The 113,024-nt window shown below is 72.9% G+C and carries 100 protein-coding genes and 1 pseudogene (1 of these 101 running past the window's edge); 55 read left to right on the forward strand and 46 right to left on the reverse strand.

The window, feature by feature from the left end:
- Positions 1 to 175: 175 nt before the first annotated feature.
- From ACYVO2_RS11620 to ACYVO2_RS11635, 4 genes are all read right to left on the reverse strand, one after another.
- Positions 176 to 2,152, reverse strand: coding sequence for a SpoIIE family protein phosphatase (locus tag ACYVO2_RS11620; protein ID WP_461007616.1), 1,977 nt, complete (start codon positions 2,150 to 2,152; stop codon positions 176 to 178).
- A 42-nt stretch (positions 2,153 to 2,194) separates the two neighbouring features.
- A complete protein-coding gene (locus tag ACYVO2_RS11625) occupies positions 2,195 to 2,851 on the reverse strand; it encodes a class I SAM-dependent DNA methyltransferase (protein WP_461007617.1) in 657 nt (218 codons plus the stop codon).
- Between the two features lie 349 nt (positions 2,852 to 3,200).
- Positions 3,201 to 3,899, reverse strand: a complete 699-nt coding sequence (gene fomD, locus ACYVO2_RS11630; RefSeq protein ID WP_461007618.1) for a cytidylyl-2-hydroxypropylphosphonate hydrolase — start codon at positions 3,897 to 3,899, stop codon at positions 3,201 to 3,203.
- A gap of 113 nt (positions 3,900 to 4,012) precedes the next feature.
- On the reverse strand, positions 4,013 to 5,443 hold the full coding sequence (locus ACYVO2_RS11635; RefSeq protein WP_461007619.1) for a class II fumarate hydratase: 1,431 nt from the start codon (positions 5,441 to 5,443) through the stop codon (positions 4,013 to 4,015).
- Positions 5,444 to 5,556: 113 nt separating this feature from the next.
- Between ACYVO2_RS11635 and ACYVO2_RS11640 the strand changes: the two genes are divergently transcribed.
- Positions 5,557 to 6,111 (forward strand): DinB family protein, encoded by a 555-nt coding sequence (locus tag ACYVO2_RS11640; protein WP_461007620.1) that lies wholly within the window; start codon positions 5,557 to 5,559, stop codon positions 6,109 to 6,111.
- A 25-nt stretch (positions 6,112 to 6,136) separates the two neighbouring features.
- Here ACYVO2_RS11640 and ACYVO2_RS11645 read toward each other — a convergent pair whose 3' ends face one another.
- The gene (locus ACYVO2_RS11645) at positions 6,137 to 7,795 is read right to left on the reverse strand and encodes a fumarate hydratase (protein ID WP_461007621.1); all 1,659 of its coding nucleotides are present in this window, start codon (positions 7,793 to 7,795) and stop codon (positions 6,137 to 6,139) included.
- A 140-nt stretch (positions 7,796 to 7,935) separates the two neighbouring features.
- On the opposite strand from ACYVO2_RS11645, the gene ACYVO2_RS11650 reads away from it, so the two are divergent.
- A complete protein-coding gene (locus ACYVO2_RS11650; RefSeq protein WP_461007622.1) occupies positions 7,936 to 8,598 on the forward strand; it encodes a DUF1707 SHOCT-like domain-containing protein in 663 nt (220 codons plus the stop codon).
- Positions 8,599 to 8,834: 236 nt separating this feature from the next.
- Positions 8,835 to 9,227 carry a WhiB family transcriptional regulator gene (locus ACYVO2_RS11655; protein WP_461007623.1) on the forward strand — a complete coding sequence of 131 codons (393 nt, stop codon included), beginning with the start codon at positions 8,835 to 8,837 and terminating at the stop codon, positions 9,225 to 9,227.
- A gap of 209 nt (positions 9,228 to 9,436) precedes the next feature.
- On the opposite strand, the gene glpX is transcribed toward ACYVO2_RS11655, so the two are convergent.
- The gene (glpX, locus tag ACYVO2_RS11660; protein ID WP_461007624.1) at positions 9,437 to 10,471 is read right to left on the reverse strand and encodes a class II fructose-bisphosphatase; all 1,035 of its coding nucleotides are present in this window, start codon (positions 10,469 to 10,471) and stop codon (positions 9,437 to 9,439) included.
- Between the two features lie 114 nt (positions 10,472 to 10,585).
- Between glpX and ACYVO2_RS11665 the strand changes: the two genes are divergently transcribed.
- Positions 10,586 to 11,119: a DUF4245 domain-containing protein gene (locus ACYVO2_RS11665; RefSeq protein ID WP_461007625.1), complete on the forward strand. Its 534-nt coding sequence runs from the start codon at positions 10,586 to 10,588 to the stop codon at positions 11,117 to 11,119.
- Between the two features lie 4 nt (positions 11,120 to 11,123).
- Here the strand turns inward: ACYVO2_RS11665 and ACYVO2_RS11670 are convergent, their stop codons facing one another.
- The 4 genes from ACYVO2_RS11670 to xseA all read right to left on the reverse strand — a co-directional run bounded on the left by ACYVO2_RS11670 (position 11,124) and on the right by xseA (position 13,905).
- A complete protein-coding gene (locus tag ACYVO2_RS11670; protein WP_461007626.1) occupies positions 11,124 to 11,549 on the reverse strand; it encodes a hypothetical protein in 426 nt (141 codons plus the stop codon).
- Positions 11,550 to 11,670: 121 nt separating this feature from the next.
- On the reverse strand, positions 11,671 to 12,276 hold the full coding sequence (locus ACYVO2_RS11675; protein ID WP_461007627.1) for a malonic semialdehyde reductase: 606 nt from the start codon (positions 12,274 to 12,276) through the stop codon (positions 11,671 to 11,673).
- 68 nt (positions 12,277 to 12,344) lie between these two features.
- Positions 12,345 to 12,641, reverse strand: coding sequence for an exodeoxyribonuclease VII small subunit (locus ACYVO2_RS11680; protein ID WP_461007628.1), 297 nt, complete (start codon positions 12,639 to 12,641; stop codon positions 12,345 to 12,347).
- A gap of 40 nt (positions 12,642 to 12,681) precedes the next feature.
- Positions 12,682 to 13,905 (reverse strand): exodeoxyribonuclease VII large subunit, encoded by a 1,224-nt coding sequence (gene xseA / locus ACYVO2_RS11685; RefSeq protein WP_461007629.1) that lies wholly within the window; start codon positions 13,903 to 13,905, stop codon positions 12,682 to 12,684.
- 80 nt (positions 13,906 to 13,985) lie between these two features.
- Here xseA and ACYVO2_RS11690 point away from each other — a divergent pair, with 80 nt between their 5' ends.
- The 3 genes from ACYVO2_RS11690 to ACYVO2_RS11700 are packed head-to-tail and all read left to right on the forward strand — an operon-like array spanning position 13,986 to position 16,367.
- Positions 13,986 to 14,984 (forward strand): 4-hydroxy-3-methylbut-2-enyl diphosphate reductase, encoded by a 999-nt coding sequence (locus ACYVO2_RS11690; protein WP_461007630.1) that lies wholly within the window; start codon positions 13,986 to 13,988, stop codon positions 14,982 to 14,984.
- 8 nt (positions 14,985 to 14,992) lie between these two features.
- Positions 14,993 to 15,736 (forward strand): polyphosphate--glucose phosphotransferase, encoded by a 744-nt coding sequence (gene ppgK / locus ACYVO2_RS11695; RefSeq protein ID WP_461007631.1) that lies wholly within the window; start codon positions 14,993 to 14,995, stop codon positions 15,734 to 15,736.
- Positions 15,737 to 15,788: 52 nt separating this feature from the next.
- Complete coding sequence (locus ACYVO2_RS11700) at positions 15,789 to 16,367, forward strand: Uma2 family endonuclease (protein WP_461007632.1); 579 nt, start codon at positions 15,789 to 15,791, stop codon at positions 16,365 to 16,367.
- A gap of 68 nt (positions 16,368 to 16,435) precedes the next feature.
- Here ACYVO2_RS11700 and ACYVO2_RS11705 read toward each other — a convergent pair whose 3' ends face one another.
- Complete coding sequence (locus ACYVO2_RS11705; RefSeq protein WP_461007633.1) at positions 16,436 to 17,716, reverse strand: RNA polymerase sigma factor; 1,281 nt, start codon at positions 17,714 to 17,716, stop codon at positions 16,436 to 16,438.
- Between the two features lie 5 nt (positions 17,717 to 17,721).
- Entirely contained in the window at positions 17,722 to 18,072 is a 351-nt protein-coding gene (locus ACYVO2_RS11710; protein WP_461007634.1) for a YciI family protein, read from the reverse strand.
- A 141-nt stretch (positions 18,073 to 18,213) separates the two neighbouring features.
- Between ACYVO2_RS11710 and ACYVO2_RS11715 the strand changes: the two genes are divergently transcribed.
- Both ACYVO2_RS11715 and ACYVO2_RS11720 read left to right on the forward strand, forming a co-directional pair.
- The gene (locus ACYVO2_RS11715) at positions 18,214 to 18,606 is read left to right on the forward strand and encodes a helix-turn-helix domain-containing protein (RefSeq protein WP_461007635.1); all 393 of its coding nucleotides are present in this window, start codon (positions 18,214 to 18,216) and stop codon (positions 18,604 to 18,606) included.
- A 48-nt stretch (positions 18,607 to 18,654) separates the two neighbouring features.
- Complete coding sequence (locus ACYVO2_RS11720) at positions 18,655 to 19,065, forward strand: VOC family protein (protein WP_461007636.1); 411 nt, start codon at positions 18,655 to 18,657, stop codon at positions 19,063 to 19,065.
- Between the two features lie 119 nt (positions 19,066 to 19,184).
- On the opposite strand, the gene ACYVO2_RS11725 is transcribed toward ACYVO2_RS11720, so the two are convergent.
- Positions 19,185 to 19,385 (reverse strand): DUF397 domain-containing protein, encoded by a 201-nt coding sequence (locus ACYVO2_RS11725; protein WP_461007637.1) that lies wholly within the window; start codon positions 19,383 to 19,385, stop codon positions 19,185 to 19,187.
- An 8-nt stretch (positions 19,386 to 19,393) separates the two neighbouring features.
- Complete coding sequence (locus ACYVO2_RS11730; protein ID WP_461007638.1) at positions 19,394 to 20,224, reverse strand: helix-turn-helix domain-containing protein; 831 nt, start codon at positions 20,222 to 20,224, stop codon at positions 19,394 to 19,396.
- 310 nt (positions 20,225 to 20,534) lie between these two features.
- Between ACYVO2_RS11730 and ACYVO2_RS11735 the strand changes: the two genes are divergently transcribed.
- Both ACYVO2_RS11735 and ACYVO2_RS11740 read left to right on the forward strand, forming a co-directional pair.
- Entirely contained in the window at positions 20,535 to 20,945 is a 411-nt protein-coding gene (locus ACYVO2_RS11735) for an ATP-binding protein (protein WP_461007731.1), read from the forward strand.
- A complete protein-coding gene (locus ACYVO2_RS11740; protein ID WP_461007639.1) occupies positions 20,938 to 21,567 on the forward strand; it encodes a hypothetical protein in 630 nt (209 codons plus the stop codon). The genes ACYVO2_RS11735 and ACYVO2_RS11740 overlap by 8 nt, the downstream gene beginning before the upstream one ends.
- Positions 21,568 to 21,600: 33 nt before the next feature.
- Here ACYVO2_RS11740 and ACYVO2_RS11745 read toward each other — a convergent pair whose 3' ends face one another.
- From ACYVO2_RS11745 to ACYVO2_RS11790, 10 genes are all read right to left on the reverse strand, one after another.
- A complete protein-coding gene (locus tag ACYVO2_RS11745) occupies positions 21,601 to 23,019 on the reverse strand; it encodes an ATP-binding protein (protein ID WP_461007640.1) in 1,419 nt (472 codons plus the stop codon).
- 840 nt (positions 23,020 to 23,859) lie between these two features.
- A complete protein-coding gene (locus ACYVO2_RS11750; protein ID WP_461007732.1) occupies positions 23,860 to 24,141 on the reverse strand; it encodes a site-specific integrase in 282 nt (93 codons plus the stop codon).
- A gap of 42 nt (positions 24,142 to 24,183) precedes the next feature.
- Complete coding sequence (locus tag ACYVO2_RS11755) at positions 24,184 to 24,936, reverse strand: hypothetical protein (RefSeq protein ID WP_461007641.1); 753 nt, start codon at positions 24,934 to 24,936, stop codon at positions 24,184 to 24,186.
- Between the two features lie 345 nt (positions 24,937 to 25,281).
- Positions 25,282 to 26,904, reverse strand: a complete 1,623-nt coding sequence (locus tag ACYVO2_RS11760) for an endonuclease NucS domain-containing protein (RefSeq protein WP_461007642.1) — start codon at positions 26,902 to 26,904, stop codon at positions 25,282 to 25,284.
- Positions 26,905 to 26,968: 64 nt separating this feature from the next.
- Positions 26,969 to 27,715 (reverse strand): hypothetical protein, encoded by a 747-nt coding sequence (locus ACYVO2_RS11765; RefSeq protein ID WP_461007643.1) that lies wholly within the window; start codon positions 27,713 to 27,715, stop codon positions 26,969 to 26,971.
- A gap of 548 nt (positions 27,716 to 28,263) precedes the next feature.
- Positions 28,264 to 29,913, reverse strand: a complete 1,650-nt coding sequence (locus tag ACYVO2_RS11770) for a type I restriction-modification system subunit M (protein WP_461007644.1) — start codon at positions 29,911 to 29,913, stop codon at positions 28,264 to 28,266.
- Positions 29,910 to 31,418: a restriction endonuclease subunit S gene (locus tag ACYVO2_RS11775; protein ID WP_461007645.1), complete on the reverse strand. Its 1,509-nt coding sequence runs from the start codon at positions 31,416 to 31,418 to the stop codon at positions 29,910 to 29,912. The genes ACYVO2_RS11770 and ACYVO2_RS11775 overlap by 4 nt, the downstream gene beginning before the upstream one ends.
- Positions 31,415 to 35,017 (reverse strand): type I restriction endonuclease subunit R, encoded by a 3,603-nt coding sequence (locus ACYVO2_RS11780; RefSeq protein ID WP_461007646.1) that lies wholly within the window; start codon positions 35,015 to 35,017, stop codon positions 31,415 to 31,417. The genes ACYVO2_RS11775 and ACYVO2_RS11780 overlap by 4 nt, the downstream gene beginning before the upstream one ends.
- Before the next feature lie 412 nt (positions 35,018 to 35,429).
- The gene (gene ychF, locus ACYVO2_RS11785; protein ID WP_461007647.1) at positions 35,430 to 36,518 is read right to left on the reverse strand and encodes a redox-regulated ATPase YchF; all 1,089 of its coding nucleotides are present in this window, start codon (positions 36,516 to 36,518) and stop codon (positions 35,430 to 35,432) included.
- 60 nt (positions 36,519 to 36,578) lie between these two features.
- Positions 36,579 to 39,383 carry a polysaccharide lyase 8 family protein gene (locus tag ACYVO2_RS11790; RefSeq protein WP_461007648.1) on the reverse strand — a complete coding sequence of 935 codons (2,805 nt, stop codon included), beginning with the start codon at positions 39,381 to 39,383 and terminating at the stop codon, positions 36,579 to 36,581.
- 140 nt (positions 39,384 to 39,523) lie between these two features.
- Between ACYVO2_RS11790 and ACYVO2_RS11795 the strand changes: the two genes are divergently transcribed.
- The 5 genes from ACYVO2_RS11795 to ACYVO2_RS11815 all read left to right on the forward strand — a co-directional run bounded on the left by ACYVO2_RS11795 (position 39,524) and on the right by ACYVO2_RS11815 (position 48,418).
- Positions 39,524 to 40,120, forward strand: coding sequence for a DUF6542 domain-containing protein (locus ACYVO2_RS11795; RefSeq protein WP_461007649.1), 597 nt, complete (start codon positions 39,524 to 39,526; stop codon positions 40,118 to 40,120).
- A 404-nt stretch (positions 40,121 to 40,524) separates the two neighbouring features.
- A complete protein-coding gene (locus tag ACYVO2_RS11800) occupies positions 40,525 to 41,277 on the forward strand; it encodes a GntR family transcriptional regulator (RefSeq protein ID WP_461007650.1) in 753 nt (250 codons plus the stop codon).
- A 424-nt stretch (positions 41,278 to 41,701) separates the two neighbouring features.
- On the forward strand, positions 41,702 to 44,287 hold the full coding sequence (locus tag ACYVO2_RS11805) for a SpoIIE family protein phosphatase (protein WP_461007651.1): 2,586 nt from the start codon (positions 41,702 to 41,704) through the stop codon (positions 44,285 to 44,287).
- A 201-nt stretch (positions 44,288 to 44,488) separates the two neighbouring features.
- A complete protein-coding gene (locus ACYVO2_RS11810) occupies positions 44,489 to 47,101 on the forward strand; it encodes a SpoIIE family protein phosphatase (RefSeq protein WP_461007733.1) in 2,613 nt (870 codons plus the stop codon).
- A gap of 153 nt (positions 47,102 to 47,254) precedes the next feature.
- Entirely contained in the window at positions 47,255 to 48,418 is a 1,164-nt protein-coding gene (locus ACYVO2_RS11815; RefSeq protein WP_461007652.1) for a beta propeller repeat protein, read from the forward strand.
- A 67-nt stretch (positions 48,419 to 48,485) separates the two neighbouring features.
- On the opposite strand, the gene ACYVO2_RS11820 is transcribed toward ACYVO2_RS11815, so the two are convergent.
- The 4 genes from ACYVO2_RS11820 to ACYVO2_RS11835 form a co-directional block, all read right to left on the reverse strand.
- A complete protein-coding gene (locus ACYVO2_RS11820) occupies positions 48,486 to 49,256 on the reverse strand; it encodes a succinate dehydrogenase/fumarate reductase iron-sulfur subunit (RefSeq protein ID WP_461007653.1) in 771 nt (256 codons plus the stop codon).
- Positions 49,253 to 51,196, reverse strand: a complete 1,944-nt coding sequence (locus tag ACYVO2_RS11825) for a fumarate reductase/succinate dehydrogenase flavoprotein subunit (protein WP_461007654.1) — start codon at positions 51,194 to 51,196, stop codon at positions 49,253 to 49,255. Before ACYVO2_RS11825 ends, ACYVO2_RS11820 begins: the two co-directional genes overlap by 4 nt.
- 116 nt (positions 51,197 to 51,312) lie before the next feature.
- A complete protein-coding gene (locus ACYVO2_RS11830; RefSeq protein WP_461007655.1) occupies positions 51,313 to 52,203 on the reverse strand; it encodes a hypothetical protein in 891 nt (296 codons plus the stop codon).
- Positions 52,204 to 52,338: 135 nt separating this feature from the next.
- Entirely contained in the window at positions 52,339 to 52,638 is a 300-nt protein-coding gene (locus tag ACYVO2_RS11835) for a hypothetical protein (protein ID WP_461007656.1), read from the reverse strand.
- Between the two features lie 266 nt (positions 52,639 to 52,904).
- Here ACYVO2_RS11835 and ACYVO2_RS11840 point away from each other — a divergent pair, with 266 nt between their 5' ends.
- The 9 genes from ACYVO2_RS11840 to ACYVO2_RS11880 all read left to right on the forward strand — a co-directional run bounded on the left by ACYVO2_RS11840 (position 52,905) and on the right by ACYVO2_RS11880 (position 64,901).
- Positions 52,905 to 54,959 carry an ABC transporter family substrate-binding protein gene (locus ACYVO2_RS11840; protein WP_461007657.1) on the forward strand — a complete coding sequence of 685 codons (2,055 nt, stop codon included), beginning with the start codon at positions 52,905 to 52,907 and terminating at the stop codon, positions 54,957 to 54,959.
- Between the two features lie 148 nt (positions 54,960 to 55,107).
- Positions 55,108 to 56,970 carry a translational GTPase TypA gene (gene typA / locus ACYVO2_RS11845; RefSeq protein ID WP_461007658.1) on the forward strand — a complete coding sequence of 621 codons (1,863 nt, stop codon included), beginning with the start codon at positions 55,108 to 55,110 and terminating at the stop codon, positions 56,968 to 56,970.
- Positions 56,971 to 57,523: 553 nt separating this feature from the next.
- Complete coding sequence (locus tag ACYVO2_RS11850) at positions 57,524 to 59,182, forward strand: peptide ABC transporter substrate-binding protein (protein ID WP_461007659.1); 1,659 nt, start codon at positions 57,524 to 57,526, stop codon at positions 59,180 to 59,182.
- A gap of 162 nt (positions 59,183 to 59,344) precedes the next feature.
- Complete coding sequence (locus ACYVO2_RS11855; protein ID WP_461007660.1) at positions 59,345 to 60,268, forward strand: ABC transporter permease; 924 nt, start codon at positions 59,345 to 59,347, stop codon at positions 60,266 to 60,268.
- Positions 60,261 to 61,208, forward strand: a complete 948-nt coding sequence (locus ACYVO2_RS11860) for an ABC transporter permease (RefSeq protein ID WP_461007661.1) — start codon at positions 60,261 to 60,263, stop codon at positions 61,206 to 61,208. The genes ACYVO2_RS11855 and ACYVO2_RS11860 overlap by 8 nt, the downstream gene beginning before the upstream one ends.
- A gap of 17 nt (positions 61,209 to 61,225) precedes the next feature.
- On the forward strand, positions 61,226 to 62,281 hold the full coding sequence (locus ACYVO2_RS11865; protein ID WP_461007662.1) for an ABC transporter ATP-binding protein: 1,056 nt from the start codon (positions 61,226 to 61,228) through the stop codon (positions 62,279 to 62,281).
- Positions 62,274 to 63,389 (forward strand): ABC transporter ATP-binding protein, encoded by a 1,116-nt coding sequence (locus ACYVO2_RS11870; RefSeq protein WP_461007663.1) that lies wholly within the window; start codon positions 62,274 to 62,276, stop codon positions 63,387 to 63,389. The genes ACYVO2_RS11865 and ACYVO2_RS11870 overlap by 8 nt, the downstream gene beginning before the upstream one ends.
- A 348-nt stretch (positions 63,390 to 63,737) precedes the next feature.
- Positions 63,738 to 64,631, forward strand: coding sequence for a helix-turn-helix domain-containing protein (locus tag ACYVO2_RS11875; protein WP_461007664.1), 894 nt, complete (start codon positions 63,738 to 63,740; stop codon positions 64,629 to 64,631).
- A 12-nt stretch (positions 64,632 to 64,643) separates the two neighbouring features.
- A complete protein-coding gene (locus tag ACYVO2_RS11880) occupies positions 64,644 to 64,901 on the forward strand; it encodes a DUF397 domain-containing protein (RefSeq protein WP_461007665.1) in 258 nt (85 codons plus the stop codon).
- Here ACYVO2_RS11880 and ACYVO2_RS11885 read toward each other — a convergent pair.
- On the reverse strand, positions 64,841 to 65,359 hold the full coding sequence (locus tag ACYVO2_RS11885; protein ID WP_461007666.1) for a hypothetical protein: 519 nt from the start codon (positions 65,357 to 65,359) through the stop codon (positions 64,841 to 64,843). The genes ACYVO2_RS11880 and ACYVO2_RS11885 overlap by 61 nt on opposite strands.
- A gap of 90 nt (positions 65,360 to 65,449) precedes the next feature.
- Positions 65,450 to 65,812: a MerR family transcriptional regulator gene (locus ACYVO2_RS11890; RefSeq protein WP_461007667.1), complete on the reverse strand. Its 363-nt coding sequence runs from the start codon at positions 65,810 to 65,812 to the stop codon at positions 65,450 to 65,452.
- Between the two features lie 118 nt (positions 65,813 to 65,930).
- On the opposite strand from ACYVO2_RS11890, the gene ACYVO2_RS11895 reads away from it, so the two are divergent.
- Positions 65,931 to 66,299: a putative quinol monooxygenase gene (locus ACYVO2_RS11895; protein WP_461007668.1), complete on the forward strand. Its 369-nt coding sequence runs from the start codon at positions 65,931 to 65,933 to the stop codon at positions 66,297 to 66,299.
- On the opposite strand, the gene ACYVO2_RS11900 is transcribed toward ACYVO2_RS11895, so the two are convergent.
- Positions 66,230 to 67,405, reverse strand: a complete 1,176-nt coding sequence (locus ACYVO2_RS11900; protein WP_461007669.1) for an FUSC family protein — start codon at positions 67,403 to 67,405, stop codon at positions 66,230 to 66,232. The two genes, ACYVO2_RS11895 and ACYVO2_RS11900, sit on opposite strands and share 70 nt — an antisense overlap.
- Positions 67,406 to 67,493: 88 nt before the next feature.
- Positions 67,494 to 68,054 carry a CGNR zinc finger domain-containing protein gene (locus ACYVO2_RS11905; protein WP_461007670.1) on the reverse strand — a complete coding sequence of 187 codons (561 nt, stop codon included), beginning with the start codon at positions 68,052 to 68,054 and terminating at the stop codon, positions 67,494 to 67,496.
- 99 nt (positions 68,055 to 68,153) lie between these two features.
- On the opposite strand from ACYVO2_RS11905, the gene ACYVO2_RS11910 reads away from it, so the two are divergent.
- From ACYVO2_RS11910 to ACYVO2_RS11930, 5 genes are all read left to right on the forward strand, one after another.
- Complete coding sequence (locus ACYVO2_RS11910; RefSeq protein WP_461007671.1) at positions 68,154 to 69,032, forward strand: alpha/beta fold hydrolase; 879 nt, start codon at positions 68,154 to 68,156, stop codon at positions 69,030 to 69,032.
- Between the two features lie 189 nt (positions 69,033 to 69,221).
- Complete coding sequence (locus tag ACYVO2_RS11915; protein WP_461007672.1) at positions 69,222 to 70,859, forward strand: peptide ABC transporter substrate-binding protein; 1,638 nt, start codon at positions 69,222 to 69,224, stop codon at positions 70,857 to 70,859.
- A gap of 5 nt (positions 70,860 to 70,864) precedes the next feature.
- The gene (locus ACYVO2_RS11920; protein WP_461007734.1) at positions 70,865 to 71,788 is read left to right on the forward strand and encodes an ABC transporter permease; all 924 of its coding nucleotides are present in this window, start codon (positions 70,865 to 70,867) and stop codon (positions 71,786 to 71,788) included.
- Positions 71,789 to 71,799: 11 nt separating this feature from the next.
- On the forward strand, positions 71,800 to 72,765 hold the full coding sequence (locus ACYVO2_RS11925; protein WP_461007673.1) for an ABC transporter permease: 966 nt from the start codon (positions 71,800 to 71,802) through the stop codon (positions 72,763 to 72,765).
- 381 nt (positions 72,766 to 73,146) lie between these two features.
- A complete protein-coding gene (locus ACYVO2_RS11930) occupies positions 73,147 to 74,349 on the forward strand; it encodes a hypothetical protein (RefSeq protein WP_461007674.1) in 1,203 nt (400 codons plus the stop codon).
- 54 nt (positions 74,350 to 74,403) lie between these two features.
- Here ACYVO2_RS11930 and ACYVO2_RS11935 read toward each other — a convergent pair whose 3' ends face one another.
- On the reverse strand, positions 74,404 to 76,635 hold the full coding sequence (locus tag ACYVO2_RS11935; RefSeq protein ID WP_461007675.1) for a S9 family peptidase: 2,232 nt from the start codon (positions 76,633 to 76,635) through the stop codon (positions 74,404 to 74,406).
- Positions 76,636 to 76,791: 156 nt separating this feature from the next.
- On the opposite strand from ACYVO2_RS11935, the gene ACYVO2_RS11940 reads away from it, so the two are divergent.
- The 5 genes from ACYVO2_RS11940 to ACYVO2_RS11960 all read left to right on the forward strand — a co-directional run bounded on the left by ACYVO2_RS11940 (position 76,792) and on the right by ACYVO2_RS11960 (position 82,720).
- Positions 76,792 to 76,986: a hypothetical protein gene (locus tag ACYVO2_RS11940; protein ID WP_461007676.1), complete on the forward strand. Its 195-nt coding sequence runs from the start codon at positions 76,792 to 76,794 to the stop codon at positions 76,984 to 76,986.
- A gap of 235 nt (positions 76,987 to 77,221) precedes the next feature.
- Positions 77,222 to 78,115, forward strand: coding sequence for an N-acetyl-1-D-myo-inositol-2-amino-2-deoxy-alpha-D-glucopyranoside deacetylase (gene mshB / locus ACYVO2_RS11945; protein ID WP_461007677.1), 894 nt, complete (start codon positions 77,222 to 77,224; stop codon positions 78,113 to 78,115).
- A 5-nt stretch (positions 78,116 to 78,120) separates the two neighbouring features.
- The gene (locus ACYVO2_RS11950) at positions 78,121 to 78,555 is read left to right on the forward strand and encodes a DUF6113 family protein (RefSeq protein ID WP_461007678.1); all 435 of its coding nucleotides are present in this window, start codon (positions 78,121 to 78,123) and stop codon (positions 78,553 to 78,555) included.
- Positions 78,556 to 79,027: 472 nt separating this feature from the next.
- Positions 79,028 to 81,007, forward strand: a complete 1,980-nt coding sequence (locus ACYVO2_RS11955; RefSeq protein ID WP_461007679.1) for a peptidoglycan binding domain-containing protein — start codon at positions 79,028 to 79,030, stop codon at positions 81,005 to 81,007.
- Positions 81,008 to 81,574: 567 nt separating this feature from the next.
- Positions 81,575 to 82,720, forward strand: a complete 1,146-nt coding sequence (locus ACYVO2_RS11960; RefSeq protein WP_461007680.1) for a sensor histidine kinase — start codon at positions 81,575 to 81,577, stop codon at positions 82,718 to 82,720.
- A 193-nt stretch (positions 82,721 to 82,913) separates the two neighbouring features.
- On the opposite strand, the gene ACYVO2_RS11965 is transcribed toward ACYVO2_RS11960, so the two are convergent.
- Positions 82,914 to 83,903 (reverse strand): GNAT family N-acetyltransferase, encoded by a 990-nt coding sequence (locus ACYVO2_RS11965; RefSeq protein WP_461007681.1) that lies wholly within the window; start codon positions 83,901 to 83,903, stop codon positions 82,914 to 82,916.
- A 107-nt stretch (positions 83,904 to 84,010) separates the two neighbouring features.
- Here ACYVO2_RS11965 and fdxA point away from each other — a divergent pair, with 107 nt between their 5' ends.
- Both fdxA and dapC read left to right on the forward strand, forming a co-directional pair.
- On the forward strand, positions 84,011 to 84,334 hold the full coding sequence (fdxA, locus tag ACYVO2_RS11970) for a ferredoxin (protein WP_461007682.1): 324 nt from the start codon (positions 84,011 to 84,013) through the stop codon (positions 84,332 to 84,334).
- Between the two features lie 221 nt (positions 84,335 to 84,555).
- Entirely contained in the window at positions 84,556 to 85,674 is a 1,119-nt protein-coding gene (dapC, locus tag ACYVO2_RS11975) for a succinyldiaminopimelate transaminase (protein WP_461007683.1), read from the forward strand.
- A 352-nt stretch (positions 85,675 to 86,026) separates the two neighbouring features.
- Here dapC and ACYVO2_RS11980 read toward each other — a convergent pair.
- Both ACYVO2_RS11980 and ACYVO2_RS11985 read right to left on the reverse strand, forming a co-directional pair.
- A pseudogene (locus ACYVO2_RS11980) lies at positions 86,027 to 86,419 on the reverse strand (ATP-binding protein); the annotation flags it as partial.
- Between the two features lie 294 nt (positions 86,420 to 86,713).
- Complete coding sequence (locus ACYVO2_RS11985) at positions 86,714 to 87,637, reverse strand: hypothetical protein (protein WP_461007684.1); 924 nt, start codon at positions 87,635 to 87,637, stop codon at positions 86,714 to 86,716.
- Positions 87,638 to 87,727: 90 nt separating this feature from the next.
- Between ACYVO2_RS11985 and dapE the strand changes: the two genes are divergently transcribed.
- Together dapE and ACYVO2_RS11995 are read left to right on the forward strand one after the other, a co-directional pair.
- Positions 87,728 to 88,795: a succinyl-diaminopimelate desuccinylase gene (gene dapE / locus ACYVO2_RS11990; protein WP_461007685.1), complete on the forward strand. Its 1,068-nt coding sequence runs from the start codon at positions 87,728 to 87,730 to the stop codon at positions 88,793 to 88,795.
- Positions 88,796 to 88,824: 29 nt separating this feature from the next.
- The gene (locus ACYVO2_RS11995; protein WP_461007686.1) at positions 88,825 to 89,661 is read left to right on the forward strand and encodes an LOG family protein; all 837 of its coding nucleotides are present in this window, start codon (positions 88,825 to 88,827) and stop codon (positions 89,659 to 89,661) included.
- 31 nt (positions 89,662 to 89,692) lie between these two features.
- On the opposite strand, the gene folP is transcribed toward ACYVO2_RS11995, so the two are convergent.
- Positions 89,693 to 90,505: a dihydropteroate synthase gene (folP, locus tag ACYVO2_RS12000; protein ID WP_461007735.1), complete on the reverse strand. Its 813-nt coding sequence runs from the start codon at positions 90,503 to 90,505 to the stop codon at positions 89,693 to 89,695.
- 201 nt (positions 90,506 to 90,706) lie between these two features.
- On the opposite strand from folP, the gene ACYVO2_RS12005 reads away from it, so the two are divergent.
- Both ACYVO2_RS12005 and ACYVO2_RS12010 read left to right on the forward strand, forming a co-directional pair.
- Positions 90,707 to 91,111, forward strand: a complete 405-nt coding sequence (locus ACYVO2_RS12005; protein WP_461007687.1) for a DivIVA domain-containing protein — start codon at positions 90,707 to 90,709, stop codon at positions 91,109 to 91,111.
- The gene (locus tag ACYVO2_RS12010; protein ID WP_461007688.1) at positions 91,108 to 91,710 is read left to right on the forward strand and encodes a DNA-3-methyladenine glycosylase I; all 603 of its coding nucleotides are present in this window, start codon (positions 91,108 to 91,110) and stop codon (positions 91,708 to 91,710) included. The genes ACYVO2_RS12005 and ACYVO2_RS12010 overlap by 4 nt, the downstream gene beginning before the upstream one ends.
- Here the strand turns inward: ACYVO2_RS12010 and ACYVO2_RS12015 are convergent.
- The gene (locus ACYVO2_RS12015; protein ID WP_461007689.1) at positions 91,695 to 92,501 is read right to left on the reverse strand and encodes an enoyl-CoA hydratase-related protein; all 807 of its coding nucleotides are present in this window, start codon (positions 92,499 to 92,501) and stop codon (positions 91,695 to 91,697) included. The genes ACYVO2_RS12010 and ACYVO2_RS12015 overlap by 16 nt on opposite strands.
- A gap of 252 nt (positions 92,502 to 92,753) precedes the next feature.
- Here ACYVO2_RS12015 and ACYVO2_RS12020 point away from each other — a divergent pair, with 252 nt between their 5' ends.
- Positions 92,754 to 92,921, forward strand: coding sequence for a DUF3117 domain-containing protein (locus tag ACYVO2_RS12020; protein ID WP_018381788.1), 168 nt, complete (start codon positions 92,754 to 92,756; stop codon positions 92,919 to 92,921).
- 179 nt (positions 92,922 to 93,100) lie between these two features.
- Here ACYVO2_RS12020 and ACYVO2_RS12025 read toward each other — a convergent pair whose 3' ends face one another.
- Positions 93,101 to 93,805: an O-methyltransferase gene (locus tag ACYVO2_RS12025; RefSeq protein WP_461007736.1), complete on the reverse strand. Its 705-nt coding sequence runs from the start codon at positions 93,803 to 93,805 to the stop codon at positions 93,101 to 93,103.
- Positions 93,806 to 93,941: 136 nt separating this feature from the next.
- Between ACYVO2_RS12025 and sigE the strand changes: the two genes are divergently transcribed.
- From sigE to ACYVO2_RS12050, 5 genes are all read left to right on the forward strand, one after another.
- Positions 93,942 to 94,748, forward strand: a complete 807-nt coding sequence (gene sigE, locus ACYVO2_RS12030; RefSeq protein ID WP_461007690.1) for an RNA polymerase sigma factor SigE — start codon at positions 93,942 to 93,944, stop codon at positions 94,746 to 94,748.
- A complete protein-coding gene (locus ACYVO2_RS12035; RefSeq protein ID WP_461007691.1) occupies positions 94,745 to 95,722 on the forward strand; it encodes an anti-sigma factor family protein in 978 nt (325 codons plus the stop codon). Before sigE ends, ACYVO2_RS12035 begins: the two co-directional genes overlap by 4 nt.
- Before the next feature lie 129 nt (positions 95,723 to 95,851).
- Positions 95,852 to 97,732, forward strand: coding sequence for a S1C family serine protease (locus ACYVO2_RS12040; RefSeq protein WP_461007692.1), 1,881 nt, complete (start codon positions 95,852 to 95,854; stop codon positions 97,730 to 97,732).
- 104 nt (positions 97,733 to 97,836) lie between these two features.
- Complete coding sequence (locus ACYVO2_RS12045) at positions 97,837 to 98,310, forward strand: sec-independent translocase (RefSeq protein WP_461007693.1); 474 nt, start codon at positions 97,837 to 97,839, stop codon at positions 98,308 to 98,310.
- Between the two features lie 271 nt (positions 98,311 to 98,581).
- Entirely contained in the window at positions 98,582 to 99,229 is a 648-nt protein-coding gene (locus tag ACYVO2_RS12050) for a hypothetical protein (RefSeq protein ID WP_461007694.1), read from the forward strand.
- Positions 99,230 to 99,687: 458 nt separating this feature from the next.
- On the opposite strand, the gene ACYVO2_RS12055 is transcribed toward ACYVO2_RS12050, so the two are convergent.
- The 3 genes from ACYVO2_RS12055 to ACYVO2_RS12065 all read right to left on the reverse strand — a co-directional run bounded on the left by ACYVO2_RS12055 (position 99,688) and on the right by ACYVO2_RS12065 (position 103,046).
- Entirely contained in the window at positions 99,688 to 100,848 is a 1,161-nt protein-coding gene (locus tag ACYVO2_RS12055; RefSeq protein WP_461007695.1) for an Mrp/NBP35 family ATP-binding protein, read from the reverse strand.
- Positions 100,849 to 101,107: 259 nt separating this feature from the next.
- A complete protein-coding gene (locus tag ACYVO2_RS12060; protein WP_461007696.1) occupies positions 101,108 to 101,725 on the reverse strand; it encodes a DUF1003 domain-containing protein in 618 nt (205 codons plus the stop codon).
- On the reverse strand, positions 101,715 to 103,046 hold the full coding sequence (locus ACYVO2_RS12065) for a magnesium transporter MgtE N-terminal domain-containing protein (RefSeq protein WP_461007697.1): 1,332 nt from the start codon (positions 103,044 to 103,046) through the stop codon (positions 101,715 to 101,717). The genes ACYVO2_RS12060 and ACYVO2_RS12065 overlap by 11 nt, the downstream gene beginning before the upstream one ends.
- Positions 103,047 to 103,378: 332 nt before the next feature.
- Between ACYVO2_RS12065 and ACYVO2_RS12070 the strand changes: the two genes are divergently transcribed.
- Positions 103,379 to 104,155, forward strand: a complete 777-nt coding sequence (locus ACYVO2_RS12070; RefSeq protein ID WP_461007737.1) for a hypothetical protein — start codon at positions 103,379 to 103,381, stop codon at positions 104,153 to 104,155.
- 37 nt (positions 104,156 to 104,192) lie between these two features.
- Here ACYVO2_RS12070 and ACYVO2_RS12075 read toward each other — a convergent pair whose 3' ends face one another.
- Entirely contained in the window at positions 104,193 to 104,708 is a 516-nt protein-coding gene (locus tag ACYVO2_RS12075; RefSeq protein WP_461007698.1) for a hypothetical protein, read from the reverse strand.
- A 246-nt stretch (positions 104,709 to 104,954) separates the two neighbouring features.
- Here ACYVO2_RS12075 and ACYVO2_RS12080 point away from each other — a divergent pair, with 246 nt between their 5' ends.
- The gene (locus ACYVO2_RS12080) at positions 104,955 to 105,920 is read left to right on the forward strand and encodes a DMT family transporter (protein WP_461007699.1); all 966 of its coding nucleotides are present in this window, start codon (positions 104,955 to 104,957) and stop codon (positions 105,918 to 105,920) included.
- 31 nt (positions 105,921 to 105,951) lie between these two features.
- Here ACYVO2_RS12080 and ACYVO2_RS12085 read toward each other — a convergent pair whose 3' ends face one another.
- Positions 105,952 to 107,046: a magnesium and cobalt transport protein CorA gene (locus tag ACYVO2_RS12085; RefSeq protein WP_461007700.1), complete on the reverse strand. Its 1,095-nt coding sequence runs from the start codon at positions 107,044 to 107,046 to the stop codon at positions 105,952 to 105,954.
- A gap of 565 nt (positions 107,047 to 107,611) precedes the next feature.
- Here ACYVO2_RS12085 and ACYVO2_RS12090 point away from each other — a divergent pair.
- The 4 genes from ACYVO2_RS12090 to ACYVO2_RS12105 all read left to right on the forward strand — a co-directional run bounded on the left by ACYVO2_RS12090 (position 107,612) and on the right by ACYVO2_RS12105 (position 110,799).
- Entirely contained in the window at positions 107,612 to 108,226 is a 615-nt protein-coding gene (locus ACYVO2_RS12090) for a suppressor of fused domain protein (RefSeq protein ID WP_461007701.1), read from the forward strand.
- A 131-nt stretch (positions 108,227 to 108,357) separates the two neighbouring features.
- Positions 108,358 to 108,996 (forward strand): DUF6758 family protein, encoded by a 639-nt coding sequence (locus ACYVO2_RS12095; RefSeq protein WP_461007702.1) that lies wholly within the window; start codon positions 108,358 to 108,360, stop codon positions 108,994 to 108,996.
- Between the two features lie 195 nt (positions 108,997 to 109,191).
- Entirely contained in the window at positions 109,192 to 110,049 is an 858-nt protein-coding gene (locus ACYVO2_RS12100) for a PHP domain-containing protein (protein WP_461007703.1), read from the forward strand.
- 126 nt (positions 110,050 to 110,175) lie between these two features.
- Positions 110,176 to 110,799 carry a MarC family protein gene (locus ACYVO2_RS12105; RefSeq protein ID WP_461007704.1) on the forward strand — a complete coding sequence of 208 codons (624 nt, stop codon included), beginning with the start codon at positions 110,176 to 110,178 and terminating at the stop codon, positions 110,797 to 110,799.
- A gap of 67 nt (positions 110,800 to 110,866) precedes the next feature.
- Here ACYVO2_RS12105 and ACYVO2_RS12110 read toward each other — a convergent pair whose 3' ends face one another.
- Positions 110,867 to 111,019: a hypothetical protein gene (locus tag ACYVO2_RS12110; RefSeq protein ID WP_461007705.1), complete on the reverse strand. Its 153-nt coding sequence runs from the start codon at positions 111,017 to 111,019 to the stop codon at positions 110,867 to 110,869.
- 276 nt (positions 111,020 to 111,295) lie between these two features.
- Between ACYVO2_RS12110 and ACYVO2_RS12115 the strand changes: the two genes are divergently transcribed.
- Positions 111,296 to 112,264, forward strand: coding sequence for an NYN domain-containing protein (locus tag ACYVO2_RS12115; RefSeq protein ID WP_461007706.1), 969 nt, complete (start codon positions 111,296 to 111,298; stop codon positions 112,262 to 112,264).
- A gap of 28 nt (positions 112,265 to 112,292) precedes the next feature.
- On the opposite strand, the gene ACYVO2_RS12120 is transcribed toward ACYVO2_RS12115, so the two are convergent.
- Positions 112,293 to 113,024 carry the 3' portion of an alpha/beta fold hydrolase gene (locus ACYVO2_RS12120; protein ID WP_461007707.1) on the reverse strand. It continues 153 nt past the right edge of the window, so the window shows 732 of its 885 coding nt (coding positions 154–885); the start codon falls outside the window, past its right edge; the stop codon is at positions 112,293 to 112,295.

The raw sequence follows: 113,024 nt of genomic DNA on the forward strand, positions 1-113,024 counted from the left end.
CACGGCCTCACGGCCTCACGGCCTCACGGCCTCACGGCCTCACGGCCTCACGGCCTCACGGCCTCACGGCCTCACGGCCTCACGGCCCGGCGCCCCTTCCCGGCCCCGGGCCGTGCGAAACCGGTCGTCCGCCCCGTGCGGGGTGGACGACCGGGGTGGGCGTAGTCCGAGGTGTTCAGCGGCCGGGGGGCAGGGGCTGTTCGAACCACACGACCTTGCCCGCGCTCAAGCGGGTGGCGCCCCAGCGCTTGGCGAGGCGGGCGACGACCATCAGGCCGCGGCCCTCCTCGTCGTTGGGGCGCGCCCGGCGTCTGCGGGGGAGTTGGGGGTTGTCGTCGCCGACCTCGCAGCGCAGCGTGTCGGTGCACATCAGGCGCAGCGTCACCGGCCGCTCCGCGTACCGCACCGCGTTGGTGACCACCTCGCTGACCAGCAGTTCGGTGGGCTCCACCAGCTCCGGCAGGTTCCAGCGCAGCAGCGCCCTGCGCACCAGGCGCCGCGCCCGGCTCGCCGTCTGCGGGTGCGGCTCGAGGAACCAGTACGCCACGTCCTGCGGCGGTATCCCGTCGAACCGGGCGGCGAGCAGCGCCACGTCGTCCTCCCGGTCGCCGGGCCCGAGCACGTCCAGCGCCTCGTCGCACAGCGGCTCCAGCGGCGGGGAGCTGATGGCCTGTCCGGCGGCGGCCAGCCGGTCGCGCAACTGCTCCACCCCGGTCCACACGTCGCGGCCGCGCGACTCCACCAGCCCGTCGGTGTACAGCAGCAGCGTGGCCCCGGCGGGCGCGGGCAGCTCCACCGACTCGAACGCGATCCCGCCGACCCCGATCGGCGCCCCGGTGGGCAGCCGCAGCACCTCGGCCCGCCCGTCGCGGTGCAGCAGCACCGGCGGGACATGCCCGGCGTTGGCCAGCACCAGGCGGTGCGCTATTGGGTCGTACACCGCGTACAGGCAGGTGGCCATGCGGTCGTCGCCGAGCCGCTGCGCCTGCTCGTCCAGGTGGTACAGCACCTCCTCGGGCGGCAGGTCGAGCATGGCCAGGGTCTGCACGGTGGTGCGGAGCTGGCCCATGATCGCGGCGGAGGTCATGGAGTGGCCCATGACGTCGCCGACGACCAGCGCGACCCGGTTGCCGGGCAGCGGTATCGAGTCGTACCAGTCGCCGCCGACGCGGGCGGTCTCGGCGGCCGGCAGGTAGCGGTGCGCCAGGCGCACGCCGGTCGGCTGGGACAGCCGCGTGGGCAGCATCGCGCGCTGGAGCGCGTCGGCGATCTCCGCCTCGCGGCCGTACAGCAGCGCCTTGTCCACCCCGAGCGCGGTGTGGGTGGCGAGCTGCGCGGCCACCAGCAGGTCGTCGGGCTCGAACGCGGGCCTGGCGGGGCCGCGCAGCAGGACGACGGTGCCGAGCACGCTCGTGCGCCCGCGCAGCGGGGCAAGCACCACCCGGGCGCCGGGCGGCAGCACGGTGGTGGGACCGGGGCCGAGCAGCTCGGTGAGGGCGGCCGTGGTCCGCGGGTCGCCGCCGAACACCGGGCGGCCCTCCTTGAGGACCTCGGTGAGCGGGGAGGACGGGCCGAGCCGCACCGGCCGCGCCTCCTCGGGCGGGGGCAGCAGGTCGGTGGGCAGCGGTGTCCTGCGGGCCGCCTCGTGCTCGTGCGGGATGCGGTCGGTGCGGCGCAGGCGCAGCACGACGGGCCCGGTGACCTTGCGCTCGCCGACCGGCAGGGGCTTGCGCAGGTGGATGGCGACGGCGTCGGCGAAGACGGGCACGCAGGCGCGGGCGAGCCCCTCGAGGATCTCGTCGAGCTCCAGGCCGCGTCCGATGCGGCGCGCGGCGGCGTCGAGGTAGCGCAGCCGGTCGCGCTCGCGGGTGTGCGACGGGTGCTCGGCGGGACCTTCGTCGGGGTGGTCCGCGTGTCGGTTCACCGTGCGGTCCTCAGCGGGGGGACGCGGGGGTGCCACCGCGCCGGGGCGGTCGTCCGGAGGGGGCCGGTCGGCGGGGCGGCCGGCCCCCTCCGGACCCGCCAACGGGGCGGGGATCTCTCCGCGGGCGCGGGGCGCCGGCACCTCGGCGTCGTTCCTGCCGCCGTGCGCCAGGGCGCGCAGGGGGAACCTGCCGGGGTGCTCCTCGGGGATGTCGTGCTGCTCGGTCACGGCCTCGTCGATCCATCCGGTGGTGCGCTGCCCGTCGCCGCGCTACTTCTTGGCGCAGTGGAGGAAGAGCTGTTCTTCCGGGGGTACGTCCGTGCTCTTGGGCGCGTACGCGTAGGCGGTCTCCGCGGTGACGGCGAATCCGGCGCGCTCGACGAGCGCGCGCAGATCCTCGCGGAGATAGCCGCTGACCCGGATCTCGTTGCCGAGAAAGGGCAGCGGGAAGGCGTCCAGGTCGGCTTCGACCATCGCCAGCGCGAACAGGCCCGAGGGTCTGAGCAGGGCGTGGCACAGGCGCAGTGCGTGCGGGAACTCCGCCTGGGGAAGCATCAGCAGGGAGAAGAACGCGACCACGGCGTCGAACCGGCCGAGGTCGAGGTCCCCCGCGGGGTGCAGGTCCGCGATGTCGGCCCGGTGGAAGCGGGCCCGCGGCACGTTCTCCCGGGCGCGGGCCAGCATGCCCGCGGACAGGTCCACGCCGACCACCTCGAGACCGCCGTCGGACAACTGGCGGGCCGTGGGCAGCCCGGTGCCGCACCCGACGTCGAGGACGCGCGCCCCCGGCGGCAGGGACTTCAGCAGCCACTCGCCCGCGGCGAGCTGGCCCTCCTTGTGCGGGAACGCCTCGTCGTACCGGTCGCCGATGGCGTCGAACGCCTCGGCCTGGCCGGTGCGGTCGCCCTTGACCCGGTCGTAGTCCACCCGGCCCGCCGTCCTTTCGCCCGGCCCGCCCCCGTGCGGTGGCGCCGCGCCCCGCCCTTGTGGGGGAGGACCGTTGCGCACGGTAATGGCGGACGATGGTCCGTCTCCTATGCACATACCCACCGTGACCCTACTGGTGCACCTGGGTAGCCGAGGTTACGGATGAGTCAAGAAAGACCAAGGGGTGCTCCTTCCGGTGAACGCTTGGCCAAACATCCACGGTAACGGAAGAAGTGACGCTGTGTAACCCATTAGTTCCGGACGGAGGCGCGCCCGAACGGACGTCCGGCGGGCCGGGGAAGGGGCCGGGCGCCGGCCCGTGCGCGGACCGGGCGCGGCCGGTGCGGCGCTACGCCCCGGGCAGGCCGCCGGACGGGGCCCGGTCCCAGTCCGTGGGCAGCGCGGGGGCGGACCAGGACGGGTCGGGGCGCCAGTCCTCCCAGCCGTCGCGGAACGGCCAGCCCCAGCGCTCGACCTCGCGCAGCGCCGCCTGCCCCGCGGCCCGGATCCGCGCCGCCTTCGCCGCGTCGATCAGCCCGGCCTCGCGCGCCGCGGCGAACTCGTCCTCGTCCTTCCACTCCCAGGTCCGGTCCGGGTAGACCGCGATGTCCAGCACGTGGTCCTCCGAGTCCACCCCGCCCGACCAGCGCAGCCTGGGCTCCTCGAGGTTGACGTACCAGTTGCGCAGCCGCCAGCCGTGGTCCCAGAACAGCCACACCGACCACGGGTCGCGGGCCCTGGCCAGTTTCAGCACCCCGGTGCCGAACCACGTCGAACGGTGCGCCGTGCGGGGCTTGCGGAACCGGGTGGACAGCGGCTCCTCGGCGATCTCCGAGCCGTCGGTGAGCACCGGGCGCACGCACTCGGTGCCGGGCGCCAGCCACACCGCGAGCACCTCCGGGTCGTCGCGGACCACCGTCACGGGGCGGCAGATCAGCAGCCGCCGGGTGGCGTTGCCCCGGTACCGCCACAGCACCGTCTCGCCCGGCGCCCAGCGCCCCGGGGCGGCAGCCTGTCCTTCCGCGGTGCGCACCGTCTCGGCCGTCATGACCCTCCCTCACGCCGTCACCCCCCTGGAGAGCCCGAGGGCGGGCCGGATCAGGGTGGACCGTCAAAGGTAACCCACGGCACCGGGTGGGCGACCCCCGTGCGACCGAACGCTTACGGGCGCGTCATCCGCAGGACGTCCAGCGCCTCGTCGAGCTGCTCCTCCGTCAGCTTCCCCTGCTCTACATACCCCCGTTCGACCACCACCTGACGGATGGTCTTGCGCTCCGCGAGGGACTGCTTGGCGACCTTCGCCGCCTCCTCGTAGCCGAGGTACTTGTTGAGCGGGGTGACCACCGAGGGCGAGGACTCGGCGTACTCGCGGGCACGCTCGGCGTCGGCGGTGACGCCGTCCACGGCGCGGTCGGCCAGCAGCCGGGAGACGTTGGCGAGCAGCCGCACCGACTCCAGCACGTTGCGGGCGAGCATCGGCAGCATGACGTTCAGCTCGAAGTTGCCGGACGCGCCGCCGAACGCGATCGCCGCGTCGTTGCCGATCACCTGCGCCGCCGCCATCAGCGCCGCCTCCGGCACCACCGGGTTGACCTTGCCCGGCATGATCGACGAGCCGGGCTGGAGGTCGGGCAGGGCGATCTCGGCGAGCCCGGTGCGCGGGCCGGAGCCCATCCAGCGCAGGTCGTTGCAGATCTTCACCAGGCCCACCGCGATGGTGCGCAGTTGCCCGGACAGCTCCACCAGCCCGTCGCGGGCGCCCTGCGCCTCGAAGTGGTTCCTGGCCTCGGTCAGCGGCAGCCCGGTGGCGCGGGCGACCTCGGCGATGACCGCGGCCGAGAAGCCGCGCGGGGTGTTGATGCCGGTGCCGACCGCGGTGCCGCCAAGCGGCAGCTCGGCCAGCCGGGGCAGCGACGCCTGGAGGCGCTCGACCCCGTACCGCACCTGGGCCGCGTAGCCGCCGAACTCCTGGCCGAGCGTGACGGGCGTGGCGTCCATCAGATGGGTGCGGCCCGCCTTGACCACCTCGGCGAACTCCTCCGCCTTGCGCTCCAGCGACCCCGCCAGGTGCTCCAGGGCGGGGACCAGGTCGCGCAGGACGGCCGAGGTCGCCGCGATGTGGATGGAGGACGGGAAGACGTCGTTGGACGACTGGCTGGCGTTGACGTGGTCGTTCGGGTGCACCGGGCGGCCGAGCCGCTCGCCGGCCAGGGTCGCGATGACCTCGTTGGCGTTCATGTTGGACGAGGTGCCCGAGCCGGTCTGGAAGACGTCCACCGGGAAGTGGTCGTCCCAGCGGCCCTCGGCGACCTCCCCGGCCGCCTCGGCGATCGCCTCCGCGATGTCCTCGTCGAGCACGCCGAGCCCGGCGTTCACCTTCGCGGCCGCCGCCTTGATCCTGGCCAGCGCCTCGATGTGGGCGCGCTCCAGGCGCTGGCCCGAGACGGGGAAGTTCTCCACGGCGCGCTGGGTCTGGGCGCGCCACTTCGCGTGCGCGGGGACGCGGACCTCGCCCATGGAGTCGTGCTCGACGCGGTACTCGGCCCCGCCCGGGGTGCCGCTTCCGCCGGGTGCGCCAGTGCGATCAGTCATGTCCTCTTCCAACGTCGGGCCGGGCCGGGGGACTTCCCTCGTAGGGTTCCTAAGACGACGGATGAAGAAACATTCACTGGTGCTGAACGGTGGCGCTCCTCCATGCTCGCCGCATGATCGCTCCCGACCACGGCAACGACGAGATCGTCCCCGACGACAAGGACTGGACCTGGGTCCTCACCCGCGTCTGCCCCGAGTGCGGCTTCGACGCGCGCTCCTTCCCCCTGGAGCAACTGCCCGCCCTGCTGCGGGAGGGCGCCGCCGCCTGGCGCGAGGTGCTGCGGCGCCCGGGGGTGCGGGCGCGCCCCCGCCCCGGCACCTGGTCGCCCCTGGAGTACGCCTGCCACGTCCGCGACACCTGCCGCGTCTACGACGAGCGGCTGGGCCTGATGCTGACCGAGCACGACCCGCTGTACCCCAACTGGGACCAGGACGCCACCGCCGTCGCCGAGCGCTACGGAGAGCAGGACCCGGCGGTGGTGGCCGAGGAGCTGGCCGCAGCGGCGGAGCGGCTGGCCGCGCACTTCGCCACGGTGCGCGGCGACGCCTGGCGGCGGCCGGGGCGGCGCAGCGACGGCGCGGCGTTCACCGTCGAGACCTTCGCCCGGTACTTCCTGCACGACCCGGTGCACCACCTGTGGGACGTGACGGGGGAGCGGGCCGGGTGACCGGCGGGGGCCCGGCCCGCGCGGGTCAGGCCCCCCGCACCGGGATGCCGGTGAACAGCGGCTGCGGGGGCTCCAGCGAGGAGAAGAAGTCGTTCCCCTTGTCGTCCACCACGATGAACGCCGGGAAGTCCGCCACCTCGATCTTCCACACCGCCTCCATGCCCAGCTCCGGGTACTCCAGCACCTCCACCGAGCGGATGCAGTCCTGGGCCAGCCGCGCCGCGGGCCCGCCGATCGAGCCGAGGTAGAAGCCGCCGTGCTTGGCGCACGCGTCGGTGACCTGCTTGGACCGGTTGCCCTTGGCCAGCATCACCAGCGAGCCGCCCGCCGCCTGGAACTGGTCCACGTAGGCGTCCATCCGCCCCGCCGTGGTCGGACCGAACGAGCCGGACGCGTAGCCCTCCGGGGTCTTGGCCGGGCCCGCGTAGTACACGGCGTGGTCGCGCAGGTAGGCGGGCATCGGCTCGCCCGCGTCCAGCCGCTCCTTGATCTTGGCGTGGGCGATGTCGCGGGCCACCACCAGCGGGCCGGTCAGCGACAGGCGGGTGCGCACCGGGTAGCGGCTCAGCTCGGCCCGGATCTCCGCCATCGGCCGGTTGAGGTCGATCCGCACCACGTCGTCGGCGCCGAGCTCCTCGTCGGTGGTGTCCGGCAGGAACCGGGCCGGGTCGCGCTCCAACTGCTCGAGGAACACGCCCTCCGCGGTGATCTTCGCGACCGCCTGGCGGTCGGCCGAGCAGGACACCGCGATCGCGACCGGGCAGGACGCGCCGTGCCGGGGCAGCCGCACCACCCGCACGTCGTGGCAGAAGTACTTGCCGCCGAACTGCGCGCCGATCCCGATCCGCTGCGTCAGCTCGAACACCTTCCGCTCCAGCTCCGGGTCGCGGAAGCCGTGGCCGGTGGGGGAGCCGGAGGTGGGCAGGGTGTCCAGGTAGTGCGCCGAGGCGTACTTGGCGGTCTTCAGCGCGTACTCGGCGGAGGTGCCGCCCACCACCACGGCCAGGTGGTAGGGCGGGCAGGCCGCCGTGCCCAGCGAGCGGATCTTCTCCTCCAGGAAGCGCATCATCGACGCCTCGTTGAGGACCGCCTTGGTCTCCTGGTACAGGAACGACTTGTTGGCCGAGCCGCCGCCCTTGGCCATGAACAGGAACTTGTACGCGTCCCCGTCCGCCGCGTACAGCTCGATCTGCGCCGGCAGGTTGCTGCCGGTGTTGCGCTCCTCCCACATGGTCAGCGGCGCCATCTGCGAGTACCGCAGGTTCAGCTTGGTGTAGGCGTCGTACACGCCGCGGGAGAGCGCCTCCTCGTCCCGCCCGGAGGTCAGCACCTGCTGGCCGCGCTTGCCCATCACGATCGCGGTGCCCGTGTCCTGGCACATCGGGAGCACGCCCGCCGCGGCGATGTTCGCGTTCTTCAGCAGGTCCAGGGCGACGAAGCGGTCGTTGGGGCTGGCCTCCGGGTCGTCCAGGATGCGGCGGAGCTGGGCGAGGTGCGCGGGGCGCAGGTAGTGCGAGATGTCGTGCATCGCCTCGGCGGCCAGCAGCCGCAACGCCTCCGGCTCCACGGTGAGGAAGCGGCGGCCCCCCGCCTCGAAGGTGCCCACGCCCTCGCCGGTCAGCAGCCGGTACGGCGTGTCGTCGGCACCGAGGGGCAGCAGGTCCGTGTAGGCGAAGTCGGGCATCGGGTCCTCACTCGGCGGCGTGGTAGGGACGGGGCGGGGACAAGCGTAAGTCCCGCGCTCGGGCCGCCCCCACCCCCACCCCCGCCTCGCGCACCCGGCCCTCTGGTCACGATCTATCGCGTTTGGATATCGTGTCGCGCGTGGACGAGTCGGAGCTCCAGAAGAAGCCGCAGCCGGCCGCACCGGCCCGGCGCCCCGTCGCCTACGCCGAGATCCGGGCGTCCGACGCCGACCGCGACCGGGTCGCCGAGATCCTCGCCCAGGCCCTGGCCGAGGGCAGGCTGACCACGGACGAACACGCCGAGCGCCTCGACGCCGCCTACCGCTCCAAGACCGTGGGCGAGCTCGAACCCCTCACCCGCGACCTCCCGGACGCCGCGCGGGCCACGGCGCCCGCGCCCGCCGCGCCGCCCCCGGCCGCCGAGGAGGCCCCGGCCGCGGTGGCGGTCTTCGGCGGGGCGTCCCGCAGGGGCAGGTGGCGGGTCGGCCGCGAGGTGAACGCGCTCGCGGTGTTCGGCGGGGTGGAGATCGACCTCACCGAGGCGGTGTTCTCCTCGCCCGAGGTGGTGGTCAAGGCCAACGCGGTCTTCGGCGGCGTGGAGATCCTGGTGCCGGAGAACGTCTCGGTGCGCGGCGGCGGTGGCATGGGCCTGTTCGGCGGCTTCGACGTCAAGGGGCACGACTCGGCGGACCCCGGCGCGCCGGTGGTGCGGGTGCGCGGTCTCGCGCTGTTCGGCGGGGTGAGTGTGCGGCGCGGGAAGGGTAAGCGTCTGAAGGACTGGGGCCGCTCGGCCGGGGGCTGACACCTCGCCCGGCGGCCCGCCCGACAGGCCCTGGCGGCGGGGCGCGCGGCGCCGCGCGCGAGGCGTACTTGACCTGCGGCCGGACACGGTGTGCATGAAGCCCGCCACAGCGGGTAGGGCTGCTTCATCGTCTCTCGTACGGCTGCGCCTGTGTGGACAGTGGGTGGGGACAGCCGTGCGCAGCGGACGGACAAGCTCGAAATCGCCGCCGAGCCGTCGTCGTCAGGAGATAAGCCGTGCTGCAATCGACCGAGTCCCTGAAGGACGCAGCCCTTCCGGGCCAGCGCACCTCCGGCCGCTTCACCCCAGCCGAGGCCGTGCCGGGCGACGTGGGCGGCCCCTGGCACTCGGGCGCCGCCTGCCGCCGGGACGAGGCGGGGCTGTTCTTCGCCCCGTCCAAGGAGCCCACGGCGGCCCGGCTGGCCCGGGAGGAGGCGGCCAAGCGGGTGTGCGCGCGGTGCCCGGTCCTGCTGGAGTGCCGCGAGCACGCGCTGCTCCAGCCGGAGCCCTACGGCGTGTGGGGCGGCCTCACCGCCGCCGAGCGCCGGGTGGTGCTGGCGCGCCGGCGGCGCCGGGAGGCGGAGCTGAAGTCGGCCGCCCACCGGGGGCGGATAGCGGCCGTGGGCTAGGGGCGCCGCGCGCCGTCCCGCGGCCGGCCGGCAGGGGCCGGGGCCGCGGCGGGCGCGGAGGCTTTCCGACCGACGGGGGCGTGCGTTGAGCGAGCGACGGGGCGGAGCACCACTCGGTGCTCCGCCCCATTGCGCTGCCCGCGGCCCGGCCGGCCAGTGGCCGGACGCCGGACCCCGGCGGGCGGCGGCGGGCCCGGCGGCCCCGGGCCTCAGCGCGCCCGGTCGAAGTCCACCGCGCTGTAGGCGCGCAGCTTGGACAGCCGGTGGGTGGAGTCGATCCTGCGGATGGTGCCGCTCTTGGAGCGCATCACCAGCGACTCGGTGGTGGCCGTGTCCGAGCGGTACCGCACCCCGCGCAGCAGCTCGCCGTCGGTGATCCCGGTGGCGGTGAAGAACACGTTCTCGCCCCACACCAGGTCGTCGGTGGTGAGCACCTTCGTCAGGTCGTGCCCCGCGTCGATCGCGCGCTGCCGCTCGGCGTCGTCCTTGGGCCACAGGCGGCCCTGGATGGTGCCGCCCAGGCACTTCATGGCGCAGGCGGTGATGATGCCCTCCGGGGTGCCGCCGATCCCGGCCAGCAGGTCCACGCCGGTGCCCTCCATCGCGGCCATGATGGCGCCCGCGACGTCGCCGTCCGAGATGAACTTGATGCGGGCGCCGGTCTCCCGGATCTCCTTGACCAGGCCGTCGTGCCGGGGCCGGTCCAGGACGACCACGGTGACGTCGTCCACGGTGGCCCGCTTGGCGCGGGCGACGCGGCGGATGTTCTCGGCGATGGGCGCGGTGATGTCCACGGCCCCGGCGGCGTCCGGGCCGGTCGCCAGCTTCTCCATGTAGAACACGGCGGACGGGTCGAACATGGTGCCGCGCTCGGCCACCGCCAGCACGGACAGCGCGTTGGTCATGCCCTTGGCGGTCAGGGTGGTGCCGTCGATCGGGTCCACGGCGACGTCGCACTCCGCCCCCGTGCCGTCGCCGACGCGCTCTCCGTTGAAGAGCATGGGCGCCTCGTCCTTCTCGCCCTCGCCGATGACGACGACGCCGTTCATCGAGACGGTGGAGACGAGGGTGCGCATGGCCCGCACGGCGGCGCCGTCCGCGCCGTTCTTGTCGCCGCGCCCCACCCAGCGCCCGGCGGCCATGGCGGCGGCCTCGGTGACGCGGACGAGTTCCAGGGCGAGGTTGCGGTCGGGGGCCTCGGGGGCCACTTCCAACTGCGGGGGCAGGTGGGTCTGCTCGGTCATCCGATCGTACCTTTCTGTACGTCGACGGCCGGAATGAGGGTTGCCGTGACTGTACCCAGGCCGGATGCCCCGTGAGCAGGGTGCCTGCCGGGGGCCCGCCCCCCACCTGCGACCATGGGGGGCGTGGCAACGAACAGACGCGGCAGGCAGACGGTGCGGGACATGGTGCTGTCCCTGATGGTGATCAGCGCGGTGAGCGCCGTCATCTACTTCTTCGTGCCGCACTCGGGAGGCGACCCGGTCAAGACGGTGGACTACCGGATCGAGCTGCTCACGGCACGGCGGGCGGCGCCGTTCCCCGTGCTGGCGCCGGAGGGGCTGTCCAAGGACTGGCGGGCCACGTCCGTGCGGTACCGGGGGCAGGACCCCGAGGCCGACGGCGCGGTGTGGCACCTGGGGTTCATCAACCCGCAGGACGAGTACGCGGCGGTCGAGCAGACCGACGGGCCCGCGGCCCGGTTCATCGACGACGTCAGCAAGCAGGCCAGGCCGGACGGCACCGTCCGGGTGGGCGGGCAGACGTGGGAGCGCTACGTCGGCCCGAAGTACAACGCGCTGGTGCGGGCGGAGAAGGACGTGACCACGGTGGTCACGGGCACCGCCCCGCACGACCAGCTCGCCGAACTGGCCGCGGCACTGCGCCGCTGACGGCTCACGCCCACCCGGCGGGCACCCCGGCGCCGCCGGACACCTCGGTGCCGTCGGCGCCCAGCAGCAGCCGGGGCCGCCGCCGCTGCCACCACCGCCCCGCGCCCGGCTCGGCCGGGCCCGGGGCGGTGCCGCGCAGCGGGACCGTGGCCCGCAGGCAGCGGGCGTCCAGGGCGTTCAGCTCGGCCTGGCGGGCGGCGCGGACGGCGGGCGTGAGCAGGGGCCACGCCTCGGCGAGCCAGTCGCGGCAGCGCAGGTCGTGGAGGTACTCGTGGGCCCACTCGGCGTCGTAGCCGTCCTCCAGGTCGGCGACGAACTCCGCCCAGGCGGACAGGGCGGCGTTCAGGGTGAGGTCGCCGTACCGGTCGGCGAGCGCCCGGCGGGCGCGGTGTACGGAGGTGTAGTCCTCCGCGGTGAGGGTGTCGTCCATGGCGGCAGCCTGGCACGCCGGGCGGTCGGCGGGCCGCTGCGCCGGAGGGTCGTGGAAAAGGTGAGGACCGGTCCGCCCCGGAGGCCGTGTGGGGCGGACCGGCCCTGTTCGGGGGCGGTCGTCAGACGGTGGTGACGACTTCCTCGTAGTCCAGGCGGGGGGCGCGCGGGTAGAAGGCGTCCGGGCCCGGCTTGCCGATGTTCACCACGGCCAGCGCCTTGTGCTCGCCGTCGCCGAAGAACTCCTTGGTCACGCCCTCGGCGTCGAACCCGGTCATCGGGCCCGCGGCGAGCCCGGCCGCGCGCACGCCGACGATGAAGTAGGCCACCTGGAGGGTGGCGTTGAACGTGGCGGAGTACTCGCGGACCGCGGGGTCGGCGAAGAAGTTCTTGGCCTGCGGCAGCGCCGGGGCCAGCCGCGGCAGCTCCTCGTGGAACTCCAGGTCCGTGCCGAGGACCGCCACCAGCGGGGCCTTCCTCGTCTTCTCCTTGTTGCCGTCCATCATGTGGGCGACCAGGGCCTCGCGGCGCTCGGGCGAGCGGACCAGCACCACGCGCAGCGGGGACTGGTTCATGGAGGTGGGGCCGTACTTCACCAGGTCGTATATCGCCCGGACGGTCTCGTCGGAGACGGGCTCGTCGGTGAAGGTGTTCGCGGTCCTCGCCTCGCGGAAGAGCAGGTCCTGGGCGGCGCTGTCGAGCGCCAGCAGCTCGCTGGGGGTGGCCATGGTGATCCCTCGCCGGTCGGAAGTCGGTGGCACTTCGTGGTTACGGGGCCAACCCTAGCCAAGATGCATTAACGTTCAACCTCTTCCTGGCCAGATGTGACGCGGCTCACACCGTCCTCGCCGGAGGCTTCCTCGCCCTCCGCCTCGAGCACCGCCGTCAGCCGCGCCCGCGCCCCGTCCAGCCAACGGCGGCAGACCCCGGCCAGTTCCTCGCCGCGCTCCCACAGCGCCAGCGACTCCTCCAGCGAGGTGCCCCCCGCCTCCAGCCGCCGCACCACCTCGATCAGCTCGTCCCGCGCCTGCTCGTAGCCCAGCGCGGCCGCGGCGGCCGCCCGGGCCGGGGTGTCGGTGTCGTTGTCGGTCATGCGCCCCACCCTACGAGCCGCCGCCCACCCCGCAGCCCCCTCAGGCCCCGTCCGCGCCCCCGGTGACCCGCACCCCGAACTGCCCGTCCGCCACCCGCGCCCGCAGCTCCTCCCCCTCGGCCACCTCCGCCGCCGAGCGCACCACGGCCCCGTCCGCCCGCTGGAGCACGGCGTAGCCCCGGGCGAGGGTCGCGGCGGGGGACAGCGCCACGCACCGGGCCAGGGTGTGCGCCAGGTCCGCGTCCGCGCGGTCGAGCTGGTGCCGCAGGCAGCGCCGGGCCCGCTCGGCCAGCGCCGTCACCTCGGCCTCCCGCTCCTCCACCATCCGCAGCGGCACGGCCATCGAAGGACGGCTCAGCGCCGCCCGCAGCCCCCGCTCCTCCCGGTCGAGCAGCCCGGTGACCACCCGCAGCGCGCGCTCGCGCAACTGGTCCACGCGCTGCCGCTCCTCGCGCACGTCCGGCACCACCTTCTTGGCCGCGTCGGTGGGCGTGGACGCCCGCAGGTCCGCCACCAGGTCGAGCAGCGGGCTGTCCGGCTCGTGGCCGATCGCGCTGACCACGGGCGTGCGGCAGGCGGCCACCGCCCGCACCAGTTGCTCGTCCGAGAACGGCAGCAGGTCCTCCACGCTGCCGCCCCCGCGCGCCACCACGATCACCTCGACCCCGGGCAGCGCGTCCAGCTCCCGCACCGCCTCCACGACCTGCGGCACGGCGTGCGCCCCCTGCACCGCGACGTTGCGCACCTCGAACCGCACCGCGGGCCAGCGCCGCCGCGCGTTCTCCAGCACGTCCCGCTCGGCCGCCGACGCCCGCCCGCACACCAGGCCGATCACCCCCGGCAGGAACGGCAGCGGCCGCTTGCGCTCCGCCGCGAACAGGCCCTCGGCGGCCAGCGACCGCTTCAGCCGCTCCAGCCGGGCCAGCAGCTCGCCGATCCCCACCAACTGGATCCGCGCCGCCCGCAGCGACAGGGTGCCGCGCGGCGCGTACCACTCGGGCTTGGCGTGCACCACCACCCGGGCGCCCTCGGTGACGGTGTCCGCGATCTCGTCGAACACCCGGCGGTAGCACGTCACCGAGATCGACACGTCCATCGACGGGTCGCGCAGCGTCAGGAACACCACGCCCGCGCCGGGCCGCCGCGACAACTGCGTGATCTGCCCCTCCACCCACACCGCGCCGAGCCGGTCGATCCAGCCGCCGATCAGCCGGGAGACCTCGTGGACGGGGATGGGCGCTTCGGCGGACGTCTGGAGAGCCATGCGGCGAGGGTAGCCGCGCCGCCCCCGCCGTCCCACGCGCCCTCGAGGCGCCCTCAGCCCGGCCCCCGTACGATGGGGCCATGACTCTGCCCGGAGCCGCCGCCGCCCGCCGTGTCCTGCTCGCCGCCCCCCGGGGCTACTGCGCGGGCGTGGACCGCGCCGTGATCGCCGTCGAGAAGGCCTTGGAGCAGTACGGCGCTCCGGTGTACGTGCGCAAGGAGATCGTCCACAACAAGTACGTCGTCAGGACCCTGGAGAAGCAGGGCGCCATCTTCGTGGACGAGACGGACGAGGTGCCCGAGGGCTCCATCGTCATCTTCTCCGCGCACGGCGTCGCCCCCGTGGTCCACGAGGAGGCCGCCCGCCGCAGCCTGGCGACCATCGACGCCACCTGCCCGCTGGTCACCAAGGTGCACAAGGAGGCCGTGCGCTTCGCCTCCGAGGACTACGACATCCTCCTCATCGGCCACGAGGGCCACGAGGAGGTCGTCGGCACCATGGGCGAGGCCCCCGACCGCATCCACCTGGTGGACGGCCCGGACGACGTGGCGAACGTGCGGGTGCGCGACGAGGACAAGGTGGTGTGGCTGTCCCAGACCACCCTGTCGGTCGACGAGACCATGGAGACGGTGGACCGGCTCAAGGAGCGCTTCCCCGGCCTGGTCTCCCCGCCCAGCGACGACATCTGCTACGCCACCCAGAACCGCCAGGTCGCGGTCAAGCGGATCGCCGCCGAGGCCGAGCTCGTCATCGTCGTCGGCTCCAAGAACTCCTCCAACTCCCAGCGCCTGGTCGACGTCGCCCTGGAGTCGGGCGCCGACGCCGCCCACCTGGTGGACGGCGCCGACGAGATCGACGAGTCCTGGCTGGAGGGCGTCACCACCGTCGGCCTGACCAGCGGCGCCTCCGTGCCCGAGATCCTGGTCGAGGGCGTCGTGGACTGGCTCGCCGAGCGCGGCTTCGGCGATGTGGAGGTGATCCGCTCGGCGGAGGAGCACATCCAGTTCTCCCTGCCCAAGGAGCTGCGCCGCGACCTGCGCGCCGAGGCCGCGGCCGGACGGCCGTCCGCCGGGGAGTGATCGGCGCGATGACGGACGCGTTCGGCGTCGACATCGGCGGCTCCGGCATCAAGGGCGCCCCGGTCGACCTGGAGAAGGGCACGCTCGCCCAGGAGCGGCACAAGGTCCTCACGCCCCACCCCTCCGAGCCCGGCGCCGTCGCCGAGGCCGTCAAGGAGGTCGTGGACCACTTCGGCTGGACCGGCCCGGTCGGCATCACCTTCCCCGGTGTCGTCACCGACGGCACCGTGCGCACCGCGGCCAACGTGGACAAGCGCTGGGTGGACCTGCCCGCGGCCGAGCTGTTCACGCGGACCCTGGGCGCCCCCGCCACCGTCCTCAACGACGCCGACGCCGCCGGGATCGCCGAGGCCGCGTTCGGCGCGGGCCGCGGCCACCGGGGCGTCGTGCTGGTCCTCACCTTCGGCACCGGCATCGGCAGCGCCCTGTTCGCCGACGGCACCCTCGTCCCCAACACCGAACTGGGCCACCTGGAACTGCACGGCAAGGACGCGGAGAAGCGCGCCTCCTCCCACGCCCGGGAGGCGGAGGACCTGTCCTGGCCGAAGTGGGCCGAACGGGTCGGCGAGTACCTCCGCCACGTCGAGGCCCTGTTCAGCCCCGACCTGTTCATCATCGGCGGCGGCGTGAGCCGCAAGGCGGACAGGTTCCTCCCCCTCATCGAAGGCGTCCGCGCCCCCGTCGTCCCGGCCACCCTCCAGAACAACGCGGGCATCGTCGGAGCGGCGATGGCGTGCGCGGGGCGGGGCTGAGGGAACCGCGGGACGCGGGGGCGGGGATCGTCCGAATGGCCAAGGTCGAAGCATGACCGCACTGCCCGACTGGATGCGCCCGCCACGCGCAGAAGGCTGGTTCGCGGAGGACTTGGACCATCTCCCGGAGGCGCCCCGCCACACCGAGCTGCTCGACGGAGCCCTCGTCTTCATGACGTCCCCGCAGCGGTCCTGGCACGGCCGCCTCGTCACCGGCCTGACCGTCGCGCTCATGGAGCAGGCCCCGGACGGCCTGGAGGTCGAGCGCGAGATGACCATCCGGCTCGACGCCCGCAACCGCCCCGAGCCGGACCTCCTCGTCACCACCGCTCCTTACGACCCCGACCGGACGTGCTACAAGCCGCAGCAGGTCGTCCTCGTCGTCGAGGTGGTCTCCCCCGAATCCGCCCACCGCGATCGCACGGTCAAGCTCCGGAAGTACGCCGAGGCGGGAATCCGGCACCACTGGCGCGTCGAGGACGAGAACACCGTCCCCGCCGTCCACGTCCACGAACTCGACGAACCGACGGGCGCCTACGCCCCCGCGGGGATCTTCCGGCACTCGCTGAGGCTGCCCGTGCCCTTCGGCATCGACATCGATTTGGACAGGCTCACCGCCGGCCGCCGCTGACCCGGCCCGCGGCCGGCCGTAGGTGGCGCGGGGCATGGGCTGCGGGAGCCCCGCCCCGGTCGGCGGCGTCAGGTGTCCGCGGTGCCCGGGTCGGTCTCGGTGAGCCTGCGCCGCAAGTGGGACCGTTCCGGTTCGGTGCCGGCCTGCTCCAGGGCGCGGCGGTAGGCCGCGGCCGCTTCGGAGGGTCGGCCGAGCCGGTGCAGCAGGTCCGCGCGGGCGGCGTGGTAGGGGTGGTAGCCGCGCAGCCGCTCCTCGCCGGCCAGATGGTCGAGCAGGGCCAGGCCCGCCTCGGGGCCGTCGCGCATCGCCACGGCCACGGCCCGGTTCAGGGCGACGACGGGGGACGGGGTGAGCGCGAGCAGCACGTCGTACAGCGCCACGATCTGCGGCCAGTCGGTGGCCGCCACGTCCGCGGCCTCGTCGTGCAGGGCGGCGATCGCGGCCTGCACCCCGTAGGGCCCGGCCGGACCGCCGGTCAGCGCCGCCGGCACCAGGGCGAGGCCCTCGCCGATCATGGAGCTGTCCCAGCGGCCGCGGTCCTGGTCGGCGAGCAGCACCGGCTCCCCGCCCGGGCCGGTGCGGGCCCCGCGCCGCGCGTGGACCAGCAGCATCAGCGCCAGCAGCCCCGTCACCTCCCGCTCGCCGGGCAGCAGCCGCCGCAGGATTCGCGCCAGCCGGATGGCCTCCTCGGCCAGGTCCGGCCGCTGGAGGTCGGGTCCTGAGCTCGCCACGTAGCCCTCCGTGAACAGTGAGTACAGCGTCCGGAGCACCCCCGGCAGCCGCTCCGGCAACTCGTCCGCCCCCGGCACCCGGAACGGGATCCGGGCCTCGCGGATCTTCTTCTTCGCCCGCACGATCCGCTGCGCCATCGTCGTCGGCGGGACGAGGTGGGCCCGCGCCACCTCCGCCGTCGTCAGCCCGGCCAGGCAGCGCAGCATCAGCGCCCCGCGCGCCTCGGCCGGGAGGGCAGGATGGGCGCAGGTGAAGAACAGTTGCAGCCGCTCGTCGGGGAGGCCGGAGCCGGCGTCCGCGGGCGGGGCCGGCGCGGCCCGGTCCGCCTCCACCTGGAGGACGGCGAGCCGGGCCGCGTACGCCTGGTCCCGGCGCAGCCTGTCGAGGGCCCTGCGCCGGGCCGTCGTCAGCAGCCAGGCACCGGGCCTGGCCGGAACGCCGTGTTCCGGCCAGTGCACCAGCGCCGCCTCCATCGCCTCGGAGGCGACCTCCTCGGCCAGATCCAGATCGCCGAAGCGGCGGACGAGGGAGGCGAGCAGCAGCCCGTGCTCCTCGCGGAACACCGCCTCCACCGCCCGGTCGGCACCGCCCACCAGCTCCGGCCCCCGCTCCGGCACGGCCGTCAGGCCCCGAAGTCCGCGACCGGCCGCACCACGACCGACCCGCTGCCGCGCGCCCCGGGGCAGCGGGCGGCCCAGTCCAGGGCGGCGTCCAGGTCCGGCACGTCGATCACGTAGAAGCCCCCCAGCACCTCGCGGCTCTCCGCGAAGGGCCCGTCCACCACGGACCGCTCACCGTCCGCGCCGACCCGCACCGTCGTGGCGGTGACCAGGTCCGCGAGCGACTCGCCCGAGACGTGGATCCCCGCGTCGCGGACCTCCTTGTCGTAGTTCATCCACTCCTGGACGTCGCACTCGGCGGCCCCGCCGTCCGCGTCGACCGCACCGGCGTTGATCAGCAGCATGTACTTCACGGTGTGCCTCCTGTGTCGCTTCCCCGCACGGCGTCGGTGCCGCACACCATCACGACGAACGGGACCCGACCGCATCGACAGCATCCCCGAAAAAACTCCCGAACGGACCGGCCCGCCTCCCCGCCGTGATGGGATGACGCCGTGAGCCGCGCCGCAGAGGACACCAACCGCCGCATGCTCCGCGCCCGGGACGCGATGGACCGCGCCTACGCGCAACCGCTGGACGTCCCCGCCCTGGCCCGGATCGCCCACGTCTCCCCGGCGCACTTCGCCCGCACCTTCCGGGCGGTGTTCGGCGAGACCCCGCACCGCTACCTCCAGCGGCGCCGCGTCGAACGCGCGATGTTCCTGCTGCGCGAGACCGACCGCAGTGTCACCGACATCTGCTTCGAGGTCGGCTTCGGCAGCCCCGGCACCTTCAGCCGCACCTTCCGCGACATCGTCGGCCGCTCACCCAGGGAGTACCGCAGGCAGGCGGCCGCCGCGAACGTACCGACCTGCTTCACCATGGCCTGGTCCCGACCGAGCACCTGAGCAGTTTCGGATAAGTTTCCGCCCCGCCGCGTCACTAACGTGGCACCCATGTTCACCGCGATCACACACTCCGCGATCTACGTCCTCGACCAGGACCAGGCCCTCGACTTCTACGTCGGCAAGCTCGGCCTGGAGGTCGCCGCCGACGTCGACATGGGCTTCATGCGCTGGCTGACCGTCCACGTCCCCGGCCACCCGGACCGCGAGATCCTCCTGGAGCAGCCCGGCCCGCCGGCGATGTCCGAGGAGACGGCACAGCAGGTCCGCGACCTGGTGACCAAGGGCGCCATGGGCGGCTGGCTCATCCTCACCACCGACGACTGCCGCAAGACCTACGAAACCCTCCGCTCCCGCGGCGTGGAGTTCACCGAGGAACCCACCGAACGCCCCTACGGCATCGACTGCGGCCTCCGCGACCCCTTCGGCAACCGCCTCCGCTTCACCCAGTTGAAGGGCTGAGAACAGCCCCCGCCCGAGCGGCGGGGGCTTCCCCGTGCTCTCTCCTCGGCACCCGGCTCGACAGAACCAACGAGACCCCGCTCTGAGAGAGCGGGGTCTTTTGCGATCACTGTGGTTGTCTAACTTGCAGGAAAGCGATCGGCCTTGACGGCTTCGACGAACGCCGCCCAGGCCACAGGGCTGAACGCCAGCACAGGCCCGTGAGGGTCCTTGGAGTCCCGGACGGGCACGACGCTGGGGACGCCTTCGGCTACTTCGATGCAGTTGCCGTTGCCCTGGCTCCTGCTGGACTTGCGCCACGTGACGTGCGCCAGGTCCATCTCGCTCCTCATAGGTCATTCACCATGTTCCGGATCAGCGTCAGCGTCTCCGTGACGCTCAGGGCGGCTGCACGAAGGTGGTCGAACAGCACCTCGTACCCCTGGGGATCGGGCTGGTAAGGGTCGGGGCTGGCTTCGACATAGGCCACATCGGGATCCTCCTGATGTGGGAATTTAAGGATAACGAACGGTCCAGCCAGTGTCCCGGGGTGAGCTCCCGCCGAGAAGGGGATGACCTGAAGGATCACGTTCGGCAGCTCGGCCATCTCCAGCAGGCGGTTGCACTGCTCGCGCATCACCTCGGGACCACCGACCATCCGCCGTAGCGCCGACTCGTCGAGGACTGCTCGCAGCTCCAAGCGCTCCGGTCCCGTCACGACGTGCTGACGCTGCATCCGCACGTCCACGCGCTGTTCCAGGGCGTCGTCGGACAAGCCCAGAACTGTCGCGCGGTTGATCTCTTCCGCGTATCTGCGGGTCTGAAGCAAGCCGGGTACGACGTTCTCGTAGGTCAGCAGCGTCGTGGCCTCCGCCTCCAACCCGATGAAGGTCGAGTAGGGGACGTCGTAGAGCTGCCACCAGCCCTTCTTTCGCGCGTCTCGGGTGAGGGTCGCCAGCTTCTCGCGCTGCTCGGCGTCCTTGACTCCGAGCTCGTCGAGCAGCCGGTTCACGTCCACCGATGAGGGGGCCGCGCGACCTGCCTCGAACCTGGACAACTTCGAAGCCGACCAGTTCAGACGCTTCGCCAGTTCGGCGCCCGTGAGGCCGGCCGACTCACGGAGTCGCTTCAGTTCCAGCCCCAGCCTCCGGCGTCGCACCACAGGGCTTGATGTCGTCACGCGGCCAGTCTGGTGGCCCGTCGCGCCACGTCGCAAGCCGGATTTGCAATTGCACTCCATAGTGGGATTGCAGACGCTGTCCGCAAGACTCCACACTCCTGCAAGGTCGGCACTCGGGCGAACGGACCAAAAGTGTCCGAGTGTTGGCGTGCCGTCAGTCCGAAGTCCTTGTCAGCGGGCCACCTGCCTCTGAAGCGGGTGCGCCGTGCCGGAGGTACGAGTCGTGAATGACCAGACACCACCGCAGGTCCCGCCGGAACAGCCGCAGGGGAGTGGCGACAGAAGCGCCCAAGGGAAAACCCCCTTGTTCGTGATTGCGCCCCGTGCCAACGCGACCGGCTGTCCCGGTTACAGCGAGACGCTCCCCAGCGAGGACGAGTCTGCGTGCCGCGCTCGTCAGCTCGTCGCCGCCGCCCTCAACACTTGGGGGCTCGGCTGCCTGATCGATGACGCGGTACTCATCGTCGCCGAGTTGGTGACCAACGCCGTACGGCACAGCGACCGCGGCCCCCTGCGGGTGAGCGTGAAGCGGCCCGAGCCGCGCCGGGTGCGGGTTGCCGTGAGCGACAAGTCCCGCTCCGTGCCGACCCTCCGGGCACCCTTCGACGACGAGGAGTCCGGGCGCGGGCTGCTCATCGTCGGGGCCGTCGCGGACCGGTGGGGCACCGATCTGCGCCGCTGGGGCAAGGTCGTCTGGGCGGAGCTGGTCGCCGGTGAGTAGCCGATCGATCGCCCGCCCCACCCTCGTCCCGTACATCACCGCCTGGAGCAGCGAGGAGCCCGGACTGAAGAGGGACCTGACCCTCGATGTCTTCCCCCGTCTCCGCCTCGCCTACCGGGGGCGTCCCCGGCCGGGGGACCGGGACGGGCACGGTGTGCTGTGGGCGCGCATGTCGTCCTCTCCCGGCGTCGGCCGCCCGCTGTACAGGGAGATGCACTCCGCCCGCCAGCGCGCCTGCGCGTCCGCCCTGCGCCGCCAGCTCTGCAACGGCCCGGCGAGCCGCGACGACGCCGGGTACCTGTTCCTGGACTGGCGCAAACCGGACGACCCTCCCACCTGGCCCGAGGGTGCCCTGACGGCCATGCCCCCGCTGTGCGAGCCCCACGCCCGCGCCTCCGCCGAGCAGTGCCCCCACCTCGGCCGCGGCGACTTCACCGCCCTGCGCGTGCGCGAGCCCCGCCCCTGGGGCGTCGCGGGCAGGTTGTACCAGCGCACGCCAACCGGCTGGCGGGCCCACGAGTCGAACCCCTGGCTGCCGTACGGCGACCACAGACTCGACGCGATGCTGGCCTCCGGCCTGATCCTCGAACTCCGCGGGGTCACGGTGGTGGGCCTGCCGTGACCGCCCGGCCCGGCGGACGCCCGCAATCCGCACTCACAGCGGCCAAGCGCTCAACAAATCGCCTGGGCCGTAGGCGGCATCGAGCCCAGGACAGTCGACTCCGCTGCGCGAGACCGCCACGACTGGAACTGGTTCGTCGGTGAGGGCGGCCCGGTGGCGATGGAGAGCTGCCAGGTCGTGCCGATCGAAGGGCGACTGCTCCAGCCACTTGATGGAGCCGACGAAAAGCAGCTCCTTCGCGATGGGGGCGCGGTCCGCCCCAACGATGTCGATCTCAACGTCGTTGGTGCGGGTCCAGTAGCCGCCGACTGCGGGCGCTGCGGGGAGCCGGTCATCAGGCAGCATCCGGGCGAGCGCCTCGCGGATGAGTGGCTCGATCGCCCGGCCGCGCCAACTGGTCCAGCTCTCCCGGATCCGCGCCAAGGTCAGGTCGCCCCGTCCTCGCTCGATCTCCTCCATGGACGGGCCGAGCAGGTGCAGCCAAAACCGCAGGTAGGGATCTGCCACCCGGTAGCGGCGATCCTTCGACGGGCGCAGCGACACGGGCAGCTCCGCGGCGACGATCCGCTTGTCCGTGAGCAACTCCAGCGCTCGCAGCAGCGGGGTGGCCCCGATCCCGCCGGCCGCACGGGCGATGTTGGTGAAGGTACGCTCGCCACTGCCGATGGCCGCCAGCACCGTACGCGCCTGAGCCTGCGGGGGAAACTCGGCGGCCAATGAGCGCTCGGCCGACACAAGCAGGGCCGAGACCGGGTCATTCAAGGCCTCGCCGAGGAAGTCCCACAGCCCCGCGCCGTGCGGCCATTCCGCGCAGATCAGCGGCAGCCCGCCGGTGACCAGCGCGGCGTCGAAGGTTTCCGCCGGTTCCAGCCCCAGCATCCTCCCCACCTCGGCGGGGTTCAGCGGCCCCAGCACCATCTCCCGGCCGCGCTGATGGAAGGGGCGTCCATAGCTGTTGAGAGCCTCCATCATCGACAGATCGGAGCCGATGAGGACCAGCAGCACCGGCTTGGTCTCCAGCACCCGGTCCCAGGCCCGTTGCAGCATCCCCTCGAAGGCGCCGTCGGCGTCCATCAGGTACGGCACCTCGTCGATGACGAGCAGGCTCGCCCGGTCGGCGGGCAGCGCCGCAGCCAGCACATCGAACGCCGCGTCCCAGCTCTCCGGCCGTGCGGCGGCCACCAGCCCGGCCAGCGGCAGCGTCGACGCTTGGGCGTCCCGCGCCAGCCGTGCCAGATCATCCCTGGGGGACGCGCCGGTCGCCGCGTAGAACAAGAACGGGGCTCCCGAGCGCTCCGCGAACCGCTCGACCAGTCGTGACTTGCCCACTCGGCGCCGCCCGCGCAACATCACGCACCGACCGGGCCGCTCCCCGCCAACTCCTGCTGCCACCTTCCGCAGCTCTCGCTCCAACGTCGCCAGCTCCTGCCGACGGCCCACGAAATCCACCACGACCTGGCGACCTCCATCCATGAGACTAACCGTATAGTTACTAACGTAGATGTTAGTAACCTCCCCAGCTTGTCGCCAAATCTCGCAGCTCCGGCTGCTTGCGGGTGATCTCCGACTTGAACGAGTCCACGCCACCCGGGGGTACGCCAACCAACTCGTCGATCAGCCGACTGTCCACCGCCTTCGCCTGCTGCGGCTCGACCGCCTCGACGGTCTTGGCTTCAGTCGCGTCGCCGCTGGTCGTCGGTGCATCTCTACGGTGGACGTTGCACGTGAGTGCCCCGTGGGGGCGCATGGCTCTCATGGCCGCTGTTCAAGGTGAGGTTGACGATGAGCGCAACTGCGCATTTCGCCCCGAACTTCGTCGTTTACGACAGGCTGCAGGGCTGACCTTGACCGAATTCTCCGCAGCGCTCAACTACGACAAAGAACACCTGAGCAAGGGAGCCCGCGAAGCCGTGAAGCAGTGGGAGCGCGAGCCCGTCAAAACCTCCCGCACGCCCCTCGCGGGGATATCCCGCGATCCAGCACGGGGAACTGACCCCGGCATCCCAACACCATCCCAGTACGGGAAAAATCAGGGCCCGACCCTGAAGAGTCGAACCCCTGACCGGCGGGTTTGCCAGATCGGCGATGGGGCGCTTGGTTACCCGCTACACGTTGAAGCGGAATCTGTAGTGCAGAGCTCCCACCTGCGGAAACGCGCGTTTTACAGTGGACATCCCAGCACCATCCCAGCACGGGCGTTCCATCCCAGCACCAAGCAGGCCAGCCAGTCCCGGTACTCCTACACAGCTCGGTCGCCGACGCTCGAGCTCACCTCCTCTGACGGCAGGAACGTCACATCTGGGGCACGAGCCGCATGGAGCGCTGCAAGACTTCCCGGCAGCGCTCCCACGCGCCGGGCAGCAAATGCCCGTAGATATCGACCGCCGTCTTGACGGAACGGTCCCACAGCCAGCGTGATACCTCGTGGATCGGCACACTGTTGGCCAGGGCAATGGAAGCGAAGAAGTGCCGCAGGCTACGAGGCGTGTACTTGGCCTTGCCGTCCAGATCGACCAGGCCGGCCAGGAGGCACGCCTTCTTGAACTGGTAACTATAGGACGCGATGGACGGCATCACCCCGGCGCCAGGCTGACGCGGGGCGAAGAAGGTCTCGAGTCAAATCCGCTTGCCCTTCTGCCCGGGAAAAACCACGGGCACCGGCTTCCACCTGCGGAGATGGGCATCAATCTCCTGTTCGACGAACAGGGCGGTGGGGATGTCCCGGCACTCCTTCTCCAGCCGATGCTTCAGGGGGACGAAGGGTTTCGGGCAGTCCTCGTGGTGCGTCTTGGCACTCACCTGCCATCGGATCCTGACGAAGCCAGACCGCCTGCACTCGGTGGAGAAGGCCAGGGCCTCGCTAGGTCGCTGTCCTGTACCGGACTGAAGGTAGACGGCGAGGCGGAACTGTGGCGTGATCTGCGCAGCGATCAGATCCACCTCAGCTGGCGTCGGCACTGCGTCCTCGTCCACCGCCACAGCATCCCTACGGGATATCCGGATGCCTCGGGCAGGGTTCTCCGTGATGCGCTTGTCGACGACCGCCGCCTCCATGATGGCGGCCACCAGGACCATGCGGTCGTTCACCGTCGACGCAGCCAGCCCTGCACCGCCTCGGTAGATGTCCTTGACGGACCTCTCAAAGTCCCGCCGCACCAACCCAGCCAGCGGCTTACGGCCAAGGCTCGGCACGAGATGGTTGCGAACGAACCCTTCGTAGTTGCAGCGGGTCGCCTCGCCGGTGACTCGTCGCTCAAGCCACTCCTCGGCCCAGACTGACAAGAGCACAGCGCTACGAGCAGGCTTGACGCGCACGCGAGTCTGCTTGTCTTTCTCCACGGCGGCAGCGAAGGCGTCCGCGCCGTCCAAGCCGATCCTCCGCGTAAACGACTTCTCCCGCTGCCGCCCCGTCTGCCGCCCAGCTCCCGATAGCGCACGGTCCACGCATGGCCACACCTTGGGCGCAAGCAGGGGTAGTTCCGGTCTCGGGCATCCCGCTTGCACCTCTGAAAGACGCTCGCCAACCGCCACCTCGATCTGCCGAACCCCTGGTCTTGAGATCGTGACCACCACCTCGCATGTGTGCAAGGAGCGCGCTACCAATCCGCTCTTCTTAGCGAATCCGCGCGGTGACACATAGGCGGTGCCGACAGCAACCAGCCCTCATTAGCGACGCATCACCGACGCATAGTCGCTCTAGGTTACGATCGGCTTCTACTGCACGGCATGGACGAAAGCGCGGTACTCCCCGGCCACGATCTCAGCCTCGCGGGAGTGCCTGGCGATGTACTGCCCAACTGAGACGATCTCGCCATTAGCTGCGATGCTGGCAAACGCTTGTCTGTACGCGCGAGGATTCGAGGCGGATGAATAGACTCGAGCACCCTGCTCGTGCTGCACCCAGATGCGGTGCTCGTCGGATTCAGATGCCTCAGACCAGGCGGGGCCGATGCTTTCCAAGAGTACGTAGTGCAGCCCGAGGAGATCCAGGAGCTCGCGGTCGCGTTCCCACACCGTCCCCGCGTACATGTTACTCATTAGGAACAGGGGGTCTCGATACACGAGCCGTACTGCATCGGGGAGTGACATGCCTCGCCCGTTCCAACAAAGAGCACCGCGCACCGAACTGCGCAGACCATGTCGGGGTACAGCTTCACCGATGACCATCGGCAGAAGCTCCTCCATCCGGTCGGGCCAGCCGTGGATGATTGCTTGCAGGAGGTCGCACGGGTTGTAGACGTGCAGCCCGATGTCTCCGTCACCGACCTTTGGGCTCACTTCGTCTAGCCAGCTCTCCACCAGTGACTCCCACTCATGGTTGCCGGCAAGGCTCTGTCGAATCTCCTGCCGAAACGCCTTCCAGCGGCTGGCTCCTTGCGGGCTGGCGGTACCCGTGTAAAGAACCTGGCTGTCTCCTCGCTCGTCCCCGGTGAGGAAGCGGAACAGGTCCTGCTGCTCGAAGGCAGCAGTATCGTCGTAGGCGCCGGTACCTCGGAAGCCTCGTATGGCCCAGTTGGGGTTGTCTGCAAGATTCTTAAGCAGTCCTGGCTGTGCAGATTCCATGTTTATTCCACGCATCTCGCTGCGTGCAAGGCGATTGCAGATCGCACAAAGGGCGAGGTACTCGGCCTGATATTCGGCAGCAAAAGGCTCCGGCCCGTCGTAACTGTCCAGGAGTTCTGCCGAGGCGATTTCCTCGTTTACCCGGCCTACCGCAAGGTACAAGCCGAAAGGCGCAGGGATGTAGTGCTTCTCCGCCACCCGGTCCAGATCCGCCGCTAGTAGGTCAAGCTTCCCAAACCCGTGCGCAACCTTACTGATGATCTTCCAGCCCTGATTGCGCTGTTCCTCCGAGGTGAAGAAGAACAGGTTATGGATGGGGGTAACCCGAGGCTCGAACGCCCGAGGCAGTAGCTCCACCCGCTCGGCCCCTGCAGGGGCACCGCTACCGTCCAGGAGGAGCCGGTATCCGCGAAGATCATGGCTCCAGTCACGTGCTGCGTGACTGACGGCGACCAGGAGCTCATCCCAGTCATCCGGCATGGCCACGATCACGGCGCGGATGCGGTCCGGCGCGAGGCTCTTCTCCCGGCAAAGAAGCTCCGTGTACTTGTTGACTTCGTGCAGGGCCTGTCGTGCGCTGGACCGGGACCGCTTCAGCTCTATGACCACCCACATCTGATGGCGATCGCGAGCCAGGATGTCGATGCTGCCCCTCGTGCCATGGGCATTGGGGAGCGGATACTCCTCGAGCTGAACAGGACGGAGCCCCGGCTCGATCAACTCTAGTTTCTTTACGAGCGCATTGCGCAGAACGTTCTCAAGAGGCGGTCGCATGGCCGAAGGCTAAACCAGAGGACTGACAAGGACCCTAGGACGAGTTCGCAGGGCTCAACAACAATCAGTCAGTCTGGCGCAACTGATCTCCACCAGTCGCTTCCGAAGCCTCCACCCAAGTCGGGTCTGGAGCCGGAAGCCCAGAGGGGCTGGAAGCTTCTCCGTCCAGTGCGTACGCGAGCGCGAGCGCGATCCGCTCGATCCAGTTCAGCGCGTCCGTGACATCAGCCTCGCCGATCGGCCGGCGCTGCTTGAGGTCGCCGTCGATCAGGTCCGCGTCGTGTGCAATCTGGTTTCGACGACGGAGCAGCAGGATGTACTTACCGCGCAGCCGCTTCTCATCATATGAAGTGCGGTACTGGCTCCACCGGTTGACCCACTTCGCAGCCTCCCGCCACACCTTGACGTCTGTGACGAGCGCCATCACCTTTGCGATGGCGTCCGGGTTCTGCAAAGTCTGCCGGGCGATGTCCTGGCGCACCCTCTCTGCGACCACCTCAGAGGTGGTCGATTCGCCCCGCTGTACCCTCTCCAGGCAGTAGAGCGGCAACGGGTAGTCGCGGAGCTTCCGCGGCATATCCGGGTCGTCCTTGGCAGCTTCCTCAGCGACCCGGCGCAACACCTCTTCTTGCACCCAGTGCTCCAGGGCAGCGATGGACTGCACCCAGGCGGCCCGGTAGAAATCGCCGGTGTCGATGCCCTTGGGGCTGAGCACCTCCAGCGCCTGTCCCGCTCGCACCATCTGGCGTGCGTACGACAGGTTCGTGACGAACGACTCGAACTGACGGGTCTGAGGGTGTGCGATGACCATTCATACCTCGGTTCGGCACGTGGAAGGGCAAGAGGTTCGGGACACAGACTTCTAGTATTCCCTAGACTGCACTGGGGCAGGTCAAGTGGCCTTGCGCATCGTGGTCGGTGGTGGCTTGATCTAATCGTCTCGACTCCACGATCCGGCCCTTCACTCCCTTACCCCAGGCTGCTAGAGCGCTCCGCAGTACGTACGAGGTCGGCCGGGCCCCGCGTACGGGCATCACCTCAAGTTCTCGTGGCACGTGGGCGGCGACCGCAGCCAGTTGCGGGGCGTACGCTAAGCAGTCGGCCGCAGGCCAGTTCACCGCCGGAGTCGGCAAGGACGAGCAGAACTTGCCGTCTTTGCTACCTCATGGAGGGTAGCGCGGTTGGCCGAGGGGTGTCCGTCTTGGCGCCTGTCGCGGCTGCTTCAGCATCGAGGCCGGTGCATCGTGGAGGCTTCAGCACCGCCCCCGCCAACGGCAACTTCACGGGAACGCCGGAGAGGTGCACAGCACTTGGCGTTGCAGCTCTCCGGCTGGTTGACGATGAATGTTCAGGCCGTCGTCAGATCTCTTCCGCCTCTGGTACGTCCACGTCCGCGCCCAGTGACTTTGCGATGGCAGTGAACTCGGCCAGAGCAGACTGGAGATCGCGCACGATCTCCTCGGCGATGACCTCTGGCTCCAGGTCGCTGTCCGCATCCTCCAGGGCCGGGTCTTTCATCCACGTGATGTCCAGGTTGACCTTGTCGCGCCTGATCAAGTCCTCATACGCGTACGACTTCCAGCGGCCGTTCTCGTCCTCGTCCGCGACGCGGGCAGTCAGCGGCTCGCCGGCCTTGTACCGGGCGACGAAGTCGTCCAGGTGGGCGCGGGTCAGCGGGCGCTGCTTCATGGTGAAGTGCTGGCCGGTGCGAAAGTCGTAGATCCAGGTGACGCTGGTGTGCGGCTTGCCGTCGGCGCGCGGGGGCTTCTTGTCGAAGAACAGTACGTTGGCCTTGACACCGCCCGCGTAGAAGATGCCCGTAGGCAAGCGCAGGATCGTATGCAGGTCGAACTCGTCAAGGAGCTTGCGGCGGACCTTCTCGCCCGCGCCACCCTCGAAGAGGACGTTGTCAGGGAGGACGACGGCGGCCCGGCCGTTGACTGCCGTCAACGACATGATGTGCTGAAGGAAGTTGAGCTGCTTGTTAGTCGTGGTGGCCGTGAAGTCGTCACGGTCGTACTGAACGTCTTCCTTCTCCAGCTCGCCGTCCTGGCCGATCACGGTGATCGCGGACTTCCGGCCGAAGGGCGGATTGGCGAGGACCAGACTCGCGTGCCGGCCACTCGGCTTCTCGGCAAGCGCGTCGCCGACGTTGATCAGGCTGGGGCCGTCGCTCTTGCCGATGCCGTGCAGGAGCATGTTCATGGCGGCGAGACGGGCGGTGCCGGTGACCAGCTCGGTGCCCCAGATCTTGGATCCGCTGTCGTACGCCTTGCGGGCGTCGATGTCCATGTCCCGGACGTGGTGCCGGGTGACGTACGCGTGGGCAGCAATCAGGAAGCCTCCGGTGCCGCAGGCGGGGTCGGTGATGGTGTCGTCCGGACCCGGCCGGGTCACGTCCACCATCGCGTCGATGAGCGCGCGCGGCGTGAAGTACTGGCCGGCGCCGGTCTTCGTGTCCGAAGCCCCCTTGGCGAGCAGGCCCTCATAGGCGTCACCCTTGAGGTCGGTGCCGGTGACCGTCCACTCCTCGCGACCGATCAGCTCGACGACCAGCTTCTCGAGCAGGGCGGGCTTGGTGATCCGGTTCTGAGCATCAGCGAAGATCGTGCCGATGGTGGTGTGGGGCCTACGGCCGAGGTGCTCCAGGATGGCGCGGTAGTGCGCTTCGAGCTCGGCACCACGCTTGCTGACGAGCGACTTCCAGTTGTAGTCGGCGGGCACGAGGGCGCTGAGGTCACGGCCACCCCACTCGTCGTTCTCGATCTCGTCGACCATCTTCAGGAAGAGGAGATACGAGAGCTGCTCGACGTATTCGATGGTGGACATGCCGTTGTCACGGAGGACGTTGCAGTAGTTCCAGAGCTTCGCGACCAACGTGTTGGTCTGCGCGGCGGCCTTCTTTGACTTCGGCGTCTCGGTGAGGGGGACGCCTTCGGAGGAGGGCGTGACGGCGTCGTCCGTCGCAGCGGCGGGAACGATTTCGGATGCAGGGACGGACGCGGTCACTGGTCGAACAACTCCTGCTGAACGGAGGCGGCGGGGAAGTGGGTCGGAGCGGGAGCGGGGGGTGCGGTGACGTTCGTGACGGCTCGGGCGGCAACGCGGCCTCGCGAGACGGCCGTTTTGCGCGGGCTGCTCGCCCGCGCGCCCTCACGGCTGGGCTTCGCCCTGCGGGCCGGCTTAGCGGCATCGCGCTCGGAGGCGATCCTGGCTAGGAGGGTGATGGCGGGTTCGTCGGCGGGGTCCTGTGGGACCAAGTTGCCGGTCAATGCCTTCCTCAGCAGCGCCGAGCGCAACGTTGCAGCTCGCTTGAGCCCAACCTCGACGGCGGCCCCAGCGCGCGCAAGGCCATCAAGCTGCTCACTAATCTGCTGCAGAATCTCTAGTTGCTCACCCGCAGGAGGGACGGGGATTGGAAGATTTCTAATTTTCTTCAGGCTGATCGAGGCAAGGTTGGTTGTCTGCTTCCCGTTCACTTCAAACCATCGCGTCGAGCTGTTTGCATGATAGGCGAGGAGCTCTGGCAGAAGGATGTCCCCGTGAATCCTTGCTCGGAATACATGGTTCTGGTGAATGGCATCCTTGACTTCCCCCCGCCAAACCCAGCCGCGGCCAAGCTTGTCGCGATCTCCACCTTCATTCATCAGTACGTCTCCGGTCTTGAGGCGCAAGTCTTTGGCCTTCTTATCCGGGACTCGAATGGTCGCTACATCATTAAGGTCAAGCCATCCGCGCTGCACATTCGCGACACGAAGGTAAGGGACTTCGGTGAGGTCGGGATCAAGTTGCTTCTTCTTGTCTTTGGTGACACCGCCCACAACCTCGGCAATATCACCGAGCCGTTCCCAGGACCAGCTGGCTGGAATCCTGGGCAGGTTCCGATCGATTGCGTCTGCCTCGCGCGGAAGGGGCGCGGTGGGCTGGCTCGCCGGAACTGCCCTAGCGGCAGCAAAGTTCGCCACGCGGGTGGCCAAGGCGCGAATGCGTGCACGATTAACCTGGAGTACCTGCTCAGCCGCGTCAAGGCGGGAGAGCTGCTCTTCGAGGGCCTCGACGATGCGACGCTGTTCGCTAAGTGGAGGAACAGGAACAGGAACAGCCTCAAACTCTCCACGCGTAACATGCACCATTCCGGAACCTTGAGTGCGCGCCTTGACCTCCTGCAACTTGTACTGCAAGAGATATCGGAAGAATCGGCGATCGACGTAAGGCTTCACTTTAAAAATGTGCTGATTTAGCGCCCCTTCCGGCCCGCCCCACTCGTACACACCCAGCGTTGCAGCCCAGGAAAGCAGAAGGTCTCCCTTTTTTACAAGGTGACGACCTTCCAAATCCCCTTCGTAATAATTGAACACGCGATTCGAGCCGGTAAGGTTCTGAATGCGAATAATCGGCCGCCCAGACTTAGACCATTCAGTCTTTCGAAACCCTCGGCCATTCACATATTCTGCGAGCTCCCCCAGCGTCGAGGTTGCCCACCCCTCAGGCAACCCGCCCATTCCCTCACTCAAGCCAATTCCCGATTCAGCTCGTCCAACAGTTCCAGCGCCTGGTTTCTGCCACCGAAGGCATTCGCGAAGCCCGGGCCGCCGCCCTTTTCGGAGAACGGCATGTGGCCGAAGTCTTCGCGTTCCATGCCAAGATCGACCACGATCGCGTCCTTGATCCGGTGCAGCCACCACAGCTGGTCATCTGTGAATTCCGCTCCTGCCTGGCTCTGCCGCAGCAGCCAGCCTTCAAAGCGCTCCTCGACCACCGTACGGTACGGGCGCAGCTGGTCGTCCGCGCCGAGCGTGTAGCGGACGAGGTTCATGAGGTCCCCCAGACCGGCCGACTTCGTCAGCGACTCGGCCGCCTCGCCGACCAGCTCGTAGTGGTCCCAGATGACCTTCGGGGTCCAGTTCCGCCTGGTGGCCTTGATGGCCGCCATCAGTTCCTTCAGGTGGGCTCGCGCCTCCTGCGGGCGCACCCGCGAGCCGATACCGAGGATCACCTGGAGAGCAATCGCCTCCGCCGTCGCCTCGTCGCGCTTGCGGCTCTCCAGGAGCTGGCGCCATTCCGCCAGCTCCTTCGCCGCCCGCTCCTCCCTCGGGACCTCATTCACCTTCAGCGTGACCTCGGTCGTCGCGTCGTACGTGAGGTCGTGCTGCTGCTTGATGCCGATGATCAGCTTTCGCAGTTCCGGGTGTGTGGTCAGAGTCTCGACAGAGTCGTGGACCAGTCGCCGCGCGCGGTCCGCGCCGCCTTCCCGGTACGCCCGGTCCTGAGTGTCGACGTCCACCGCGTCGGTGATCTTCCGGACGATGTCCGCCAGTGGCACCCCGCCCGATGCCTGCTCGATCCTCTCCCGCTCCTCCTTCGTGAGCTTTCGGTCAAGTCGGGCCAGCCGGCGCCCGAGCGTCTCGGCCTGCTCGGCCGTCAGCGAGCGGCTGCCCGCCTTGTCCATCAGCTTGGTCAAGCTGAGACTGCCGCCGTCCGGCGGCAGCATCGGGCGGGTGTCGACCAGCGGCGATGCTGTGATGCCCACTGCGTCGACCAGAACGAAACGGTCCTTGGCCAGGTCGGCGGCCGGATCTGGAGTGACCGCCTTCAGGTCGTCGGCGTCGATCGTGCGGGCGCCGCGCCCCTTCATCTGCTCGAAGAGGACGGGGCTGCGGACGGCCCGCAGGAAGATCACGCACTCCAGGGCCTTGACATCCGTACCCGTGGCGATCATGTCGACCGTGACGGCGACCCGCAGCAACGGCGAGTTCCGCAGGTCGTTGACGAGCTGCTCGGGGTCGTCGCCCTTGTCCCGGGAGCGATAGGTGATCTTCTTGGCGAAGGCGTCACCGCGCCCGAAGACCTCCTTGACCTGTTTGAGGACCTCGTCCGCGTGGTCGTCGCTCGCCGCGAAGATCAGCGTCTTAGGCAGTTCGGTCCGGCCCGGGAACCACCGTTGCCAGTTGTTCTTGTACGCGGTGAGGACGGCCCGGATCTCGTCCTCGGCGATCACCGTGCGGCCTATCTGGCCGACTGTGTACACGAAGTCCTCGTCCAGCTCCTCGTAACGCTGGGCTCGGGTCTTGCGGTCGCGGATACGGACCGTCGTCCCCTTGTCGATCTTCGCGCCGCCGTCCTCTCGTATAGAGGAGTCCATGGTGACCACATCGAAGTCGACGTTGACGCCGTCAGCGACGGCCTGTTCATAGGTGTACTCGGAGACCATGTTGCCGTCGAAGAAGCCCTTGGTCTGCCGGGTAGGGGTGGCGGTGAGACCGACCAGGTGGGCGTCGAAGTAGTCCAGGACACCACGCCACAGGCCATAGATGGAGCGGTGGCACTCGTCGATGACGATCAAGTCGAAGGACTCGATCGGGACGGCCGGGTTGTACTCGACGGTGACCGGGCGGTCGGTCATGTAGTTCTCGTCGAGGGTAGAGGAGTCCTCGCGGTCCTCTGCCTCAGCGGTATCCTCCAGCGGCTCGCCCTTGAGGAGCGCGTACATGCGCTGGATCGTGGAGACGACGACGGAGGACGTCTCCTGGAGACCGGACCGGCCGAGCGAGTCGACGTTGTAGAGGTCGGTAAACCTGCGGTTCTCGTCCGGCGCCTTGTAGCGGTCGAACTCGGCTTTGGCCTGGCGGCCGAGGTTGTTTCGGTCGACAAGGAAAAGAATGCGGCGCGCACGCGCGTGCTTGAGCAGCCGGTACGACGCGGTGACCGCGGTGTAGGTCTTGCCCGCACCAGTGGCCATCTGGATCAGTGCGCGCGGCTTGTCCTGGGCGAGTGAACTCTCCAGGCCGACGATCGCCTCCTCCTGTGCCGTACGCAGGTCGTGCGACTCCAGGACCGGCAGCGCGGTGCGCAGGGCGGCCCGGAAGGTGGGGGTGTCCGGGTGCTCTGTGGCCCGCTTCATCCAGGCGGCGAAGGTCTCCGGGCGGTGGAAAGCGAAAACCGACCGGGAGCGGGCGTGCGGGTCGAGGAGATTGAGGAAGAACGTCTCGGCGCCGGTGGTGGCGTAGCGGAAGGCGAACGGTTCCCCCTCGCGCCAGACCGCCATGGAGTGCTCCTTGAGGACACCGCCCGCGTACCGCTCGTTCTGCGCGAGGGCGCCGGCCAAGGGGGTGCCCTCGCGCTTGGCCTCGATAACGCCGACGATCACGCCATCGACATAAAGGACGTAGTCGGCGCGGCCGGTGGCCAGGCTGAACTCTCGGACCGCGACGCCCTGGGAGGCGAGTGGGTTGAGGTCGCCGTAGTCCTGGACCGTCCAGCCAGCCTGGGTGAGCATCTCGTCGATGCGGACGCGAGCCTGTACCTCGTTGAGCGGCTCGGGCCGCTGGGCGCGGGCGACGATCGCCTCACGGGCGTTGACGCTGACCGGTCGGGGCTTGAGGCGCTCCTGGTCGTATCGGTCCTGGTGGGCGCGCCGGAGCCGCTCGATCTCGTCCCGGTGGCGGGCTACCTCCGCCTCGGACTCAGCACGGGCCCGCTCAGCGGCCTCGGTCAGCCTCTCGGCCTCCTCCCGGCCGCGCCGCTCGGCCTCCAGCCGGTCACCAACCTCGCTGAGGCGAGTTCGGGACTCGGCGAGCGTGCGCTGGTAGCGACCGAGCGCCTCGCGGAGTTCGGCCAGCTCGGCGGATCCGCCCGCCACCTCACTAGGCAGCTGGGGCGGCACGAACGCAGCGATCTCTCGCACGTCGTCGATCGCTCGGGAGAAGAACTGGCCGAGGTGAAAGCAGAGTTCGACGGCCTTGAGGGCCTTGCTGGTGTCGAAGAGGTGATTGTGCGCGGCGTCGTTGCGCCCCCGGCGGAGCGTGTCAAAGGCATCCCGAGTTCGACCAGGGAGCAGGCCAGCGCGCTGGAGTCCGGCCAGCCGGTCGATCTGCCGGGTTCCCTCGACCCGCACCCCGGCCCGCTGCACCAGCTCCTCGGCAAGCACCTCGCCGAACTGCCCGGAAGCGACGTACGAGACGTTGGGGTTGGTGAAGACCGACTGCTCGGCCTGTGCGCCGTAGATCGCCAGCAGGGGCTGCATCGCGTAGAGCCGCCCGAAGTTGGGAGACCTCCGGGCTGCTGCCTTCAACGACTCCGGGACTTGCTCACGACGCCGTTCCTGCCCGCTCATACGCTGCTGCTCCTTGACCAGGCCACATCCGGCCCCTACCCACGACAAGACCTCTCAGCCTATGCCCAACTAAGGGCTCTGATCTGGCAAATAGACCCTTCACGGCAAGATCCACTGCCTCGCGCCCACCACCCGTGCAAGGACAGTTTGGCGTGCCCGTCTCGAGCGCCAGACCTGCGTTCACTACCGCGAGCTAGCTCCAGAGGTAGCGCCGAAATCACAATGTCAGCACGGGACAGCATCCCGGGGGTGGCCGCAGGTGCCGACAGGTGATCACTTCCGGCCCCCTGGGACAGCAGCCAGCACCAAAGCACCACTAGACCTTCATTGAGCCACCAGAGGGCCCCATCTTGGGCTGAGGGCCCCTCTTGACATGCAACTCTGCAGGATGGAAATTTGATTAAAGATTCAATCAAACATTGAACCGAAACTCCACCACATCCCCGTCCTGCATCGCATACTCCTTGCCCTCCATCCGCGCCTTCCCCTGCGCCCGGGCCTCGGCGACCGAACCCGCCGCCACCAGGTCGTCGTAGGAGATGACCTCGGCCTTGATGAAGCCCTTCTGGAAGTCGGTGTGGATGACGCCGGCCGCCTCGGGGGCGGTGGCGCCCTTGCGGATGGTCCAGGCGCGGGATTCCTTGGGGCCTGCGGTGAGGTAGGTCTGGAGGCCGAGGGTTTCGAAGCCGACGCGGCCGAGGGTGGCCAGGCCGGGTTCGTCCTGGCCCATGGACTGGAGGAGTTCCAGGGCCTCGTCGTCGTCGAGTTCGGTCAGCTCGGACTCGATCTTGGCGTTGAGGAAGATCGCCTCGGCGGGGGCGACCAGGGCCCGCAGCTCGTTCTTGAAGTCCTCGTTGACCAGCTCGTCCTCGTCCACGTTGAAGACGTAGAGGAAGGGCTTGGTGGTGAGGAGGTGCAGCTCGCGGATGAGCTGGCCCTTCTCGGAGGTGGCGGTGAAGCCCGCCGCGAAGAGGGTGGTGCCCTGGTCGAGGATCTTCTTGGCTTCCTCGACGGCGGCGACGACCTGCACCTTGTCCTTCTGGAGGCGGGCCTCCTTCTGGAGCCTGGGCAGGGCCTTCTCGATCGTCTGGAGGTCGGCGAGGATCAGCTCGGTGTTGATCGTCTCGATGTCGTCCTTCGGGGAGATCTTTCCGTCCACGTGCACCACGTCGGGGTCCGCGAAGGCGCGGATGACCTGGCAGATGGCGTCCGACTCGCGGATGTTCGCCAGGAACTTGTTGCCCAGGCCCTGGCCCTCGGAGGCGCCCCGCACGATGCCCGCGATGTCCACGAAGTCGACCGTGGCCGGGATCTTGCGCTGGGAGTTGAAGATCTCGGCGAGCTTGTCCAGGCGGGGGTCGGGCACGCCCACGACGCCCACGTTGGGCTCGATGGTGGCGAAGGGGTAGTTCGCCGCGAGCACGTCGTTCTTGGTGAGGGCGTTGAACAGGGTCGACTTGCCGACGTTCGGCAGGCCGACGATTCCGATGGTGAGCGACATGGGTGACTTTCGGTGCGGGGGTGGTGGTGGGGATGTGCGGGCGGGACTCGGCCTTCGAGTTTACGGGCTGCGGGGGTGGCGGTCGGTGATCACTTCGAGGAGCGGGGGGTGGGTGGGGTTCTCGCGGCTGTGGAGGCGTACCTCCGGGCCGGGGGTGGGTTGCGCGAGGGTCACGGTGAAGGGGTGGGGGAGGCGGCGGGCGGCCTCGGTGACGTCAAGGGCGGTCCAGTCCGGGTAGACGGTGGCGGTGCCGGGGGGTGAGGGCGGGGCGCGGTGGGGGGAGTGGGCGCGGAGCGCGGTGAAGAGGAGGTCGTCCTCGCGGGTGGCGGGGTCGTTGGGGACGGCGCCGTACAGCCACAGGACGGCGCGGTGGACGCGGGTGCGCCGCAGGGGGGCCAGGTCGAAGGAGAGGGTGGCGCGGCTGGTGGGGCCGACGGTGAGGTGGGGGCCGGTGTCGTCGCGGGTGCCGTCGCCGCGCACGGTGGCGTCGGCGGTGGGGCGGAGCAGGTGCGCGCGGCGGGGGCGGGGCGGGGGGCCGGGGCGCAGGGTGGCGGTGAGGGTGGCGCCGTGGCGGGCGCCGGGCTCGGCGAGGAGGCGGAGGGGGGAGGTGGTCAGGACGGTGAGGCCGTCGTCGGCGGTCTCGGGGGAGAGGGGGTGCCGGTGGCCGTGGAGGGTGAGGGTGACGGTGGCGGCCGTGCGGGAGGGGTCGGCGACGGCGACGCGCAGGGAGCGGCCGGGGTGCTCCAGGAGGAGGACGGAGCAGGGGGCGTCCACGGTGATCCCGGCGTGGCTGCCGGGGGCGAAGAAGGTGACGGCGGTGAGGCGGGGGCCCGCGGTGCCGGTGGTGCGGAAGGCGTGCAGGTCCGGGGTGAGGGCGGTCACGCGGACGCCGGGGGCGGCGGAGCGGGCGGCGGTGGCCTCCGCCGAGGCGGTGGGGAGCTGGAGCCAGGCGTAGGAGGCGTCCCGGGGGTCGGTGCCGTGGTCCAGCCAGAGGGTGGTCCAGCGGCGGGTGACGGGGGTGGTGGGCCCGGAGGCGTTCAGGTCGCGCCAAGTGCCGGTGCGGGTCTCGTGGACGGTGTGCGGCGCGGGGCCGGCGAGGAAGACGTGCCCCCCGGTGCCGGGCAGGTGGGCCCAGCCGGGGTGGACGGCCGCGGGGGCGTCGGCGCGGCGGTTCTCCACGGTGGTCTCGATCCGCCGCCCGCCCGTGGCGCTGATCGCCGACCCGGCGTGCAGCACCGCGTCGTCCAGGAACAGCCAGGACTTGCGGGCGGTCAGGGGGGAGGCGTGGCCGCGCAGGTCCACCGAGGCCAGGCCGTACCCGTCCAGGCGCACCCCGCCGGAGAGGCGGGTGCCGGTCAGCGGCTCGTGGTCGTTGTCGCCGCCCGCGCCGGGCGGGAGCGGGGCGGTGTCCACGGTGGTGCCGGGCAGCCGCTTGGCGTCCACGGTGGGCCAGTGGCCGTCGGTGTGCTGGAACGGGTCGGCGTCCAGGTGGAGCAGCAGCATGCCGTCGCCGGTGTGCCAGCCCTTCGCGTTCTCCCCGTTCATGTACTCGTACCGGGCGACGCGGTCGGAGTTCAGGGACAGCGACGCGCTCCAGGCGGGGCGGCGGTGGACGAAGCGCTCCATGTCGGGGAAGGCGAAGTGGCCGAGCAGCGGTGGCGGCGCGGGCAGCGAGCCGTCGGCGAGGACGGGCGCGACGGCGGCGATCTGCGCGGGCTGCCGGGCCGACAGCGGGCGCCAGGTGTTGCGGCGCAGCCACTCCCGCGCCACCGAGCGCAGCTCGCCGGCGGTCGCCGCCCGCTCGGGCGGCAGGGCTCCGGCGAGGTTCACCAGGTCCACGGCGAGCAGGAAGCCGTCGTCGGCGTCCCTGGCGCCGGTGCGGGAGATCGCCCGGCCGCGCACGCAGTCGAGCGTCAGCCCGCCGTGCACCAGCGGCAGGAAGGTCCGCCGCACGGCGTCGACGACGCGCTGCCGCTCATTTTCGGCCACGTCCCACGGCGTGCCCGTGAGCAGCTTCATCAGCTCGGCCACGCCCCTGACCAGCACCTCGCCGTAGGTGCCGGGATAGGCGACGCAGGTGTGCATCAGGAACGAGCCGTCCGGGTGGAAGCCGTCCCCGACGGGCACCGGGTCCAGCACCCCGGCGAGCGCGGCGGAGGCGAGGGCCAGCTTCCCCTCGTCCCGGCCGAGCGCGCCGCGCAGCGCCACCACCCGGCACAGGTCCACCCGGTTGGCGCCGGTGGAGTCGAGGGTGCCGCGCAGCATCCGGCGGGGGTCGGGGACGAAGTGGTCGGTGGCGGCGAGCAGCCCGTCGCGGGTGGCGGGCCCGACGGCGTCGCCGAGCAGGACGCACAGGTCACCGACGGCCTTCGGGGTGCCGATCTCCCAGTCCCACCAGTTGCCGTACGCCTCCTGCCCGGCCCGGTAGGCGGCGTCGTGCAGGAGCGCCAGGCCCGCCGCGGCGGCGCGCGCCGCCTCCGGGTCGCCGTGCAGGGCCGAGGCGGGCGTGGCGTGGGCGAGGGCGATCGTGCGCAGCCGGCCCGCGACGGCGGTGACGTTGGCGGACGCGGTGCCGAGCGGCAGGTCGTCGAAGGGGGTGGTGCGGCCGGGCCCGGTGCGCAGGGAGGCCAGGTGGGCGCGGGCGGTGCGGTCCTGGGCGGCGACGGCCGCGGTGTACTCGGGGCCGCCGGCCGGCGGGTCGCCGCCGAGCAGGACCTGTCGCCAGCGGGCGGTCAGCCCGGCGTGGACGTCGCCCGTGTCCCGCGCGCCCGCCCGCGGGGCGCCGCGCAGGGCTGCGGGCAGGGCTGCGGCCGCGGCGGCCGCGGCGAGCACGGCCCTGCGGCGGACGACGTGCTGCTGCCCCATCTCGCCTCCCTGCCCGCCCCGCGCCTGACGGGGCGTCATGGCTTGGTTGTCGTGGACACGGTACCCGCGGCGGCCCAAGAACAGCCCAAGGAAGGCGTGTCCGGCCAGCCGAAACTTGCCCCTGCCCCTACTTTGGGTGGGTGGAGAGACAACGAGCACCCCGGGACTCCGGGCCGCGCCGGGTTCCGGTCCCCTCCGCGCCGTCGAGGGACTCCGAGCGGCGCGCCCCGCGCCTGCCGCGTCCCTCCCGCGAGTCCGCGGACGGCGCGGCAGCCCCCGCCGCGGGGCGCGCCGCCGCCCGCAGAGCCCGCCCGGCCGCGGGCGAGAGCACCTCGCCCGCCCGGCTCACCGCCGTCGGCACCGGGGTGGTCACCCTCGTGCTGAGCCTGGTCGGGGGCGCCGTGGACGCGTTCGCCGGGGACGGCTTCGGCATGGTCTTCGGGGTGGGCTTCCTGGTGGCGTGCGTGGTGGCGGCGCTCAGGGTCCGCTCCTCCGACCTGGTGACGGCCCCGGTCGCGGCCCCGATCGCGTTCGTCGCCGCCCTGCTGGTCACCACGCCGGGCGAGGGCGGCGGCCTGCTGGGCCGGGCGGTGACGGTCGGCACGGCGCTCGCGGTGAACGCGGGCTGGCTGTACGGGGGGACGGCGCTGTCGGCGGCGCTGGTGGGCACCCGGCACCTGACGCTGCGCAGGTCCGCCGAGGGCTCCGGCCGCCCCCGCCCGCGCCGCGCGGCCTGACCGGGCGCCTCCCCGCGCGGCCGGGGCGCCCGGAGCGCCGGCCGCCCCTTCCCGCGCCGCGCCCGGGAATCGCCGCCCCGCGCCGAGCCCCGCGCCGAGCCCCGGGCGCGCGCGGCGGCGCTCGCCAGGCTGTTCGGGAGGTGCCCCGGGCGCGCGGGCGGGGCCGCCGCGTGGCGCGCCGGTGCGCCCCGGTCTGAGCTGCGGAGGTGGGGATTCCGGCGGCGGCGGGGGCGGTTTCGCGGAGATCACTCGAAGTGATGGGGACGGCTGAAAGGGCCCCTTGATAGCGGAGCGAATCGAGGATCATACTCTCTGTAATCGCTTGGACCGGGCTGCCGCCTCCCTTGCCGGGGTCGGCGGCCGTTGCCAAGCTGAACGCGCCGGTCAATTGTTGGAGGGGCCACGTGCCATTCGGCGAGCAGCCCGCGTACCTTCGCGTCGCGGCAGATCTGCGCAGGAAGATCCTCGACGGGCATCTCGTGCCCGGTGCCCGGCTCCCCTCGCAGAAGCAGATCCGCGAGGACTACGCCGTCTCCGACACCGTGGCCCTGGAGGCCCGCAAGGTCCTCATCGTCGAGGGATACGTCGAGGGCCGGTCGGGTTCGGGGACGTATGTGCGGGAGCGGGTGCGCCCCCGCAGGCTCGCGCGCTCCGGCTACCGGCAGCCGGGCCGTTCCACGCTGTTCCGGCAGGAGCAGGCCGACGAGAAGGCCCTCGGCACCTGGGAGGGCGAGAGCGCGGCGGAGGACGCCACGCCCGAGGTCGCCCGGCGGCTGAACGTCCCGGTGGGCGACCGGGTGATGCGCAGCCGCTACCTGTTCCGCAGCCAGGACGAGCCGATGATGCTCTCGGTGTCCTGGGAGCCCCTGGCCATCACCGGCCGCACGCCGATCATGCTCCCCGCCAAGGGCCCGCTGGGCGGGCGCAGCGTGGCCGAGCGCATGGAGGCGCTGGAGATCGTCGTGGACAACGTGGTGGAGGAGGTGCTCGCCCGGCCCTGCCTGGCCGAGGAGGCCGCCGCGCTCGGCGGGGTGGCCGGCCATGTGGTGCTGGTGATCTCCCGCACCTTCTACGCCTCCGACCGCCCCGTGGAGACCGCCGACATCGTCGTGCCCGCGGACCGCTACCGGCTCTCCTACCACCTGCCGGTGCGCTGACCCGCACGGGCCGCCCCGCCCCCGGGTGGTCCGTGTGATGACGGGCGAGTATGCGCGGGAGCCACCCTCCTGGCTCCCGCGCACACTCTTTTCCCCGGCGCCACCCGGTGGTCCCTGTCGGTGCCCCCGTCAGGTGGAGCTCCGCATCCGGGCGCGCCCCTCAAGGGGGCGGTGTACGGAGCCCCGGCCTGCCCCGCGGCGTCTGCCGTGCCGCCGGGCGGACCGTTCCCCGGCTCCGTCTCGGGAGGTTCGCGCCCGTTCACCTTGCGGCGCGCACCACGAGGAACGCTCGAGCAGTGGCGGAGGCGCCCGGGAGCGGGGGCGCGCCGCCCGGTGGCCCCTGCTGGTGTCCACCCGGCATCTCGGGTAAGAATTATTAGTCCGTTTTTTGTCGGTTTGGGGAACTTCCAGCCTGGGGGACGATGTGACCGAGGCAGTCGGCCCGCCCGGCGCGCCGCCCCCGCCTGCCCACTCGCAGCCCCAGCGCGAGCCCGAGTCCGAGTCCCGGCTCGAACCGCAGTCCGAATCCCCTGATCGGGCCGCCGACCCCGACCCCACCGCCTCCTTCCTGGACACCCTCCGCCTCGCGGTGGTGCTGCTCGACACCACGGGGCGGATCGTGCTGTGGAGCCCTCACGCGGAGCGCGTCCTCGGCTGGCCGGGGGAGCACGTGGTCGGCCGCCGCATCGAGACCTTCCTCCCGGGCCCGGCGCCGACGCCGGAGCCGGGCCCGGCCGCCCCCGCGGCCGCCCCCACCGGCGAGGCCATCCTCGACCACCTCACCCGCCACGGCCGCTGGACCGGCGTGCTCCCGCTGCGCCACCGCGCCGGGCACGCCGTCCAGGCCGACGTCCGCGCCTCCCTGCTGGTCGACGGCGACGGCAAGCCCTACGTGCTGGTGTCGCTGGTGGAGACCAGCGAGGTCCGCACCGTCGAGCAGGACCTGGCGGTGCTCGACTCGCTGTTCCACTCCTCCCCGCTGGGCATCGCCGTCTTCGACACCGAGCTGCGGCACGTGCGGGTCAACGAGGCCCTCAGCCGCATCGACGGCGTGCCGGTGGCGAACCACCTGGGCCGCACCATCTCGGAGGTCGAGCAGGCCACCGGTGTGCGGGTGCCCCGGTCGGGCGAGCTGATGGAGATCCAGCGGCAGGTGCTGCGCACCGGCGAGCCGGTGGTGGACTTCGCCCTGCGCGCCCCCGTCGGCCCGGGCTACCGCTCGGTCTCCTGCCACCGGCTCGCCGACCGCCGCGGCCGGGTCCTCGGCGTGAGCTGCATCGTCACGGACGTCACCGAGCGGTACGAGGCGGCCCGCCGGGCCGAGCGCGTCCGCGAACGCCTCGACCTGCTCAACGACGTCGGCTCGCGCATCGCCGAGCTGCTGGACATGCGGGCGATCGCCGAGGAGGTCGCCGCCGCCCTCGTGCCCCGCTTCGGCGACTACTCCGGGATCGGCCTGCTCCAGGACGTGCTGGAGGGCGGCGAGCTGCCCGCGGCCCCGCACACCCGGCAGCCGAGCCTGCTCCAGCTCGCCGCCGCCCCGCCGCCGCGCGACCCCGCGATGGAGGGGCTGCTGGGCAAGGACCGCCCGCTCACCTTCAGCCGCGGCTCGATGTTCGAGCAGGTGCTGCTGACCGGGCAGCCGAGGGTGGCCGGTTCCACCGAGGAGATCCTGGCCGCCACCCACCCGGACGACCTCCGGGTGCGCACCGCCGTGGAGCTGGGCATCCACTCGGTCCTCGCCCTGCCGCTGCGCGCCCGTGGCGTGGTGCTCGGGCTGATCACGGTGGGGCGGGCGGGCCGCAGGGAGTGCTTCGACGCGGACGACGTGGCGCTCGGCACGGAGCTGGCCGACCGGGTCGCCGGGTCGCTGGACAACGCCCGCCTGTACGCCAGGGAGCGCGACGCCGCGCTGATGCTCCAGCGCAGCCTGCTGCCGCAGCAGGAACTCCAGCCCCCCGGGGTGCGGCTCGCGCACCGATACGTTCCGGCCAGTCACGGCAGGGAGGCGGGCGGCGACTGGTTCGACGTGATCCCGCTCGCGGGCGGCCGGGTGGCGCTGGTGGTCGGGGACGTGATGGGGCACGGGCTGCGGGCCGCGGCCACCATGGGCCGGCTGCGCACCGCCGTGCGCACCCTCTCCCAGCTCGACCTGCCCCCCGGCACCCTGCTGCGGCACGTCAACGGCCTGGCCGACGACCTGGCCCACGGGCCCGACGAGATCCTCATGGCCACCTGCGTGTACGCGGTGTACGACCCGGCGGTGCAGCGCGTGTGCGCCGTGCGCGCCGGGCACGTGCCACCGCTGCTGGTGGTGCCCGGCGAGGGCGGGGGAGGCCGTGAGGTGCGGCCGCTCGACCTGCCCGCGGGCACGCCGCTGGGCATCGACGGCGCCTCCTTCGAGAGCGCCGAGTTCGAGGTGCCGGACGAGTCGGTGCTGGTGCTGTACACCGACGGCCTGGTGGAGAAGCGCGGCGAGGACATCACCGACGGCATCGGGCGCCTGGTGGCCGTGCTGCGCCGGGCGCCGGACGACCTGGAGGCGTCCTGCGACGCCGCGCTCGCGGGGTTGACGCCGGGTCAGGAGCCGGACGACGTGGCGCTGCTCATGGCGCGGCTGGGCCGCATGCCGGAGGACGCGCACGCCTGCTGGACGCTGCCCGAGGAGCCCGGTTCGGTGGCCAGGGCCCGCGCCGCGGTGCGGGAGACGCTGCGCCGCTGGCGGCTGACGCCGCTGGAGGACACGGCGGTGCTGCTCGTCAGCGAGCTGGTGACCAACAGCCTCCGGCACGCCTGCGGCCCGATCGGGCTGCGCCTGGTGCGCGGGCACGCGCTGCTGGTGGAGGTCTCCGACCCGCTGCCGGAGCCGCCGCGGGAGCGCCAGGTGGACGAAACCGCGGAGAGCGGGCGCGGACTCAGGCTCGTGGCACGCGCCTCGCGCCGGTGGGGCACCCGGTACAGCGCGGACGGCAAGGTCGTGTGGTTCGAACTGCCCTTGCCGGGTAGCTGATTTCGGAGCGAACGCGGCGGTTCGTCCTTCATATCGTCTGTAGAAATGGTGCTGTGATCGTCAACACCGTGTGCCGTGCGGTGGAAATGCTGAATACTCGGAGACGGCCGGTCCGGGTGGTGAGCTGGAGGGGTCGGGTACGTGAGCGACAAGCCAGCGAGGGCGGAGACCTCCAACGCAGGTGTGGGCGGTCGGGCCGGTGTGCCCGTGGGGACCGGTGCGCGGCACGGCGTCCCCGCCGCCGGATACGGCGATCCCTACGACGGCGAGGGGACGCGGACTCCCGTGGTGTGGGGTGCCAGCCCCGCCGGCTCCGTCTACGACTATCTGCGCGTCGCGTCGTTCTCCATAGGCCCCGACGGCCGGATCGAGCAGTGGAGCGACCGCGCCGCCGAACTGCTCGGCACCACCGCCGGCGAGGCGATCGGCAAGGACCCGATATCCGCCTTCGTGCCGCCCGACCTGTGGCGGCAGGGCCGCGAGCGCCTCGCGGAGATCCTCGACGGCCGCGAGTGGATCGGCCTGGTGCCCTTCCGCGACTCCTCCGGGCAGGAGGGCCTCGCCGAGGTCTACGTGATGCCGTCCGACAGCGGCGAGGGCCGGCGCGGCGCGCTGTGCATCGTCCTCGACGTGAAGGTGCTGCGCGGCATCGAGACCGACCTCGCCGCCTCCCAGGCCGTGTTCGGCGAGTCGCCGATGGGCTTCTTCCTGTTCGACCTGAAGCTCAAACTGCTGCGGGTCAACCAGCGCTTCGCCAAGACCATGGGCCGCGGCGTCGGCGAGCTGCGCGGCCTGACCGTCCACGACCTGCTCTCCCGGGTGGAGGCCGACCGGATCGCCGCCGCCCTGCGCCAGGTGCTGGAGTCCGGCGAGCCCGTGCTCGACATGCAGATCGTCGGCACCGTCCCCAGCGCCCCCGGCCGCCGCCGCTGGGCGGTGTCCCTGTACCGGCTGCACAGCGGCAGCGGGCGCCCGATCGGGGTCGCCGGCCTCGCCGTGGACATCACCGGGCGCCAGCGGGCCGAACGCGAGGCCGCCAGCGCCCGCCGCAACCTCGCCCTGCTCAACGACGCCACCGCCCGCATCGGCAACACCCTGGACCTGGAGAAGACCGCCCGCGAGCTGCTCGACGTCACCGTCCCGCACTTCTGCGACCTGGCGTCGGTGGACCTGTACCAGGCGCTGCTCAGCGGCGACAACCTGCTGGACACCGTCGGCGGCCACGGCACCGCGGACGGCAGCGGCGAGCTGCGCCGGGTCGCGTTCGCCAGCGCGGTCTCCGACGGCCCCGTCCCGCTCGGCGGCGCCGAGGCGGAGGACGGCGGCCCGGTGCAGGTGGGCGGCACCCACCGCTACCCGTTCGCCTCCCCCTTCGCCAGGGCGCTGCGCACCGCGCAGACCCAGGCCATGGGCGTGGCTGAGGCCACCGAGCCCGAGCTCGGCAACCTGGTGCACTCCACCCTGGTGGTGCCCATGGTCGCCCGCGACACCGTGCTCGGCCTGGTGCAGTTCTCCCGCGCCAAGGGCAGCGAGCCGTTCGGGGAGCGCGACACCGCGCTCGCCGAGGAGCTGGCCGCCCGCGCCGCCGTCTGCATCGACAACGCCCGCCTGTACCGCCGCGAGCACGAGCGCGCCCTGATCCTCCAGCGCAGCCTGCTGCCGCCGGGCAACCCCGAGGCCGCCGGGCTGGACATCGCCTGCCGCTATCTGCCGGGCACCACCGAGGCCGAGGTCGGCGGCGACTGGTTCGACGTGATCGAGCTGCCCGGCCACCGCACCGCCCTGGTGGTCGGCGACGTGATGGGCCGCGGCCTGCGCGCCGCCGTCGCCATGGGCGAGCTGCGCACCGCCGTGCGCACCCTGGCCCTGCTCGACCTGGAGCCCGCCGAGGTGCTCCAGGCCCTGGACGAGACGGTGCGGGGCCTGGGCGAGCCCACCGGCGGCCGCAGCCGGCGCACCAAGGTCAAGGAGCGCGAGGGCGCCGACCTGTCCGAGGTGTACCTGGCCACCTGCGTGTACGCCGTCTACGACGCGGTGACCCGCAGTTGCACCTTCGCCAACGCCGGCCACATGCCGCCGCTGCTGGCCCAGCCCGGCCGGCCCCCGGAGATGGTGGACGTGCCCAGCGGCATGCCGCTCGGCGTCGGCGGGGAGCCGTTCGAGGAGATCACGGTGGAGCTCCCGGACGGCGCGCTGCTCGGCCTGTACACCGACGGCCTGGTCGAGTCCCGCGGCCAACCCCTGGACACCGGCCTCGAGGCGCTGCGCGGCGCGCTGGACGGCCCGGGCCGCCCGCTGGAGGACGTCTGCGACCACGTCCTGACCACCCTGGACACCCACCACGGCGAGGACGACATCGCCCTGCTCATGGCCAGGATCCGGGCGCTGCCCGACGACGCGGTCGGCGACTGGACGCTGCCGCCCTCGCCCACCTCGGTCTCCCGCGCCCGCGAGCTGGCCTGCGAGCGGCTGGGGCAGTGGGACCTCGGGCGGCTGGTGGACACCACCGAGCTGCTGGTCAGCGAGCTGGTCACCAACGCGCTGCGGCACGGCGAGGGCGACATACGGCTGCGCCTGCTGCTGGACCGCACCCTGGTGTGCGAGGTGTGGGACTCCGGGCTCGTCCAGCCGCGCCGCCGCCGCGCCCGGGACACCGACGAGGGCGGCCGCGGCCTGCAACTGGTCAGCCTGCTCGCCGACAGTTGGGGCAGCCGCCGCACCCCGCACGGCAAGACCGTGTGGTTCGAGCTGTCCCTGCCGGACGACGACGGCACCGCGAAGGACCCGGTGGACGCGCTGCTCAGCCTGTTCTGAGGGCCCCGGGTCCGCCCGGCGCCCCGCGGCGGGCCGCCTCTCCGCCGCCCGTACAACTGTGCGGTGCGGCGGCGCGTCTCCTGTGCGGTCGATCAAACCGGCACAGGGGCGCCGCCGTCGCGAGACGGCGCCGCGCCCGGGGAGGGGCACGACGTGAGGACGACAACCCGCATCACCGCCGCCGCGATCACACTGGTCGCGGCGGCCGGCCTGGCCGCGCCGTCCGCGGTGGCGGCGCCGGCCGACAGGCCAGCCGAGGCACCCGCCTCCGCGGCCTGGACCAAGGCGAAGCCCGGCCCGCGGTGGGAGACGTCGCTGGCGGGCACGCTGGGCGAGAGCCACCTCAGGGCGGTGTCGTCCGCGGGCCCGGACGCCGCCTGGGCCGTGGGGAACAGGTACGACCGGCCCGCGGAGCGCTCCCGGGGGGTCATGCTGCGGTGGGACGGCACCGCCTGGCGCCAGGAGACCGCCGAGGAGCTGCCCGACACCCGGTACTGGGAGTCGGTGAGCGCGGTCTCGCGCCGCGACGTGTGGGCGTACGGCGCCGGCCCGGCCCAGGGGGAGGAGGTCCTGGCCCGCTACGACGGCAGGCACTGGCGGCAGGTGGCCCTGCCCGAGGAGCACGACCGGTACTACCTGTCCGAGGTGGAGGCGGTGCCCGGCGGCCGGGCCTGGATGGCCGGAAGCCGCACCATCAGCGCCTACCACGGCGGGCAGTGGCGGACCACCGACCTGGGTGCCGGCAGCAACATCCGGGACCTGGACGCCAGGGCGGCGAACGACGCGTGGGCGGTCGGCAGCGAGGCCGTGGACACCCACCCCTCGCGGGCGCAGGCGTTGGCGCTGCACTGGGACGGCAGGCAGTGGCGGAAGACGCCGTCGCCCGGCCCCGGCATCCACCTGAACAGCGTGTACGCCGAATCGGCCCGCAGCGTGTGGGCGACCGCGTTCACCAGCGGCGACAGCGACCCCGGCTTCGAGCCCCGGGTGCTGCACTGGAACGGCACGGCGTGGCGGGACGTCACCGGCCCGGTGCGGGGCATCGCCCTGCGGGCCGTCACCGGCGACGGCCACGGCACGGTGTGGCTCGCCGGCGACCCCGAGGGCCACCAGGGTCCGCCGGTGTACTGGCGCTGGGACGGCGGGCGCTGGACGAGGACGGAGGGGGCCACCGTCACCGGCGGCTACGCCTACGCCGTGCACGGCCTCGCCCCGGCCGGGCGGCCCGGCCGGTTCTGGGCCATCGGCGACTACTCCCGCAACGAGGGGCAGTACGCCGTGGGCTACGAGATGATCCAGCGCTCCGCGCGGCGCTGAGCCCGGCAACCGGTGCGCGCCGCCTCCCGGGCGGCGCGCACCGGCGGCGGGGCGCCGGGCGGCGGCGTCACTCCTTGCGGCGCCGCAGGATCCTGTCCCCGAGCCACACCAGCGGATCGTACTTGCGGTCCACCGCCCGCTCCTTCAGCGGGATCAGCGCGTTGTCGGTGATCTTGATGTGCTCGGGGCACACCTCGGTGCAGCACTTGGTGATGTTGCAGTACCCGAGCCCGTGCTCCTCCTGCGCCGCCCGCTTGCGGTCGAGCCCGGCCTCCTCGGCCGCGTCCAGCGGGTGCATGTCCAGCTCCGCCACCCGCATGAGGAACCTGGGCCCGGCGAACACCGGCTTGTTCTCCTCGTGGTCGCGCACCACATGGCAGGTGTCCTGGCACAGGAAGCACTCGATGCACTTGCGGAACTCCTGGGAGCGGCCCACGTCCTCCTGCATCATCCGGTACTCGCCCGGCGCGAGCCCCGGCGGCGGCACGAACGAGGGGATCCGCAGCGCCTTGGCGTAGTTGAACGACACGTCCGTCACCAGGTCCCGGACCACGGGGAACGCCCGCATCGGGGTGACGGTGACGGTCTCGGACTCGGTGAACACCGACATCCGGGTCATGCACATCAGCCGGGGGCGCCCGTTGATCTCGGCGCTGCACGAGCCGCACTTGCCGGCCTTGCAGTTCCAGCGGACGGCCAGGTCGGGGGCGACGGTGGCCTGGAGGCGGTGGACGACGTCGAGGACGACCTCGCCCTCGTTGACCTCCACGTCGTAGTCGCGCAGCCCGCCGCCGTCCCGGTCGCCGCGCCAGACACGGAAACGCTGCGTGTGGCTCACCGCTCCAGCTCCTCGTCGGTCAGGTACTTGATCAGCTCTTCCCGCTCGAACAGGTCGAGCAGGTCGGGCCGGATGGGCGGGGTCCGCCGCCGGGTGAGCCCGATGCCGTGCCGGGCGGGCTCCGGCGCGGACGGGTCGGCGCCGTCGCCGTCCAGCCGGCACACCAGGGCCACCTGCCGCCAGGCGCGGTCCATCTCCGGGTGGTCGTCGCGGGTGTGCCCGCCCCGGCTCTCGGTGCGCTCCAGCGCGGCCCTGGCCACGCACTCGGAGACGAGCAGCATGTTGCGCAGGTCGAGCGCCAGGTGCCAGCCGGGGTTGTACTGCCGGTGGCCCTCGACGCCGACCCGCCGGGCCCGCCGGCGCAGCTCGGCGAGGCGCTCCAGCGCCTCGCGCATCTCCGGGGCGCGGCGGATGATCCCGACCAGGTCGTTCATGGTCTGCTGGAGCTCGGTGTGCAGGCCGTAGGGGTTCTCGCCGCCCGCGCCGCCCCCCTCGAACGGCCGCAGCGCCTCGGCCGCCGCCGCGGCCACGTCCTCCTCGCCCACCCGGGGCCGGCCCGCGGTGAGCGCGCCCGCGTACCGCGCCGCGTGCAGCCCGGCCCGGCGGCCGAAGACCAGCAGGTCGGACAGGGAGTTGCCGCCGAGCCGGTTGGAGCCGTGCATGCCGCCCGCGACCTCGCCCGCCGCGAACAGGCCCGGCACCCCGGTGGCCGCCGCCGTGTCCGGCTCCACCTCCACCCCGCCCATCACGTAGTGGCAGGTGGGCCCGACCTCCATGGCCTCGGCGGTGATGTCCACGTCCGCCAGCTCCTTGAACTGGTGGTGCATGGACGGCAGCCGCCGCTTGATCTCCTCGGCGGGCATCCGTGTGGACACGTCGAGGAACACCCCGCCGTGCGGGCTGCCGCGCCCGGCCTTGACCTCGGCGTTGATGGCGCGGGCCACCTCGTCGCGGGGCAGCAGCTCGGGGGGCCTGCGGTTGCGGTCGGGGTCGGCGTACCAGCCGTCCGCCTCCTCCTCGGTCTGCGCGTACTGGCTCTTGAACACGTCCGGGATGTAGTCGAACATGAACCGGCGGTTCTCGCTGTTGCGCAGCACCCCGCCGTCGCCCCGCACCGACTCGGTGACCAGGATGCCCTTCACCGACGGCGGCCAGACCATCCCGGTCGGGTGGAACTGCACGAACTCCATGCCGACCAGCGACGCCCCGGCGAGCAGCGCCAGCGCGTGCCCGTCGCCGGTGTACTCCCAGGAGTTGGACGTCACCCGGTACGACTTGCCGATCCCGCCGGTGGCCAGCACCACGGCGGGCGCCTCCACCACGAAGAACCGGCCGGTCTCCCGGTCGTAGCCGAAGACCCCGGCCACCCGCTCCGGCGCGGCGGTGCCGCCCTCGGCGCGGGCCTTGAGCACCCGGGTGACCGTGCACTCCTGGAAGACCTTCAGCCGCGCCTCGTGGTCGCCGTACTCCCTCTCGTCCTCCTGCTGGAGGGCGACGATCCTCTGCTGGAGGGTGCGGATCAGCTCCAGGCCGGTCCGGTCGCCGACGTGGGCCAGCCTGGGGTACTGGTGCCCGCCGAAGTTGCGCTGGCTGATCCGGCCGTCCTCGGTGCGGTCGAACAGCGCGCCCCACGTCTCCAGCTCCCACACCCGGTCCGGGGCCTCCCGGGCGTGCAGCTCGGCCATCCGCCAGTTGTTGAGGAACTTGCCGCCGCGCATGGTGTCGCGGAAGTGGACCTGCCAGCCGTCGCCCTCGTTGACGTTGCCCATGCTGGCCGCGATGCCGCCCTCGGCCATCACCGTGTGCGCCTTGCCGAACAGCGACTTGCAGATCACGGCCGTGCGCATGCCCTGCGCCCTGGCCTCGATCGCGGCGCGCAGCCCGGCGCCGCCCGCGCCGACCACCACCACGTCGTACGTGTGGCGTTCCGCCTCCGTCATGTCTGGTTCATCCCTCTCTGACCGCGTTGCACGGCCCGTGCGTCGGCCTGGTCCTGTGATGGGGTGCCGGGGGAGGACCCTCCGGCCCCGGGGAGGCCCCTCCCGGGGCGGCCGGCTCAGAACAGCCGCGGGTCGTCGAAGGCGCCACTGGCCACCAGGTACACGTACAGGTCGGCCAAGGCCACGCTGATCAGCGAGGACCACGCCAGCAGCATGTGCCGCGCGTTCAGGGCGCCGATCCAGCCCCACATGCGGTAGCGCACCGGGTGCCGGGAGAAGTGCTTGAGCTTCCCCCCGACCAGATGGCGGCAGGAGTGGCAGGAGAGCGTGTACGCCCAGATGAGCAGCACGTTCGCCCACAGCACCAGCGTGCCGACGCCCATGTGCCCCCACTCGCCGTCCTCGTCGCGGAACGCCAGCACCGCGTCGTAGGTGAGGACGGAGGCGACCAGCACCGCGAAGTACAGGAAGTAGCGGTGGACGTTCTGGAGGATCAGCGGGAAGCGGGTCTCCCCGGTGTACTTGCGGTGCGGCTCGGCCACCGCGCACGCCGGCGGCGAGGCCCAGAAGCCCCGGTAGTACGCCTTGCGGTAGTAGTAGCAGGTGAGGCGGAAGCCCAGCGGGAAGATCAGGATCAGCACCGCGGGCGACAGCGCCCACCAGTCCCCGACCAGGTGCCAGTCGGCGCTGCCGGACTGCATCTCGGTGCAGTTCGACGCCAGGCACGGCGAGTAGAACGGGGAGACGTACGGCGCCGCGTAGTAGTCGCCGTTGGCGAACGCCCGCCACGTGGAGTAGACGACGAACGCCAGCAGGCCCAGCGTCGTCGCCAGCGGCGGCACCCACCACCGGTCCCGTCTCAGGTGCCCGGCCGCGAGAGCCGCGCGCCCCGGGGCGTGCACGCCTGAGCGTGCGGCTCCACGGGGCGCGCGGCGCGGTGCGGGGTCGTCGTCGGGACCGGGGGAGCTGCTGCCCGGGTCGGGCGGGGGGTGGATTCCGGTTGCCAAGGGGTTCTCCGAGTACGGCGGGGGAGCGCGGCACAGCGCCGCCCGCGCGGGCGCGGGCAGGGCGGCGCACAGCGGCCGCCCGAGCCCGGGCGCGGGAAGGTGTCGCGTTGTCGTGGGATGCGGGACGGCGGCCCGTTACGGCGCGTGCCGGTGCGGCGAGCCGATGCCCTCGTCCTCCGCGCCCGCCCACAGCGCCGGGTCGTAGGGGGCGTCGGGGATGGTCACCATCGAGCCGGCCACGGCGGTGCGCTTGCCCTCGCCGGCCATCGCGGCGGCGGCCAGCAGCAGGGCCAGGCTCTCGCGCAGGTGGTCGGCGTCGGTGCGCACCCTGCGTATCTCCAGGCCGTCGCCGAACGCGTGCTCCAGCCGGTCCACGGAGCGGACCAGGTCGTCCACGGTGCGCTGGACCCGGGTCAGGTCGTCGTGCAGGGACACGTAGCCCTCACCTCCGGCGCGAAGCCAATGGGATGCGGCACAGGAATGTGGTGAACATCACGCCCATGCGAGTGTCGCGCGGTGCGCCCGCCCTTGTGAAGGGATGCAGCGCGATTGGCCGAAGACCCGTCACCTCCGGCCGAACGGACGCTGCTCCGCCCGGGTGGGCTTGGCCGCCGCGGCGATGCGCGGGGGCGGCCGCCGGGCAGTCATCGGCCTCGACGGCCCCCGTCACGACCCCGCACCGGACGGCCCGAGGAGCGACCATGCCCGAAGTGCCCGCACGCCCGCGAGCCGGACGCAGCGCCGCCGCCGCCCTGGCCGTCGCCCTGCTGCTGCCCGCCCTGGCCTGCTGCACCTCGCCGGCGCCGCCCCCGCCCGCCTCCGACATCGGCCCGGCCCCGCGCTCCGCGGTCCGCGACGGCGGCACCCTGCGCTGGGCGGTGGACGCGGTACCCGCCACGTTCAACGTCTTCCAGGCGGAGGCGTCCGCGGACACCCACCGCGTGGTCGGCGCCGTGCTGCCCGCCCTGTTCACCCTCGACGACCGGGGCCGCCCCCGGCTCAACCCCGACTACCTGGAGTCGGCGGAGGTCGTCCGCGAGCGCCCGCGGCAGGTCGTGGTCTACCGGCTCAACCCCAAGGCGCGCTGGAGCGGCGGCACCCGGGTGACCGCCGCCGACTTCACGGCGCAGTGGCGGGCGCTGTCCGGGCGGGACGCCAGGTTCTGGCCCGCGCGCAACGACGGCTACCGGCAGATCGAGAAGGTGCGGCGCGGTTCCTCCGACCGGGAGGTGCGGGTCACCTTCGGCCAGCCGTACGCCGACTGGCGGTCCCTGTTCACGCCGCTGTACCCGCGCTCGGTCACCGCCAGCCCGGACGCGTTCAACAAGCACTCCAGGAAGCGGCTGCCACAGACCGCGGGGCCGTACCGGATCAAGGAGATCGACCGCGAGGGCCGCGAGCGCTCGCTGACGCTGGCCCGCGCCCGGGGCTGGTGGGGCGCGCGGGCCAAGCTGGACCGGGTGGTGTTCACCGCCGTCCCCCGGGAACGGCGGGCCGCCGAGCTGGAGCGGGGCGCACTGGACATCGCCGAGCTCGAACCGGTGCCCACCGCCAAGCCCGAGCGCCCCGCGCCCGGGGTGAGGCTGCGCCGCGCCCCCGACGCCGCCTACACCCAGTTGACCCTCAACGGGCACACCGGCCCCCTCGCGGACGAGCGGGTGCGCCGCGCCGTGGCCCGGGCCGTCGACCGCCGCGCCATCGCCGAGTCGGTGCTCGCCCCGCTGGGCCTGCCCGCCCGCCCGCTCGGCAACCACCTGCTGCTGGCCCACCAGGACGGCTACAAGGACAACAGCTCCGCCCTCGGCGGCCATGACCCCGAGCGCGCCGAGGCCCTGCTGCACGAGTCCGGCTGGCGCCCGACGGCCGGGGCCTCCCCGTCCCCGACCGGCGCCGCGGGCCCGCAGCGGCTGCGGGTGTCCGCGTCCCCCTCGCACGGGGAGCCGGGGCCCGCCTCCGCCACGGCCGGCGACGACAAGCCCTCGTCGGGGCCGTCCTCCGGGGAGTCCGGGGGCAAGAAGAGCAAGGAGAGCAAGGAGAGCAAGAAGGGCAAGAAGAACAAGAACAACAAGAAGGGGAAGTCCTCCGCCGAGGAGTCCCGGAAGAAGGAGTCCGGCGACGGCCACGACAAGGAGGCGAAAAAGAAGAAGAAGTCGAAGAAGCGCGACTCCGCCCTCCGCCGCCACGTCACCGTCGTCGAGCCCGCCACCGTCCGGGTGAAGAACGGCAAGCCCTTCACCCTCCGCCTGCTGGTCCCCGACCGCGCCCCCCTGCTCGGCACCGTGGCCGACCGCGTCGCCGAGATGCTCTCCGGGATCGGCGCCCGCACCGAGATCACCCGGGTCGGCCCGGACCGCTTCTTCACCCGCCACGTCGCCAGGGGCTCGTTCGACCTGGCCCTGTTCTCCTGGCCCGGCTCGGCGTTCCCCGCCACCGACGCCCGCTCCATCTACGCCAAGCCGCTGCCCGCCCCGGACGGCTCGCTGATCACGGAGCAGAACTTCGCCCGCGTCGGCACCGACGAGATCGACCAGCTCTTCGAGCAGGCCGCGGGCGAGCTCGACCCGGACGTCGCCCGCCGCCTCGCCGAGCGCGCGGACGCCCGGATCTGGGCGGCGGCGCACTCGCTGCCCCTGTACCAGCGGCCCCAGTTGGTCGGGGTGCGCGAGGGCGTCGCCAACGCCGGGGCGTTCGGCTTCGCCACCCCGCGCTACCAGGACATCGGCTTCCTCTCCAGGGTCGGCCGCTCCGACCGGTGACCGCACACCGGAACGCCGTCCGCTCGCAGCCCCGTACCATGGATCACAGCCGCGGCGCGCCAGCCCGGCGGGCGGCAGTGCGACACGCAGAGCGATGTGAACGGCACCCGCCGAGACCCACGACTCTCGAGAGAAGCGCAAAAGACGCATGCCCACGCGCAACGACATCCGCAACGTCGCCATCGTCGCCCATGTCGACCACGGGAAGACCACCCTGGTCGACGCCATGCTCAAGCAGGCCGGCGCCTTCGCCGCGCACCAGCACGTGGACGACCGCGTGATGGACTCCAACGACCTGGAGCGCGAGAAGGGCATCACCATCCTCGCGAAGAACACGGCGGTGAAGTACCACCCCAAGGACGGTGGCGACCCGATCACCATCAACATCATCGACACCCCGGGCCACGCCGACTTCGGCGGCGAGGTCGAGCGCGGCCTGTCCATGGTGGACGGCGTGGTGCTCCTGGTCGACGCCTCCGAGGGCCCGCTGCCGCAGACCCGGTTCGTGCTGCGCAAGGCGCTGGCCGCGAAGCTCCCCGTGATCCTGTGCGTGAACAAGGTGGACCGGCCGGACGCCCGGATCGCCGAGGTCGTGGACGAGACGTACGAGCTGTTCATGGACCTGGACGCCACCGAGGAGCAGATCGAGTTCCCGATCGTCTACGCGTGCGCCCGTGACGGCCAGGCGTCGGTGAACCGCCCGGCCAACGGCGCCGCGCCGGACAACGGCAACCTGGAGCCGTTCTTCCAGACCATCCTGGACACCATCCCGGCCCCCACCTACACCGAGGGCCACCCCCTCCAGGCGCACGTGACCAACCTGGACGCCTCCAACTTCCTCGGCCGGATCGCGCTGTGCCGCATCCACAACGGCACGCTGCGCAAGGGCCAGCAGGTCACCTGGTGCCGCCGCGACGGCTCGGTGGAGCGGGTGCGGATCACCGAGCTGCTGGTCACCGAGGCGCTGGAGCGCAAGCCCGCGCAGGAGGCCGGGCCCGGCGACATCATCGCGATCGCCGGCATCCCCGACATCATGATCGGCGACACCCTGGCCGACCCGGAGGACCCGCGCCCGCTGCCGCTGATCACGGTGGACGAGCCGGCGATCTCCATGACGATCGGCACCAACACCTCGCCGCTGGTCGGCAAGGGCGGCAAGGGTCACAAGGTCACCGCCCGGCTGGTCAAGGACCGTCTGGACCGGGAGCTGATCGGCAACGTCTCGCTGCGGGTGCTGCCCACCGAGCGCCCCGACGCGTGGGAGGTGCAGGGCCGCGGCGAGCTGGCGCTGGCGATCCTGGTGGAGACCATGCGCCGGGAGGGCTACGAGCTCACCGTCGGCAAGCCGCAGGTCGTCACCAAGATGATCGACGGCAAGAAGCACGAGCCCACCGAGCGGCTGACCATCGACGCGCCCGAGGAGTACCTGGGCGCCATCACCCAGTTGCTCGCGGTCCGCAAGGGCCGGATGGAGACGATGACCAACCACGGCACCGGCTGGATCCGGATGGAGTTCATCGTGCCGTCCCGCGGCCTGATCGGCTTCCGCACCGAGTTCCTCACCGACACCCGCGGCACCGGCATCGCGCACCACGTCTTCGAGAGCTACGAGCCGTGGTTCGGCGAGCTGCGCACCCGCAACAACGGCTCCCTGGTGGCCGACCGCGCCGGCAACGCGACCGGCTTCGCGATGATGAACCTCCAGGAGCGCGGCGTGCTGTTCGTCGAGCCCGGCACCGAGGTGTACGAGGGCATGATCGTCGGCGAGAACTCCCGCTCCGACGACATGGACGTCAACATCACCAAGGAGAAGAAGCTCACCAACATGCGCTCCTCCACGGCGGAGGAGACCGAGAAGCTGATCCCGCCGCGGAAGCTGTCGCTGGAGCAGGCCCTGGAGTTCTGCCGCGAGGACGAGTGCGTGGAGGTGACGCCGGAGACGGTGCGCATCCGCAAGGTCGTCCTGGACCAGAAGGAGCGCGGCCGCGCCCTGGCCCGCTCCAAGCGGTAGCCGCCCGCCGCTCCCCGAGCGAGCACCCACACGTGTCAGGCCGCCCCCCGGGGCGGCCTGACACGTGTGGGGGAGGGGCGGGAGGGGGAGGATCCCCCGGAGGTCGGGGGGCCTCCTCCCCGGGCCGCGCGGCGGCTGCCCCGTGCCCGGCCCGCCCCGCAGTCTCTGCGCGTAGACTGACCTCCTCCGCACGTCGTCTCCCCGGCCCGAAGGCCCCTCTCCGGACACGACGGAGCGTGATCGGGGCTGTCCGATTATCGGGACCCGACGTCCGACAAGTAAGTTAACGGACCGTTTCATACCTGTCTGTCTATGTTCCGTATGCCCGAAATGCAGGATCGGTGCATGCGCCGTGTGATCAAAACGAGACCTTAAGGAGATACCGCAGCGTCTCCGCGTGCTCGATAGTTGACCCGTTGAGCTCGGGTCAATGGGTCACGCGCTGGGGAGCGCAGACTCACGAGCGAGAGGACGGCCGGTCCGGTGTCAGGGGTGTCAGCGGGCCAGGCTTCTCTCATGTTTTCGTACCTGTGAACTCCTGAGGAGGCAGTCCATGCGCGGAGCCACGCGGGCCAAGTGGGTCGTCAGCGCCGCAGTCATAGCCCTCGCGGCCACCGCCTGTGGCGGCGGCGGGGACGACGGCGACGGCGACGGCGGCGACAGCGGCAAGCCCGACCCGAACGGCATCGTCCGCGCCTACTGGACGGACCCGCAGAACCCGATCGAGCCTGCCAACACCAATGAGGTGCAGGGCGGCAAGGTCCTCGACATGATCTTCACCAACCTCATGGAGTACGACCCCAAGACCGGTGAAGCCAAGAACGCCAACGCGGAGTCCATCACCACGACGGACCAGCAGACCTTCACCGTCAAGCTGAAGGCGGGCTGGAAGTTCGCGGACGGCACCCCGGTGACCGCCAAGTCCTACGTCGACGCGTGGAACTACGGCGCCCTGCTGGACAACAAGCAGATCGGTGCCTACTTCTTCTCCGACATCGAGGGCTACGACGACGTCCACCCGGCGGACGAGAAGTCCAAGCCGAAGGCCAAGACGATGTCCGGCCTGAAGGTCGTGGACGACACCACCTTCACGGTGAAGCTGAAGCAGAAGTTCTCGACCTGGCCCAAGCGCCTCGGCTACAAGGCGTACGCGCCCCTGCCGGAGAAGTTCTTCTCCGACCACGCGGGCTACCTCGCCAAGCCCTTCGGCAACGGTCCCTACAAGGTGGACTCGTACGAAAAGGGCAAGGGCATGAAGCTCAGCGTCAACGAGACCTACTCGGGCGGTGACAAGCCCAAGAACAACGGCGTGGAGCTGAAGGTCTACACCGACGGCACCACCGCGTACAGCGACCTCCAGGCCGGCAACCTCGACGTGCTCGACGGTCTGCCCGCCTCCTCGCTGACCAACGTCGAGACGGACCTGAGCGGCCGGTACATCAACCAGCCCGCGGGCATCATCCAGACCGTCGTCTTCCCGCTGTACAACAAGAACTGGGACCTCGACAAGACCCGCAAGGTCCGCCAGGGCATCTCCATGCTGATCGACCGCAAGTCGATCACGGAGAAGATCTTCGCCAACACCCGCACCCCGGCCAAGGACTACACCTCGCCGGTGCTGGGCGAGTCGGGCGGCTACTCGGACACCATCTGCGGTGAGTTCTGCGAGTACAACGTCGAGAAGGGCAAGCAGCTCATCGAGGAGGGCGGCGGCCTTCCGGGCGGCAAGCTGACGCTGACCTCGAACATCGACACCGGTTCGCACAAGGACTGGATGGACGCGGTCTGCAACCAGATCAACAACGCCCTCGGCAAGGACAAGTGCATCGTCAACACGGTGGGCACCTTCGCCGACTACCGCAACCAGATCCACGCGGACGAGATGACCGGTCTGTTCCGTGCCGGCTGGCAGATGGACTACCCGCTCATCGACAACTTCCTGACCCCGCTGTACAAGACCGGCGCCAGCTCCAATGACGGTTCGTACAGCAACGAGGACGTCGACAAGCTGATCGACCAGGCGAACGCCGAGCCGGACTACGCCAAGGCCATCCAGCTCTACCAGGACGCCGAGAAGAAGATCCTCAACGACATGCCGGCCATCCCGCTGTGGTACCAGAACGGCGACGCCGGCTACTCCGCGAAGGTCGACGGCGTGATGCTCGACCCGTTCAGCGTCCCGGTGTTCACCGAGATCTCGGTCAAGAAGTAAGGGCGGCGCGCCGCTCCCGGCTCCTTCGACGGGCCCGCGCGTAATCCGTAGCGTCCGACGAGGATCCGGGAGCCCCCGCCAACCGTTCCGCAGCACGTGGCAGCCGGTGGCCCACCGCGGCTACCGGCTGCCAGCCGTGCCGGACCCTCGAAGGAGTCCCCCATGGGGCGCTACGTCATCCGACGACTGCTCCAGATGGTTCCCGTGTTCTTCGGGACCACGTTCCTGATCTTTGTCATGGTCTACGCGCTCGGCGACCCCGTGGCCGCGCTCTTCGGTGACAGAGCCCCCGACCCGGCGACCGCCGCCCAGATCCGCCGAGACCTGGACCTCGACAAGCCCCTGTGGCAGCAGTACGTGCTGTACATGGGGAAGGTGTTCACCGGTGACTTCGGCAAGGCCTTCAACGGCCAGCCGGTCAGCGAACTGATGGCCAACGCTTTCCCGGTGACCATCCGCCTGACCATCGTCGCCATCACCATCGAGATCATCCTCGGCATCGGCCTCGGCCTGGTGAGCGGCCTGCGCCGCGGCCGCATCGTGGACACCAGCACCCTGGTCTTCACCCTGGTCGTGATCTCCGTCCCGACGTTCGTCACCGGCTACCTGGCCCAGTACTTCCTGGGCGTCAAATGGGGCTGGATGGATCCGGCCGTCTCGGCGGACGCGACGTTCAGCGAACTGCTCGTGCCCGGCTTCGTCCTCGCCGGCGTCTCCCTGGCCTATGTCACACGGCTGACCCGCACCTCGATCGCGGAGAACATGCGCGCCGACTACGTGCGCACCGCCGTGGCCAAGGGCCTGCCGCGCCGCCGGGTCGTGGGCGTGCACATGCTGCGGAACTCGCTCATCCCCGTGGTGACCTACCTCGGCGCGGACATCGGCAGCCTGATGGGCGGCGCCCTGGTCACCGAACGCATCTTCAACATCCAGGGCGTGGGCTACCAGCTCTGGAACGGCGTGCTGCGCCAGAACTCGCAGACGGTCGTCGGCTTCGTCACCATCCTGGTGCTCGTCTTCCTGCTCGCGAACCTGCTCGTGGACCTGATCTACGCCGTGCTCGACCCGAGGATCCGCTATGCCTGACCAGATCGAGAAGAATCCGATCGCCCCGGCGGGCCCGGCGGCGGACACCGTCCTGCTGGACGCGGACACGGCGCGCATCCCGGATGAGCGGGAGAAGCCGCGCAGCCTGTGGAACGACGCCTGGCGGGACCTGCGGCGCAACCCCGTCTTCATCATCTCCTCGCTGATCATCCTGTTCCTGCTCGTGGTGGCCATCTGGCCGGGACTGTTCACCTCGACCAGCCCGAACAAGTGCGATCTGATCAACTCCCGTGAGGGCGCCAAGTCCGGACACCCGTTCGGCTTCGACCTCCAGGGCTGCGACGTGTACGCGCGCACCGTCTACGGCGCGCGGGCCTCCATCCAGGTGGGCATCGGCGCCACCCTCGGCGTGGCGCTGATCGGCGGCATCCTCGGCGGCCTCGCCGGCTTCTTCGGCGGCTGGTGGGACGCGATCCTCTCCCGGATCACGGACATCTTCTTCGGCATCCCGATCATGCTGGGCGGCCTGGTGTTCCTGTCCGTGCTGAAGACCAAGTCGGTCTGGACCGTCATCGGGATCATCGCCGTGCTGGGCTGGCCGCCGCTGGCCCGTGTGGCGCGCGGCGCGGTGATCACCGTCAAACAGCAGGACTACGTCCAGGCGGCCCGCGCCCTCGGGGCGGGCGCCACCCGCATCATGCTGCGGCACGTGCTGCCGAACGCGGTCGCGCCCGTGATCGTCGTCGCGACGATCGCCCTGGGCACGTTCATCTCGCTCGAGGCGACGTTGTCGTACCTTGGTGTGGGACTGAAGCCTCCGACGGTGTCATGGGGAATCTCCATCTCCGAGGCGGCGAGGGAGTACCGCAACGCGCCGCACATGCTGCTGTACCCGGCCGGTGCGCTCAGCATCACGGTGCTGGCGTTCATCATGCTGGGTGACGCGGTCCGCGACGCCCTCGACCCGAAGCTGCGCTGAGAGGAGCGTCCGCCACCATGGCAACGATCAGCAAGACCGACTCCGCCCCGAGCGCGGACCGGGACGGGCACACGGGCCCGCTGCTGGAGGTCCGCGACCTCCATGTGGAGTTCCACACCCGCGACGGCGTGGCCAAGGCCGTCAACGGCGTGAACTACAGCGTCAGCGCGGGCGAGACCCTCGCGGTGCTCGGCGAGTCCGGCTCGGGCAAGTCCGTGACCGCCCAGGCGATCATGGGCATCCTCGACATGCCGCCCGGGCGGATCCCCAAGGGCGAGATCCTCTTCCGCGGCCAGGACATGCTGAAGATGTCCGCCGAGGAGCGCCGCAGGATCCGCGGCCGGAGGATCGCCATGATCTTCCAGGACGCCCTGTCCGCGCTCAACCCGGTGCTCAGCGTGGGCTACCAGCTCGGCGAGATGTTCCGGGTGCACCAGGGCCTGTCCAAGAAGCAGGCCAAGGACAAGGCCGTCGAGCTGATGGACCGGGTCCGCATCCCGGCGGCCAAGCAGCGGGTGGGCGACTTCCCGCACCAGTTCTCCGGTGGCATGCGCCAGCGCATCATGATCGCCATGGCGCTGGCCCTGGAGCCCGACCTGATCATCGCGGACGAGCCCACCACGGCGCTCGACGTGACGGTCCAGGCCCAGGTGATGGACCTGCTGGCCGAGCTCCAGCGCGAGTACCAGATGGGTCTGATCCTGATCACCCACGACCTCGGCGTGGTCGCCGACGTCGCGGACAAGATCGCGGTGATGTACGCGGGGCGGATCGTGGAGACCGCTCCCGTGCACGACATCTACAGCCGCCCCGCCCACCCCTACACCAAGGGCCTGCTGGAGTCGATCCCCCGGCTGGACCTCAAGGGCCGGGAGCTGTTCGCGATCAAGGGCCTGCCGCCCAACCTGCTGCGGATCCCGCCGGGGTGCGCGTTCAACCCCCGCTGCCCGCAGGCACAGGACATCTGCCGCTCGGAGATCCCGCCGCTGCACCCGGTGACCGAGCGCGACGGCACCGAGCTCCCCGGCCGCGGCAGCGCCTGCCACTTCTGGAAGGAGACCCTCGATGCCTGACCTGTCCAAGCCCGACGGCACGGTGGAGTCGGTCTCCGAGGAGGTGGCTCGGGTCGAGCAGGTCGCCGCGACGCCGGTGGAGCGGGGCGAGCCCATCCTGTCCGTCCGCAACCTGGTCAAGCACTTCCCGCTCAACCAGGGCATCCTGTTCAAGCGCCAGGTCGGCGCGGTCAAGGCCGTCGACGGGATCTCCTTCGACCTGTACCAGGGCGAGACCCTGGGCATCGTGGGCGAGTCCGGCTGCGGCAAGTCCACCGTCGCCAAGCTCCTGATGAACCTGGAGCGGGCCACGGCCGGGGAGATCCTGTACAAGGGCGAGGACATCACCCGGCTGTCGGGCCGCGCCCTGAAGGCCGTCCGCCGCAACATCCAGATGGTCTTCCAGGACCCGTACACCTCGCTCAACCCGCGCATGACGGTGGGCGACATCATCGGCGAGCCGTTCGACATCCACCCGGAGACGGCGCCGAAGGGCAGCAGGCGGGAGAAGGTCCAGGAGCTGCTGGACGTCGTCGGCCTGAACCCGGAGTACATCAACCGCTATCCGCACCAGTTCTCCGGCGGCCAGCGGCAGCGCATCGGGATCGCCCGCGGCCTGGCGCTGAACCCGGAGATCATCATCTGCGACGAGCCGGTCTCGGCGCTGGACGTCTCGGTGCAGGCGCAGGTGGTGAACCTGATGGAGAAGCTCCAGGACGAGTTCAACCTCTCCTACATGTTCATCGCCCACGACCTGTCGATCGTCCGGCACATCTCGGACCGGGTCGGCGTGATGTACCTGGGCAAGATGGTGGAGATCGGGACGGACACCCAGATCTACGACCACCCGACCCACCCCTACACCCAGGCCCTGCTGTCCGCGGTCCCCGTGCCGGACCCGTCGGCCCGGGACTCGCGCGAGCGGATCATCCTCTCGGGCGATGTGCCCAGCCCCGCGAACCCGCCGTCGGGCTGCCGGTTCCGCACCCGCTGCTGGAAGGCCCAGGACCGCTGCGCGGAGGAGATCCCGCTGCTGGCGGTGCCCGAGCGCTTCCGCGGCTCGGACTCCCCCGCGGCGCACGAGTCGGCGTGCCACTTCGCGGAGGAGAAGGACGTGGTGCACGCGTAGCCCGCGCCCAGGGCGCACCGCCGGGGCGGCCGGACCTTAGCTGGTCCGGCCGCCCCGTTCGGCTTTGCGGCCCAAGCGCACGTCAGCGCCCGCCGGTGGGCGGCCCGGCCGCGCCGGCGCGGCAGCGGGGGCGGCGCGGAGCGGTCCGCTGCCCTCGTCCGCGCCACGCGAACGGCTCAAGGGTCGTTGGGGATGAACAGACCGTGCGCCGGGGCCGCCGGGGTCCGGCGCGGGAGGACCACCTCCGGTGGGGGTGGGGTCCCGCGGCGGGCTCGGCGCTCGCGGTGCCGACGACGTCGTACCCGTACAACCGGTTCGCGGGTGATGCGCCCGTGTGAGGGAGGGCCGATGGGGCTGAGGAGCAACCCCACGTACCGTCAGCGCCGCTTCGGCGCGGAGGTGCGGAAGCTGCGTGAGCGGGCCGGGCTTTCGGTCGCGGAGGCGGCGCTGCGGATGGGCATGAAGCCCCCGCACCTGAGCAACATTGAGGCGGGCCGGACGAGCCTGTCGCCGGAGCGGCTGCGGACGCTGGCCGCGGCCGCGGGCGCCACGCCCCCCGCCCATGTGGACGCCCTGGTCGAGCTGGGCCAGGGCTCCGGCAAGGGGTGGTGGACCGAGTACCGCCAGGCCCTGAACGCTCCGCACCTGGACCTCGCGGAGCTGGAGGCCGGCGCGGCCCGGCTGCGCAGCTACGAGCTGCTGCTCATCCCCGGGCTGCTCCAGACCCTCGACTACGCCACGGCCGTGTACGAGGCCGGCTATGTGGAGGCGTCGCCCGAGGTGAAGGCGAACGCCGTCCGGTTCAGGATGGACCGCCAGAAGGTCCTCACCGGCGAGCGGCCCCCGCGCCTGCACGCGATCATCCACGAGGCGGCGCTGCGGGTGCGGTACGGCAAGCGGGACGTGATGCGGGACCAGCTCCTGCGGCTCATCGAGGTGTCCCGCCTGCCGAACGTGACCGTGCAGATCTTCCCGCTGGAGTCCGAGGGGCGGCCCGCGCTGGGCAGCCACGCGTTCATGCTGGTCGAACCGCCCGTGGTGGAATTGGGCACCGTGATCGTCGATCAGCTCGGCAGGAGCGACTTCCTCGGCGAGCCGCGGATGGTGCGGGAGTACGGCGAGTCCTTCGACACCCTCAGCCGGCTCGCCCTGCCCCCGGTGGACGTCGGCACCGCCTCCGCGACCGGCACGGGCAAGGACTCACTGGGGCTCCTCCAGCACATCCTCTACCTGTTGCTCTAGGAGACACCCCGCATGTCGGACCTCCGGTGGCAGAAGTCCACCTTCAGCTCCGCCGAGGCCACGAACTGTGTCGAAGTCACCGCCGCCCCCCGCGGTGCCGTCCACCTGAGGGAGAGCGACGCCCCCGGGACCGTGCTCACCGTCGGTCCCGCCGCCTTCGGGGCCCTGATACGCCACCTCAAGGCCGGGCCCGCGCCGCGGCGGCGAGGTCACCGCTCCGGCGGCGGCTCGCAGGTGACCGCCGGGGCCTTCACCATCCGGCCGCCGTAGGTGTTGTCGCCGGTGGAGTACCAGGAGCCGAGCTGGGCCCGCACCGGGGCGCAGTCCTCGCCCATGGTGACCCGGACCGGCACGGTCACGGGGTTGCCGGGCTGGAGGTCGGTGAAGGAGCAGTCCAGCAGATGGCGGTGGCGTTCGGGGGACGGGTACGGGCCCGCCAGGGGGTTGACGCACAGTCCGTGCGGGGAGGCCAGCTCGGAGCCGGGGGCGATGACGCCGAGGCGGGCGTTGCTGTCGCCGGGGTGATCGGTGCGGGTGACGGTGTAGTACAGGGTGGTGGTGGCGCCCCGGGGCACCGTGTGCGGTGACACCGTCACCCGGTGGGTCGGCGGCACCTTCGCGGCGGGCCCGGAGTCGTCCCTCGGCTCGTCCCGCAGGTCCGCCCCGACGCAGAGCAGGGCGGTGACGGCGGCCAGGACGATGGCCGGTGAGGTCGTCGGCTTCCGCATGGTCGCTTCCCTCCACGTACGTCGGGGCACAGCGACCTCCGTACCACCTGCGCGGCGCGCGGATGCCGGGGGCGGCCGGTTTTCCTCCGGTCAGCCCCCCGGCGGCGAGGCCGCGACGGACGCGTCGAGGAGCCCGGCGAGCTGGGCGCGGGCCCGGCCGAGGTCGGCGATGCGGGCGTCCAGACCGGCGAGCTGGGCGCGCAGGTGGCCGTGGACGCAGGCGTCGAGCGCGGTGCCGTCCCCGGTGAAGCAGGGCATCAGCTCGCGGATGACCCGGGTCGGCAGCCCGGCGGCGAGCAGGGTGCGGACGCGGGCGACGGTGTCGGGCGCGTCGTCCGCGTAGGCGCGGTGGCCGCCCTCGGTGCGCCGGGAGATGAGCAGGCCCTGCTCCTCGTAGTAGCGCAGCAGCCGGACGGCGACACCGGTGCGGCGGGACAGCTCCCCGATCCTCACGCGACCCCCTTCACGCGACCCCCTTCACACGGCCCCCCGTACGGCCGGCCTCATGTGACCCGCCTCACCCGGCGCCGACTTGAATCTCACATCCATGTGAGATCCTAGCGTGGTCGCCATGACGACGACACCAACCCCCCTGTCGCTGTACGGCTTCCTGCGCCCCAAGCCGGAGCGCGCCGACGAGGTCAGGCGCCTGCTGCACTCCCTGGTCGGGCCGAGCCGCGAGCACGAGGGCAATCTGGAGTACCACCTGCACGAGCACGACGACGGCCGGTTCTTCCTGTACGAGGTGTGGCGCTCGCAGGAGGACCTGGACCGGCACAACGCATACCCGCCCCTGCGCGCCTTCCTGGACGCCCTGCCCGAGTACCTGGCGGAACCCGTCGAGGGCTGGTTCGGCACGATGGTCAGCCCCTATCCGACGGGCGACGAGGCGTGGCGGCGTCCGGCGGCGGGCCGGTCCAGCTCCTCCAGGATCCGGTAGGCGTCCGTCAGCAGGGTGCCGTACAGCGGCCATTCGTCGGGTGCGGTCAGCTCCCGGTGCCGGGCGCGGGCGGTGAGCTCCCGGTAGCGGTCGCGGCCCGCCCGGACGGCGTCGCCCGGCTCGGCCCCGTCACGCTCGCCCGCGTCACGCCCGTCCCCGTCCCCGTCCCCGTCGCTGAACGCCCGGGCCGCGTCCGCCAGGAGGTCCGCGTAGGGGACGAGGAAGTCCTCGGCGAGGGCCGCCCAGTCCGCGTCGTTCGCCGCGTACGTCAGGCCGCGCACGATCGACTGCGCCTGGAACCCGACCCGCTCCAGGGTGCCGATCCGGCGGTGGTGCTCCGGCAGGGTGCGGTCGCCGCCCCTGAACACCCGCCTGGGGTTGAGCCGGGCGCTCTCCTCCCCGTCCGCCACGGTGCGGCGGGCCCGCCGGGCCACCTTCTCCACCCGCCGGGCCCGCCGCGCCCACTCGCGGGTGCGGTCCTCGCCGGGGGCGCCGTCGCGCAGTGTGGAGGCGATGTCGTGCAGCAGGCCGCAGACGGACGAGGACAGCTCGGCCACGGCCTCCCGGGCGCTGCGGTAGCGGGTCGGCGGCGGGAGGAGGACGTTCACGGCGAGCCCGCAGCCGAGGCCGATCCCCACGGCGGCCACCAGCCGCAGCACGTAGTGCGGCTCGCCCCCGCCGGAGTTGAACGCGAACAGGCTCGTGACGAGCACCTGGAGCCGCTGCGAGCCGTACACCGGCAGCCTGCTCGCCGCCAGGGCGCACACCGTCAGCACCGCCAGGCTCCACGGGTGCACCCCCGCGGCGGTGCCGAACGCCGCGGCCAGCGTCATGCCGACGGCCGCCGCGGCCCCGTACCGCAGCGCCTGCCGCACCGATCGGTACACCGTCGCCTGCATCGCCAGCAGGGCGGTGAAGGGAGCGAAGGTGGTGACGGGGTGCGGCAGCAGCGAGGAGGCGACCCACCAGGCCGCCACCACGGCCACCACCGTCTTGACCACCCACACGGCCCGCTCCCGCTCGGACCCGTCGTGCCGCACGGCCCGGCGCAGCCGCTCCGGGGCCGAGCGCAGGACCTCCTTGCCGTAAGTCGTCCACAACCGCATGCCCTTGCGGCTGCCCGTCCCGGCGGCGGTCCGAACGACTCGACCGCGTCCGGTTCGACCCGTTCCCCCGGTGCGCCCGGTGCCGCGCTCAGGCCCCCCGGTGCCGTTGGTAGTGCCGCGCCACGCGGGCCCGGTTGCCGCAGCGGGTGGGGGAGCACCAGCGGCGGCGGGGGTGGGCGGGCAGGAAGAGCATCACGCAGTCCTCCGCCTCGCACACCCGGACCCGGGTGACGGCCGGGTCGGCGAGCAGGTCCGCGGCGGCCTCGGCGAGGGCCGCGGCCAGCCGGGCGCCGGGGGTGCCGAAGCGGCGGGGGACGGCGGTCAGCACCTCGCCGGTCCAGGTCAGTTCGCGGACGGCGGGGGCGGCGCGCTGGGCGTCGTTGAGGGCGCGCAGGGCGGCGGCGGGCGGTGCCTCGCCCCGGCGGGCGCGGTCCAGGGCGGCGGCGGTGTGGCCGCGCACCGCGTGCACGGCGGCGAGGTCGTCCGCGGTGAGGCCGCCGAGGTCGCCCGGGGCGGGCAGGCGGTCCTGCTCCAGGGCCAGCCAGGCGCTCAGCAGGTCGGGGGTGGCGAGCAGGTCGGCCGCGCGGGGGCGGGTGTTGACCAGGTCCAGAGCGAGGGGCTCGCCGGTGAGGGGGACGGGGGCGCTCATGTCGCTAATGGTACTGGACGGGGTTGACGCGTTAGTTGGGCGGGCGGTACTACTAATGCGTCAGCAGATAGAGAATCCATTAGAAAGGCGTGGGCCCTGATGACCACGACCGCGTTCGCCCTGCCGCGCACCGTCCACCGCCACCTCGACGTCGACGGGGTGCGGGTCTTCTACCGCGACTCCGCCCCGGACCGCACGGACGCCCCGGTCCTGCTGCTCCTGCACGGCTTCCCGTCCGCCTCCCACCAGTTCCGCAGGCTCATCGACGCCCTCGGCGCCCGCTACCGGCTCATCGCCCCGGACTACCCCGGCTTCGGCCACACCGAGGTCCCGGAGGGGTTCACCCACGACTTCGACCGGCTCGCCGACGTCGTCGAGGGGTTCGTCGAGCGGCTCGGGCTGACCCGGTTCGTGGCGTACCTGTTCGACTTCGGCGCCCCCGTCGGGTTCCGGCTCGCCGAGCGCCACCCCGAGTGGTTCGCGGGCCTGGTGGTGCAGAACGGCAACGCCTACGAGGAGGGCCTTTCCGCGCAGGCCCGGGAGTTCATCGGCCTGCGCCCGCGGGACGAGGGCGCCGAGGCGACCGTCCGCGAGCTGCTGACCCTGCCCGCCACCCGCGCCCAGTACGAGGGTGGCACCGCCGACCCCGAGCTGGTCGCCCCCGACGGCTGGACCCTCGACCAGCACTTCCTGGACCTGCCCGGCCGCAAGGACGCCCAGGTGGCCCTGGCCTTCGACTACCACCGCAATGTGGAGCGGTACCCGGTGTGGCAGGAGTGGCTGCGGCGGCACACCCCGCCGACGCTGATCGCCTGGGGCCGCGGCGACCCGTTCTTCACCGAGGCCGGCGCCCGCGCCTACCTGCGCGACGTGCCCGACGCCGAACTGCACGTGCTGGACACGGGGCACTTCGCGCTGGAGGAGCGGCTCCCGGAGATCGCACCGCTCGTCGCGGGATTCCTCGACCGCGTGTGGTGAGGCCGCGCCCCCGTCCCACCACCCGCCCCCGCGGGGGCGCGTGGGAGGGCGGACAGGCCGACGGGCAGGCCGTACGGGTGGACTCGCCCCGCCGTCGCCCCCTTCCCCGCGGCCGTCCGCCCGCCCGGGTGCGAAGGTGGACGCCCCGCTCCTGACGTGCCGTGCAGCCCATCCCGGGAGGGAGTGCCCATGCGCGCCGCCACGCGCCGCACCCGGTGCCCCGTTGCCGCCGCGGCCGCCGTCCTCCTGCTGCCGCTCGCCGGCTGCGGCGGGGGCGCGGGGGCGGCGCCCGCCGGGATCGTGCGCGCCTCCTGGTCCGACCCGCAGAACTCCCTGGAGCCCGCCAACACCAACGAGGTGCAGGGCGCCAAGGTGCTCAACATGATCTTCCGGGGGCTGAAGCGGTACGACCCGGCCACCGGCGCCGCGACGGACCTGATGGCGCGCTCCGTCACCACGGACGACCAGCGGAACTTCACCGTGCGGATCAAGCCGGGGTGGCGGTTCACCGACGGCACGCCCGTGACCGCCAAAAGCTACGTGGACGCCTGGAACTACGGCGCCCTCGTCACCAACCGGCAGGTGAACGCCTACTTCTTCGGCTACATCGAGGGCTACCGCGAGGTCCACCCGGCGCGCGAGGGCGCCCGCCCGACCGCGCGGACCATGTCCGGCCTGAAGGTCGTGGACGACCACACCTTCACCGTCCGCCTCACCCAGCGGTTCTCCGGCTGGCCGCAGACCCTCGGCTACCCCGCGTTCTTCCCGCTGCCCGCCTCCTTCTTCACCCGCCACGCCGACTGGCTGGAGCGGCCCGTCGGCAACGGCCCCTACCGGGTGGCGTCCTACCGCAAGGGCCAGGTGATGAAGCTGCGCAGGTCGCCCGGCTACTCGGGCCCGGACGCGGCCCGCAACCAGGGTGTGGACCTGAAGGTGTACACCGACACCGAGACCGCCTACACCGACCTGCTCGCGGGCAACCTCGACGTGGTCGAGGACATCCCGGCCTCCCAGCTCGCCAACGTCCGGCACGACCTGGGCGACCGGTACGTCAACCAGCCCGCGGGGATCATCCAGACCCTGTCCTTCCCCATGTACCGAGACGACTGGGGCTCGGCCAGGGCCCGCAGGCTGCGCCTGGGCCTGTCCATGGCCATCAACCGGGAGCTGATCACCCGCACGATCTTCCACGGCACCCGCACCCCCGCCAGCGACTGGACCTCCCCGGTGCTGAAGGAGGCGGGCGGGTTCCGGCGCGGCGTGTGCGGCCAGGCGTGCGGGTACGACCCGGAGCGGGCCAGGCGGCTGATCCGGGAGGCGGGCGGGCTGCCCGGCGGCAGGGTCACCCTCACCTCGAACGTGGACACCGGCTCCCACCGCGTGTGGATGGACGCCGTCTGCCACAGCGTCAACAAGGCCCTGCGCGACGACCGGGCCTGCACCGTCCGCCCCGTCGGCACCTTCGCCGACTTCCGCAGGCGGGTCGCGGACCGCCGGATCGACGGGCTGTTCCGCACCGGCTGGCAGATGGACTACCCGCTGGCCCAGAACTTCCTCCAGCCCGTCTACTACACCGGCGCGTCCTCCAACGACACCGGCTACAGCAACCCCGCCTTCGACCGCCTGGTGGACCGGGCCAACGCCGCGGACGGCGACGCCGAGGCGGTCCGGCGGTTCGTCGCCGCCGAGCGGCTGCTCGCCCGGGACCTGCCGGCCGTCCCGCTGTGGTACCAGAACGGCAGCGCGGGCCACTCCGAGCGGGTGTCCGGGGTGCGGCTCGACCCGTTCAGCACCCCGGTGTACTCCGGCATCACGGTCTCCGCGTGACCGGCATGGGCCGCTACGTCGTCCGGCGGCTGCTCCAGATGGTGCCCGTGTTCGCCGGGACCACCTTCCTGATCTTCCTCATGGTCTACGCGCTCGGCGACCCGGTGGCCGCCCTGTTCGGCGACCGCGCGCCCGACCCCGCCACCGCCGCGCGGATCCGCGCCGAGCTGGGCCTGGACCGGCCCGTGTGGGAGCAGTACGCCCGCTACCTGGGCAGGATCCTCACCGGCGACTTCGGCACCGCCTTCAACGGGCAGCCGGTCACCGAGCTGATGGGCAGCGCGTTCCCGGTGACGGCCCGGCTGGCCCTGGTCGCGCTCGCCGTGGAGGCGGCCGCCGGGATCGCGCTCGGGGTGGCCGCGGGGCTGCGCCGGGGCAGGGGCGTGGACTCCGCGGTGCTGGCGCTCACCCTCGTCGTCGTCTCCGTGCCCACGTTCGTCAGCGGCTACCTGCTCCAGTACCTGCTCGGGGTGCGGTGGGAGCTGGTGCGGCCCGCGGTGTCCTCCGAGGCGGCGCTCGGCGAACTGCTGCTGCCCGGCACGGTGCTCGCGCTGGTCTCCCTCGCCTACGTCGCCCGGCTCACCCGCACCTCGATCGCCGAGAACCTGCGGGCCGACTACGTGCGCACCGCCGTCGCCAAGGGCCTGCCGCGCCGCCGGGTGATCACCCGGCACCTGCTGCGCAACTCCCTGGTGCCGGTGGTGACCTTCCTGGGCACGGACGTGGGCGCGCTGCTCGGAGGCGCCGTCGTCACCGAGCGGATCTTCAACATCCAGGGCGTCGGCTACCAGATCTACCAGGGCGTGGTGCGGCAGAACGCGCCGACGGTGGTCGGCTTCGTGACGATCCTGGTGCTGGTGTTCCTGCTGGCCAACCTGCTGGTGGACCTGCTGTACGCGGTGCTCGACCCGCGGATCAGGTACGGCTGAGGGGAGCGGGGATGTCCGAGGTGGAGGACCGGCGCGGCGGCGACGGCGTGGAGGTGGTCCCCGTCGTCCCGGCGGGCGGCGCGCCGCTTCCCGCGCCCGCGGCGGACGAGGCCGCGGCGGCGCCGTCGCGGTCGCCCCGCGGGCTGTGGGGCGACGCCTGGCGGGACCTGCGGGCCAACCCGGTGTTCGTGGTCTCCGCCGCGCTGATCGCCTTCCTGGTGTTCATCGCCCTGTGGCCGGACCTGGTCGCGCCGCGCAGCCCGTACGACTGCGACCTCGCCCGCTCCCGGGGCGGGCCCGCGCCCGGGCACTGGTTCGGCTTCGACAACCAGGGCTGCGACGTGTTCACCCGCACCGTGCACGGGGCGCGGGCGTCGGTGGCGGTCGGGGTGTGCGCGACCGCGGGGGTGGCGGTGCTCGGCGGCGCGCTCGGCGGGCTCGCCGGGTTCTTCGGCGGCTGGGCGGACGCGGTCCTGTCCCGGGTGACGGACGTCTTCTTCGGCATCCCCATCCTGCTCGGCGGCCTGGTGCTGCTGTCCGTCGTCACCTCGGGCTCGGTGTGGCCGGTGGTGGGCTTCATCGTGCTCCTCGGCTGGCCGCAGATCGCCAGGATCGCGCGCGGGGCGGTGATCACGGCCAAGCAGCAGGACTACGTGGTGGCCGCGCGGGCCCTGGGGGCGGGCAGCGCCCGGCTGCTGCTGCGGCACATCCTGCCCAACGCCGTCGCACCGGTGATCGTCGTGGCGACCGTCGCGCTGGGCACCTTCGTGGCGCTGGAGGCCACGCTCTCCTATCTGGGGGTGGGACTCAAACCGCCGACGGTGTCCTGGGGCATCGACATCTCCACCGCCTCCACCCTGGTGCGGGACGCGCCGCACATGCTGCTGTACCCGGCCGGGGCGCTGAGTGTGACGGTGCTCGCATTCATCATGCTGGGGGACGCGGTGCGGGACGCGCTCGACCCGAGGCTGCGGTGAGACGTCCGAGGGGCGGGGTCGGACACCGTGGTGAGACGCCGGTGCGGCGGGGCCGCGGCGGGGGAGCCGCGGTGAGGGGCGGGCGGGGGCGGCCGCCAGGGGCCCCTCCGGCAGTGGCGAGGGCCTGACCTGCGGTGACGCGCCAACCGATCGTTGATCCTCATGTGTGATCAGGTTCTTTAACGTCGGCGCAACTTGGTCGTCGCATCACCGATATACGAACGCGCCATGCTGATCAGCGTACGGCCGTGCGGGTGCCGTCTGGCCGGCCGGAGCGGGAACGCTCCGGCCGGCCTTTGTCGTTCGTGCCTATCCCTCTTTGCGGAGGGGTATGCCAGGACTAGCGTGGGGGAGCGCTGATCGATGGGGGCGGTGGGGGATATGACTCAGGCACTTGTTCTGTCACGCGGAGCACGGGCGGCGGCCGCCGTGCTCTGCCTCGCCCTCGCCGCGTTCCCGGGCGCCGCGCTCGTCCGGGACCTCGGCGAGAACGGCCCGGAGGACACCTTCTGGGCGTGGGCCTACGGCGGCATGGGCTTCACCGGCGTCCAGGTCACCTCGCTCGCCGACGTCCAACTGCTCGTGCTCAGCCTCGCCGGGATCGCCGTCTGCCGCACCGCCGCCGCCACCGCGTACCTGGCCGTCGTGGGCGTCCTGACCGTCGTGCTGCGCGTGGTGCCCCTGTTCGCCCTGCTGACCGCCGAGCGCTACGACGGGATCTGGGAGGTCGGCTTCGGCAAGTGGGCCATCGCCGTGGCCGCCTCGGGCGTCGTGCTGGGCCTCGCGCTGCTGGTCACCCTGGCCGCGGGGCGCAGGCCCGCGCCGCCCGGGCCCGCCCACGACGCGATGGACGGCCCGCCCGCCCAGCCCCTGCCCGTGGCCGGGGCGCTGGCCCTGCTGCTGCTCGGCGTCTGCGCGCTGGCGGTCGCGGGCTGGGAGATCTACTGGTTCACGGAGATGGAGTGGCGCGGCTACGAGCGCATGCTCAACGGCGACGGCACGGTGCGCGTCCCCGGTGAGCCCCCGGCCGCGGTGTACGCCTGGACGCTGTTCGCGCTGTTCGGGATCGCCGCGCTGATGGCCGGGGCACGGGCCGGCGCCGCCCGGGCCGCCGGTCTCGCCGCGGGCTGGCTGCTGCTCGCCATCGGCGTGCTCGACCTGGCCGTCTACATCGACAACGAGCTGCTGTTCGAGTTCGACCGGATGTCCGACGCCGGGGCGGCCGAGCAGCTCACCGACCTGTTCAAGCTGGTCGCCGGGTTCACCGTGCTGCTGCTGCTCGCCCCGCCGGGACGGCCCGCCGGCGCCCCCGCCCCCGGCCCGGGGCCGTGGACCCCGCCGCCGCCCGTGGCGGGCTGGCCGGGCCCCTCCCCGCAGCCGTCCCACGCGCCGCAGCCGTCCTACGCGCCGCAGCCGTCCTACGCCCCCCAGTCGGGGTACGGCGACCCCGGCTACGCCTCCCGGCCCGGCTACGGGTACCCCCCGCAGCCGGGCCCGGCCCCGCAGTCCGCGCCGCCCCCGCCGCCCCATCCTCCCCACGGCGGCTACGGGCCCCCGCCGGGGGACGGACGTCAGGGGTGGTGAGCCATGCCGCCGTTACGCCGCCCCAGCGGGCCAGGGCCCCGGCGGGCAGCCGTACTACGCACCCTCGCCCTGCTCCCGCCCGGTGCCCTGCTCCGGCCCGGTGCCCGGCGGCGGGAGCAGCCCCAGGGACTCCCGCAGGAACGCCACCTGGAGCAGCAGCAGGTTCTCCGCCACCTGCTCCTGCGGCGTCATGTGCGTGACCCCGGACAGCGGCAGCACCTGGTGCGGGCGGCCCGCGGCCAGCAGCGCCGAGGACAGGCGCAGGGTGTGCGCGGCCACCACGTTGTCGTCCGCGAGGCCGTGAATGATCATCAGCGGGCGGTGGGTGTCCGCGGCGCCGGACAGGCCGTCGTCGGTGACCAGCGAGTTGGCCGCGTACACCGCGGGCCGCTCGTCCGGGTGGCCCAGGTAGCGCTCGGTGTAGTGGGTGTCGTACAGGCGCCAGTCGGTGACCGGCGCCCCCGCGACGCCCGCGTGGAAGACGTCGGGGCGGCGCAGCACCGCGAGCGCCGCCAGATACCCGCCGTACGACCAGCCGCGGATCGCCACCCGCGACAGGTCGAGCGGGAAGCGCCCGGCCAGCGCGTGCAGCGCCGCCACCTGGTCGTCCAGGGTGACGCCCGCGAAGTCCCCGGCGATCGCCTTCTCCCAGGCGGGCGAGTACCCGGGCGTGCCCCGGCCGTCCGCCACCACCACCGCGAAGCCCTGGTCCGCGAACCACTGCGAGGTCAGGTGCGCGTTGTGGGCGGCCACCACGCGGGCCGCGTGCGGGCCCCCGTAGGGGTCCATCAGCACCGGCAGCGGCCCGTCGCCCTCGCGGTACCCGGTGGGCAGCAGCACCGCGCAGGGCAGGTGCCGCTCGCCCGCGCGCAGCAGCACCGGACGGGCCCTCAGCACCGGCTCGTCGGCGTACGAGGCCACGCGCGCCAGCGGCACGGCCTCGTCCTCCAGCCGCACCACCTCCGCGAGCGCGCCCGGCCGATCCAGGCCCGTGCTCACCAGCACGGTCACCCCGGCCCCGCCCCGCACGGCGGACACCACGCCCGCGTCCGGGTCCCCGACCCGCTCCACGGTCCAGGCCCGCGGCCCCCGGTACCACGCCCGGTACACCCCGACCCGGCCCGGGCCCAGGCCCTCCCCGGCGCGCACCGCCCGCTCCCCGTCGGAGGCGGAGAACAGCACGTCCTCCTCGCCGACGTCGAGCACGGCGCGAACGTGGAGCGAGGGGATCGTCACAACCTTGTCCCCTACGGCGAGTACGCGCGCGCCGGCCTCGTCGCAGATCCGCACCAGCCGCCCGTCCGGGGTCCACGCGGGCACGCCGAGGAAGATCTCCACCCACGTCGTATCCTGCTCGGCGTGCAGCGGAAGGGTCCGGCCCGTTTCGGTGTCCACGGAGAGGATGAGCTGGCTGTGCTGGTCACGCGCCTGCACCAGGAGGATGGGCGGCCGGCCCGCGCTCCAGTGCACCGACGCCAGGTACGGGTAGCGCACCCGGTCCCACACCACCGGCACCCGGCTGCCGTCCAGGCCCACCAGCGCGAGCGTGACCTCGGCGTTCGGGGTCCCGGCGGCCGGATACGCGGTCTGCTCGGGGGCGCTGCCGGGGTTGGCCGGGTCGGAGATCCACCAGCGGCGCACGGGGGAGTCGTCCACGTGCGCGGCGAGCAGCCGGTCGCTGTCGGGCGACCACCAGTACCCGCGGCTGCGGTACATCTCCTCCGCCGCGATGAACTCGGCCAGGCCCCAGGTGCCGCCGTCCTCGGGCTCGGCCACGGCGGTGTCGCCGGTGCCGTCGGCCGCCACGACCCGCAGCGCGCCCTGTGCGACATAGGCCACACGGCGCCCGTCGGGAGAGGGCCGAGGGTCCACGACGGGTCCGGGGACGGGCAGTTCCCCGGCGGTCCCGGCGCGCAGCTCGGCGACGAACAAACGACCCGAAAGGGTGAAGGCGGCCAGCTCCACGGCGCTGTCCGTGGCGTACCCGACGATCCCCGCCGAGCCTTCCCGGCTGCGCTCGCGCCGGGCCCGCTCCTCCGGGGAGAGCTCCTCGCGAGCGCCGCCGAGGAGGGCGGTGGCGTCCGCGGCGACACGCTCGGCGGGCCCGCCGTCCCCGGGGTCCGCGAGGTCGAGCAGCCACAGCAGATTCGCCCGGTCCGTGCCCGAGCGGGAGCGCAGGAAGACCACGCGCTCGCCGTCGGGCGAGACGGTGAAGGACCGGGGCGCGCCCAGCGTGAACCGCTGGGTCCTGGCGAGTTGCCGAGGGAACGAGAGCTGGGAGGTCATGTGCCGAGCCTACGCAGCCGGTTACGAAAGGATGTGCGCCCCCGCATGCTTCGATGCACCGGCATATTCCGCCACCCCCCAAGCGATCTCCCGCTTACGATCTGGGGTATGAAGCCCGCGATGCCCCGCGCCGACCACATGTCCAGGAGGTGAGCCGTGGCACTGTCCATCTCGGCGGTGGTGCTGCTGTTGGTCATTGTGTTCCTGCTGATCAAGAAGTCAGGACTCAACACGGGGCATGCCATCGTCTGCATCCTGCTGGGCTTCTACCTGGCCAGCTCCTCGGTGGCGCCCACCATCAACGACTTCAACAACAACGTCGCCGACATGATCGGTGACATCAACTTCTGACGGCGCGCTCCGCCCGGGACGGCCGGCCGGGCGCGCGGGTCCGCGCTCGCGCCCTCGCGGGGAAGCCTCTCCCCGCGGGGGCGGCGGCCTTCGCGCCCCCGGCGCCGGGCTCCGGCGGGTCCCGAGGGCGGAGCCTCCGGCGGAGGCCGGCGGGCCGAGCCCCCCGGCCTCCGGGGCAACCCCTTCGGCCGGACCGGCCAGGTCCGGCCTCCGTGCCGCAGCGTAGCCTTTGGGCATGAGCGAACTGCCGGCCCGGCGTCTCCTCCTGGTGCACGCGCACCCGGACGACGAGTCCATCGGCAACGGGGCCACGATGGCCAGGTACGCCGCCGAGGGGGCGCACGTCACGCTGGTGACGTGCACCCTGGGCGAGGAGGGCGAGGTCATCCCGCCCGGCCTGGCGCACCTGGCCGCCGACCGGGACGACGCCCTCGGCCCGTACCGCGCCGGTGAGCTGGCCGCCGCCATGCGGGAGCTCGGCGTCACCGACCACCGCCTGCTCGGCGGCCCGGGACGCTACCGGGACTCCGGGATGATGGGCACACCGCAGAACGAGCGCGCGGGCTCCCTGTGGCGCACCCGCGTGGAGGACGCCGTCCCCGAGCTGGTCGCGGTGGTGCGCGAGGTGCGGCCGCAGGTGCTGGTCACCTACGGGCCGGACGGCGGCTACGGCCACCCCGACCACATCCGCGCCCACCAGCTCGCCATGCGCGCCGCCGAGCTGGCCGCCGACCCCGGCCACCGCCCCGACCTCGGGCCGGCGCACCACGTGGCCAAGGTCTACTGGAACTGCGTGCCCCGCCCCCACCTGGCGGAGGGCCTGGCCCGGCTGCGGGCGGCCGGGGCGCCCTTCCCCGCCGTGGCCGGCGTCGAGGACGTGCCGAGCGTGGTGGAGGAGCGGGAGGTGACCGCGGTCGTGGACGGCACGGCGTACGCCGCCCGCAAGGCGGCGGCGATGCGGGCGCACGCCACCCAGATCACCGTCGCCGACGCCGGCGGGCAGCCCTGCTTCGCGCTCTCCAACGACCTGGCCCAGCCGCTGTTCGCCCGCGAGTTCTACCATCTGGCGCGCGGGGAGCGGGGCTCGGACGCGATCGAGGACGACCTGTTCGCCGGGGTGGGGGAGTGAGCGCGATGACGAACAAGGCGGCCGTGCGCGGCGGGTCCCGGCCCACCCCTCCGGCGGCTCCCCCGGGCGGCCGGGGCCCGCGCGTCGCGGCGTACGTGCTGCTCGCGGTGCTCGGGGTGCTGGTGGCGGGGGCCGGGGCGCTGGTGCAGGAGGGCTGGTTCCCGTTCGGGCTGCTGCTGGCGCTGCTGGCCTCCGGGGCCCTGTTCTACGGCGGCACCACGCTCACCCGGACCCGCGCGGGCGCGGTGGTGCCCGCCGCCGCGTGGATGGTCACCGTCATCTATCTGACGATCAGTCGTCCCGAGGGTGACCAGATGTTCACCGCCACCCTGGGACCGTATGTCTTCCTGCTGGTCGGCGCGCTGACGGGCGTGATGTCCGCCACGTTGCCCCAACTCCCCCCGCACGGCGGGGACAAGGGCGGCGCGGGGCGGCCCTGAACGGCGTTCGCCGCGATCAGCCCGGCGTTCGCCGGGGGCGCGGCCGGGGCAAAGCGCCAGGAACCGGGACCGAACCCGTCCTATGGGTTTCGGGCCACGTGCGCCCGCCGCCCAGTAAGGTGGTGCGCGCAACCCGGCCGGGCGCGCCGCCCCGCGGCGCACCGCATCCGCCCCGCGAACGCCCGCGAGGACGCCGGGCTGCGACCGGCGAGCCGCCCGATGTTTGCCGACAGGGCGGAGAAGCGAACCGGGAGAACCTGCATTGAGTCGTGAAACTGACAGTGCGCCATACCCTCAGGACGGGCGGGGCGGCGGTGCCTCGTACCCGTCGGGGACGCCGCCCTACGGCACCCCGAGCACCCCGGCCGCTCCGCCCGCCGCTGAGGACTCCGCTCCGGAGGAGCCCAGAACCGAGACCACGCTGACCACCCGGGTCCGCATCAACATCCCCGGCTCCCGGCCGATCCCCCCCGTGGTCGTCCGCAAGCCGGTGAGCGAGGCCGCGGGCGAGGAGGCCGCGGCCGCCGAGGACACCGCGTCCGGCGGCGCGCCCACCCCGGCGTGGGAGCCTCCCGCGGCCGCCGGTGAGCAGGCGCCGGCCGAGCCCAGCCGCCCGACCACGGCGGGCAAGGCCACCAGCGACTGGTTCGCGCCCCGCAAGCCGCCGCGCGCGGGCCGGGAGGGCGCGGGCGAGACGACCGGGCAGCACCGGGTGCCGCAGCAGGCGCAGACCGCCGCCGCGTACCCCCCGCCGCCGGGCGCCGGCGCCGCGGGGCAGGAGGGGCAGGCGTCCCCCTTCCCGCGCCAGGCGTCCCAGCAGACCGCCGAGCGGACGGCCGCCCTGCCCACCGTCCCCTACGCGGACGGCTCCGGGACCGGGAACCACGACCCCGGCGGCTACGACGACGGCTACGACACCGGCAGCCATGACATCGGCAGCCATGACACGGGCAGCCACGACCTGGGCGGCTACCAGACCGGCGGCTACGACGGCGGCCACGACACCGGCAGCCACGACATCGGCGGGCTCGCCGGGGGCACCGGCGGCCCGGGCCACGACCCCGGCGGCTTCACCGCGCCGGCGCCCGGCGGCGGCGCGGGACCGTTCCCCACCGGCGCCTCCCCCGAGCACGGCGGGCGGGACGACAGCGAGTCCCAGGCGTTCCCCAGCTACCGGCCCCCGGCCGGCGGGCCCGTGGTGCCGCCCGCGCCCGGCGCCGACACGCCCGCGGGCGGCGGGCCCCGGCCCTCGGGGCCGACGGCGGGTCCCGCGAGCGGCGACGCGCTGCCGCTGCCGCCGCGCCGCGGCACCGACCAGCAGCCGCTGACCACCGCCCCGCCGGGACAGCCCGCCGGCTACCGGCCCCTGGGCGTGGAGGGCAAGAGCGACACGCTGGTCAACGGGATCCCCGCGGTCCCGCCGCCGGGCCCGCGCGTCCCCCAGCAGTCCGGGGGCGGCGGCAAGGAGGAGGACTACGACTTCCGGGACGACGCGGCCCCCAAGCCGCGCGGCCGCTCCAAGCTGGTGCTGCTCGCCGGCGGCCTGGTGGCCGCCGCCGCCGCGGTCTACGGCGTCGGCCTGGTCATGGACCACGCCCAGGTGCCGAAGAACACCACCGTGCTCGGCGTGGACATCGGCGGCAAGAGCAAGCAGGACGCGGTGGACGCGCTGGACGCCGGCCTGGGCAAGCGCGTCACCGCGCCGCTGACGCTCCAGATCGGCGAGGAGAAGACCCGGCTCCAGCCGCGGGTCGCGGGCCTGGGCATCGACACCGAGTCCACCGTGCGCAAGGTCGCGCACCGCGACTACAACCCGGTGTCGGTGGTGGGCTCCCTGTTCGGCACCGAGCGCACCGCGGAGGCGGAGTTCCTCATCGACGAGGAGAAGCTGCGCGCCTCCCTGGAGACCCTGGCCGCCGCCGAGGGCAGCGACGGCCGCGAGGGCATGGTGAAGTTCGTGGCCGGGGAGCCCGTCGGCGTGCCCGGCAAGACCGGTCTCGCGCTGGACGTGGACCGGGCGGTGCAGCAGGTGCGGCAGGCGTACCTGGACCGGGCCGCGACCGGCCAGGACCGGGTGGTCACCCTGGAGCGCACCCGCCAGGAGCCGAAGGTCACCCAGGCCGAGATCGACCGGGCGATCGAGGAGTTCGGCGAGCCCGCGATGTCGGGGCCCGTGGTGGTCCAGGCCGGGGGCATCGAGGTCACCTTCAGCCCCACGGGCTCGCTCAGCGAGATCCTGACCATGCGGGCCGGGGGCGACGGGAAGCTCCAGCCGCACTTCGACCTCGAGGTGCTGGAGCGCTGGTACGGCAGCTCGTTCGACGGCCTCCAGGTGGACCACGGCGGCAGCGTCGGGCCGATCACCCCCCGGGACGTGGCGGCCACCATGCTCCCGCTGCTGAAGGAGACCGACCCGGCCGCCCGGGTCGGCAGCATGGAAGTGGTGCAGTAGGCGCACCGTCCAGCGGCGCCTCCCACGAAGCGCGCAGCCGCGGCACGGCCCCGGAGCCCTCAGGTGCTCCGGGGCCGTGCGCGATTCGGCCAAAGATGGCATCGCCCGGCCGAGGTTGATATTTCGAACGGCCTTGCGCGGTGGTCGTTTTTCGGCCATAACTCGTGCGGAGGTCGAGGCCGGGCACAGCTTGCCACCAGCATGGATCGAGTTCGACTCGCGGTCGCGGGAACGGGCGTTCGTTCGCCGTGCTCAGCCCGGTGGCATGTGCCGACCGCTCCGTGCGGCCGCGGCGGATTGGCCGAATGCCCGTCATCCGGCGGCGCGCGGCAGCCGGCGACGGGCAGGAGGCGGGGGCGCGACCGGCACGGGGATACATGATGGTTCTGACGGCACACCTGATGTCAACGGCAGGCGAGTTGACCCGGGTGCTCGGGGGACGCGCGGAGGGGTTGGCGAGTGGAACGGGGACGGGGCGGGCACGAGGAGGTCCGCGAGGCCGAACCGGTGGTGCCCCCACCGCTCGGCCCCGCGCGGCGAGGAGAGCGGAGGCTGTGGCTCGTCAGATTGTGCTGGACCCTGGTCTACCTGCCCTACTTGGGCATCGCGGTCCACGGCCTGGCGTTCCGCCATCATCCGCCGGGTGAGCGGGCCCTGGGCTGGGCGGGCCTCGCGGTGTTCGTCGCCGCCTATCTGACGCTGGTGCTCTCGGCCCGCCCCGGCGTGCGCTGCCGCCCTCGGCAGTGGGTGGCGCTCGGGTTGGTGTTCGCGCTGTCCGCCGCGCTGACGGTGCTGCTGGGCGACGCCGGCCTGGTGCTCTTCGTGTACGTGGCGGTGAGCTGCGGGGCGCTGCTGCCGATGCGCTGGGCGATGGCGGCGGTGCCGCTGGTCACGCTGACGATGGCCGGTACGGGGCTGGCCACGGACGCGGACCGGGAGATCGTGCTCGTGCTGTCGTTCCCCGCGGCGCTCGGCGGCGCCACCATGATCGGCGTGCAGTTGATGATGCAGACGGTGCGGGAGCTGCGCGAGGCCCGGGAGGCGATCGCGCACCTGGCCGCCAGCCGGGAGCGGATGCGGCTCGCCCGCGACCTGCACGACCTGCTCGGCCAGTCGCTGTCGCTGGTCACCCTCAAGAGCGAGCTGGCCAGGCGGCTGCTGCCGGAGCGGCCGGAGGACGCCGCCAAGCAGGTCACCGACATCGAACGGGTCAGCAGGCAGGCGCTGGTGGACGTGCGGGCGGCGGTGAGCGGGTTCCGGCGGCCGACCCTCGCCACCGAGATCGCGGGGGCGCGCACGGCGCTGCGCACGGCGCAGATCGAGGCGCGCATCGACCCGGTGCTCACGGAGGGGCGGACCGGGCTCGGGCCGGAGGAGGAGAGCGCGCTGGCGTGGGCGCTGCGGGAGGCGGTGACCAACGTGGTGCGGCACAGCAGGGCCCGGCGCTGCGACATCACCTTCGGCGAGCTGCGGGAGGCGCAGGCGCGCCTGGTGTACCTGGAGATCACCGACGACGGCCGCGGCCCCCGACTCGACCGCGCCCACCCCCCGGGCAACGGCCTGACCGGCCTGGCGGAACGCCTCATCCTCTCGGGCGGCCGCCTGGAGACCGGCCCGGGGGAGAAGGGGCGGGGGTTCAGGGTGCGAGCTGTGGTGCCCGCGTGGGGTGAACGTTCCACCTCGAATGGAGAGCCCCACGCGTTGGAACGGTAGGCGCCGTGAACGTACCGCGCCGTGGGAGTCGGGCCTCACGTCTTGCGAGCAGAGCCACGGCCGCGGAGCTCGCTGCTCCTCTTGAGAGCAGGGCTCCCTCCTCCCTTGCGGGGGACGTCCCCGTCCCGACCCCCTGAGAGCAGCCCACCCCGCCCCGCGCACCCCCACGCCCCCCTTCACCCCAATCCGCCCCTCACCCCCCGAACCGCCGGTACTGGTACCCGTGGTGCACCGTGAACCCCAGGCTGCCGTACAGGGCCAGGGCCGCCGCGTTGTCCGCCTCCACCTGGAGGTAGGCGGTGCCCGCGCCCTCCCGGTACGCCTGCCGGGCCAGCGCCGCCATCACCGCGCGGGCCAGCCCCCGCCGCCGGTGCCCCGGCGCGACCTCCACCGCGGCGAACCCGGCCCACCGCCCGTCCACCACCAGCCGCCCGATCGCCGCCGGGGGCCGCCCCGGCTCCTCGTCCGGCACGGCGGCGAACCACACCGAGGGCCCGCCGAGCAGCACCGCGTCCGCGCTCTCCCCGGTCCTGCGGTACCGCGCCCGCCACTCCTCGCCGGGCTCCCGCGCGAGCTCCACCCGCTCCACGGGCCCGCCCGCCGCGGCCACCGGCGGCATCGGCGCCGTCATCACCAGCGTGTCCGCCTCGGCCGTCCAGCCCCGCGCGGCGAGGTCGTCCGCCAGGCCGGGCCCGGTGGGCACCTGGAGGTACGGGGGCAGCCCGCGCGCGGTGTACCAGTCCACGACCCGCGCCAGCGCCTCGTCCAGCGGCAGCCCGGGGTCGCCGGCCGCGAGCGCGGAGTTGGCCCGCCTGGTGAACCCCGCGGCGGCGCGCAGCAGCCACGTCCCCAGGGGTTCGGTCTCCGTCGGGGGCCAGCCGCGCGACGCGATGAGCTGGAGCTCGGCTGGAGAGGTACTGGAGGCTCCGCGGCCTCGAGCCGGCGTACCGGGAACGGTCTTGCCCGCGACGAGCGCGTGCTCCGAGACTCTTACGGTCTCGCCCGTACGCCGGGTGACGACGAGCACGCCATTTGTCCACGAAGTGAGATCTCCGACGACGTCCCCGAGTACGGGCCGGCCGTCGACGATCTCCAGCACACGGCGCAGCGATACACGTCTGCCCACGTCAGAGGGGGTAATCCGTACTTCGAGCCGTCCCCCCAGAGCGAAATTACCCGTCATGGGTGCCCCTCCTGTTCGTGTGACGCCGTGGAACCGCGATACTAGGGGCGGGCATCGACGACGCCGCGCTCCCGCGCGATAAGAGCCCACCGAGGAGGAACGACAGCGTGACCTACGTCATCGCGCAGCCTTGTGTTGACGTCAAGGACAAGGCGTGCATCGAGGAGTGCCCCGTCGATTGCATCTACGAGGGCGCCAGGGCTTTGTACATCCACCCCGACGAGTGCGTGGACTGCGGGGCCTGTGAGCCGGTCTGCCCGGTCGAGGCCATCTTCTACGAGGACGACGTCCCGGAGGAGTGGAAGGACTACTACAAGGCGAACGTCGAGTTCTTCGACGAGCTCGGCTCGCCGGGCGGCGCCTCGAAGCTCGGCCTGATCGAACGCGACCACCCCTTCGTCGCCGCCCTGCCGCCGCAGAACCAGGACTGAGCAGGACCAGGACTGAGGAGAGCGGCAGGACACGAACGGCGCCGGACACGCGGTACCGCCACTCGCGGCACCGCGGGCGGCGCCGGGCGGACAGCGTCACCGGCCGTGCCGGTCCCGCACGGCCGCGCACTTCGCGCGGGCCGTGACGGGGCCGGCACGGCCGCGCTCCGAACCCCCGCGGGCCGCTCCACTGCGGCAGCACCACCCGAAAGCAGCGCACCGTGCCCCACCCCTTCCCCCTGAACGACTCGCCGCGCTCACGGCTCCCCGAGTTCCCCTGGGACCGGCTGGAGCCGTACAAGGCGGCCGCAGCCGGGCACGGCGGCGGCATCGTGGACCTCTCGGTGGGCACCCCGGTCGACCCGGTGCCCGACCTGGTGCGCCGGGCCCTGGCCGAGGCGGCCGACAGCCCCGGCTACCCGCTCACCCACGGCACGCCCGCGCTGCGGGAGGCGGCGGCCGACTGGCTGCGCACCCGTCTGGGCGTCACCGGCGCCGACCCGGCCGCGGTGCTGCCGACGATCGGCTCCAAGGAGCTCGTCGCCTGGCTGCCCACCCTGCTCGGCCTCGGCCCCGGTGACCGGGTCGCCTTCCCGCGGCTGGCCTACCCGACCTACGAGGTGGGCGCCCGGCTGGCCCGGGCGGAGGCGGTGGCCTACGACGACCCGCGCGAGCTCGACCCGGCGCGACTGCGGCTGCTGTGGCTGAACAGCCCCTCCAACCCCACCGGCCGGGTGATCGGCGCGGACGACCTGCGGGGGATCGTGGCCTGGGCCCGCGAGCACGGGGTGCTGGTGGTCTCCGACGAGTGCTACGTGGAGCTGGGCTGGGAGGCGGAGCCCGTCTCGGTGCTGGAGCCGACGGTGTGCGCTGGCTCGCACGAGGGGCTGCTCGCCGTGCACTCGCTGTCCAAGCGGTCCAACCTCGCCGGGTACCGGGCGGGGTTCGTCAGCGGTGACGCGGCGGTGGTGCGGGAGCTGCTGGAGGTCCGCAAGCACGCCGGGATGATGGTCCCGGCGCCGGTGCAGGCCGCGCTGACCGCCGCGCTCGGCGACAGCGAGCACGTGGGCGAGCAGAAGGAGCGCTACCGGCGGCGCAGGTCCGCGCTGCGGGAGGCGTTCGAGGGCGCCGGCTTCCGGATCGAGCACTCGGAGGCGAGCCTGTACCTGTGGGCCACGCGGGACGAGCCGTGCTGGGACACCGTCGCCGAGCTGTCCGAGCTCGGCATCCTGGTGGCCCCCGGCGAGTTCTACGGCCCGGCGGGGCGGAGCCATGTGCGGGTGGCGTTCACCGCGACGGACGAGCGGGTGGACGAGGCGGTGCGGCGGCTGGGCGCCTGAGCACCGTCCGGTGACGGCCCGGGGCCCCGGGGAGCCGCGCTCCCCGGGGCCCCGGCGCGTCCGCGACGGTGTGCCGGGCTCAGCCGAACAGGCCGGTGCCCTGGAGGGGCAGGCCCTTGGCCAGGGCGTCCAGGCGAAGGGTGTCGCCCTCGGTGCCGAGCACCTCGGCGCCGCGGCCCTCGGCCCTGTTGCTGGCGGCGGCGTCGGCCGGGGCCTGCCGGGTGGTGGGCTTCACCGCGGGGGCGGACTTGCCGACCTTGCCCGCCTTCCCTGCCTTGCCCGCCTTCGGCGTCTGCGCCTGCGGCTGCTCGGGCTGGGTGCCCCGGGCGGCGCCCTGGACGTCCTTGACCGTCTCGGCGGTGCCGCCCACCAGCTTCCCGGCGTTGCCCGCGGTCTCGCCCACGCCCTTGGCAGTCTGCCCGATCGCGGAGCCCACGGCCTTCTGGAGCGCGGGGACGGCCGGCAGGGCGGTCTTGCTGACGGAGCCGACGGTCCTGCCCGCCGCGGGCACCGTGGTGCCGATGGCCCGGGAGCCCGTCTTGCCGATGGCCTCGGTGCTGTTCCGCGAGGCGGTGTCCAGCTTGTTGCCGAGGTCCACCAGGTCGGGCTGGGTGAGCCCGCCCGGCTTGGCGGCGAGCGGCAGCTCCGCCGCCGAGGCGGCGCCCGCCGCGCCGGCCACCGGAACAGCACCCGCGGCGACGAGCAGGGCGGCCCTGGCGATACGACGCGTGAGAGGGAGGGACATGTTGCTCCTAGATGCGGAGAGAGGTCATGAGGCGTCCGCCGGGCGGACGCCGTGACTACCGCGCGACGCCGGAGAAGGTTGCGGCCGAATCGAGTAAAGATTTGGTAATGCGCGGCGTTTCTCTGTTCATACAACTGGTCGTAAGAAAAATCCCCGGAAGGAATTCCCTCCGGATGTCCGTCCGGTTTCCCCGCCGCGGGGAAACCGGCCCACATCACCGCGCGGCGCGACGAAATCCCAGGTGGGAGCGGGCCGGCCACGCGCCCCGTCCCCGGCCCCCGGCGGCGCCAAGGGCTAACCGCCGACGACCACCGTCACGCCGCCCGCGCCGTCCCCGCTGTCCGCGCCGCCCGGCGCGTTCCCGCCGGAATTCCGCCGCCAGCCGTCGCCGGATTCCTCCACCGCCCACTCGCGGTCCCCGTACCGCACGCCCGCGATGTTCAGCTCCTTCGCGTGGGCCACCGCCCAGTGCGCCAGGGCCCACCCGCGCCGCCCGTCCGCGGCGCCCCCCTCCCGAGGGGCGAACCGCAGCACCCGGCCCTCGTGCCGCCCCGGCGCCACCGTCTTCGCGAACGCCCGCCCCACCCGGTCGGCCACCCGCGCCGCGTCCCCGGCGCCGCCGCCCGTCGTCAGCGTGCACCGCAGCCCGCCCGCCGACCGGCCGGTCACCGCGGCGGCCAGCACCGCGGCCTCGGGCTCGTGCTTGGCGTACGCCTGCGGGAAGCCGCTGCGCTGCACCCGCTGCGCGGCCACGGTCAGCGGCAGCCGCGAGTAGCCGGGCACCTTCTCCAGCGCCTCGTAGAACTCGTGCGCGGAGTACACCGGGTCCATGATCTGCTCCGGCGTGCCCCAGCCCTGCGAGGGCCGCTGCTGGAACAGGCCGAGCGAGTCCCGGTCCCCGTGCCGGATGTTCTCCAGGCGCGACTCCTGCATGGCCGTGGCCAGGGCGATCGTCACCGCGCGCTCGGGCAGCCCGCGGGCCTGGGCGACGGCGGCGATGGTCGCGGCGCTGGCCGCCTGCTCCACGGACACCTCCACCCGCTGCTCGCCGACGGTCGCGGAGCAGCCCTCGGACGGGGGCGCGGTCAGATGCCGGACCAGCAGGTAGGCGCCGACTCCGAGCAGTGCCAGCAGCGCCGCCGCGGTGCGCAGCGACCGCCGTGCTCCGCCGGGGCGCCCCGGCCGGTGGGATGACGACTGCGGCGGGGACGTGGGCACGCACACACGGTACTGGCCCCCGCCGCCGCGTGTTCGAACAAGTCCCGGACGAGTCAGGCCCCCGTCCGGGACGCCGGTAGTCTGCGGGGCATGGACGCTCCCGTGCTCGACCTGTCCCTCGACGCCGCGGCCCTCACCGCCGCCCTGGTGGACATCCCCTCCGTCAGCGGCGGGGAGCGGGCGCTCGCCGACGCCGTGGAGACGGCCCTGCGGCCCCTGCCCCACCTGGCCGTGGACCGGTACGGGAACAACGTGGTCGCCCGCACCCGCCTCGGCCGGGCCGAGCGCGTGGTGCTCGCCGGGCACCTGGACACCGTGCCCATCGCGGACAACCTGCCCTCCCGCCTGGCGGACGGGCTGCTGTACGGGTGCGGCACCTGCGACATGAAGTCGGGCGTGGCCGTGCAGTTGCGCATCGCCGCCACCGTCCCCGAGCCCAACCGCGACATCACGTTCGTCTTCTACGACAACGAGGAGGTCGCCGCCCACCTCAACGGCCTCGGCCGCCTCGCCGAGGCCCACCCCGACTGGCTGGCCGCCGACTTCGCCGTGCTGCTGGAGCCCTCCGACGCCCAGGTCGAGGGCGGCTGCCAGGGCACGCTGCGCGCGCATGTGCGGACGGCCGGCCGCCGCGCCCACTCGGCCCGCTCCTGGACCGGCGAGAACGCCATCCACGGCGCGGCGCCCGTGCTGGCCAGGCTCGCCGAGTACCGGCCGCGGCGGGTGGTCATCGACGGCCTGGAGTACCGCGAGGGGCTGAACGCCGTGCGGATCGAGGGCGGGGTGGCCGGGAACGTCATCCCGGACGCCTGCGTCGTCACCGTCAACCACCGCTTCGCCCCCGACCGCGGCGTCGAGCAGGCGTTCGCCCACGTCCGCGAGGTCTTCGACGGCTACGAGGTCGAGCTCGACGACGCCGCCCCGGGCGCCCTGCCCGGCCTGTCCCACCCGGCCGCCGCCGCGTTCGTCGCCGCCACCGGCGGGCAGGCGCGCGCCAAGTACGGCTGGACCGACGTCTCCCGCTTCTCCGCGCTGGGCGTCCCCGCGGTCAACTTCGGTCCCGGCGACCCCAACTACGCGCACAAGCAGGACGAACACGTGCGGGTGTCGTCGGTCCTGGAGACCGAGAAGCGCCTGCGGGAGTGGTTGACCGCCTGAGCCGTACGGCGGTGCGTACCCTGCATTGCATGGATGAGCGGGTGAGCAAGGGCGAAGAGGCGGCACGGGAGACGGAACGGGAAACGGCGGGGGAGAACGGCTCCCCCGCACGGGACCGGGGAGGCAGGGGCAGGACCGGCGCCAACACATGGCCCGAGCGGCGGCTCGGCCCCGTGGTCAAGCGGCGCTCCCAGGTCGAGACCAGCACCACCGACCAGCGGCTGCTGGACACGCAGGGCCCCTCCGACTGGGTCCACGAGGACCCGTGGCGGGTGATGCGGATCCAGTCCGAGTTCGTGGAGGGCTTCGGCGCCCTCGCCGAGCTCGGGCCGGCGATCAGCGTCTTCGGCTCCGCCCGCACCCCCAGGGACTCGCCCGAGTACGAGGCCGGCGTGCGGATCGGCCGAGGGCTCGTCGAGGCCGGCTACGCCGTGATCACCGGCGGCGGCCCCGGCGCGATGGAGGCGGCCAACCGGGGCGCCTACGAGGCGGGCGGCGTCTCCGTCGGGCTCGGCATCGAGCTGCCCTTCGAGCAGGGCCTCAACGAGTACGTCGACATCGGCGTGAACTTCCGCTACTTCTTCGTCCGCAAGACGATGTTCGTGAAGTACGCCCAGGGGTTCGTGGTCCTGCCCGGCGGCTTCGGCACCATGGACGAGCTGTTCGAGGCGCTCACGCTGGTGCAGACCCGCAAGGTCACCCGCTTCCCGATCGTGCTGTTCGGCAGCGCCTACTGGCAGGGCCTGCGCGACTGGCTGCTGGACTCGGTGGTCGGCCAGGGCAAGGCCAGCTCGCACGACCTGCACCTGCTGCACGTCACCGACGACGTGGACGAGGCGATCGCGCTGGTGTGCAAGGAGCGGTGACGGCGCGGCGCGCGGCCGGGCGGGCCCGCGGCTAGGCGAGCCCGCGGCGGGCCACGGCGGGCGGGCGGTCCCCGCGGATGGCGGCGACCATGTCCAGCACCTGCCGGGTCTCGGCGACCTCGTGCACCCGGTACACCCGGGCGCCGAGCCACGCCGAGACCGCCGTCGTCGCCAGCGTGCCCAGCAGCCGCTCCTTCACCGGGCGGTCCAGGGTCTCGCCGACGAAGTCCTTGTTCGACAGGGACACCAGCACCGGCCAGCCGGTGTCGGTCATCTCCGCCAGGCGGCGGGTGGCCTCCAGCGAGTGCCGGGTGTTCTTGCCGAAGTCGTGCCCCGGGTCGATGAGGATGCCGTCGCGGCGCACCCCGAGCGCCGCCGCCCGCTCGGCCAGGCCCACGGTGACCCGCAGGATGTCCGCCATCACGTCCTCGTACACCACCCGGTGCGGCCGGGTCCTGGGCTCGGCCCCGCCCGCGTGGGTGCACACCAGGCCCGCCCCGTGCCGCGCCGCCACCTCGGCCAGGCGCGGGTCCACGCCGCCCCACGCGTCGTTGAGCAGGTCGGCGCCGGCCTCGCACACGGCCTCGGCCACCTCGTGCCGCCAGGTGTCCACGCTGATCACCACCTCCGGGTGGCGCCTGCGCACCTCGGCGACGAACCCGGCCGTCCGCGCGATCTCCTCCCGCGCGCTCACCTCGGCCCCCGGGCCCGCCTTCACCCCGCCGATGTCCACGATGGCGGCGCCCTCGGCCACCACCTGCTCCACCCTGGCCAGCGCGGCGTCGTCGGCGAACGTGGCGCCCCGGTCGTAGAAGGAGTCGGGCGTGCGGTTCACGATCGCCATGATCACCAGCTCTCGCTCGCCGAACTCGCGCCGTCCCAGCCGCAGTGCCACGAAACCTCCTCGCCCGTACCGAACCGCACCCACCGGCGCGCGGACCCGCCCTCGGATCACAGCAGATCGTGGCACGATCGGGGCGGGAGTCCCCGCCCGCCCCGCCCGGCGCGGGCCGGGCGCGCCGGTCACTGGTTGGGAGAGTGCGCGTTGTTCTGGTTCATGCTCGTCGCCCTGGCGGCCGTGGTCGCCGCCGTGGCCCTGCTCGTGCTCGGCCCGGGCGGCGGGCTGCCCGAGGCCGAGCCGGAGCGCCCGGTGTACCCGCTGCCCCCCGACCGGCCGGTGAACCGGGTGGACCTGGACACCCTGCGGCTGCCGATGGCGCTGCGCGGCTACCGGATGGCCGACGTGGACGACGTGCTCGACCGGGTCGCCGCCGAGCTGGCCATGCGGGACCAGCGGATCGCCGAGCTGGAGGCCCTGCTGGCGGCCGGGGCGGCGGCGCCCGCACCGGCCGCGCAGCAGCCGCCCGCCCCCGGCGGCGCTCCCGCCGGCCGTCCCGCGCCCGCCGGTCACGAGGAGAACGGCCACCGCGGGGACGGGGGAGGGCGATGACCGGCGCCGCCCCCGGCCCCGACGGGCTGGCCCGCTGCCCGTGGGGGAACTCCGCCGACGACTACGCGCTCTACCACGACACCGAGTGGGGCCGCCCGGTCCACGGCGACGACGCCCTGTTCGAGCGGGTGTGCCTGGAGGCGTTCCAGTCCGGCCTGTCGTGGATCACGATCCTGCGGCGCCGCGAGGGCTTCCGGGCCGCCTTCCGCGGCTTCGCCATGGCCGAGGTGGCGCGCTTCACCGACCGGGAGGTGGCCGCGCTGCTGACCGACACGCGCATCATCCGCAACCGGGCCAAGATCGAGGCGGCCGTCTCCAACGCCCGGGCGGCGCTGGGACTGCCGGACGGCCTGGACGCGCTGGTGTGGTCCTTCGCGCCCGAGGGGCGGCGGCCGGTGCCGCGCACCCTGGCCGACGTGCCCGCCACCACACCGGAGTCCGCGGCGCTGGCCAAGGAGCTCAAGCGCCACGGCTTCCGGTTCGTCGGGCCGACCACCGCCTACGCGCTGATGCAGGCGTGCGGCCTGGTGGACGACCACCTCGCGGACTGCCACGTCCGGCGGGCGGGCGGCACCGCGGCGGCTCAGCGCCCGCGGTAGACCGGCTTCTCCTTGCGCAGGAACGCCTCCACCGCCCGGCCGTGGTCCTCGGAGGTGCCCGCGCGGGTCTGCAACTCGTCCTCCTTCGCCAGGGTCTCCACCAGGGAGTGGGACGCCCCGTGGGCGAGCGACTCCTTGATCGCTGCGTAGGCGACGGTGGGCCCCTCGGCCAGGGAGCGGGCCAGCTCGGCGGCCTCGGCGGCGAGGCGGTCGGCGGGCACCACCCGGTTGGCGAGACCGAGCGCCAGCGCCTCCTCCGCCCGGACCGTCCGCGGGAACATCAGCAGCTCGGTGGCGCGCGCGTGCCCCACCAGGCGGGGCAGCGTCCAGGAGGCGCCGGAGTCCGCGGTGAGCGCCACGCCCGCGAAGGAGGTGTTGAACGAGGCGGTGTCCGCGAGCAGCCGCAGGTCGCAGGCGAACGCCAGGGACGCGCCCGCCCCCGCGGCGACCCCGTTCACGGCCGCGACGACCGGCTTGGGCATGGTGGCGATCGTGGTGATCAGCGGGTTGTAGTGCTCGCGGACGGTGGTCCACACCTCGCTGGGGCCGTGCGGGTCGGTGCGGGCCGCCTCCAGCGCGGCGACGTGCTCCTTCAGGTCCTGGCCCACGCAGAACGCCCGTCCGGCGCCGGTGATCAGCACGGCGCGCACCGCGGGGTCCCCGGCCGCCTGCGCCACCGCGTCGCGCAGGGCGACCTTCGTCGCGGTGTCGAGCGAGTTCATCGCGTCGGGGCGGTTGAGGGTGATCGTCGCGAGTGAGTCGGCGGACTCGTAGAGCACCGTGTCGGCCATGGAGGGTCCTCCCGGTGGGGTGGATGGTTTCGAACAGCATGCCGGAGATCACTGTCCGCCGCTGCCCCGCCGCAACCGGGCGGCCTCCCCGGATTGAGTGGGTTTGCGCTGGCGAGTTGCCGAACTGAAGCAGACCGATGTTGGTCATGGAGTCCGCGGATGCGGGATAATGGTGGTGAACCAATGTGTTCGAGTCCGGTCGTGATCATGCCTCCGGGCGGCGATGAGCTGGTTTCAGGAAGGGGAACGAGCATGGCGGCCATGAAGCCGCGGACGGGTGATGGCCCGCTCGAGGTCACCAAGGAGGGGCGGGGCATCGTCATGCGCGTTCCGCTCGAGGGCGGCGGGCGGCTCGTCGTCGAACTGTCGGCGGACGAGGCCGACGCGCTCGGTGAGGCGCTGAAGAAGGCCTGCGGCTGAGCCGCGCGCGGCGCCCCGCGACCCCACGCGAAACCCCGGTGAGGCCCCCTGACGAGGGGGACACCGGGGTTTGGTCTTCTCCGGGGCCGGTGCGCGGGGGTCGGGGGCGGCGACGCGGCCCCGCCCGGCGGGCCCTGCTTCTGTCCCCCGACCGTTCCCGCCCCGGCGTCCCTGGCCGGTCAGTCCCGCTTCACCGCGCACAGCAGGCCGTCGCCCGTCGGCAGGAGGGCGGGCACCAGGGCGTCGCTCTCGTGGATGGCCAGCACCAGCTCCCGCAGGGCCTTCAGGTCGGGGCCGTGGTGGGCGGCGTCCAGGGCGCGGCCCTCCGCGAAGACGCCCTCGAAGCACACCAGCCCCGCCGGTCGCAGCAGCCGCAACGATTCCGCCAGGTACTCCGGGTACTCGCTGCGGTCGCCGTCGCAGAAGACGAGGTCGTACCCGCCGTCCGCGAGCCGCGGCAGCACCTCCAGCGCCCGGCCCGGGATGAAGCGGGCCCGGTTGGCGGCGAAGCCCGACGCGGCGAACGCCTGCTTGGCGAGCTGCTGCCGGTCCGGCTCGGTGTCCACGGTGGTCAGCACGCCGTCCGGGCGCATCCCGTGCAGCAGGTGGATCCCCGACACCCCGAAACCGGTACCGATCTCCGCGACGGCCTTGGCGTCCACGGCGGCGGCGAGCAGACGCAGGGCCGCGCCCGTGCCGGGGGAGACCGCCCGTATGCCTGCCTCCCTGGCACGGCTGCGGGCGATGGCCAGCGCGTCGATCTCCTCGACGTACCCCTCGGCGAACGCCCAGCTCGCCTGCCGGTTGCGGGTAATGGCCCTCTCCTGTCGCTTCCGTGGTGGATGGTGCCGCCGAGGGCGGCGGCCCCTGCCCGGCGACTGTATCGACTATGGCGGGAACCCGTGGGGGCGACCGGGCGTTGACGCAGGTGGGGCCGGGGACGGGGCCCCGCGTCCAGTGAGTTCGGCGGGCCCGGCGGACGGCCGGGTCTTTTATCCGGAGCTAACGGGTGAGGCGGATATGGTAGGGGCTCTACTTGAGACCAGAGCCGAAAGGCTCGGAGCCCACAGGGGAGGTGCGGCTGCGAAGGGTGACCTCGAGGCGGCGCTGCTCCTCGACTGGTCGGCCGTCGAGCCGAGATCCGTGAACGACACCGCTGACGGTCCCCGCGACCACGAAGCCACCGGCCGGTCGGCCGGGGCGCCCGCCCTGGCGACCTTCGACACCGACGCCGCTGCCCAGGGCTGGACGCCGCCCTCGTGGGAGGAGATCGTCAGCACGCACAGCGCGCGGGTGTACCGCCTGGCCTACCGCCTGACCGGCAACCAGCACGACGCCGAGGACCTCACGCAGGAGGTCTTCGTGCGAGTGTTCCGCTCGCTGTCCACCTACACGCCCGGCACCTTCGAGGGCTGGCTGCACCGCATCACCACCAATCTGTTCCTGGACATGGTCCGGCGCCGCCAGCGGATACGTTTCGACGCCCTCGCCGACGACGCCGCCGAGCGGCTGCCCAGCCGCGAGCCGTCCCCGGCCCAGCACTTCCACGACAGCCACTTCGACGCGGACGTGCAGCAGGCCCTGGACACCCTCGCGCCCGAGTTCCGCGCCGCGGTCGTGCTGTGCGACATCGAGGGCCTGTCCTACGAGGAGATAGCCGCCACCCTCGGGGTGAAGCTGGGCACCGTGCGCAGCCGCATCCACCGCGGCCGCTCCCACCTGCGGGCCGCGTTGCGGCACCGCGCCCCGGCCTCGCGCGAGTCCGAGTCCGACCTGGCCGCCGCGGGCGCGGAAGCCGGTGAGGCCACTCGGCGGGGAAGATCGTGAGCGGTAGGGGAGCCGGCGCGTGGAAGGATTCCCCGTCCGGGCCGCCGGCGCGCCGTGCGGCGGGGCTCGGCAGGGCCGCCGCCCCGCTGCCCGAGCCCGCCCCCACGCCGGCCGAGCAGCACCTCGGTGACCGGCTCGCCGCCCTGGTGGACGGCGAGCTCGGGCACGACGCCCGGGAGCGGGTGCTGGCCCACCTGGCCACCTGTGACGAGTGCCGGCGCGAGGCCGACGAGCAGCGCCGGGTGAAGGAGACGCTGACCGCGGCGGCCACCGCGGCGCCCGGCCCCTCGGCCGGGCTGCTGGCGCGCCTCCAGGCCCTGCCCGGCGTCGACCGGGACGGGGGGGACGGCCCCGGGCCCTTCGGCACCGACCCGTTCCCCGGCCTCGGCATGCTCGCCGGGCGGTCCCCGCTGGACCCGCCGGAGCGGTCGCCGCTCGGCCCGGCCCCGCTGCCCGGCCTGGAGCGGCAGGGCCTGGAGCGGCAGGGCACGGGCTTCCGGATCCACGAGTTCGCCAAGGCCGCGCGCCCGGCCGCGCCGGCCGCCACCCGCGCCGTCGCGCACCGGGGGCGGCGCCTCGCCTTCGCCGCCGCGGGCGCGTTCTCCATGGCCGCGGTGGCGCTCGGCGGCGCCCTGTCGGTGGAGGAGGCCCCGCAGGCGGGCCGGGAGGAACCGGGCAGCTCCGTGGCCCCGATGGCGGGCACCGGCCAGGAGATCCTGCTGCCGGGCCGCCACGGCGGGGGGAACGGGCTGCTCCAGGTGTCCGAGAGCGGCCCGCCGCTGCTGGTGGACGCCATGGCCACCGTGTCGTACCTGCCGGCGCGCAAGACCGGTCGGCTGCTGCTGCCGAGCGGCAGGCCGCTGCCCACGGCGACCCCGCCGTCGGCGGGCCCCCCGTCGGTCGGCCCCTCCGCCGCGACCCCGTTCGTACAGCGGACGCCGACACTGGCCGCGGAGCCGAACCAGGTGCCGTAGCCGGTGCCTGCGGTCGTGCCGCCCTCCGGGCTGCCTTATGCGCCGCGCCCGCGGGCTGGTTGAATCCGTCAGGGGTTCGACAGGTGCCCGCGGGCCGCGGGCGCGGTTGAGTGCAGCAGGGGAGCGGACATGTTCGAGGGGAAGGCCGCGCGGCCGAAGTGGTGGAGCCGGCCGGAAGGCGCGGGGGCGCCCGGCGCCGCGTCCTGGACCGGATCCCACGACGACCCGCCGCCCGCGGCGCCGGGGAGCGCGGAGCCGGTGACCCCGGTCGCCGCGGGCGAGCCCTGGTCCGACGGGCCGCCGCGGGACGGGGCGGCGCAGCCCCCGGCCCCGGGCGAGCCCCCCACCGCGGAGCCGGCCGCCGCCGAGGACGCCGCCGCGGGGCGGCCCGGCCCGGCGGAGCCGGCCACGCCAGGGGACCCGGCCCCGGAGCAGCCCGCGGAGGAGCGGCCCTCCACCGAGCTGCCCACCACCGAGCTGCCCGCCGCCCGGCCGGAGGACGCCCGCGCGGAGGACGCCCACCCGGAGGGCGTCCAGCCCGAGGACGCCCGGCCCGGCGCGGGCACCGGCGCCCCGTACCCGTCCTCGCCCGGTGACACCGTCCCGCGCTTCCGCCCCGACCCGTACGGCACCCCGCCCTACGGCGGCCCCGGCCCGTGGGCGCCCGCGCCCCCCGTGCAACGCCCCACGCTGCACACCCACCCCCAGCTCGCCCTGCCGCCCCAAGGCCCGCCGCCCCACCAGCCCCAGCCCCACCAGACCCCGCCCCACCCGGCCCCGCGGCCCGCGGGCGCCCGGCCAGCCGGCCCCCCGCCCGCGGGCCCCGCGCCCGCCGGGCCCCCGCTGCCGTACGCCCCCTGGCAGCGCCCCGCCCTGTGGGCGCAGGCCACCAGGCCCGCGCCCGCCAAGCGGCGCCGCGGCCCGCGGCTGGCCGCCGCCGCGGTGCTCATCGCCCTCGTCGCCGGGATCGCCGGCGGCGGCATCGGCGCGCTCGCGGCGGACGACGACGGCGGGTCCGACGTGGAGTTCGCCCAGGCCCCGCCGGACGCGGTCGCCGAGCGGGCCCCGGACAGCGTCGCCGGGATCGCCTCCGCCACCCTGCCCGGCGTCGTCTACATCCATGTGCGCGGCGACGGCCGGGAGAGCACCGGCACCGGCTTCGTCCTCGACACCTCCGGCCACATCCTCACCAACAACCACGTGGTGGAGTCCGCCGAGGACGGCGGCGAGGTGGACGTCACCTTCAACGACGGCGAGGTCGCGGACGCCCGCATAGTCGGCGGCGACTCCGGCTACGACCTGGCGGTGCTGAAGGTGGACGGGGTGACCGACCTCCACCCGCTGCGGCTCGGCGACTCCGACGCGGTGCAGGTCGGCGACCCGGTGGTGGCCATCGGCGCGCCGTACGACCTGGAGGGCACGGTCACCTCGGGGATCATCAGCGCCAAGGACCGCCCGATCACCGCGGGCGGCGAGGAGGGCAGCGACATCTCCTACGTCAACGCCCTCCAGACCGACGCCCCGATCAACCCCGGCAACTCCGGCGGCCCCCTGGTCAACACCAAGGGCCAGGTCATCGGCATCAACAGCGCCATCCGCTCCGCCGACACCGGCTTCGGCCCGGACGGCCAGGGCGGCAGCATCGGCCTGGGCTTCGCCATACCGGTGAACCAGGGCAAGCGGGTCGCCGAGGAGCTCATCAACACCGGCCACGCCACCCACCCGATCATCGGCGTGCAGCTCGACACCCGCTACCGGGGCGAAGGAGCCCGGGTCTCCGACGAATCCGCGGACGCCGAGCCGGTCACCCCGGGCGGCCCCGCCGCCAGGGCGGGCATCGAGCCCGGCGACGTGATCACCGAGGTGGACGGGGAGCCGATCCGCGCCGGGGAGGAACTGATCGTCCGGATCCGCAGCCGCGAACCGGGCGACACCATGGACCTGACCGTGGTCCGCGACGGCCGGGAACGGCAGGTGCGCGTCACCCTGGGCAGTGCCACGGGGGACTGACCGGGGCCCGGCCCTGCGGTTACTGTTGTTGCCGGTACGTCTCCGATCCGCCGTCGCGTACCCGACCGGGTCCGACTTTCGCCAGCACGCCAAGGAGCTGCACGGTGTTCTTCGACATAGGGCCCCTCGAGCTGCTCGCGCTCGTGATCATCGGTGTGCTCGTCTTCGGCCCGGACAAACTGCCGAAGGTGATCCAGGACGTCTCCCGCTTCATACGGAAGATCCGCGAGTTCTCCGACAGCGCCAAGGAGGACATCCGCAAGGAGCTGGGGCCCGAGTTCAAGGACTTCGAGTTCGAGGACCTCAACCCCCGCACCTTCATCCGCAAGAACCTGCTGGACAACGACGACCTGGGGCTGAAGGAGATCCGCAACGGATTCGACTTCACCGACCTCAAGGAGGACCTGTCCCTGGCCTCCGACCGGTCCGAGTCGGGCACCCGGCCCAGCCTGACCAAGGGCGGCTCCGCCACCTCCGCGGGCGGCGCCGCCGGATCGGGCGGCGCGGCCCCCGACCTGGCCAAGCGCGACCGCCTGGAACCCGACGAGCGCCCGCCCTTCGACGCCGACGCGACCTGAGGCAGCGCCCCGCGGCGGGGCGGACGGCGGCGGCCACCCGGCGCGGGGCCGCCGCCGCGCACCGCTCCGGGCGCCGCCTGCCGCCCTCCCGCCGCCGCGTCCCACGGGACCCGTCCTGACGGGGAACGCGTGCGCGGTCGCTATCCTCCGATTGTCCCCGGCTGCCCGGATGTCCACTGCTCGGGGAGCAAGGTGGTCCAGGATGGGCAGGATGGGACGGTCGGCTCGTTCGACGCCGACGCGAATCGGTTACCGAGGAGGCGCCACTCACATGGAGACCGCGAGTCGTGCGGGGTCACATTCCACTCCCCTGGAGGCGGAGGGGACTTCGGACGAGCCCCGTCTCGACGGCTACCTCATGGCGGCGTTCCCCTGGTACGGCCTTGACGAGACCTACCAGGGGCGCCGCTGGCTGATGCGGGTCGGCCGGAACGCGGACGGCACCGTGGAGCACGGCTCCGTCGGCCACGGCGACGAGCCCACCAGGCACCTGGAGGCCTACGACACCAGACGCTTCGCCGTCGTCGTGACCGTGGCGCGCCGCCCGGTGCGCCGCAGCGCCGACGGCACCGGGATGCTGGAGGCCACCTCAGTGTCCTCCGCCGCCTGGCTCGCCGGGTCCGGGCTGCTGTCGTGCACCTGGCCCGCCCAGATGGACCGCTCCCTGCGGCAGGACTGGATGGAGCAGCAGACCGCGATCGCCTGGGAGCTCGCCGACGACGTCGGCGGCCAGGGCTGGTCGAAGCTCACCCTGCCGGTGGACGGGGAGCCCACGTCGTTCCACTACCGGGAATCCGAGTACGGCTGGGTGCTGGCGGGCGACGCGGGCACCGTCCACCTGGGCGCGTACGGGCGCGGCATGAGCGCGTACAGCCTGGGCTTCTCCGTCGTCAAGGACATCACCACCTACCGCCACTGACACCCGCACGGGCACCCGGCGGCCCGGCCCCCCGCCCGGGCCCACCGGCGACGGACACATGGGCGGGCGCACCCCGAGGCCCCCGGCCGGCCCACTCCGGGTCCGGGCCCTGGCTGGAGGCGGCGCCCCCGAGGTCGCGGCTGGAGGTCAACCCCACAGGCCCCCGGCTGGAGGGCCGCACCCCGAGGCCCCGGGCCGGCCGCATCCCGAGGCCCGGCCCGTGTCCGTGCACCCGGACTGAGGCCGACCATTCACGGGCCCACCCCGGGCCCCGGCCGGCCCGGCCGCACCCCGAGGCCCCGCCCCGTGTCCGTGCACCCGGACTCAGGCCGACCATTCACGGGCCAACCCCGGACCGGCCCAGCGACCCGGAGCACCCCAGCCCTTGGGGTGGTGGGCGGGGCGACGGGCGGGCGGGCGGGGCGACGGGCGGGCGGGTGGGGCGACGGGCGGGCGGGCTAGAACTTGTTGCGAGGAGTGAGGCCCAGGGACATGCCTGACAGGCCGCGGGCGCGGCCGCCCAGCTTGCCCGCGATGGAGCGCAGCGCGGAGCCCGCGGGGGAGGCCGGGTCGGTCAGCACCACGGGCCGTCCCTCGTCGCCGCCCTCGCGCAGCCGCACGTCGATCGGGATGGCGCCGAGCACCGGCACGTTGGTGCCGGTCGTCCTGGTCAGGCCCTCGGCGACCCGCTGCCCGCCGCCGGTGCCGAACACGTCCACCATCTCCCCGCAGTGCGGGCACGGCATGCCGGACATGTTCTCCACCACGCCGACGATCTTCTGGTGGGTCTGCACCGCGATGCTGCCCGCCCGCTCGGCGACCTCCGCCGCCGCCTGCTGCGGGGTGGTCACCACCAGGATCTCCGCGTTGGGCACCAACTGCGCCACCGAGATCGCGATGTCACCTGTGCCCGGCGGCAGGTCGAGCAGCAGCACGTCCAGGTCGCCCCAGAACACGTCGGCGAGGAACTGCTGGAGCGCGCGGTGCAGCATCGGGCCCCGCCACACCACCGGCGTGTTGCCCGGCGTGAACATCCCGATGGAGATCACCTTCACGCCGTTCGCGGACGGCGGCATGATCATGTTCTCGACCTGGGTGGGCAGGCCGTCCACGCCCAGCATGCGCGGCACGGAGTGGCCGTAGATGTCGGCGTCCACCACGCCCACCTTCAGCCCGTCCGCGGCCATCGCCGCCGCCAGGTTCACCGTCACCGACGACTTGCCGACGCCGCCCTTGCCGGAGGCCACGGCGTACACGCGGGTCAGCGAACCCGGCTTGGAGAACGGGATCTCCCGCTCCGCCCGGCCGCCGCGCAGCGAATCCGCCAGCTCCCGGCGCTGCTCGTCGCTCATCACGTCCAGTTCCACGGCGACGGAGGTCACCCCCGGCACCCGCGACACCGCGGCCGTCACGTCCCGGGTGATCGTGTCCCGCAGCGGGCAGCCGGACACCGTCAGGTACACCGCGACCCGCACCGACCCGTCCTGCCCGACCTCCACCGACTTCACCATGCCGAGGTCGGTGATCGGGCGGTGGATCTCGGGATCGTCGACCGTCGCGAGAGCGCCGCGCACCGCCTCGACGGTGGGACCGGACTGCGTGGAAGTGTCGGTGGCCATGCCCTTGATGGTACGCCCGCCCGTCTCCCCACCCACCGCCCCAGGGGCGGGGGTGCGTCGGGTCGGCTCGGCCGGTCCGGGGCGGGTCCTGAACGTTCGGCCCGAGCCGGGGGCCCGGGGCGGCGGGGTCGGCCCTCGGGGTTGCCCTGAGGGGTGGGCCTCCCCGTGAGGTCTCCCCGCGAGGGCCTCGTGCGGGCCTCCCCGTGAGGGCGTCCCCGTGAGGCCCCACCGCCCCAGGGGGCGGGTCCGGTCCGGGGCCCTACTCGTCCCTGTGCCCGTCCCTCCCCGTGTGCCGCTCCCCGTCCGGCTGCCGTTCCGTGTGCCCCCCGCCGTGGCCGTCCTGGCGGGTGAGCTGCTCCTCCAGTTCCTTCACCAGGGCCTGGAGCTCCGAGCGCAGGTAGTCGCGGGTGGCCACCTCGCCGAGGCCCATCCGCAGGGCGGCGATCTCCCGGGTGAGGTACTCGGTGTCGGCGATGGAGCGCTCGTTGCGGGCCCGGTCCTGTTCGAGGTTGACCCGGTCCCGGTCGGCCTGGCGGTTCTGGGCGAGGAGGATGAGCGGGGCGGCGTAGGACGCCTGGAGGGACAGGGCCAGGGTCAGGAAGATGAACGGGTAGTCGTCGAACCTCAGATGCCGGGGCGCGACGATGTTCCACACCACCCAGGCGATGATCACCACCGTCATCCAGGCCAGGAACCGGCCGGTGCCTATGAAGCGGGCGATCCGCTCCGACAGGCGGCCGAAGGCGTCCCGGTCGAAGGTGGGGGGCGTGAGCCAGGGGCGCCTGCGGGCCTTGGGCTGGTCCAGGCGCACCCGCGGCGAGCCGTTCAGCGGCGTGGCGCCGCGCGGTGGCGTCTGGCCGCCGCGGTCACGAGGCATGGTTCGCTCCCTCCCCGGGGCCTGCGGGGGCGGGTGCCCGCGTCCCTCCGGCCAGTTCCGTGCCGCCGTGCAGCGGGGCGGAGCCGCGCCAGTCCTCGGGCAGCAGGTGGTCGAGGACGTCGTCGACGGTGACGGAGCCCAGCAGGTGGCCGTACTCGTCCACGACGGGGGCGGCCACCATGTTGTACGTCGCCAGGTAGCTGGTGACCAGCGGCAGCGGCGTGTCCGGCGGCAGCGGCTGGAGGTCGGCGTCCACCATCGCGCCGAGCAGCGTGAACGGCGGGTCGCGCAGCAGCCGCTGGAAGTGGACCACGCCCAGGTAGCGGCCGGTGGGCGTCTCCGTGGGCGGGCGGCACACGTACACCTGGGCGGCGAGCGCGGGGGACAGGTCGGCGTTGCGGACCCGGGCCAGGGCGTCGGCGACGGTCTGGTCGGGGGCGAGCACGATCGGCTCGGTGGTCATCATGCCGCCCGCGGTGCGCTCCGGGTAGGTCAGCAGGCGCCGCAGCGGCTCGGCCTCGTCCGGCTCCATCAGTCCGAGCAGCCGCTCGGCCTCGGCCTCGGGCAGCTCCGAGAGCAGGTCGGCGGCGTCGTCGGGGTCCATGGCCTCCAGCACGTCCGCGGCCCGCTCGTCGTTGAGCTTGCCGATGATCTCCACCTGGTCGTCCTCGGGCAGCTCCTCGAGCACGTCGGCGAGCCGGTCGTCCTCCAGGGCGGCGGCGACCTCGGCGCGGCGCTTGGCGGACAGGTGGTGCAGCACGTTCGCCAGGTCCGCGGGGCGCAGCTTCTCGAAGGTGGCGAGCAGGTTGGCCGCGCCCTGCCCCTCCTCCGCCAGGGAGAACCCGGTCAGCGCCGACCACTCCACCACCAGCGACTCCCCGCGGCGCCGCAGCTTGGCGCCGCGCGCCCGGCCCCGCTGCACGAACACCTTGTCGATGACCCAGTCCCGGCCCTGCCCGGCCCGGGTCACAGCCACGTCCAGGACGGTGGCCTCCTCGCCGGAGTCCACGAACCGCACCCGGCGGTCCAGCAGTTCGCCCAGGACGAGGGTCTCGGTGGGGCGCTGCTCGAAGCGGCGCATGTTCACCAGGCCCGGGGTGATCACCTGGCCCGACTCCACCCCGGTGACCCGGGTCATCGGCAGGAAGATCCGGCGGCGGCTGACGACCTCCACCACCAGGCCCACCACGCGCGGCGGCAGTTCGCCCATCCGCATCATGGCCACCACGTCGCGGACCCGGCCGACCTGGTCGCCGTTGGGGTCGAAGACGGGCAGGCCGGCCAGGTGGGAGACGAAGACCCGCGGGGTGCCCGTCGGCATGGCAGCGGCCCTCCTCGGTTCCCGTTGACCAGCCCGGCAGCCACCCGGTGCCCGCCGGGTGGCAGGAGTCCCAGGCTAACCGGGCCGGGTGACGGCAGCGCGGCGGGGCCGCCGTTCGGCCGCCGCGCCCCGGTGCGCCGGGGGCGTGCGCGAGGCTTTCCGAACGCTTCACCCGCACCATGTACGCTGCGGTAGCTTCTTGGGCGCCGCCCCGTCGGCAGGCCGCCCGCTCCCCAGGGATCCCCCCACCCCCAGTCCGTAGGAGGCGAAGCGACGTGTTCTCGCGTATCCGGATCCGGGCGCTGGCACTGACCGGCGCGCTGCTCGCCGGGATGCTGGCGGCCGGCTGCGGGGGCGGCGAGGACCCGGACGCGGGCACCAACGGGGTGGGCAAGCTGACGCCGGAGCGGATCGAGGCCAGGACCCGGGCCGCCGCGGAGTCCGCCAAGTCGGTGCGGATGGCCGGGACGGTCGTCAGCAAGGGCACGCGGTTCCGCATCGACATGCGGCTGAGCGAGGACGGCGGCGTCGGCGAGGTCCACCAGGGCGGCAGCACCTTCGAGCTGCTGCGGGTCGGCGACGAGCTGTTCCTCAAGGCCGACGAGGAGTTCTACCGCTCCCGGCGCGAGGACGGCGGCGGGCAGGACGGCGGGCAGGGCGCGCCGCCCGGCGGCTCTGCGGGCTCCTCTGGTTCGTCGGGCTCCTCGGGTTCTTCGGGTTCGTCGGGCTCCTCGGACAGCCCGGACGCGGCGGAGAAGCTCGAGGGCAAGTACGTCAAGGTGCCCAGCGACGACCCGGCGTACGAGCAGCTCAGCCGGTTCACCGACCTGCGGGTGCTGCTGGACGGGTTCTTCGTGCTCGACGGGGAGCTCGACAAGGGCGAGCGCGGCCGGATCGACGGCGTGCCCACCCTGCGGCTGGAGGCCGACGAGGGCAGGGGCGGTGCCGTGGAGGTGTCGTTGCAGGGCACCCCGTACCCGCTGCGCTACACCCGGGCCGGCGGCGGGGGCACCCTGGAACTGAGCGACTACAACATGGACTTCACCCTCAAGGCCCCCGACGAGGAGCACGTCGTGGACTACGGGGAGCTGATCACCGGGACGGGGTAGGCCCGGCCCCCGCGGGCCCGGAGTGCGGGCCCTCGGGTCAGCGCTTCCGCCCCCGCCGGGACAGCAGCCGGGGCAGGCCCGCCGGGGCGGGGCGGCGGGTGGTCGCCGGGGTCGGCAGGGGGGCGGCGGCACCCGAGGAGTCGGGCAGCGCGCCCGGGCCCTCCCGGAGCTCCCCGGTGAACGTCAGGCGCAGCACCCGGGACCCGGCCGCCCAGCGGTCCGGCAGGCCCTCGGCGTCGGTCGCGTTGAGCCGCTTGCCGCGCAGCTCCTCCACGGCGGCCCGCCACGGCTCGCTGCCCGGGGCCAGCTCCGTCACCCGCGCCGGCCAGCTCGCCAGCCGCCCGCCCCGGTCCTTGCTGCGCACCGTCACCCGCGCGGTCGCCCCGTCGGCGAGCCCGTGCAGGGGCTGCTCGCCGCCGTCGCCGACCACGTGCACCGCGCCGTCGTGCCACACGTGCCACAGCGGGCGGGAGCTGCCGTCGGGGACGGTCACCCAGATCAGCGCGGACTTCTTGGCGGACTCCTCCACGAGGGCCTGGTCGAGCGGTGTCATGCCCCGCAGACTACGCCCGCCGGCCGGGCCGCCGCAGGGGCCGGCGGACACCCCGGCGCCCGGCGTGCGGCGGGCCGCGGGACGTGGGATCTTCGCATGTGAGACGACAGGTGCGTGATCCGGTGACACCCCTTACGGTATGGCCGGGCCGAAGCCGCCGCCCCGGCCACCGGGCCCGACGGCGGCACCCCGCCCCGTCCCCCTTCCTGTCCCCCTTCCCGTCCCCCGTAGGCCCCAAGGAGCCCCGTGCCCTCCCCGTCCACTGCCAAGGCCGCCGCGGCCCCCGCCCCGCGGCCCGCGGTCCCGCACCGCCTGCCGCCGCTGGACCTGGGGCTGCTCGCCGTGGCGCTCGCCGCGGTCTCGCTGTCCGCGCCGCTGGTCGCGGCCACCGCGGCGCCCGCGCTCGCCGTCGCCTTCTGGCGCAACGCCATGGCGGTCGGCGCCCTCACCCCCCTGGTGCTGGCCCGGCACCGCGGGGCGCTGCGCGCGATGGGGCGGCGCGAGGTGCTGCTGTCCGTGGCGTCGGGCGGCACGCTCGCCCTGCACTTCGGGCTGTGGCTGCCCAGCCTCCACATGACCTCGGTGGCGTCCTCCACCGCGCTGGTCACCACCACCCCGATCTGGACCACGCTGCTGATGCGGCTCACCGGCCACCGTCCGCCCGCGCTGGTGTGGGCGGGCACGGGCTGCGCGTTCCTCGGGGTGGTCATCCTCACCGGCGTGGACCTGTCCCTCGCCCCGCGCGCCCTGGCCGGGGACGCGCTGGCGCTGGCGGGCGGCATGGCGGCGGCGGGGTACGTGCTGCTGGGGGCGCGGGTGCGGGAGGCCGTCGGGACCGTCCCCTACACCTTCGTGTGCTACAGCACCACGGCCGTGCTGCTGCTGGTGGTGTGCCTGGCCGCGGGCGTGGACCTGGGCGGGTACGACGGCGGCACCTGGCTGAAGCTGGCGCTGCTCACCGCCACCGCGCAGTTGATCGGCCACTCCACCCTCAACCGGGTGGTCTCCACCCTGGGCCCCTCGGTGACCTCCACGGCCATCCTGCTGGAGACCCCGGGCGCCGCGCTGATCGCCGCCCTGTGGCTGGGCCAGACCCCGCCCGCGGCGGCCTACCCGGCGCTCGCGGTCATCCTGGCGGGCCTGGCGCTGGTGGTGCACGCCGACCGCAGGGCCGTGGCGCGGGCCAGGGGCGAGGCGGAGACGGCCGGGTGAGCGCGGGCGGCGGGACGGGCCGCCCCGCCGCTCACAGCCAGCCGTTGCGCCGGAAGCCGCGGTGTATGGCGCAGCAGACCGTGGCCGTCAGCGCCAGCACCATCGGATAGCCGTACCGCCAGCGGAGCTCGGGCATGTGGTCGAAGTTCATCCCGTAGATGCCGCACACCATGGTCGGCACCGCGATGATGGCCACCCAGGCGCTGATCTTGCGCATGTCCTCGTTCTGGGTGACGGTCACCTGCGCGAGGTTGGCCTGGAGGATCGAGTTCAGCAGGTCGTCGAAGGCCGTGACGTGCTCGTTGACCCGCGCCAGGTGGTCGGCCACGTCCCGGAAGTACTTCTGGATCTCCGGGTCCACCAGCCGCATCGGCCGCTCCGACAACTGCTGCATCGGCCGCAGCAGCGGGCTGACGGCCCGCTTGAACTCCAGCACCTCGCGCTTGAGCTGGTAGATCCGCCCCGCGTCCGCGCCGCGCCGCCCGCCGGGGCCGCCGGAGAAGACCTCGAACTCCACCTCGTCGATGTCGTCCTGCACCGCCTCGGCGACCGCCAGGTAGTCGTCCACCACCCGGTCGGCGATGGCGTGCAGCACCGCCGACGGGCCCTTGGCCAGCAGCTCGTGGTCGCACTCCAGCCGGTGCCGCAGCGCGCGCAGCGAGCCGTGCCCGCCGTGCCGCACGGTGATCACGAAGTCCGGGCCGGTGAAGACCATGATCTCGCCGGTGTCCACCACCTCGCTGGTGGCGGTCAGTTCGGTGTGGTCCACGTAGCGGACGGTCTTGAAGACGGTGAACAGCACGTCGTCGTAGCGCTCCAGCTTGGGGCGCTGGTGCGCGTGCACGGCGTCCTCCACGGCCAGCGGGTGCAGGCCGAACAGCTCGGCGATGCCGGAGAACTCCTCCTGCGTCGGCTCGTGCAGGCCGATCCACACGAAGCCCTCGCCGCGCTCGCGCACCCGGCGCAGCGCCTCCCGCTGGGTGGCGTGCTCGCCGACGCGATGGCCGTCCCGGTAGACCGCGCAGTCCACGACGGCGCTGGCGGGCTCGTGGGCGGTGCGGGCGGGACCGTGGTCGCGCCGGAAGGCGGGGCGGACCACCGACCGCAGGTCGCGGATCATCGACATCGCAAGCTCCTTCGCGGGGCGGGCCGCCGCCCTCGGGCCGTCACGGGGACGGCGGAGGACGGCGGTGCTTCACCGGACTGCACGTAATGCGAAGCGGAGGGCGCTCTACCGTCACGGCTTCCCCGGCGCGCGGCGGGAAACGGCCCCCGCGGCGGGGATGTTCAGCGAAGCCCGCGGTGCTCGGCGACGCCGGCGCGGCACGGGGCGGCGCCTGCGGGTGCCGCCGGGAAGCGGCGGCGGAAGTCGGAGAGCGAGCGGTTCAGCGAGCGGAACGCCGGACGGCAGAGCTGCCGGTACTGCACGGTCGGCTCGGATCCATGCGCAGCCCCACCTCCCTCGGCCGTTCCCCGCTGGGGGATTCCCGACACTCAAGCGGCGCGCCCCGGGCACGCCTCCCGGACTGACGCGGGGCACAGCACCCCGGCCCGGGCCCTGGCGGGACGTCAACGCGAAGGGGGACGCCCGGCCAGCAGTCAACCTTAGCGTCCGGGGACAACGGGCCGCCACTCGCGCGCACGGCCGGGGTGTCGGGCGGGCTCCCGCGGCGCTGGCATACCCTCGGCCCATGGGTGACAGCTCCTTGGGCCACCACGCCGCCGACGGCGGGGTGCTCCGCCGCGTGGAGACCGCGCTGACCGGGGCCTTCGGGCAGCCGGACGGCCGGGCCGCCGTCACGTTCCTGGGCGCCGACCGCATCGAGGTGCTGCGGTTCGCCGAGCCCTCCGGCATCGTGCGCTACGTCACCCTGGGGATGTCCCGCCGGCCGATGGCCGACCCGCTGGCCACCGTCGCCGACCCGGTGCGCGGGCCCCGCGCGGAGCTGGTCCTCACGGTGCGCGGCGGGCGCGACGAGGTGCTGCGCCCGCTGGCCGTGCTCGCCGCGTCGCCGCAGGTGGAGGGCGTGGTGGTGGCGCCGGGAGCCTCGCTCGACCTGGGGGAGCCGCTGTGGCCGGGGGCGCCGTTCCCCGCGGTGCTGGTGGCCGAGTCCGGCGGGCTGGTGCCCGATGTGGAGCTCGCGCCGCCCGCCGACCCGGTGCGCTTCCTGCCGCTGCTGCCGATGACCGCGAACGAGGCCGCGTACAAGCGCGTCCACGGCGCCGCCGCCCTCCAGGAGCGCTGGCTGCGGCACGGCACCGACCTGCGGGACCCGCTGCGCGCCGGGGTCCGGCTGGACGACTGAGCGGCGCCGCGGGACGAGCGGCGCGGCACGGCGCCGCCGGGCCCGGGCCCGGCGCGAAGAGGTGCGGGCGGCCCGCCGAGCGGGCGATCATCCTTGACGCAAGGCACCGTTTCGGAGGACCGTGGGGCGTTATGAGGGGCGAACCCAGTTGCCCGAGGTGCGGTGGGCGGGTCAGGGCGCCCGGTCTGTTCTCCGACTCCTGGCAGTGCGACGTGCACGGCGCCGTCCACCCGCTCCAGCCCGTGGTACCGCCGAGCGTCGAGGCGCTCGGCGTCGTGGTGCACCGCTCCCGCGTCCCGGTGTGGATGCCCTGGCCGCTGCCGGTCGGCTGGCTGTTCACGGGCGTCGCCTACGCGGGTGACGACGTGTCGGGCGGCCGGGCCAGCGCCGTGGCCTGCTCGGGCCCCGGCCCGCTGGGCGGCCCCGGCGAGCTGGTCCTGGTCGCCGAGGAGCTCGGCGTCGGGCTCGGCGCGCGCTACGCCGGGCTGCCCGGCCCGGACCCGGGCCCCGGCATGTGCGTGGACAAGCCGGCGCAGGCCAAGGTGCTGGCCGCGGGGCGGCCCACCCCGCTGTGGCACGTGCGGGACTCCCCGCCGGACCGGGTGGTCTTCGCCGGGGAGGCCAGGGGCCTGTGGCTGTGGGCGGTGGTGTGGCCCGAGCAGTCCGGGCTGCTGATGTACGACGAGCTGGTGCTCACCGACCTGCGGGAGGCCGGGGCGGAGATAGAGCTGCTGCCCTGCGGCGCGCTCTCCCCGCGGCTGCTCACCTGACCGCCGGGTCCGCGGTGGCCGCCGTGCCGCCCGGCTCGGCCGGGCCCGCCGGGCCCGCCGGGCCCGCGTCCGGTGCGCGGACGCGCGGGCGGACCTGTCCTGACCACCTCAAAACCGGCGGGGTTATCCTTCAGGCGCGGAACCCTCCGTACCACCCGTAAGCGGTGCCCCCGTCCGAGCCTGGAGCAAGCGCCCGTGCGCATCGACCTGCACACCCACTCCACCGCATCGGACGGCACCGACGCGCCCGGCGAGCTGATGCACAACGCGGCCGAGGCCGGGCTCGACGTCGTCGCGCTCACCGACCACGACACCGTCGGCGGCCACGCCGAGGCGGCCCGGGCCCTGCGCGAGCTGGCCCTGCCGCTGACCCTGGTCACCGGCGCCGAGCTGTCCTGCCGGATCGACGGGGTGAGCATGCACATGCTCGCCTACCTGTTCGACCCGGAGGAGCCGGCGCTGGCCCGGGAGATGGAGCTGGTCAGGAACGACCGGGTGCGGCGCGCCCGGGCCATGACCGAGCGCTGCCGGGAGCTCGGCGCGCCCATCACCTGGGACCAGGTGCTGCGGGTGGCCGGGAGCGGCGCCGTCGGCCGCCCGCACGTGGCCACCGCGCTCATCGACGCGGGCGTGGTCCGCTCCATCGAGGAGGCGTTCACCGACGCGTGGATCGGCTCGGGCGGACGGGCCTGGGTGGACAAGCACGAGCTTGACCCGTTCCACGCCGTCGCGCTGGTCAAGGGCGCCGGAGGGGTGACTGTCTTCGCCCACCCGGCCGCCGTCAAGCGGGGCCGGGTGGTGCCCGAGCGCGTGATAGCGGAGCTTGCGGAGGCCGGCCTCGACGGCGTGGAGGTGGACCACCTCGACCACGACGAGGCGGCCCGGGCGCGGCTGCGGGCCCTCGCCGCCGAGTGCGGGCTGCTGGTCACCGGTTCGAGCGACTACCACGGCACCCGCAAGGCCGTCCCGCTGGGCGCGCACACCACCGACCCGCAGGTGCTGGCCGAGCTGGTCAGCCGCGCCACCGGCGCCCGCCCGCTGACCGGCGGCTGACCGCCCGGGCCCGCGCCGCCGGCCCCGCCCGGCCGCACCGCCCGCCCGCGCCCCTTCCGGCCGCGACCCTTCCGGCAACCCCCCACCCAGGCACGACCCGACCCACAGGCGAAGCGCGTCAGCACCATGAACCTCCTCGATCCCGCCCTCTTCGGGTCCGTCTTCCTCACCCTTTTCGTGATCATGGACCCGCCGGGCATCATCCCGATCTTCCTGGCCCTCACCTCGGGACGCCCGTCCCGAACCCAGCGCCGCATGGCCCTCCAGGCGGTGCTGGTGGCGTTCGGCGTCATCACCGTGTTCGGCATCGCCGGCCGCCAGATCCTGGACTACCTGCACGTGTCGGTGCCCGCGCTGCGGGTGGCCGGCGGGCTGCTGCTCCTGCTGATCGCGCTCGACCTGCTCACCGGCAAGGCGGACGAGCCCACGCAGAGCAAGAAGGACGTCAACGTGGCGCTGGTGCCGCTGGGCATGCCGCTGCTGGCCGGGCCGGGCGCCATCGTCACCGTGATCCTCGCCGTGCGGAACGCCGACGGGGTGGGCGGGCAGGTCTCGGTGTGGGCGGCCATCGGGGCGATCCATGTGGTGCTGTGGCTGGTGATGCGCTACTCGCTTGGCATCATCCGGGTGATCAAGGACGGCGGCGTGGTGCTGGTGACCCGGCTGTCGGGGATGCTGCTTTCGGCCATCGCCGTGCAGCAGGTCGTCAACGGGATCTTCGAGTTCATCGACCACGGGCCCGCGGGCTGAGGCCGCGGGCGCCGGACATGCGGAAGGCGCCCCCGCGGGCGAGCGGGGGCGCCTTCACCGTCGTCGGTCACACGGCCGGGGCGTCCACCGGGCGGATGTACAGCCGCTCTCCGGTGGCGGCGGCTTGCTGCACAAGCTGTTCCACGGTGGCTGCGTCCGCGACGGTGCGATCGACGGCGAGGCCGTCGGTGTCGTTGAGGCGCATGATCTCGAAGTGCATGAAAGCTCCCTTCGTCAGCGTCTTCACACTCCTGTAGTGCTGCTTCCGAGCAGTTGCCTGTCCGTTAAAAGTAGATTGCTGGGTTTCGCCCGTCCTGGCGCGTGGGTTGTGCCGTTCGGGTGAACAGGGCGCAGCGGGCTGGGACAGGCGCTCCATGTGTGCTCAACATAGATAGTCGAGAAACCATTCCCTACGCTAACAAAAATTCTTACTCATCGAAGCGTGGTGCACCCCGCGCTTGTCCCCGGGACCCGCGGCGCCCGACAATGGCCGAACATGAACCACGCACCACCCGACGACGCCCCCGCCGTCACCGACCCCGTCGAGGCGATCCGCGCCGAGCTGGCCGTGACCAACGACCTGCTGCGCCGCGTGCTCGCCGAGGTCGCCACGACCCCGTCCACCCACGCGATCTTCGTGGACGCGGGCTACGTCTACGCCGCCGCGGGCCGCCTCGTGATCGGCACCGAGGACCGCAAGGCGTTCGTGCTGGACGCCGAGCACCTCATCGAGGCGTTCATCGACAAGGCCCGCACGATCTTCCCCGACAGCCGGCTGCTGCGCGTCTACTGGTACGACGGCGCCCGCCAGCGGGTGCCCACCGTCGAGCAGCGGCAGATCGCCGAGCTGCCCGACGTCAAGGTGCGCCTGGGCAACCTCAACGCGCACAACCAGCAGAAGGGCGTGGACTCCCTCATCCGCGCCGACCTCGAATCCCTGGCCAGGCACCGCGCCATCACCGACGCCGTGCTGATCAGCGGCGACGAGGACCTGGTGTCCGTGGTCGAGGCCGCCCAGGCGTACGGGGCGCGGGTCCACCTGTGGGGTGTGGAGGCCGTCTTCGGCAAGAACCAGGCCGACCCGCTGCTGTGGGAGGTGGACAGCCAGCGCACCTTCGACCTCGAGTTCTGCAAGCCGTTCCTGACCCGCCGCCCGGTGCGCACCGCGCCGTCCCCCGCCGGACCGCCCGGCGCCCACCCGTTCGCGCAGGACGGGCCCGGGCCCGTGCCGAGCCGCGACGAGGTGCGCTTCGTCGGGGCCCGGGTGGCCGCGCAGTGGCTGGCCACGCGCGGGCGTGACAACCTCGCCGACCTGCTGCCCGGCCACCCGTACCTGCCGGGCACCATCGACCAGGAGCTGCTGGTGGAGGCGGAGAGCATCCTGGAGCACTCCCTGCGCGCCCACGGCGACCTGCGCCGGGCGCTGCGGGACGGCTTCTGGGAGCACCTCCAGGGGCAGTACTAGACGGCTTCCGGCCCGCGGGCGGCGGTGGTCAGCCGCCGCCGGACCGCACGCCGTCCCAGAACGCCACCAGGGCCGCCGCGGTCCGCTCCGGGAACTCCGCGTTCGGCGAGTGGCCCGCGCCCTCCACCACGACCCGGTCCGCGCCCAGGCGGCGCGCCATGGCGTCCATCGACGGCACCGGCCAGGCGTAGTCGCGGGCACCGGAGAGCACCAGCTTGGGCAGGGGCACCGCGGCCAGTTCCGCCACCCGGTCGGGTTCGTTCACCAACTGCTCACCGGTGACGATCAGGTGTTCGGGAACGGTCGCAAGCCAGCGCCGGTGCAGAAACTCCTCGATCGCGGGGTCCTCCGCCGCGCGGGGCGGAGGCGTCTGCTTGGGCTCCTCCAGCTCCTGCTTGACCCGCCAGATCGTCTCCAGGTCCACCGAGCCGAGCGCGTCGACCAGCATCTTCACCCGTGCCGCCTCGCCCGCCTCGATCGCGCCGGGACCGGAGCTGACCAGCGTCAGCGAAGCCCAGCGGCCCGCGCCCTCGGCCAGCACGGCCGCGCGCGCCACCAGACCGCCGAAGGAGTGGCCCACCAGGTGCACCGGCCCGCCGTCCGCGACGGCGTCGGTCAGCGCGGCGACGTCCCGCGCCAGCTCGTCACGGGCGTAGACCGCGCGCTCGCGCGGCCCGCCCGTCTCGTACTGCCCGCGCAGGTCCACGGCGACCACCCGGTACCCGGCCAGCGCCAGCGGCTCCAGCAGCGCGATGAAGTC

Source organism: Streptomyces capparidis (assembly GCF_054782095.1).

What these genes read in the sequence shown, in the direction of transcription:
- fomD (WP_461007618.1), bottom strand. Translation starts at nt 3,899, where the DNA reads ATGACGGCCGAGACGGTGCGCACCGCGGAAGGACAGGCTGCCGCCCCG.
- ACYVO2_RS11635 (WP_461007619.1), bottom strand. Translation starts at nt 5,443, where the DNA reads ATGACTGATCGCACTGGCGCACCCGGCGGAAGCGGCACCCCGGGCGGG.
- ACYVO2_RS11640 (WP_461007620.1), top strand. Translation starts at nt 5,557, where the DNA reads ATGATCGCTCCCGACCACGGCAACGACGAGATCGTCCCCGACGACAAG.
- ACYVO2_RS11645 (WP_461007621.1), bottom strand. Translation starts at nt 7,795, where the DNA reads ATGCCCGACTTCGCCTACACGGACCTGCTGCCCCTCGGTGCCGACGAC.
- glpX (WP_461007624.1), bottom strand. Translation starts at nt 10,471, where the DNA reads ATGACCGAGCAGACCCACCTGCCCCCGCAGTTGGAAGTGGCCCCCGAG.
- ACYVO2_RS11665 (WP_461007625.1), top strand. Translation starts at nt 10,586, where the DNA reads ATGGGGGGCGTGGCAACGAACAGACGCGGCAGGCAGACGGTGCGGGAC.
- ACYVO2_RS11670 (WP_461007626.1), bottom strand. Translation starts at nt 11,549, where the DNA reads ATGGACGACACCCTCACCGCGGAGGACTACACCTCCGTACACCGCGCC.
- ACYVO2_RS11675 (WP_461007627.1), bottom strand. Translation starts at nt 12,276, where the DNA reads ATGGCCACCCCCAGCGAGCTGCTGGCGCTCGACAGCGCCGCCCAGGAC.
- ACYVO2_RS11680 (WP_461007628.1), bottom strand. Translation starts at nt 12,641, where the DNA reads ATGACCGACAACGACACCGACACCCCGGCCCGGGCGGCCGCCGCGGCC.
- xseA (WP_461007629.1), bottom strand. Translation starts at nt 13,905, where the DNA reads ATGGCTCTCCAGACGTCCGCCGAAGCGCCCATCCCCGTCCACGAGGTC.
- ACYVO2_RS11690 (WP_461007630.1), top strand. Translation starts at nt 13,986, where the DNA reads ATGACTCTGCCCGGAGCCGCCGCCGCCCGCCGTGTCCTGCTCGCCGCC.
- ppgK (WP_461007631.1), top strand. Translation starts at nt 14,993, where the DNA reads ATGACGGACGCGTTCGGCGTCGACATCGGCGGCTCCGGCATCAAGGGC.
- ACYVO2_RS11700 (WP_461007632.1), top strand. Translation starts at nt 15,789, where the DNA reads ATGACCGCACTGCCCGACTGGATGCGCCCGCCACGCGCAGAAGGCTGG.
- ACYVO2_RS11720 (WP_461007636.1), top strand. Translation starts at nt 18,655, where the DNA reads ATGTTCACCGCGATCACACACTCCGCGATCTACGTCCTCGACCAGGAC.
- ACYVO2_RS11725 (WP_461007637.1), bottom strand. Translation starts at nt 19,385, where the DNA reads ATGGACCTGGCGCACGTCACGTGGCGCAAGTCCAGCAGGAGCCAGGGC.
- ACYVO2_RS11750 (WP_461007732.1), bottom strand. Translation starts at nt 24,141, where the DNA reads ATGCCGTCCATCGCGTCCTATAGTTACCAGTTCAAGAAGGCGTGCCTC.
- ACYVO2_RS11760 (WP_461007642.1), bottom strand. Translation starts at nt 26,904, where the DNA reads ATGCGACCGCCTCTTGAGAACGTTCTGCGCAATGCGCTCGTAAAGAAA.
- ACYVO2_RS11765 (WP_461007643.1), bottom strand. Translation starts at nt 27,715, where the DNA reads ATGGTCATCGCACACCCTCAGACCCGTCAGTTCGAGTCGTTCGTCACG.
- ACYVO2_RS11780 (WP_461007646.1), bottom strand. Translation starts at nt 35,017, where the DNA reads ATGAGCGGGCAGGAACGGCGTCGTGAGCAAGTCCCGGAGTCGTTGAAG.
- ychF (WP_461007647.1), bottom strand. Translation starts at nt 36,518, where the DNA reads ATGTCGCTCACCATCGGAATCGTCGGCCTGCCGAACGTCGGCAAGTCG.
- ACYVO2_RS11790 (WP_461007648.1), bottom strand. Translation starts at nt 39,383, where the DNA reads ATGGGGCAGCAGCACGTCGTCCGCCGCAGGGCCGTGCTCGCCGCGGCC.
- ACYVO2_RS11825 (WP_461007654.1), bottom strand. Translation starts at nt 51,196, where the DNA reads ATGACGGAGGCGGAACGCCACACGTACGACGTGGTGGTGGTCGGCGCG.
- ACYVO2_RS11840 (WP_461007657.1), top strand. Translation starts at nt 52,905, where the DNA reads ATGCCCGAAGTGCCCGCACGCCCGCGAGCCGGACGCAGCGCCGCCGCC.
- typA (WP_461007658.1), top strand. Translation starts at nt 55,108, where the DNA reads ATGCCCACGCGCAACGACATCCGCAACGTCGCCATCGTCGCCCATGTC.
- ACYVO2_RS11850 (WP_461007659.1), top strand. Translation starts at nt 57,524, where the DNA reads ATGCGCGGAGCCACGCGGGCCAAGTGGGTCGTCAGCGCCGCAGTCATA.
- ACYVO2_RS11855 (WP_461007660.1), top strand. Translation starts at nt 59,345, where the DNA reads ATGGGGCGCTACGTCATCCGACGACTGCTCCAGATGGTTCCCGTGTTC.
- ACYVO2_RS11860 (WP_461007661.1), top strand. Translation starts at nt 60,261, where the DNA reads ATGCCTGACCAGATCGAGAAGAATCCGATCGCCCCGGCGGGCCCGGCG.
- ACYVO2_RS11865 (WP_461007662.1), top strand. Translation starts at nt 61,226, where the DNA reads ATGGCAACGATCAGCAAGACCGACTCCGCCCCGAGCGCGGACCGGGAC.
- ACYVO2_RS11870 (WP_461007663.1), top strand. Translation starts at nt 62,274, where the DNA reads ATGCCTGACCTGTCCAAGCCCGACGGCACGGTGGAGTCGGTCTCCGAG.
- ACYVO2_RS11875 (WP_461007664.1), top strand. Translation starts at nt 63,738, where the DNA reads ATGGGGCTGAGGAGCAACCCCACGTACCGTCAGCGCCGCTTCGGCGCG.
- ACYVO2_RS11880 (WP_461007665.1), top strand. Translation starts at nt 64,644, where the DNA reads ATGTCGGACCTCCGGTGGCAGAAGTCCACCTTCAGCTCCGCCGAGGCC.
- ACYVO2_RS11885 (WP_461007666.1), bottom strand. Translation starts at nt 65,359, where the DNA reads ATGCGGAAGCCGACGACCTCACCGGCCATCGTCCTGGCCGCCGTCACC.
- ACYVO2_RS11895 (WP_461007668.1), top strand. Translation starts at nt 65,931, where the DNA reads ATGACGACGACACCAACCCCCCTGTCGCTGTACGGCTTCCTGCGCCCC.
- ACYVO2_RS11900 (WP_461007669.1), bottom strand. Translation starts at nt 67,405, where the DNA reads ATGCGGTTGTGGACGACTTACGGCAAGGAGGTCCTGCGCTCGGCCCCG.
- ACYVO2_RS11905 (WP_461007670.1), bottom strand. Translation starts at nt 68,054, where the DNA reads ATGAGCGCCCCCGTCCCCCTCACCGGCGAGCCCCTCGCTCTGGACCTG.
- ACYVO2_RS11910 (WP_461007671.1), top strand. Translation starts at nt 68,154, where the DNA reads ATGACCACGACCGCGTTCGCCCTGCCGCGCACCGTCCACCGCCACCTC.
- ACYVO2_RS11915 (WP_461007672.1), top strand. Translation starts at nt 69,222, where the DNA reads ATGCGCGCCGCCACGCGCCGCACCCGGTGCCCCGTTGCCGCCGCGGCC.
- ACYVO2_RS11920 (WP_461007734.1), top strand. Translation starts at nt 70,865, where the DNA reads ATGGGCCGCTACGTCGTCCGGCGGCTGCTCCAGATGGTGCCCGTGTTC.
- ACYVO2_RS11925 (WP_461007673.1), top strand. Translation starts at nt 71,800, where the DNA reads ATGTCCGAGGTGGAGGACCGGCGCGGCGGCGACGGCGTGGAGGTGGTC.
- ACYVO2_RS11930 (WP_461007674.1), top strand. Translation starts at nt 73,147, where the DNA reads ATGACTCAGGCACTTGTTCTGTCACGCGGAGCACGGGCGGCGGCCGCC.
- ACYVO2_RS11935 (WP_461007675.1), bottom strand. Translation starts at nt 76,635, where the DNA reads ATGACCTCCCAGCTCTCGTTCCCTCGGCAACTCGCCAGGACCCAGCGG.
- mshB (WP_461007677.1), top strand. Translation starts at nt 77,222, where the DNA reads ATGAGCGAACTGCCGGCCCGGCGTCTCCTCCTGGTGCACGCGCACCCG.
- ACYVO2_RS11950 (WP_461007678.1), top strand. Translation starts at nt 78,121, where the DNA reads ATGACGAACAAGGCGGCCGTGCGCGGCGGGTCCCGGCCCACCCCTCCG.
- ACYVO2_RS11965 (WP_461007681.1), bottom strand. Translation starts at nt 83,903, where the DNA reads ATGACGGGTAATTTCGCTCTGGGGGGACGGCTCGAAGTACGGATTACC.
- dapE (WP_461007685.1), top strand. Translation starts at nt 87,728, where the DNA reads ATGGACGCTCCCGTGCTCGACCTGTCCCTCGACGCCGCGGCCCTCACC.
- ACYVO2_RS11995 (WP_461007686.1), top strand. Translation starts at nt 88,825, where the DNA reads ATGGATGAGCGGGTGAGCAAGGGCGAAGAGGCGGCACGGGAGACGGAA.
- folP (WP_461007735.1), bottom strand. Translation starts at nt 90,505, where the DNA reads ATGGCGATCGTGAACCGCACGCCCGACTCCTTCTACGACCGGGGCGCC.
- ACYVO2_RS12010 (WP_461007688.1), top strand. Translation starts at nt 91,108, where the DNA reads ATGACCGGCGCCGCCCCCGGCCCCGACGGGCTGGCCCGCTGCCCGTGG.
- ACYVO2_RS12015 (WP_461007689.1), bottom strand. Translation starts at nt 92,501, where the DNA reads ATGGCCGACACGGTGCTCTACGAGTCCGCCGACTCACTCGCGACGATC.
- ACYVO2_RS12020 (WP_018381788.1), top strand. Translation starts at nt 92,754, where the DNA reads ATGGCGGCCATGAAGCCGCGGACGGGTGATGGCCCGCTCGAGGTCACC.
- sigE (WP_461007690.1), top strand. Translation starts at nt 93,942, where the DNA reads ATGGTAGGGGCTCTACTTGAGACCAGAGCCGAAAGGCTCGGAGCCCAC.
- ACYVO2_RS12040 (WP_461007692.1), top strand. Translation starts at nt 95,852, where the DNA reads ATGTTCGAGGGGAAGGCCGCGCGGCCGAAGTGGTGGAGCCGGCCGGAA.
- ACYVO2_RS12050 (WP_461007694.1), top strand. Translation starts at nt 98,582, where the DNA reads ATGGAGACCGCGAGTCGTGCGGGGTCACATTCCACTCCCCTGGAGGCG.
- ACYVO2_RS12055 (WP_461007695.1), bottom strand. Translation starts at nt 100,848, where the DNA reads ATGGCCACCGACACTTCCACGCAGTCCGGTCCCACCGTCGAGGCGGTG.
- ACYVO2_RS12060 (WP_461007696.1), bottom strand. Translation starts at nt 101,725, where the DNA reads ATGCCTCGTGACCGCGGCGGCCAGACGCCACCGCGCGGCGCCACGCCG.
- ACYVO2_RS12065 (WP_461007697.1), bottom strand. Translation starts at nt 103,046, where the DNA reads ATGCCGACGGGCACCCCGCGGGTCTTCGTCTCCCACCTGGCCGGCCTG.
- ACYVO2_RS12070 (WP_461007737.1), top strand. Translation starts at nt 103,379, where the DNA reads ATGCTGGCGGCCGGCTGCGGGGGCGGCGAGGACCCGGACGCGGGCACC.
- ACYVO2_RS12075 (WP_461007698.1), bottom strand. Translation starts at nt 104,708, where the DNA reads ATGACACCGCTCGACCAGGCCCTCGTGGAGGAGTCCGCCAAGAAGTCC.
- ACYVO2_RS12085 (WP_461007700.1), bottom strand. Translation starts at nt 107,046, where the DNA reads ATGTCGATGATCCGCGACCTGCGGTCGGTGGTCCGCCCCGCCTTCCGG.
- ACYVO2_RS12090 (WP_461007701.1), top strand. Translation starts at nt 107,612, where the DNA reads ATGGGTGACAGCTCCTTGGGCCACCACGCCGCCGACGGCGGGGTGCTC.
- ACYVO2_RS12095 (WP_461007702.1), top strand. Translation starts at nt 108,358, where the DNA reads ATGAGGGGCGAACCCAGTTGCCCGAGGTGCGGTGGGCGGGTCAGGGCG.
- ACYVO2_RS12105 (WP_461007704.1), top strand. Translation starts at nt 110,176, where the DNA reads ATGAACCTCCTCGATCCCGCCCTCTTCGGGTCCGTCTTCCTCACCCTT.
- ACYVO2_RS12110 (WP_461007705.1), bottom strand. Translation starts at nt 111,019, where the DNA reads ATGCACTTCGAGATCATGCGCCTCAACGACACCGACGGCCTCGCCGTC.
- ACYVO2_RS12115 (WP_461007706.1), top strand. Translation starts at nt 111,296, where the DNA reads ATGAACCACGCACCACCCGACGACGCCCCCGCCGTCACCGACCCCGTC.